Raw genomic sequence first — 102618 nt, forward strand, 5'->3', positions numbered from 1 at the left:
TCAAGCCGGTCAGAACGGCACAAGGCAGTCGCCTGCGTAGAAATCCCGGGACTTGGCCCGGCGGAAGGGCGCGCCCGACGGCCGGGCGCGCCAAGTCAGGCCTTCAGCGCTGCATCCGGGCCGACAGCCAGCCGTTCCACTGGGCGCGGTTGCCGGCAAAGGCGTTCAGGTCCACGTTGCCTGTGAAGCCCGGCGCGGTGCCGGTGCCGGTGTATTGCCAGAAGCTCCACCGCTGGCCGGGATAGGTGACGCGCGGATGGTCGGCGACCGAACGCAGCCAGAACTCGGCATTCACGCTACGCACCCCGGTGTCGCGGTAGAAATCGACCGTGGTGTAGATGATCGGCCGCTGACCATAATACTGGTGCAGCATGGACATCATGATGTTGACTTCGCGCCGCACCTCTTCGGGGGAAGGCTTGTAGCGGCAGTTGCGCGACTGGTGGTTCCATTCGAGATCGATCACTGGCGGCAGCGCGCCGCGCTCGCGGGGCACGTTGGCCATGAACCAGGCCGCCTGCTCGGCGCCCGAGCGGCAGAAGTAGTAGAAGTGATAGGCGCCGCGCGGGATGCCTGCGGCCCGCGTCTCGGCCCAGTAGCGTCGGAACATGGGGTCCGAGTGGTCGCCGCCCTCGGTCGCCTTGATGAAGGCGAAGCTGATGCCAGCGCCCCGCGCCTGGTGCCAGTTCACGTTGCCCTGATAGCGGGACACGTCCACCCCGTGGACCTGGTGGTTGTAGGGGTGCCCGCTGGTCCAGACATGCGGCGCCGTGTCGCCCAGCAGCGGCACCGCGCCGCCGACGAAGCCGCCCTGCACCGACTGCCCCGAGCCGATGCTGATGTCCGTCACCACCTGCCGCGTGGGCCCGCCGCCACAAGCCGCCAGCACCGTGACCGCGAGCAGCGCCGCCGCCTTGATCCAGGATTTCATGTCCGCCTCATTCCGTTTCTTTGGCTTCTTTTTGGCGGACTATTTCACCGGATCCCGGACAAAGTCACCTGCGCCCCGCAAGCCACCACGCACGCCCCGTTCACGAAACCGTCAGGACGTGCCGGGGGTGCCCGATCAGTTGAAATCGGGCAGCAGCTTGCCGGGGTTCATGATGTTGTTGGGATCAAGCGCCCGCTTGATCGCGGACATGACCGCGCAGGCCTCTCCATGCTGGTCCAGCATCAGGTCGCGCTTGCCCACACCGATCCCATGTTCGCCGCTGATCGTGCCGCCGACGGCGATCGCGCGCTCGGCCATGCGGCGGGCGAGGCGCTTGGCGGTGGCGATTTCCTCGGTGTTGCCGGGCTCGACCAGCATCAGCGTGTGGAAGTTGCCGTCACCCACGTGACCCACGATGTTGCCGGGGATACCCGCCTCCTCCATGTCGGCGGCGGCGGCGGCCACCGCGCCGGGAAGCTCGGACATGGGCACGCAGATGTCGGTGACGACGCCCGTCGCGCCGGGGCGCAGCTTCAGCGTGGCCCAGTAGCTGTTGTGCCGCGCGGCCCAGAGACGGTTGCGCTCCTCAAGCGTCGAGGCCCACTGAAAGTTCTGCCCGCCGTGCTCGGCCGCGATCTCGCCGAAGGCCTCCGCATTTGCGCGCACCGCGTCGGGCGAGCCATTGAACTCGATCATCAGATGCGGCTCCTCGCGGTAGTCCGAGCCCATCTGCAGGTTGATCGCGCGCATGGCCATCGGGTCCATGAATTCGATCCGCGCCATGGGGATGCCCATCTGCATGGTCTGGGCCACGCAGGTCACGGCCTCGGTCAGCGAGGGAAAGGCGCAGACCGCGGCGGCCACGTCCTCGGGCTGGCCGTGCAGGCGCAGGGTCAGTTCGGTGATGATGCCAAGGGTGCCTTCCGACCCCACCATCAGCGCAGTCAGGTCATAGCCCGCGCTGGACTTGGCGGCGCGGGTGCCGGTGCGGATCACGCGACCGTCGGCCAGCACGACCTCCAGCGCCAGGATGTTCTGCCGCATCGTGCCATAGCGCACTGCCGTCGTCCCGCTGGCCCGGGTCGAGGCCATGCCGCCGATCGAGGCGTTCGCCCCCGGATCGACGGGGAACATCAGCCCGGTCGCGCGCAGTTCCGTGTTCAGCGCCTCGCGCGTCACGCCGGGCTGAACCACGGCCAGCATGTCCTCGGCCCGCACCTCCAGCACGCGGTCCATCCGCATCAGGTCGATCACCAGCCCGCCGTGGATCGCCAGGGCGTGCCCTTCCAGCGAAGTGCCGGTGCCCCAGCCGATCACCGGCACGCCATTGTCATTGCAGACCTTCAGCACGCGCGAGACTTCCCCGGTGTTCAGCGGGAAGGCCACGGCATCGGGCGGCGGCGCGCGGTGGAAGGTTTCCGAGGCGCCATGCAGCTCGCGATCGGACTCACCGGTGGAAAGCCGGTCGCCCAGGATGGCGCGCAACTCGGACAGGACGGCTTCGGAAATGGGCATCTTCGGACTCCTTGAAGGCGCAGGGAAGATGCCAGCGCGCCCCCGCGCCCTCAAGCCCGATCTTCTGTCCGGAAATATCCCGGGGGAGTCGCCAGAGGCGACGGGGGCAGCGCCCCCAGCGACCCAAGCCTACAGGGGCGCGGTCGCCCGCTCCAGCCACGGCCGCACCTCGTCCGGCACCAGAGGCCCGATTTCATCCAGCACTCGGGCGTGATAGGCGTCAAGCCAGGCGATCTCGGCGCGGCTCAACATTCCGATCTCGATCAGGCGCTTGTCGATGGGAACCAGCGTCAGCGTCTCGAAACCCAGCATCTCGCGCCCGTCGGGGCTGTGGGCGGGCTCAACCGCCACCAGGTTCTCGATGCGGATGCCCCATTCGCCCTCACGGTAATAACCGGGTTCGTTGGAAAAGATCATGCCGGGCTCGAGCGGCAACTCGGACAGCCGCGAGATCCGCAACGGTCCCTCGTGAACGCAAAGCGCCGCGCCGACTCCGTGCCCGGTGCCATGGTCGAAGTCCATGCCCGCCGACCACAGCGGCGCGCGGGCCACCGCCTCGATGTCGCGGCCTGCGAGGCCCTTGGGAAAGCGCAACCGGCTGAGGCCGATCATCCCCTGCAACACGCGGGTATAGGCGTCCCGCGCCGCCTCGGGCGGCTCGCCGATGGCGATGGTCCGAGTGATGTCGGTCGTGCCGTCCAGGAACTGCGCGCCGGAATCAAGAAGCAGCAATTCGCCCTTGCCCACGGTCCGGTTGGTGGCCTCGGTCACGCGGTAATGCACGATGGCGCCGTTCGGGCCCGAGCCGCAGATGGTGTCGAAGCTGATGTCGATGGCTCCCGCCTCGCGCCGGAAACCTTCCAGGGTGCGCACCACGTCGATCTCGGTGAACTCGCCGGGCCGCTGCGCGTCGATCCAGGCGAGCGCCCGGACCATCGCCACAGCGTCGCGGCGATGGGCGGCGCGCATCCCCTCCAACTCGGCCGGGGTCTTGCGCGCCTTGGGCAGCGCCACCAGGTCGCGGTCGCGGGCGATCTCGATGCCCGCTTCCTCCAGGGCGCGGAACACGGCCTCGGGCGCCGTGTCGGCGTCCAGCCGCACCGGCCCCTTCAGCCCAGCAAGAGCCGCCGTGAAGCCATCCGGCGGCAAGATCGTGACTTCGTTGCCCAGATGGGCGCGGACCTGCGCGTCGAACTTGGCCGTGTTGGCGTAAAGCCCGACCCGCCCCGTTGCATCAACGGTGGCAAACGCCTGCACGACCGGGTTGCGGGGAATGTCGGCGCCCCTGATGTTCAGCAGCCAGGCAATCGAGTCCGGCAGGGTCAGCACCGTCGCACCCTGCCCCGCCTTGGCCAGCGCCCTGGCGATCTGCCCACGCCGCTCGGCCGGGGTCGCCCCTGCCACCGCCGCGTCATGGATGCGGGCGGCACCCATGGGGGGTGCAGGCCGGTCGGGCCAGATCGCATCGACAGGGTTCGGGATGGCGCGCAGGGTGATGCCGCTGCCCGCGAGGCCCTTCTCCAGCGCCTCGATCTCGGTGCGGGTATGCAGCCAGGGGTCATAGCCCAGCACGCCGCCCTGCGGAAGCGCCTGCTTCAGCCAGGCGCTGGCCGTGGTTTCGGGCCAGGGCACCGGGGTGAAAAGCGCCGGGTCCACCTCGGCGCGCACCTGCACGCGATAGCGGCCGTCGATGAAGACTCCCGCCTGGGACGCCGTGACGATGCCGAAGCCCGCACTGCCGGAGAATCCCGTGAGCCAGCGCAGCCTCGCATCCGCATCCGCCACGTATTCGCCCTGCCAGGCGTCGGCGCGGGGCACGATCACGGCGTCCAGCCCCTCGCGCGCCATCAGCGCCCTCAGCGCCGTCAGGCGCGGACCGCTTGCCGCCGGGTCCGAGGGGGCCGAAAACTCCTGCCAGGTCATGCCCGGTTCCTTTCCTTCAGTGCTGCCCCATCAGCGGCCCGGCATCGTCTGCCCAGCCATGGGCCGAGCGGCCCGTTGCCAGCCCCGCCTGGAACAGCGTGTTCATGTAGGCCGCATCGAAGGGCTTGTAGGGCGGAAGCGCAAGGTTCGGCGGCACCGCCGTCACGTTGAAGCCGAAGCCGTCGCGGCGCGCCTGTGCCTGCATGTCCGCGATGTTGCCGACGGACTGGTGCTTGATCAGCGTGGTCAGGCTGCGCTCGGCAATCGAGACCACCCCTTGGCGCGTGGGCTCGTATTCGGCCGCAAGCTTCGAGTTGCGGATCACCCACATCCGGCGCGGCCCCATGGGCGGCGGCAGCCGCAGGCCCGGCGGATAGGCGAAGACGCCACGCGTCACCCCGCCATCGACGTGCAGTTCCTGATAATGCCGACCGTCCGCCCCCACGTCGATAGTCACGGGCGGGAAGGCCCCCGGCACCGAGGCCGAGGCCAGCAGGACGTCGCGGATCAGCTGCACCCGGTCCGGCTGGCTCGAGGCCGCGATCCGCCCGATGTCCCAGATCACCTGCCGCTGCGCGTCAAGGTTCGTGGTCCCGATCAGCAGCATCCGGCCCTTGCGGCGCTCGGCCGCGATCTCGGCCACCATCCGGGGCGTCACGATCCGGTTGATCTGGTTCCGCAGCGGCGCGCTGTCCCCGATCGAGGGCGCGCCCGCCAGCGCCGCCAGAGGTCGCAGGATGAACACGTCGCTGGCGGTGGTGCGGGTGTAGAAATGTTCAAGCGCGTCGTCGTAGCGCGGTCCCAGGAAGGCCAGCGCCGCGATCAGCGCGCCGGTCGAGACGCCGGTGACATAGTCGAACTCGGGCCGGTCGCCGCGCTGGGTCCAGCCTTTCAGCACGCCCGCCCCGAACGCCCCGGCATCGGCACCGCCCGACAGCGCCAGCAGGTCGATCGGCTCGCTGGACTGCAGACGGGCCAGCGCCGCGCGCCCGAGGTCGTCGGACGAAGCGCCGCTGGGGCCAAGCCCGTCCCCGAAGGCGCGGATGCGGGCATAGCCAGGGGGTTCGGCCTGCAACTGCGCGGCGGCGGGCACCGCCGGGGCCAGCCGGATCGGCACCACCCCGCAGCCCGGCAGCGCCAGCACGAGCGCCAAGGTCACCGCAGCGACAACCCGGCGCGTCTGCGCCCCTGCGGGACCCCGGCCGTCGCTCAACGCCGGGCCGCGCCGCCCATCGCCCGCGCCCGCTTGCGCGGGTCGCTTTCGAACAGCCCGGCGAGTTGCTCGGTCATCGCGCCGGCCAACTGGTCCACGTCGGTGATCGTCACCGCGCGCTGGTAGTAACGGGTCACGTCGTGGCCGATGCCGATGGCGATCAGCTCGACCTGCGCGCGGCGCTCGATCATGGCGATCACGTCGCGCAGGTGCTTTTCCAGATAGCTCGCCGGGTTCACCGACAGGGTCGAATCGTCCACGGGCGCGCCGTCCGAGATCACCATCAGGATGCGCCGCGCTTCGGACCGCCGCACGAGCCGCCGATGCGCCCATTCCAGCGCCTCGCCGTCGATGTTCTCCTTCAGCAGCCCTTCCTTCATCATCAGCCCGAGATTCGGCCGCACCCGCCGCCAGGGCGCGTCGGCCCCCTTGTAGATGATGTGGCGCAGGTCGTTCAGGCGCCCCGGCGCGGCGGGGCGGCCGTCCTGCAGCCATTTCTCGCGGCTCTGCCCGCCCTTCCAGGCGCGGGTGGTGAAGCCGAGGATCTCGACCTTGACGGAACAGCGTTCCAGCGTCCGCGCCAGCACGTCGGCGCAGATCGCCGCGATGGAGATCGGCCGCCCGCGCATCGAGCCGGAGTTGTCGATCAGGATCGTGACAACAGTATCCCGGAACTCGGTGTCCTTCTCCCACTTGAAGGACAGCGGAGTCGTCGGGTTCGCCACCACCCGCGCCAAACGGCCCGCATCAAGCGTGCCTTCCTCCTTGTCGAACTCCCAGCTGCGGTTCTGCTGGGCCTGCAGGCGGCGCTGCAGCTTGTTCGCCAGCCGGCTGACGGCACCGCGCAGGGGTTCAAGCTGCTTGTCCAGATAGGCGCGCAGGCGTTCGAGTTCGGCCGGGTCGGCCAGTTCCTCGGCCCGGATCTCCTCGTCGAAGGCTTGCGTGTAGACCTTGTAGTCGGCGCTCGCCTCGCTGACGGGCGGAGGCAGCTCGGGCGGCATCTCGCTGTCCGCCATTTCGGCGTTCTCGACCAGTTCCTCGTCGGACTGGTCGTCCAGCGACACCTGCGCCTGCCGCTCGTCCTGGGTCCGCTCCTGGCTCTGCTCGGGGCTGGCCTCGGCGTCCTCGCCTTCTTCCTGCTCGCGCGACTGGTTGTCGCCGGCTTCCTCGTCCTGCTCGGCGTTCTCGTCGGAATCGTCCTGCTGCGGCTCGTCGGGATCGTCGCCCAACTGGTCGCCATAGCCGAGGTCGGCGATGACCTTGCGCGACAGCCGCGCAAAGGCCGCCTGGTCCGCCAGCGCGGCGTTCACGTCGGCCAGCGCGCCGGCCGCCTGCTGTTCGACGAAGGGCCGCCACAGGTCGGCCACGTGCTGCGCCGACGCAGGCAGGGCGCGGCCCGTGGCCGCCTGCCGCACCAGATAGCCCGCCGCGACCGACAGAGGCGCATCGGCCGGGGCCTTGATCTGGCCGTATCCCTTGCGGTCGGCCTCGGCCCCCAGCCTGGCGTCGATGTTCGACAGCGCGCCCGGCATGTCGCGCGCGCCCAGGGCCTCGCAACGGGCGGTTTCCATCGCCTCGTAAAGCTCGCGCGCCATCGGGCCGGTCGGTGCATAGCGGGCGTGGGTCGCGTCGTCGTGGTGGCGCAGCTTCATCGCCAGCGCGTCGGCGGTGCCCCGCGCCTGCACGATCTCGTCCCGCGTCATTCGCCGGCTGACCTGCGGCAGGCGCATCGTGTCGCCCGCAATGCCCGAGGGATCGGCGCTGTAGGTGACGTTCAACTCGCGGTCGTCGGCCAGGGCGCGGGTCGCCTCGGCCAGCGCCTTCTTGAATGGGTCGGCGGGGTTGTCGGATCTCTTCATGGGCCTGTTTTCGGACAGGTTGCGCCCCGTGTCCATGAGTCGAATGCGCCCTTGCGCGAACCCTTTGCGGCGTCGGGGCGTTCGCCGGGCAGGTTTCCGCAAGACAAGGCTTCCCATGCGCCCGACCGTTTTGGCCCTGACCCTGATGCTGCCCGCCCTGCCCGCCTGGGCGCAGGACTGCACCGCCGCCGCGAACGAGGCCTATCGCAAGGGCTTTGCCGAAGGGGTCGAGGCCGTGAACGCCCAGCTTGGTGCGGTCACCGCGAAGATGCAGCAGGACGTGCAGGCGCAGGTGAACGCCCAGCTTGCCCAGATCGAAGCCCGCCGCACCCGCGAGCTGGAGGAGGCGCTGGCCTCCGCGCAGGCCCGTTCCCCGGCCGAACAGGGGCCGATCCGCGCCGAAGGCATGCCGCAGATGCCGCCCCTTGCCGCCGCGCCGGGCGGCGGCGTCGCGCCCGTGCTGCCGCGCGACATGGCGGCGGCCACGCCCATCACTCCGCGCCCCGGCAGCAGCCCCACGGACCCGGCCAGCCTGCCGCCCGGGACGACCATCACCATCACCGATCCGCAGAACCTGCCGCCCGAACTGTTCCGGGCGCTGATGGACTATGCGGCGCGCTGAATCGACGCCTCGCGCCCGTCGTAGGCGGCACGCGCCGCGTCGATGCAGTCGGCATGGGTGATCGTCCAGTCGGCCAGCGCCGCGATGGGGCCGAACAGGTCCTCGCCCATTGTGGTCAGCGCGTATTCCACCTGCGGCGGCGTGGTGGGCGTCACCGTGCGGATGACCAGCCCGTCGCGTTCCAGGTTCCGCAGGGTGCGAGTCAGCATCTTCTGCGAGATGCTGCCCAGTTCCCGCCGCAGGGCGGAAAACCGGCGCGGCCCGCGCCCGAGGGCGCGGACCACCAGCAGCGTCCACTTGTCGCCGATGCGCGACAGCATCTCGCTGATGCGCTGGCAGGTTCCGGTGTCATGGGTGTCGCATGGTTTCATGAAGGTGCCTTCTTGCGGGGCCTTTCCCCGCTCTCTAACTGATCCGAAGTATCTTTCGGAAACCTAGTTAATCATGGAGACCATAATGGCCAAGCCCCGCATCGCCGTCATCATCAGCTCGACACGTCAGGCACGCTTCGCCGACAAGCCCGCCGCCTGGCTGATGGACAAGGTCAAGGACCATCCCGAGCTGGACTTCGAGCTGGTGGACCTGCGCGACTATGACCTGCCCTTCTTCGACGAAGCCGCCTCGAACGCCTATGTGCCCTCGCAGGACCCCCGGGCCGTGCGCTGGCAGCAGAAAGTGGCCGAGTTCGACGGCTACCTGTTCGTTCTGGCGGAATATAACCACGGAATGCCGGCCTCGCTGAAGAACGCCTTTGACCAGGACTATGTGGGCTGGAACCGCAAGCCGGCCGGGGCGCTGGCTTATGGCTCGATGGGCGGTGCCCGCTCGCTCGAACATCTGCGGCAGGTCGCGGTCGAGCTGCAGATGGTGCCCCTGCGCAACGCCGTCCACATCGGCGGCTCCGAGTTCTTCAAGGTCTGGAGCGGTGGCCAGAACGCCCCCATGAGCGAGATCGAGGGCGTGCTGCAAGGTTCGCTGAAATCGATGCTGGAGGAACTGGTCTGGTGGACCAGGGCGACCAAGGCGGCGCGCGAGGCCTGAGCCGCGCGCCGTACGGGGCGCGCTGACGGCGCGTCCCCTTACCCGGCCTTCGCCACGGCGCTTTCCGGCAGTTCCTCGTCGAACAGGCGCTGGTAGAACTCGGCAACCGTCTGGCGTTCCAGCTCGTCGCACTTGTTCAGGAAGGTCAGGCGGAAGGCATAGCCCACGTTATCGAAGATGCGGCTGTTCTGCGCCCAGGAGATCACCGTGCGCGGCGACATGACCGTGGACAGGTCGCCCTGCATGAAGGCTGTCCGCGTCAGGTCCGCCAGCGTTACCATCTGCGCCACGCATCTGCGGCCCTTTTCGGTGTTCATCTGCGGCACCTTGGCCAGCACGATGGCAACCTCGGCGTCATGCGACAGGTAGTTCAGCGTCGCCACCAGGTTCCAGCGGTCCATCTGGCCCTGGTTGATCTGCTGGGTGCCATGGTAGAGGCCCGTCGTGTCGCCCAGCCCCACGGTATTCGCGGTGGCGAACAGACGGAAATAGGGGTTCGGGGTGATGACCTCGTTCTGGTCCAGAAGGGTCAGCTTGCCCTCAGCCTCCAGCACGCGCTGGATCACGAACATGACATCCGCGCGGCCCGCGTCATACTCGTCGAAGACGATGGCGGTCGGGTTGCGCAGCGCCCAGGGCAGGATGCCTTCGTGGAAGACGGTGACCTGCTTGCCGTCCACCAGCTTGATCGCGTCCTTGCCGATCAGGTCGATGCGGGAAACGTGGCTGTCGAGGTTCACGCGCACGGTCGGCCAGTTCAGGCGAGCGGCCACCTGCTCGATATGGGTGGATTTCCCGGTGCCGTGATAGCCCTGGATCATCACCCTGCGGTTATAGGCAAAGCCCGCGAGAATCGCCAAGGTGGTGTCGGGGTCGAACTTGTAGGTGGGGTCCAGTTCCGGCACGCGCTCGGTACGCTCGGCGAAGCCCTTGACCTTCATGTCGCTGTCCACGCCGAAGACGTCGCGGACGTCGATTTCCTCGGTCGGTTTCGCGTTCTGATCCAGAGTAGCCATCGCCGCAGTCCCCCATCGGTCCATCCGGCCGGTGATGGAACATCCTTGGGCCGCGTGCAAGGCGTGTCACCTCATGAAAGGAGGGCCAGGTCCCGCTGTTCCAGGTTGATCGAACCGAAACCCCGCCGCTGGCGTTCGCCACCAAGCGGACTGGCAAGGGAACGGCAATGAGCGGGCTGATCGCACTACTGGACGACGTGGCGGGGATCGCCAAGGTCGCGGCGGCATCGGTGGACGACGTGGCGGGGATGTCCGCCAAGGCCGGAATGAAGGCCGCGGGCGCCGTGATCGACGACGCCGCGGTGACGCCAAAATACGTCCACGGCTTCGACGCCAAGCGCGAGATCCCGATCGTGTGGCGCATCGCCAAGGGCTCGATCTTCAACAAGGTCGTGATCCTGCTGCCGATCGCGCTGCTCCTCTCGCAGTTCGCGCCTTGGGCGATCACGCCCTTGCTGATGATCGGTGGCGCCTACCTGTGCTTCGAGGGCGCCGAGAAGGTGTGGCACGCGCTTCGCCCGCATGACGCGCATGACAGCTACGAGGGCGAGGAGGTCGGCGACCCCTGCCAGCTCGAGGAATCCAAGGTGAAGGGTGCGATCAAGACCGACTTCATCCTGTCGGCCGAGATCATGACCATCGCGCTTTCCACCATTCCCCCGGACCAGGGCATCGTCATGCGCGCCATCGTGCTGTTCGCCGTGGCCGTGGCGATCACCGTTGCCGTCTATGGCGCGGTGGGGCTGATCGTGAAGGCGGACGATTACGGCGTCGCGCTGGCTCGCACGCGCGAGGGATTTCTCGAATCCGCCGGTCGCGCCATCGTCAAGGCGATGCCCGGCTTCATGAAGACGCTGACCATCGTCGGGACCGCCGCGATGTTGTGGGTGGGCGGCAACATCGTGCTGCATGGCCTTGATGAGCTTGGCTTCGGCCTGATGTACGACACGATCCACCACTGGTCCGAGTTCGCCGCGCACGCCGTCCCGGCGGCGCAGGGCTTCGTCGGCTGGGCAGTGACGGCCTTCTTCGACGGACTGTTCGGTCTGGCGCTGGGGCTGCTGCTGATTCCGCTCTCCACGACTGTCCTGGCGCCCTTGTGGCGCGGCGGTCAGCGGCTGCTGGGCCGCACGGCCTGAGCCTCTGCCACGCAAAAGGGGCGCCTCGCGGCGCCCCTTCTTGGTTCCCGGCAGATATCGTCAGCCGTGGCGGCGCATGAAGTCGTTCATCTTCTCGTCCGCATCCGCCTTGGCCCAGCCATAGCGTTCCTGCAGCTTGCCCGACAGCTTGTCGCGGTCGCCGTTGATCTGGGTGACTTCGTCGTCGGTCAGGTCACCCCATTCCTGCTTCACCGAACCCTTCAGCTGGTCCCACTTGCCCTGGATGATGTCCCAGTTCATTGCTGGCCTCCGTTGTTTCAACCTGCAAGAACAACGCGGTGCCAAGTCCAGCGTTCCACTGGGTTTCCCTTTTGGGGTCAGGCCACACGATCAGGGGGCGCATCGCCCCGGAAGAAGGCCGTCAGGTTCGCCAGCGCGCGCAGGGCCATGTCGGTGCGCACCTCCTCGATCGCCGTGCCGAGATGCGGCAGCAGGACCACGTCCTCGCGCATGCGCAGCGCCTCGGGCACCTCGGGCTCACGCTCATAGACGTCGAGGCCCGCACCGGCGAGCTGTCCCGCCTCCAATGCTGCGATCAGGGCGGCCTCGTCCACCACGTCGCCGCGGGCGATGTTGACCAGGATCGCGCCCGGCTTCATCGCAGCCAGTTCGGCCGTGCCGATCAGGTGGCGGGTCGCGCCGCCGCCAGGCACCGCAGTCACCACGATGTCGGCCTGCGCCAGCAAGTCCGCCAGAGGCACCTGCCGCGCCGGCAGGTCGAGGCCCGTGACGGCCGAGCGGTTGTGGAAGATCACAGGCATCCCGAAGCCATGGTGGCAGCGGCGCGCGATGGCCTGCCCGATCCGGCCCATGCCGATGATGCCGACGGTGCGGCCCGTGACGTGCATCCCCAGCATCTGCGTCGGGTGCCAGCCGGTCCAGCGGCCCGCGCGCACCAGCCGCTCACCCTCGCCCGCCCGGCGCGCCGTCATCAGGATCAGCGTCAGCGCGATGTCGGCGGTGGCGTCGGTCACGACATCGGGCGTGTTCGTCACGACGATCCCCGCCGCACGGGCGGCCTGCAGGTCGATGTGGTTGAAGCCCGCACCGAAGTTCGCGAGCACCCGCGCGCGGCGCCGGGCCGTGCCGAGCACACCCGCGTTGAAGGGATCGCCGAGCGTCGGGAGGACCGCATCATTCTCGCGCAGGGCCGCGATCGCCTCGGGCTCGGTCAGGGGCGCGGTCGAGTCGCGGAAGGTTGCATCAAAGACCTCCGAGATCGCCTTTTCGGCGGCGGCGGTCATGCGGCGGGTGACAAGCAGGCGCATCAATACATTCGTCCTCCGTTCGGGACCGGGCTGTCGGGGCCGATCAGGACCACCTGGCCGTCAGCGTCGGGCAGGCCCAGGACCAGCACCTCGGACATGACCTTGCCGATCTGACGCGGCGGGAAGTTCACCACAGCCAGCACCTGCCGGCCTACCAGTTGGGCCGGGTCGTAGTGGCGGGTGATCTGGGCCGAGCTGCGCTTTTCCCCGATGGCGGGACCGAAGTCGATCCACAGCTTGATCGCGGGCACGCGCGCTTCCGGGAAGGGCTCGGCGCGGATGATGGTACCAGCGCGGATGTCCACGCGGGCAAAGTCGTCATAGGTGATCTGCGTGGCAGGCCCGGTCATTTGCCAAGCTTCCGCCCGCGCGCCGCAGCTGCCGCCACGGTGCGGCGCATCAGGGGTCCAAGGCCCGTTTCGGGGTCCATCAGTTGCGCCAGCCCGGCCGCGGTCGTGCCGGCAGGCGAGGTCACGGCCTCGCGCAGCTTCGCGGGGTCTTCGTCCTCGTGCATTGCCAGCGCCCCCGCCCCTGCAACCGTCGCGCGGGCAAGGTCCAGCGCGAGATCGGCAGGCAGCCCCTCGGCCTCGCCTGCCGCCGCGAGCGTCTCGATCAGGTGGAAGACATAGGCGGGGCCCGAGCCAGAGACGGCTGTCACGGCGTCCATCTGCGATTCGTCCGCCAGCCGGACGACCCGGCCCACGGCAGCCATCAGCGATTCGGCCATGTCGAGTGCCGCGGGGCCTGCCTGATCGTTGCCGACGATCGCGGTGATCCCCTGCCCGATGGCGGCGGGGGTGTTCGGCATCGCGCGCACCACCGGGGCGCCGGGGAAGGCGCGGCCATAGGCGGCCAGCGTCACGCCCGCAGCCACCGACAGCACCAGCCGGTCGGCGCCGCCTGAATGGGAAAGGCTCGGCAGCACGTCCGCCATCATCTGCGGCTTGACTGCCAGCACGATCACGGCCGGATCGGCGGGGCCCGGCCCTTCGACCGAAACACCGCGCTCGGCCACCCAGCCGGGCACCTTGGGATCGATGACATGGACCGCCTTGGGCGCAAGACCGCGCGCAAGCCAACCCTGCAGCAGCGCGCCGCCCATGCGCCCGCATCCCACCAGCACGAGTCCCCTGTCATTCAGATGCGCCAGATCCATGTGCCCCCTCGCCTGCCATTGTCGGCAGCAAGGGGTAACCATCGGCGCGGCACTGTCCAGAGGCGGCGCTCAGGCCGCACGGGCCAGCGCAACAGGAAGGGCCAGGGCCAGCGCGGCCTCGGGCTCTCCGCCCCGGCAGGCCGACTGGAAGGAGGGATGGAACCGCTCGCAGTTTTCGACGGCGCTGCGGATCATGCAGTCGATCTGCCCCTCTTCGGCCAGCGCCTGTCCGGACAGCACCAGCCCATAGCGCCAGACCATCACGCGCTGCTGCGGCCAGAAGGCGAAGCTGCCGTCCCAGACCTCGTCATTGACAAAGTTCAGAAGTTGGTAAAGCGCCGGCATCCGCGCCTCGGGCGGATCGAGGTCGAAGCAGCAGATCAGCCGCAGCATCTCGTCGCGTCCGGACCAGGCAAGCGTCAGCGCATGGTCGCGCCACTGTCTGCGGACCGTCACTGCGATCTGGTCGTCCGCCATCCGCTGGAACTCCCAGCCGCGGCACAGGGCCACGGTTTCGGCGATGTCGATGGGATGAGTCTCGTCGGTTTGGATTCGATGATCCAACTGCGCCATGTGTCCTGCCCCTGCCCTTGACGGCCGGGTTGATCCCGGCCTGTCGGACCTGTCCCCGGCTCATTCGGCGGCAGGCCTTCTGCGGATCAAGGTGTCGGGCTAAAACGCGTTTCTGTAAACAGTTTTTTAACGACAGCCGTTTCGGCCCGCCCGCGACTCATCCCCACGGACGGAACCGTGTCAGCCTGCCGGACGGGGGTCATCCCGGAACTCGGTCGCCTGCACCGAGGGACGGGCACGGAAGCTGGCGTGCCAGGCCGCCAGCGTGGGGCGTCCCTCGGGCCAGCTCTCGGCGCCGAAACGGAAATCGAGGTAGCTGAGCGCAACCCCGATGGCGACATGGCCGATGTCGAAGTCGCGGGCGGCAATGGCACCGATGTTCGCTTCCAGCCAGTCGAGCGTGCTGGCCGCCTTGCGCCGCCAGGCGTCGATCTGCTGCGGGCTGCGCTGCTCCTCGGGCCGCATCCGCGTCTCGACCAGCCACGGCAGGGCGATGTCCATCAGCCCCGACCCGGTCGCCTCGTCCCGCAGCGCGATAAGCCGCGCCTCGGGGTCCGCCGGAAACAGGCACGGCCCTTCGGTGCCTTGCTGGTCGGCCCATTCGCAGATCACGCGGCTGTCCCAGATCGGCGGCAGCCCCTCGCGTTCCAGCGTGGGGATCTTGCTTAGAGGGTTCACCTGCATCAGCCCGTCATGCGGGATCAGGGGATCGGCATGGGTCCGCACAACCGTCACCTGCGAGGCCAGCCCCTTTTCATGCAGCGCGACCATCACCTTGCGGACATAGGGCGAGCGCGGGGACCAGTGAAGCGTGGGCATCTTGTCTCTCCTGTAGGTGCAGACGCGACATCGGCTGTCGGCCCTTCGGGGCGAAAGGAAAATGCCGCGCAGGGTATCAGGCAAGACCGGGCGCGTTATCGACAGGACCGGTCCCGGACGTGACTGTGGCAGCACATGCCACGAGGTGCCGACATGCCCAGGATCGACCTGATCGAAACCACGCTGCTGGATATCCCCACGATCCGGGGCCACGTCCTGTCGATGACCACCATGACCGCGCAGTCGGTCGTCCTTGTCCGCGTCCGCTTCGACGACGGCTCGGAAGGGATCGGAGAGGGCACCTCGATCGGCGGCCTCAGCTATGGCGGCGAAAGCGCCGAAAGCATCAAGCTGGCGATCGACCATTACATCGCCCCCGCCCTGATGGGCCATGACGGCAACGACATCAACGGCGCCATCGGCATCATCGAGCGCACCGTGCGCGGCAACCCCATCGCCCGCTGCGCCATCGAGATCGCGCTGTGGGACGGCCTCGGCCGCCGCCTGGGCGTGCCGGTGGCGCAGCTGTTCGGCGGTGCGGTGCGCCCGGCCATGCCGGTCGCCTGGACACTGGCCAGCGGCAATTCGGCCACCGACATCGCCGAAGCGGAAGCCATGATCGAGGCGCGGCGCCACAACATCTTCAAGCTCAAGATCGGCAAGCGCGACCTCAAGTCCGACATCGCCCATGTTGGCGCGATCTGCGCGGCCGTGGGCGACCGGGCCAGCATCCGCGTGGACGTGAACCAGGCCTGGGACCTGGCCACCGCCAGGCGCGGCGTCGCCATGCTGGAGGAGATCGGCGTCGAGCTGGCCGAGCAGCCGGTCCGGGCCGAGTTCCTGCGCGACCTCAAGGCGCTGACCGACACCTCGCGCCTTTCGATCATGGCCGACGAGGTGCTGCAGGGTCCCATCGACGCGATGCGGGTCGCGGCCAACCGCTCGGCCGATGTCTTCGCCGTCAAGATCGGCCAGTCGGGCGGCCTTCGCCGCGGCTCCGAGGTGATCGCCATCGGGCAGGCCGCGGGCCTGGGCCTTTACGGCGGGACCATGCTGGAGGCCGGGGTGTCCACCGCCGCCGCGCTGCAGCTGTTCTCGACCGTCGAGACGCTGCAGTGGGGAACCGAGCTTTTCGGGCCCCTGCTGCTCAAGGACGAGATCCTGGCCGAACCGATCCGCTACGCCGATTTCTGCGTGCACCTGCCCCAAGGGCCGGGCATCGGCGTGGCCCTGGACCCCGACAAGGTCCGTTTCTACCGCCGCGACCGCGGCGCCACCCTGGCCCCCACGGGAAGCTGACCAGCGCCACAGGCAGCCTCACGCGACCCACGGCCATCATCGATCTGGGAGGAGAGAAAGATGTTCACCAGCACCGACCTGAACGAGTTGCAGGCCCGCCTGCAGAACGTGGTGGAGGACGATCCCGAGCGCGGCGTCTTCCGCGCCCGTCGGGACATGTTCACCGACGAGGACCTGTTCGAGCTCGAGATGAAGCATATCTTCGAGGGCAACTGGATCTACATGGCCCATGAAAGCCAGATCCCGAACCCCGGCGATTACTTTACCCTGTTCATGGGCCGCACGCCCGTGGTCATCACCCGCGACAAGCAGGGCCAGCTGCACGCGCTGGTCAACGCCTGTTCGCACCGGGGCGCGATGCTGTGCCGCTTCAAGCGACGCAACCAGATGACCTTCACCTGCCCCTTCCACGGCTGGACCTTCTCGAATACGGGCAAGCTGCTGAAGGTCAAGGACCCGAACGGCGCGGGCTACCCCGACCAGTTCAACTGCGACGGCAGCCACGACCTGACCCGCGTGGCGCGGTTCGAGAACTATCGCGGCTTCCTGTTCGGCAGCCTGAACCCGGATGTGTCCTCGCTCGAGGAATACCTGGGCGAGGCCCGGCACATGATCGACATGGTCGTCGACCAGTCCGAACAGGGGCTCGAGGTGCTGCGCGGCTCGTCCACCTACACCTATGACGGCAACTGGAAGCTGCAGGCCGAGAACGGCGCCGACGGCTATCACGTTTCGGCCGTCCACTGGAACTATGTCGCCACCACCGGCCACCGCCAGGCGGACGGCAAGGAAGACAAGATCAAGGCCAACGACGCCTCGAAATGGGCCAAGCAGAAGGGCGGCTTCTACAGCTTCGACAACGGCCACCTGCTGCTGTGGACGACCTGGGCCGATCCGACCAACCGCCCGGTCTATGCCCGCCATGCCGAGTTCGAGGCGAAATACGGCAAGGCCAAGGCCGACTGGATGGTCGGCTATCTGCGCAACCTGTGCCTTTATCCCAACCTGTTCCTGATGGACCAGTTCTCCAGCCAGTTGCGGGTCTTCCGGCCCATCAGCGTGGACAAGACCGAGGTCACGATCTACTGCATCGCCCCCAAGGGCGAGCCGCAGGAGGCCCGCACCCGCCGCATCCGCCAGTACGAGGACTTCTTCAACGCCTCGGGCATGGCGACCCCCGACGACACCGAGGAGTTCCGCGCGACCCAGCGCGGCTATGCCGGCGCGGCGCACGCCCAGTGGAACGACCTGTCGCGCGGCGCCAAGCAGTGGATCACCGGTCCCGACGACGAAGCCAAGGCCCTCGGCATGAACCCGATCCTCTCGGGCGCCCGCACCGAGGACGAGGGCCTGTTCGTCATCCAGCACAGCCAGTGGGCGGAACGGATGGCGCGCGCCATCCAGGATGAGCGCGCCGCGCTGGCCTCGCAACAGCCCCTCGCCGCGGAGTGACGCCGATGAACGAGATGACCCCCACCACCGCCGGTGCGATCACCTTCGACCAGGTGCAGGCGTTCCTGCACGCCGAGGCCCGCGCCCTGGATGACCGCCAGTGGGACGACTGGCTGACCTTCTACCACCCGGACTGCCAGTTCTGGATGCCGGCCTGGGATGACTTCGACACCCTGACCGAAGACCCCCGGAACGAGATGTCGCTGATCTACTATCCCGACCGCTCCGGGATCGAGGACCGCGTTTTCCGCATCAAGACCGACCGCAGTTCGGCCACCTCGCTTCCCGAGCCGCGCACCAACCACAACCTCAGCAACATCGAGATCATCGAGCGCACCTCGGACTCGCTGAAGCTGCGGTTCAACTGGCTGACGCTCTCGTTCCGCTATGGCGAAACGGACCAGCACTGGGGCACGTCCTATTACACCCTGGACCTGTCCGGACCGCGGCCGCTGATCCGCGACAAGAAGGTCGTGCTGAAGAACGACCGCATCCATCACGTGATCGACGTCTACCACATCTGACCGCCGCAGCCGGCCGCCCCTGAGCGGCGGCCGGAGCTGACCGCACAGGACGCGAACGGCCAGCCCGTCCGCGAACGGAGGAGGCTTGACCCATGACGACCTACCGCATCGCGCTGAACTTCGAGGACGGCGTCACCCGCATCATCGACTGCGACGAGGATGAGAAGGTGACCGAGGCCGCCTTCCGCCAGCGCATCAACATTCCCATGGACTGCCGCGACGGCGTCTGCGGCACCTGCAAGTGCCACGCCGAGAAGGGCGAGTACGAGCTGGAATTCTACCTCGACGAGGCCATGACCGAGGACGAGGCGGCAGAAGGCTATGTCCTGACCTGCCAGATGATGCCCCGCAGCGACTGCGTGGTGTCGGTCCCGGCCTCCTCCGCCGTCTGCAAGACGGGGGCCGAGAAGGTCGGCGCCGAGGTGATCGCGGTCGAGCGGCTGTCGGAAACCTCGTTCGGGCTGCAACTGAAGCTCGACAAGCCGATCCCCTTCCTGGCCGGCCAGTATGTCAACATCGACGTGCCCGGTTCGGGGCGCCACCGCAGTTATTCCTTCAGCTCGGCCCCCGGCGCGACCGAGGCGAGCTTTCTCATCCGCAACCTGCCCGGCGGGCTGATGAGCGGCTGGCTGTCCAACACCGCCCAGCCCGGCGCGCGGGTCGAGGTCACGGGGCCGATGGGCGCCTTCTACCTGCGCCCCGTGACGCGGCCGCAGTTGTGGCTGGCGGGCGGCACAGGCATGGCGCCCTTCCTGTCCATGCTGGAACAGGTGGCCGCCGAGGGCACCGACCAGCCGATCACGCTGTATTACGCCGTCACCCGCGCCGCCGACCTGGTCGAGATGGACCGGGTCATGGCACTGGCCGATCGCATCGGCACAGTGAACGTCATTACCATCCTCGCCGCCGAGGAGGACGCCCATGATCGCAAGGGCTTCGTCACCGACCACCTGTCGGACAGCGACCTGAATGGCGGCGACGTGGACGTCTATCTCTGTGGCCCGCCGCCGATGGTCGAGGCCGTGCGCCAGCACCTCAGCCACGCGGGCGTGACCCCCGCCAGCTTCCATTACGAGAAGTTCAACCCGACCGAGGCCCCGGCCGAGGCCGCCGCATGAGCGCCACCCATTTCCCGGGCCGCTTTGCCGGCAAGGTGATGGTGGTCACCGGCGCCGCGCAGGGCATCGGCGCGCGGGTGGCCGAACGCGCCGCGGCCGAGGGCGCCGAGGTGCTGATCGTGGACCGCTCGCCCCACCGCGACGAGGTGGTCGAGCGCATCCGCGCGGCGGGCGGGGTGGCGGAAGCCGTCTCGGTGGACCTTGAAACCTGGGAGGGCTGCCGCGAGGCCATCGCCCATGCCGTCGCCCGCTGGGGCCGCATCGACATCCTGGTCAACAATGTCGGCGGCACGATCTGGGCCAAGCCCTACGAGTTCTACGAGCCGCAGCAGATCGACGCCGAGGTGCGCCGGTCGCTGTTCCCGACGCTCTACTGCTGCCGGGCTGCGATCGAGCCGATGCTGGAGGCGGGCCGGGGCGTGATCGTCAACGTCTCGTCCATCGCCACGCGCGGGCTGAACCGCGTGCCCTATGCCGCGGCCAAGGGCGGCGTGAACGCGATCACGGCGAGCCTCGCCTGGGAAGTGGCCGAACGCGGCATCCGCGTGGTCGCCACCGCTCCCGGCGGGACCGAGGCGCCGCCGCGCCCCGTGCCGCGCAACCCCAATGCCGAAACCGAGCAGCGCGAGGACTGGTACCGGACCATCGTCGACCAGACGGTCCAGTCCAGCCTGATGAAGCGCTACGGCACGCTGGATGAACAGGCGGGAGCGATCCTGTTCCTGGCCTCGGACGACGCCAGCTACATCACCGGCGTCACCCTGCCCGTGGGGGGCGGCGACCTGGGCTGATCCGCAGGAAACCTGAAGAATATCGACATACTGGGAGGATAACATGTCGAACTTCGTCAAGGCCGCCGTGGCGGCCATCATCGCAAGCAGCGCCGTTGCCCAAGCCCAAGCCGAGGACATCAAGGTCGGCCTGCTGCTGCCCTTCTCGGGCGTCTATGCCGCGCTGGGCGAGGAAATCGAGACGGGCTTCCGCCTGGGCCTCGACACCTTCGGCGAAGGCAGCGGCGCCAGCTTCGAGATCGTCCGCGAGGACAGCGAGGCGAGCCCGCCGGTGGGCCTGGCCAAGACCCGCAAGCTGGTCATGCAGGACAAGGTGGACGTGATGGCCGGCGTCGTCAGCTCGGGCGTGCTCGGCGCGATCCGCGACGTGGTGGACGGCGCCAAGGTGCCGCTGATCGTCGCCAACGCCGGCAACGACGAGGCCACGGGCGAGGCCTGCAGCCCGTGGATCACGCGCATGTCCTTCTCGAACCAGCAGGTGAACCGGCCGATGGGCAAGTACCTGGTGGACCAGGGTATCACCAAGGTGTTCACCATCGGTGCCGACTATGCCGCGGGCCAGCAGATGATCGGCGCCTTCGCCGAGGCCTTCAAGGCCGCAGGCGGCGAGATCGTGGGGCAGGAATTCACGCCCTTCCAGAAGACGCAGGACTTCGGACCCTTCCTGGCCAAGGCGAAATCCAGCGGCGCGCAGGCGGTCTATGCCTTCTATGCGGGCGGCGAGGCGATTTCCTTCGTCAAGCAGTATGACAGCTTCGGGATGAAGGACGCTCTACCGCTGTATGGCGCTGGCTTCCTGACCTCGCAGCTTTACGTGGACGCGCAGGGGCCGGCGGCCCAGGGCGTGATCACGGCGCTGCATTACGTGCCCACCATCGACAACGAAGCCAACAAGCAGTTCGTCGAGGCCTTCAAGGCCAAGGCGGGCCACCTGCCGTCGGAATACGCGGTCCACGGCTATGACGCCGCCCGCGCGCTGGTCGAGGCCGTCAAGTCCGGCGCGACCGACGGCGAAACCCTTGGCGCGGCGCTGCAGAAGACCAGCTTCGACGGGCCGCGCGGCGCCACCGCCATCGACCCGGCCACCAACAACATCGTCCAGCCGATCTATGTCTATCAGATCGTCGCGGGCGAAGGCGGCGCGCAGACCCAGAAGGTCCTGGCGCAGCTTCCGGCCGAGGCCGACCCGGTCAACGGCTGCGAGATGGCTCTGATCAACTGATCCCGTGCCCCGCCCGAGCAAAGGCTTCGGCGGGGCCTTGTCACCTTAGGGGAGGAAAGCGCCATGCAGGCCGATCTCGGCTTCTGGGTGCTGCAGGGGCTGAACGCGCTTCAGCTGTCCATGCTGCTGTTTCTGCTGTCGGTCGGCCTGACGGTGATCTTCGGGCTGATGCATTTCGTGAACCTGGCGCATGGCTCGCTTTACGCGTTGGGCGCCTATGCGGCGGCCACCGCGGGCGCGGCCATTGGCTTCTGGGGCGGGCTTCTGGTCGCGCCCCTGGCCGTCGCCGCGTTGGGGGTGGTGCTGTATCTGGTCTTCATCCGCCGGATGCGGCGGGCCGGGCCCATGGCGCAGGTGCTGGTCACCTTCGGCCTGATCTTCGTCATGCTGGACCTGACCCGCATCATCTGGGGCGCGCAGGCGCTGTCCGCCCCCGTTCCGGCGCTGCTGGACGGGCGGCTGACGATCCTTGGCGTCGAATATCCGGCCTATCGGCTGTTCGTGATCGCCCTGGGCCTCGCGATCTGGGGCGTGCTGGCGCTGGTCCTGAGCCGTACCCAGATCGGCGCGATGATCCGTGCGGGCGTGGACAACGACTCGATGGCCGCCTGCATGGGCATCGACGTGGAAAGGATGTTCTTCCTCGTCTTCTGCGTGGGCTGCGCGCTGGCGGGGCTGGCGGGCGCTGTCGCCGCACCCCTGCTGTCGGTCACGCCCGACATGGGGCTGCAGATCCTGATCCCGACGCTGATCGTGATCGTGATCGGTGGCCTGGGCTCTCTGAAAGGCGCGATCGCGGGGTCGCTGATCTACGGCGTCGTGCAGACCTTCGGCGCGGTGCTGTTCCCGCAACTCGCGTCGATCCTCATCTACGGGCTTCTGGCCGCGGTGCTGATCCTGCGCCCGGCGGGCCTGTTCCCGGCAAAGGGCTGAACCGATGTTCCGACACACGAGCCTGCGCTTCTGGGCGCTGGGCCTGATCGCCGCCGCCGCCGTGCTGCGGGCGTTGACGGCTGAATATTTCGGGGTCGAGATGGTGGCCGAGATCGCCATCCTGGCCATCTTGGTGATCGCGCTGGACATGGTCGCGGGTTTCGGCGGCATGGTGTCGCTGTGCCACGGCGCGCTGATGGGCGCGGGCGCCTATGCCTATGCCATGCTGACGGTCAAGGTCGGGCTGGCGCCGTCCGCGGCCTTCGCGGGGGCCATCGCCATCACGGGCGCGGCCTCATGGCTGATCGGGGCGGTCTGCGGCCGCAGCCACGGCATCTACTTCATCATGGCGACGCTGGCCTTCGGGCAGATGGCCTATTCGCTGGTCTTCGAGCAGCCGGTCTTCGGCGGCGACGACGGCGTCTCGGGCGTGCCGCGGATCGACCTGTCCCTGATCGGGCTGGACCTGAACGATCCCCGCACCTTCGCCTTCGCCTGCCTGTTCGTGCTGGGCTTCGTCTACTGGTTCGCCACCCATGTCCTGCAGGCGGGACTGGGGCGCACGCTGACGGGCATCATGCACAACGAGCAGCGGATGCGGGCGCTGGGCGTCAACGTCTGGCGCATCAAGGCGGACATGTTCGGCCTGGCGGGCATGATCGCCGCCGCCGCGGGCGCGCTGGCCGCGCAGCACGTCATGTTCGTCTCGCCCGGGCTTCTGAACTGGACCGTTTCGGGCGAGGCGCTGGTGGTCGTGATCCTGGGCGGCCTCGGCACCATCATCGGCCCGGTGATCGGCGCCATCGCCTTTGTCGCGCTCAAGCACGAGGTCAGCGCCCATACCGATTACTGGCACCTTGTCGTCGGCCTGATCCTGATCGCCGTCGTCATGAGCCGCGCCAACGGGATCTTCGGCTGGCTGGAACAGCGCCTCTCGCGCGCCCGTCCTGTCCCTGCCCGCGACGTCATCGCCCATCAGGTCCGCAAGGACCTCGCCGCTCAGGGAGCGCTGGAAGATGCTTGAAACCCGCAACCTTTCGAAAAGCTTCGGGGCCATCCACGTCACCCGGAACGTCTCGCTGAAACTGGAACGCGGCGAGCGGCGGGTGATCCTGGGGCCGAACGGCGCTGGCAAGACCACGCTGTTCAACCAGCTGGTGGGCGAGATCACCCCCGACAAGGGCCAGGTCTTCCTGGCGGGCGAGGACGTGACCGCGCTGTCCGTCCAGGCCCGCGCCCGCCGGGGGCTGTCGCGCAGCTACCAGAAGAACACGCTGTTCGACGGCCTGACGGTCGAGGAGAACCTCGGGCTGGCCGCCTCGGTCACGCATGGGCACTGGCACAACATCCGCTACGACAGCCTGACGCGGCGCGACGTGCAGGACACGGTGCGCGAGGTGGCGGAACAGGTAAGGCTGATGCCCTATCTGCACGCCCGCGTCAGCGACGTGTCCTACGGGGTGCGCCGGCAGCTGGAAGTCGGGGTGGCGCTGGCGACGCGCCCGCTGGTCCTGCTGATGGACGAGCCGACCTCGGGCGTCGGCCCCGAGATGGCCAAGGGGTTCCACGAGTTGCTCAGCGACCTGCCGCGCGACCTGACGCTGCTGATCATCGAGCATGACATGGACCTGGCCTTCGCCGTCGCCGACAGCATCACCGTGCTGAACTATGGCGAGGTCGTCTTCGACGGCTCGCCCGAAGAGGCGCGCGGTAGCAGCCTGCTGAAGGACATCTATCTGGGAGCCTGGGAAGATGCTTGAACTGAACGCAGTCGACTCGGGCTATGGCGAGACCCAGGTCCTGCACGGCATGACCGTGACCGCGCAGGCGGGCCGGGTGCTGGCGATCCTGGGCCGCAACGGCGCGGGCAAGTCCACCACGCTGAAGACGGTGATGGGCCTGCTGCCCGCCAAGACCGGGCAGATCACCTTCGAGGGCCGCGCGATCAGAAGCGGCCGCCCCTATGACATCGCCCGGATGGGGCTGGGTTATGTGCCCGAGACCCGCGACATCTTCCGCTCGCTGACCGTGCGTGAGAACCTGGAGCTTGCCGCCAAGCGCTTCCCCGCACCGCCCGGCGGCTGGACGATGGCGCGGGTGCTGGAGCTGTTCCCGCGCCTGGGCGAGCGGATGGCCAACGGGGGGATGCAGCTGTCGGGGGGCGAGCAGCAGATGCTCGCCATCGCGCGGGCGCTGCTGATGAACCCCCGCCTCCTGATCCTCGACGAGCCGACCGAGGGTCTGGCGCCGATCATCGTCAAGCTGATCCACGACCGGCTGATGGACCTCAAGCAGACCGGCCTGTCGATGATCCTGGTGGAACAGAACTTCGGCTTCGCCACCAGCCTGGCCGACGACGTGGTGATCGTCAGCAAGGGGCAGATCGTCTGGACCGGCACCCCGGACGAGATCCGCGCCGATGCCGAGGCGCAGCACCGCTGGTTGGGGGTCTGAGCACCACATTGCGGCCCTTGAGCCGGGATCGCGGGGCGGGTTTCCGCCCCGCTTTCATTTGCGTCCCGCCTGCCTGCCTTATCCCAGCGTCCGCCGGGCCACGGACTGGGCAATGCGGACAAAGTTCTTCAGATGCACGCCCTGTTCGTCGATCCTGTGGTTCAGCGCCAGTTCGGTATTTGCCAGATGCGGTGAGAAGCGCAGAAAGCGGATGCCGTTGCGCGGGGCCGAGCCGACCGAGGCGGGAACGATGCACGCGCCCTCGCCGATCGCCACAAGGCTCAGTGCCGTCTGCAGGTCCATGGTGAAGCTGCGGCGGCGGATATCCACCCCCTGCGCAAGGCAAGCGTCGATCACCGAGTCGGCAAAGCTGGGGCGCGGGAACTCGGGGTAAAGGATCATCTCCAGCTCGATCTTGCGCAGTTCTTCCAGCGTGACCTGGCCGCGCATCGCCGTCTCGAAGGTGTCGGGCGCGGCCAGGACCAGCGGCTCCTCCAGCAGCTTGCGCGTGACGAAGTCGCTGTCCTTCAGCGCAGGCCGGGTGAAGGCCACGTCGATCTCGCGCGAGATCAGGGCGCGGTGCAGGCGCGCGTTGTTCATGGGCAGCAGCGTCAGGTTCACCACCGGATAGTTCGCGCGGAAGGACTTGATGATGTTGGGCATGATCCCGAAGGTCGATGAGCCGACAAAGCCGATCCGCAGCCGCCCTTCGGCCCCCTGCCCGATCCGGCGCAGTTCCAGCTTGATGTCCTCGATCTCGGACAGCACGGCGCGTCCGCGCTCCAGCAGCCGCGACCCCGCCTGGGTCAGCGTGATCGCGTTGCGGCCCCGGTTGAACAGGACTGCGCCAAGCTCGTCCTCAAGCTGCTTGATCTGGCGGCTCAGCGGTGGCTGGGCCATGTCCAGCCGCTCGGCCGCGCGGCCGAAATGCAGTTCCTCGGCCACGGCGATGAAATAGCTGAGCTGCCGCAGGTTCAATGCGTCCTCACTGTGATGCCAGATCGCGGCCCCAAACGCATAATGCCCCCGGTGCGGCCGGGGGCAAATCAATTTGGTTCTTTTGTCGCTTATTCGGCGGCCAGCTGGGCGGTGGCGGCCTGCGCCTTCATGACGAAGTCGAAGCGCACCTTCAGGTCAGCCTTGCCGTCGGTCGCAGGCTCGAACCTGGCGACCAGGCTGTCCTTGACGGCGAAGACGCTGTCGTCGTCCAGCCAGTCGCTGTCGGCATCGAACACCTGGCTGACCAGGGTGCGATAGCCGTCCTTGGCCAGGATGAAGTGGATGTGGCCGGGCCGGTAGGGATGGTGGCCCATGAAGCGCAGCAGCTCGCCCGCGGTCTCGTCATCGGGGATCGGATAGGGAACCGGGCGGACGGCGACAAAGGCAAAATGGCCGTCCGCGTCCGTGACCAGGCGCCCGCGCAGGTTGTAGTCGGGCTGGTCGGGGTCATGGTTTTCGTAAAGGCCGTTCGGCGCGTCTTCCCAGACGTCCAGCGTCACGCCCTCGATCCCCTTGCCCTGGGCGTCGCGCACGTAGCCCTCGAACCAGACGGTTTCCTCGTTGGGGAAGTGCTTCTGGATGATCGAGGCGCCCTTGGGCAGGACCGGCGGGTTTTCGCGGTAGAACGGGCCCAGCACCGTCGAGACGCTTTCGTTGCCCTCGACCGGATGGGTCAGCATGTCCACCAGCACCTCGACGCCCAGGATGTCGCCGAGCAGGATGAATTCCTGGCGCTTGTCGTCGCAGATCCGGCCCGCGCGGGCCAGGTAGTCGCAAGCGTACAGGAACTCGCCATGCGTCAGGTTCACGTCCTTGCAGAACCCGTGCAGGTGCTTGATCAGGCTGGTCATGATCTCGCGCTGGCGGTCGCCGATGGGCGCCTTGTCGCCCAGCGAGGCGATCACCACTTCGGTCACGTTGTCGATTGTCACGTCGCGCATAGCTGCGTTCTCCTCCTGTCCGGTTGGCCGGATTGAAACGGGTGGCACTCTCCCTCCCCCGCATGCCGCCATCTTCCCGATGAAGCCCGTCCGCACCAATGCCGCGCCGGGTATCGGGGGATACTTCCCGCGTCATTGCCGCGGCGGCGGGGTGCGGACCAGTCTTGGGCCCTGTTGCGCGCCTTGCGGGCAAGCGGGAGGAACGGGAATGCGGGCAGGATTGCAGGCACGGGCGCTTGTCGCCCCGGCGGGGCGCTGAGCCGATGGCCCTGACCGGCGAACGAACCGCCCTGCCCGTCTGGCGCGAGGCTGCGGCGGCCATGTCGGCCTCGACCGTCACGGCGGGGTTCCTGTCGGTGCTGGTCTCCTATGCCGGGCCGCTGCTGATCTATCTTCAGGCCGCCCGCGCGATGGGGGCAAGCGACGCCGAGTTCTCGTCCTGGGTCATGGCCATCTCGATTTCCGCCGGCGTCACCAGCATCGGGCTGAGCCTTCTGACCCGCGCGCCCATTGTCACCGCCTGGTCGGCGCCGGGCACGGTGCTGCTGATCTCGATCGGCTCGGACCTGCCCTTTTCCGACGTCGTGGGCGCCTTCCTTGTTTCGGCGCTGGTGATCCTTACGCTGGGGATCACGGGCCTGTTCGACCGGCTGGTCGCGGCAATCCCGAAGCCCGTAGCCAGCGGCATGATGGCGGGCATCCTGTTCGGCTTCGGGCTGACGGCCATGGGCGCCATCGGCACCGCGCCGGTGATCTTCGCGGTGCTGGTCACGGCGTACCTGGTCTTCACCGTGCTGCTGCCGCGCTATGCCGTGATCATCATGCTGGCCGTGGGCCTGCTGCTCGCCTGGCTGGTCGAGGGCGTGCCTTTGCGAGACATCCGCCTGACCCTCGCCCATCCCGTTCTGACCGGGCCCACCTTCTCGGTCCAGGCACTGGCGGGGCTGGCGCTGCCGCTGATCCTGACCACGCTGACGGGGCAGTTCCTGCCCGGCATGGCGATCCTGAGGGCCAACGGCTACCAGGTCGCGGCGCGGCCCATTGTGGCGATCTGCGCGCTGGCGTCCCTGCCCTCGGCGCTGTTCGGGGGGATCACGACGGCCTTGGCCTCGATCACGCTGGCGCTTTGCGCGGCGCCCGATGCCCATCCCCACGCCTCGCGGCGATACGCGGCGGGTGTGGCCTGCGGGCTGTTCTTCTGCCTCGGCGGGCTGCTGGCGGGCACCATCGTCCAATTGCTGACCCTGCTGCCGGTTGCGGTGATCGCGCTGCTGGCGGGCCTCGCCCTGTTGGGAGCGATCGCGAAAAGCCTCGGCGACACGCTCTCGCCCGAGGGCACCACCCCATCGGACCGGCAGGCGGGACTGCTGGCCTTCATGGTCACGACCTCGGGCGTGTCGCTGCTGGGAATTGGCGCGGCCTTCTGGGGCGTCGCCGTGGGAATGGCGGCGGTGGCGCTTTCGGCGCTGGCCGCGCGGCTGAAACGGTCCCCCGCATCATCACGCATCTTCTGACGGAAACGGAAAACATGACCCAGACAACCAATCCCGCCGACAATCCCTGCATCATCTGCGTGGCGATCACCGGCAGCCTGCCCACCAAGGACAACAACCCCGCCGTTCCGATCACGGTCGCGGAACAGATCGAGTCGACGCAGGAGGCTTTCGAGGCCGGCGCCACCATTGTCCACTGCCACGTGCGCGACGACCAGGGCCAGCCCACCTCCGACCCCGAGCGCTTCGCCGCGCTGAAGGAAGGTCTGGAGAAACACTGCCCCGGCCTGATCATCCAGCTTTCGACCGGAGGCCGCTCGGGCGCGGGACGCGCGCGCGGGGGCATGCTGCCGCTGCGGCCCGACATGGCCTCGCTGTCGGTGGGGTCCAACAACTTCCCGACCCGAGTTTACGAGAACCCGCCGGACCTCGTGGACTGGCTTGCCTCGGAAATGCAGGCCCATGACGTCAAGCCCGAGATCGAGGCCTTTGACCTCTCTCATATCGTGCAGGCCGCGCGGATGGCGCGGGACGGGCGGCTCAAGGGGCCGCTTTACGTGCAGTTCGTCATGGGGGTGAAGAACGCCATGCCCGCCGACGAGCCGATCTTCGACTTCTACATCGAAACGCTGAAGCGCCTGGCGCCCGATGCGCAATGGTGCGCGGCCGGGATCGGCGCCGAGCAGTTGCGCATCAACGACTGGGCCATCGCCAAGGGTGGCCACACCCGCACGGGAATGGAGGACAACGTCCGCCTGGACCGCGACACCCTGGCCCCGTCCAACGCGGCGCTGGTGGGGCGGGTGGTGGACCTGTGCGAACGCCACGGACGTCCCGTCGCCACCTGGCAGCAGGCGCGGCAGATCCTGGGGCTGCGCGCGGCCTGAGGGGACGGCCTTTCAGGCCGTATTGAACCGGCAGTGGCCTTCGGCGCTTTCTTTGCCGAGGGTCACGGTTGCGGCTTCCCGTCCGGCCCCTGATGTCTGATATTCTGGATCAGATGTGCGACAGCAAAGCGGCAGCGGTTTGGATGGATGACAAGTGCATGCGTGACGTGACCCGACCTGCCGACTGGCGCTGTGTCGTGGATGACCGCCTGGCCGAGGTCGCGGCGGGCTTCGGGATGGCCTCTCCTGCCTTGAGCCGGGCAATGGCCGAGGCGGTGCTGGCGCCCGGCAAGCGGTTCCGCGCCATGGTCCTGCTGATCGCGGGCGAGGCCACGGGCGGGGTTTCTCCCGCGCTGGTCGATGCCGCCTGCGCGATCGAGCTGGTGCATACCGCCTCGCTGGTCTTCGACGACCTGCCCTGCATGGATAACGCGCAGGCACGGCGGGGGCGGCCCACGACGCATCTTGTTCACGGTGAATGCCGCGCGATTCTCGCCGGGATCGCGCTTGTGACCGAGGCGATGCGGCTGCTGGCCACCGCGCGCGGGGCGGACCCGGATACACGCGCCCGGCTGGTTGCCCTGCTGTCCGCCGCCATCGGCCCGGCGGGGCTTTGCGCGGGGCAGGACCTCGATATCCACGCGCCCAAGGATGCGGCGGGGGTGCAGCGCGAGCAGGACCTCAAGACCGGCGCCCTGTTCGCCGCGGGGTTCGAGATGTTCGGCCTGCTGCAGCATCTCGGGGCGGCCGACATGGACCGTCTGGCCGCATTGGGGCAGACACTGGGCCGCGCCTTCCAGTCCTACGATGACCTGCTGGACGTGCAGGCCGAGGCGAACGCGATCGGCAAGGACACCCGTCGCGACACGCAGGCCCCGGGGCTGGCGCGAGGGGTCCTGGCGGTCCGCAGCCTGCCGCAGGCGCAGGCGCATTACGACGCCCTGCGGACCGAGGTGGACGTCCTTCTGGGCGGCTGCGGCTTCGACAGCCTGCCGCTGGCCGCCCATATCGCCCGCGTGCTGCCGGTCCGCGCCAGCGTCGCCGCCTAGGCGCGCGGGCGGGTCCACAACCCGTCGCGCGGCACGGCCCTAGGGATGACGCGCGAGACGCCCGCGTCCCCCAGCGCCCGCAGCGCCAGCCCCGCCTTGGCCGCACCCGAGGTGCCGATGCGCGCCCGATAAGCCTCGGGTCCGCCGCGCCGGATGCGGGTGCCGATGGCGCGATAGATGCGCGCCGCCGCCGCAATGGACCAGGCGCAGCGCGCCGGCAGCGCGGGAAGCCCTGCGAAGGCCGAGGCATAATAAGGCTCGGCCGCGTTCAGAAGGCGCAGGATGACGGCGTGAACTTCAGGCGAGGGAATGTCGCCCTCGACCTTCGCGCCTGCTTCGTGCAGCCAGTCGCCGGGCAGGTAGACCCGGCCGATCCGGGCGTCGTCGATCACGTCGCGGGCGATGTTGGTCAATTGAAACGCCAGGCCGAGGTCGCAGGCGCGGTCCAGCACCGCCGGATCGCGCACGCCCATGACGCGCGCCATCATCACCCCCACGACCCCCGCGACGTGGTAGCTGTAATCCAGCGTGTCGTTCAGCGTGCGATAGTCGCGCCCCGCCACGTCCATTGCGAAGCCGTCGATCAGGTCCAGAGGCCAGCGGTCAGGGAAGTCATGCCGCCGCGCCACCGTCCGCAGCGCCGCGAAGGGCGGGCTGAGCGGCCCCGAGCCGTGCAGAGCCTCCAGCGTCTCGGCCTTGAGCCGCGAGAGCCGCTCGGCCGGGTCGCCCTGCGCGACGGGCACGCTGCCCAGTTCCTGCCCGTCCACCACGTCGTCGGCGTGGCGGCACCAGGCATACAGCATCACGGTGTCCTCGCGGATGCCCGCCGGCATCAGCCTGGCCGCCGCGGCGAAGCTTTGCGAGCCTGCCGCGATGGCGGCCCGCGATTCGGCGACGGGCGCGGTCATGCCGCGCCTGCGTCGGCCAGCATGACGCCCGCCGTGGCCTTGGCCGAGCCGACGACCCCCGGGATGCCCGCGCCCGGGTGCGTCCCCGCGCCGACGATGTAGAAGTTGCGGATGCTGCGGTCGCGGTTGTGGGGCCGGAACCAGGCGGATTGCGCCAGGATCGGTTCCACCGAAAAGGCGCTGCCGTGATGGGCGTTCAGTTCCGACGCGAAATCGGCGGGCGAGAAGATGCGCCTGACCCGCAGGTTGGCGCGCAGGTCCGGGATCAGCCGTTCTTCCAGGCTGGCAAGGATGCGGTCGGCGTAAGCCTCGCCTTCGACCGCCCAGTCGATCGCCGCCCGGCCCAGGTGCGGCACGGGGGCGAGGACGTAATGCGTGGACATCCCCGGCGGGGCGAGGCTGTCGTCGGTGACGCTGGGCGAATGGAGGTAGAGCGAGAAGTCCTCGGCCAGCCTGGGGCCGCGGAAGATCTCGTTCACCAACTCGCGGTAGCGGGGGCCGAACAGGATCGTGTGATGGGCCAGCCCTTCGGGGCGCTGCGACAGGCCGAAATGGACCACGAACAGCGACATGGACCAGCGCTGGCGCTTGAGCAGCGCGGCCTTGGCCTGCCCGCGCCGGGTGCCGCCCAAGAGGTCGCGGTAGCTGTGCATCACGTCTGCGTTGCTGGCGACCATGTCGGCGTCCAGCCGCGTGCCGTCCGCCAGGGTGACGCCGGTGGCGCGCGCCCCTTGGGTTTCGACCCGCGCGACCTTGGCGTTCAGCCGCAGCCTGCCGCCCAGCCGTTCGAACAGCGCGACCATGCCCGATACCAGCGCATTGGTGCCGCCCTTGGCGAACCAGACGCCGCCGCGCCGTTCCAGCGCGTGGATCAGGGCATAGATGGAACTGGTCGAGAACGGGTTGCCCCCCACCAGCAGCGTGTGGAACGAGAACGCCTGCCGCAGGTGCGGGTCCTTGATGAATCGCGCAACGACGCTGTGGACGGACCGATAGGCTTCCAGCCGCACCAGGGCTGGCGCGGCCTGCAGCATCTGGCCCAGCTTCAGGAACGGCACGGTGCCCAGGCGCAGGTAACCTTGCTGATAGACCTGTTCCGAATAGTCGTGGAAGCGGCGGTAGCCGTCGAGGTCGGCGGGGTTGAAGGCGGCGATCTCGCGTTCCAGCGCTTCGCCGTCGTTGACGTAATCAAAGCGTTTTCCGTCGGGCCAGAGCAGCCGGTAGAAGGGGCTGACCGGCAGCAGGGTCACGTCGCGGGCCATCTCCTGCCCCGACAGCGCCCAAAGCTCGCGCAGCGAGTCGGGGTCGGTGACGACCGTGGGGCCAGCGTCGAAGACATGGCCTTCCTCGCGCCACACATAGGCGCGGCCGCCGGGCTTGTCGCGGGCCTCCAGCAGCGTGGTGGCGATGCCCGCCGATTGCAGGCGGATGGCGAGCGCCAGCCCGCCGAAGCCCGCGCCGATCACGATGGCCGAGCGGGTTGAGGTGCCTGACGTCACGGAGTTTCCTTCAGCAGCGGCGCTTCGCGCAGGCAGGGCAGCGCGTCGCGGATGGGAATGGGGGGCTTGCCGGTGACGATCCGCAGCCGGTCCATGCGGGTCAGCTTGCCGGCATAGAAGCGCTCGATCAGCGGCTCGGGCAGGCGGTAGAAGCGCGACAGGACGCGATGGCGATGCTCGGGCGGGCAGCCGTGGAAGAGCATCCGGTTCAGCAGGCGCAGGAAGCGGTCGTCGCCGGCGCGGGCCAGCGCATGGGCGCGCACGGCGGCGAAGACCTCGGCCGTGGTGGACCCTGCGGCGGCGACCACGTCCGCCATCTGCGCGGCGACAGGCAGGGAATACCCGGTGACGGGATGGAACAGGCCCGCGCGCATCCCGACGGGCACGGGTCCGCCCTGCGCCTCGGCCCACAGCCTTGCCGCGGCATGGGCCAGCGCGATGGGCAGGACGCCGTGCTCGCGCCGCACCTCGTGGCCGGTCCAGCCCTTGTCCGTGGCATAGTCCGCGATGGCGCGGGCAAGGGCCTCCTCGTCCAGCGCCGCGCCGTCGCTGTAGCGGGTGTCCTCGATCAGCAGGCGCGTGGTGGAAAAGGGCAGCAGGTAGACGAAGCGATAGCCGTCCTGCTGCGGCACGGTCGCGTCCATGATGACCGGGCGGGTGACACCGTGGGGGGCGTCCATCTCGAATTCGACACCTACGAACTTCTGGTAGCCGGTGACCAGATGGCGCGAGGGGGCGGCCCCGCGTCCGTCGATCACGCAGGGTGCCTCGATCCGTTCGCCATCGAGCGTCGCGCTGCCCGAGTCCAGCTTGGTGATCTCGGCATTCCAGCGCAGGGTTACGCCGGGCGTCTCCTCCAGAAGCCGCGCCAGACCAGCGCCGTCCAGCGAGGCATAGCCTGCGCGCAGAGTCCGGGCGTGGTCGGGAAAGCGGACCTCCTGCCCCTGCCAGCGGCAGCGGATCGCGGGGGCAAGGCGGCGGTGCCAGGAAAGCCGCAGGTCGGGATCGTGAAAGGACCAGGTGTGAGAGTCGGAGGGGCCGGGCGCGCGATCCAGCATCAGGATGCGCGCGCCCGGCCGCCGTTCTGCCACGGCGAGGGCGATCAGCGCATTGGCGAGGCCCGCGCCGGCGAGGATCAGGTCCGGGCTCATGCGGCCGCCCTGCGGACAAGCCGCGCCTCGATCAGGTCGGCGGCACGGGTGACGCCACCTGCCACGGCGATTTCGGCGGCGGGGCCCGCCAGCGCGGCGCGACAGGAGGGATCGGACAGGAGCGCCTCCAACGCCGTGCGGATCGTGGCGCGTGTGGCGCGGCGCGGCGGCAGGACGCGGGCCGCGCCGTGGAAGGCCAGCCGGGCGGCGGTGGCGGGCTGCTCGAAGGCCAGCGGGATCGCCACCATGGGCACCTGAGCCGCCGCGCAGTCCAGCACGGTGTTCAACCCGGCATGGGTGACACAGGCATCTGCCCGCGCCAGCACCGCACGCTGGGGAAAGAAGTCGCGGATGATGGCGCGGCCGGGCAGCGTCTGCGCCTCGGCCTCGGTCAGTCCGCCGCAATGGGCCAGCGCGAGGCAGACGTTCAGGTCCTCGGCGGCCTGGGCAATGGCGGCCAGCAGCGCCCTCCGCCCGCCCTGCAGCGTCCCAAGCGAGGCAAAGACCAGCGGCCTGCCGCCGGGGTCCAGATCAAGCTCGCCGGGCGCCCCGTCGCGCAGCGGCCCGACCGCCCTTGCACCCGCACCCACCGCATGGGGAAAGTCCAGCGAGGGCACCATCTGCCGCAGATCGAGGTCGGGCGAGATCCAGTCGTCGATCCGGCGCCGCATCGGAAGCCGGTGATCGCGGCAGCCCTGCGCCAAGGCGCGCGATTGCAGCACCATCAGCGCGTCCGCCACCCGCCAGCCGCCTCGGTTACGCTTGCGGCCTTCCTCTCCGTCCGCCCAGGGCCAGTCGACAAAGGGAGGCGGGATTGCCTCGTCCCGATCCAGCGGCAGAGCCGAGGCGAGCGTCACGCGGGGGATGCCCGCCGCCTCGGCGGCAAGGCTCGCACCCGGTTCCGCCTGATCGGCCACAACAAGGTCGGGGCTCAGGTGCCCAAGCGTCTCGGGTCCGTGGCGGACGAAGGTGCGGGTGGCGGCGGCGGTGGCGGTCAGCGTCCGCAGAAGCCCGGCATTATGCAGGTCCGGCTCGCGCGTCCCGAGGCTTGCGAAAGCAATCCCTTCACGCGCGGCAAGCAGGCCAAGCCCCTCGCCTCCGACCATCCGGCAGTCGTGGCCGCGCCTTGCCAGAACCCGCGCCAGCGCCCCGTGGACGGCAGCGTGGCTGGAAAGCGCGGGCAGGCAGAAGGCGATGCGGGCCATGCGGGAAGTCAGTCTTCGCCGCGGTCGGGGCGCCAGGCGTCCTGGTGGCGCGACTGGCGCTGCGCCAGGACGCCCGAGGCCTTCAGCCGCGCCTTGAGGTCGTCCACCGGCGGCGCATAGACGAAGCCGAAGGACACGCAGTCGTCGCGTCCCTCGACCGCGTGATGCAGCCGGTGCGCCTGGTAGAGCCTGCGGAAATAGCCGCGCCGAGGGACATAGCGGAAGGGCCAGCGCTGGTGCACCAGCCCGTCATGGACGATGAAGTAGATCACGCCATAGACGCTCATCCCCACGGCGACCCACCAGAGCCAGGGCCACCAGTGGCTGCCGACCATGAACAGGACGATCGACAGCCCGGCAAAGACCACGGCGTAAAGGTCGTTCTTTTCGAAAGGGCCGTGGCGGTCCTCGTGATGGGACTTGTGCCAGCCCCAGCCCAGTGGACCGTGCATGATCCAGCGGTGGACGGAATAGGCCACGGCCTCCATCACGACGACGGTCAGGACAATGATCAGGACGGGGCCGAGGATGTTCATGCGCGGGTCTTGCGAGTCGAGGGCAGCCGCCACCACGGCACCGAGGGGTGCAGGTGGTGTTCGTGGTGATAGCCGCCGAAGTGAAAGCAGGTCAGCAGAGACACCGGGTCGCTGACGCGGGTGGACCGCGCATTGTGGCGGTCGGGAAACTGATCATGGCCGGGCCGGTGCGGCAGCCAGGTGCCGAAGACGAAAAGCTGCATGGACGCAAGGATCGAGGGCACCGACCAGAAGGCGACATAGGGCCAGCGCGGGCCGAGGATCAGCGCGTAAAGGATGACAGAGCCGCCCAGCACCAGCACCTCTCGCAACCCGAAATAGGTGCGCACGAAATCCGCATACCAGCGCAGCGGGCCGCCATGGCCGAAGTCTGGGTCCTCGTCGGTGCCCGCGTGGCGGTGGTGGGCCATGTGCTTGACGATCAGCTTGCGCCAGGAAAACCCGGCATAGAGCATCAGCGCCAGCCCGCCCACCGCGGCATTCAGGCGCGGGCGCCCCGGCGCGACCGCCCCGTGCATGGCGTCATGGGCGACGATGAACAGCCCGACAGACAGCCAGGTCAGGCCGACAAGGCACAGGACTACCAGCACCGGATGCGTCAGGGCAACGAGGTGCCAGACGGCGAAGATGTGCAGGGCCAGCCATGCGCCGATCACCCCTGCCGAAAGCGTCAGGCTGACAAGGCTGGTGGCAAGGGGTCGTCGCAACGCCTGGGGCAAGCCGGCTCTCCCTTCTTCATCCTGTAACGTTTGTGCCAGAGTATAGCAGCAGTCCGACCGCTTCCAGTAGTCACCTGTCCCGGCTGTCACGCAAGAGGGGCGCGGCGCAGTGCCGCAAGATCGGCCGAGCCGGTGCAGAACATGGCGATGCGAAGCTGCTCGACGACCTCGGACAGATGCGCGGCCAGCGACTCGGCGCCCTCGCGCGCGGCAGGCAGCGCACCGGCCGCCTGCCCGGCAAGGTCCGCGCCCAATCGGATCGCGCGGGCCACGTCCAGCCCGTGCCGCAGCCCGCCCGAGGCGATGAGCGTCGCGTCCGAGGGCATCAGCGGAGCCAGCGCGGCCACGGCCTCGGCGGTAGGAATCCCCCAGTCGAAGAAGGGCGCAGCGATGCGGCGCAGGCGATCATCGCCGCGCTCGGCCTCGACCCGCGCCCAGCTCGTGCCCCCTACCCCGGCCACGTCCAGGATCACCACGCCCGCGTCCAGCAGGCGCCGCCCCACGGCGGCAGACAGGCCCGCGCCGACCTCCTTGACGCCAAGCGGCACCGGCAGCGCGCGGGCCAGCGCCTCGATCCGCGCCAGCAGGCCCGAAAAATCGCGGTCGCCGCCGGGCTGGATCGCCTCCTGCAGGGGGTTGAGGTGCAGCATCAGCGCGTCGGCTTCCAGCATCTCGACCGCGCGGCGCGCCTCGTCCACGCCCATGCCGCGCGCAAGCTGCACCGCGCCGAGATTGCCCAGGATCGGGACGTCGGGCGCCCGAGCCCGAAGCTCGGCCCCGAGACCGCCTGCGCCGCGCCCCTCGATGGCGATGCGCTGCGACCCCACGGCCAGTGCCAGCCCCAGCGCATTGCAGGCCTCGGCGATGGACAGGTTGATGCGCCCGGCCTCGGCCGTGCCGCCGGTCATCGCGGACACCATCAGTGGCGCGGACAGGGTGCGGCCCAGGAAGGTCGTCGTCATGTCTATGGCGTCGAAGGACAGCTCGGGCAGCGCGTCATGGACAAAGCGCACAGCGTCGAAGCCGGTGCCGCGTGTTTCCTGCACGCCGCGCCCTTCGGTCACGATCGCCAGATGCTCGGACTTGCGGTCAGCGATGTCGTCCATGCACACCCCGGATGCCCCTCACTCCGCACGATAGGCGCGCACAAAGCCCTGCACCACATGATCCACAAAAGCTTCTCCGTCGAGCGGGTAAGCCTTGGCCCCGCCAAGCTCGCCCTGGTGCAGCGCCCCCAGCAGAAGCGGAGACGCCAGCGCCAGCGCGGCCATGCGGGTGTCCACGTCGCGCATCTGGCCCAGCGCCACATGGGTATCCAGCCGCTCGGCCAGGGCGATCACGAAGGGCTCGAACATTGTGTCGATGAAGGCGGGTCCCAGCAGGTCGTCTCGCATTCCCTCGACCATGCCCATGGCCAGCATCGCGGCGACGCCGTGGCGCGTCATCACCGTCCAGGACAGGATCACCGCGTCTCGGATCGAGCTCTCGAACTCCGGCCCGGCCTTGCGGGTGATCTGGAACTGCCCCTGCCCCCGCTGGCCCGAATCCTCGAACACGGCCATGACGATGTCGTCGCGCCGCCCGAAATAGTGGTTCAGCGTCGAGACGCTGCACTCGGCCGCCACTGCCAGTTCGCGCAGCGTCGGCCGCATGGCGCCGCGCTGCGTCAGCCGCGCCCTTAGCCGTTCCAGAAGCTCGGCCCGGCGTTCGTCGAAGCGCGCGTTGCGGGCGCCCTTTGACCTCACCCCATCGTCCTTTCCCGGCCCCTTGGCCGCCTTTCCGGTTTCTCAACGCAGGACGATCCGGGCCGTGCCCAGGATGAACCCGTCATGGATCATCACCGCCACGCCGATTTCGGCCATGACGCCCGCCATGACAAGGACCCTGCGCGGCAACACATGCGCCGCAATGAAGCCCAGGGCCACAAACGCGGTGTCGCTGAGCGCATTGACGATGCTGTCGCCGCGATAAACGCTGAGGCTGCCCGGGTCGTTGAACATGGCGATGACCCAGGGGGTGTTCTCGACCACCTCCCACACGCCGCTGCAGGCAAGGACCATGACCAGCCGCTTGTGCAGCGGCCAGAGCGGACACACCCAGCACGCGGCAAAGTAAAGCCCCGCCCCCGAGATGGCATGCAGCGCCGAATAGTAATCCGTCAGGTGCTGCGAGTTGTGGTCGGCCAGCGTGCTCGCGCTCCACCATTCCAGCGGAACCGTGGCGGGCAGGAAACCGCGGCCCAGCAACAGCAGCCACAGTACGACGGCGCCGTTCACCAGCAGGATTCCCAGGCACAGCGTGACTGCCGGGCTGGCCGGGAACGATCCCAGCGCGGAGGGCGGCGCCAGCCGGGCGCGGCGGTTCATGTCGTCGTAATGCAAAGGGGAACGCCCTCCTTGCAGGTTGCGGGGCCAGGATTCGGGCCGCTCACTCGGACTTCAGCAGCGTGGCGGGCTTGACCCTCAACGCCCGCAGCGCGAAGCCAAGTTCCGCCGCCAGTGCCGCAATCACGCCCGCGACCACCAGAAGGATGGCGCTGGACCAGATCACGGCATGGTCAACCTCGAGCACGAATCGCGCCACGGCCCAGCCCGCCACCACTCCGGCGGCGATGGCGGCAAGGCCCGCCAGCGCGCCGAGGATAGCCGCCCGCAGGGCGAAGCTGGCCAGGATCACGGAGCGGCTTGCGCCAAGGGCCTTGAGGATCGCCGCCTCGTAGCGGCGCGAACGTGCGCCCGCCAGTGCGGTGCCGACCAGCACGGCGAAGCCCGTGACCAGCGTGGCCGCCGCCCCCCAGCGCACCGCGACCGCGATCCCCCCCAGCAGGTCCGACGCCCGCGCGATCGCCTCGCCCACGGGGATGCCCGTGACATTGGGCCAGCGGTCGGTGACATCGCGCAGGATGGCGTCCTCGGCCTGAGGCTCGGCATAGACGGTCGCGATCCAGGTATGCGGCGCGCCCCGCAGCGCGGCGGGGTTCATGGACATGACGAAGCCGATCCCCGCGTTACGGAAGTCCACCTTGCGGAACGAGGCGATGGTGCCCGTGATGTCGCGCCCCATGATGTTGACGGTCAGGGTATCGCCCAGGGACAGCCCGATCTCGGCGGCTTCCTCTTCCGCGAAGCTGATCAGAGGCGGGCCATCGTAATCGGCCGGCCACCATTTGCCCGCCGTGATCGTGGTGCGCGCGGGCGGGTTGTCGGAATAGGTCACGCCCCGGTCGCCCCGGACGACCCAGTGGTCGCCCGCAACCTCCTCGGCCGGGCGGCCGTTGATCCGGGTGACGACGCCCCGCATCATGGGGGCGGCCTCGACGCGGCTGACGGCGGGGTTCTCGGCCATCATCGCCTTGAAGCCGTCGATCTGGTCGGGCTGCAGGTCCACGAAGAAGAACGAGGGCGCGACCTCCGGCATCTCGCGCGCGATGGCGCCGCGCAGCGTGCCGTCGATCTGACCCACGGCGGCCAGCACCGCCAGTCCCAGCCCCAGCGACAGGACCACCGCCGAGGCCTCGGCCCTCCGCGTCCTGACGGCGCCCAGCGCCAGCCGCAGCGCCGGACGGGCCCGGGCCAGCCGCATCAGCGTACGCGCCAGCGGAGCCGCAAGCTGGGCCGACAGAGCCAGCAGGCCCAAGGCGCCCGCGATGCCGCCCAGCGTCCACAACGTCAGCCGCCAGTTGCCCGAGAACACGGCCGCCGCCGCCACCAGCGCCAGTGCCGCGGCGCCGGTCATCGCCAGATAGGGTGCGCGCGGCAGGCGGCGCCCGCCCGCGACGGCCGATCGGAACAGCACCGCCGCCCGCGTCTCGGCCGCCAGAGCCAGCGGCCACAAGGCAAAGACCAGCGCGGCCAGAATGCCGTAAAGCGCAGCCTCGGCCAGCGGCGCGGGATAGATCCCGAAAGAGGCGGGCATGGGCAGACGCGACTGGATCAGCGGCGCCAGCGCCAGCGGCAGGCCCGCGCCCAGCACAAGACCGATGGCAACGCCCGCAAGCGTCAGAAGGCCAACCTGCAGCAGGTAGACAAGGAAAACCGTGCCCCGGCTGGCCCCCAGCGTCTTGAGCGTGGCGATCACCGGCAGCTTTTCGTCCAGATAGGCGCGCACCGCAGCCGCCACCCCGACGCCGCCCACGGCCAGGCCCGATAGCCCGATCAGAACCAGAAAGGACCCCAGCCGTTCGACAAAGGTTGAAAGCCCCGGCGCCCCGTCCCGCGCATCCCGCCAGCGCGGGGCGGCATCTCCCAGCGCCCCCGTCACCTCGGCCCGCGCGGCGTCCAGGTCGGTGCCAGGGGGCAGCAGCAGCCGATATTGCGAGGAAAACAGCGTCCCCGGTCCCAGCAGTCCGCTGTCCGCCAGATCGGCCGTCCGCACGATGGTGACCGGTCCCAGCGCCAGGCCCTCACCCGTGTCGTCCGGGAAGCGGTCCAAGATCGCGGTCAGGGTGAAGTCCTGCACTCCCAGCCGGAACCGGTCGCCCACCGCCAGCCCCAGCCGGGTGGCGAGCGCCTGCTTCATCACCGCGCCGGGGATGCCGCCCTCGGGCGCAAGCGCCTGGTGCAGCGGCGTCGGCGGGGACAGCGCGACCGCACCGACCAGCGGATAGGCGTCGTCCACGGCCTTGATCTGCGTCAGCGCGCGCTCGCCCCCCTCGACGGTGGCCATGGACCGGAACTCGGCCGTTTCCGAGACGGCGGTGGCAAGGCGGTCCAGCACTGCCCGCTCGTCCCCGCTGGCGAAGCGATAGGTCAACTGCACTTCGGCGTCGCCGCCCAGCAGCGCCGCGCCGTCGCGCTCCAGCCCCGCCTGGATGGCCGCGCGCACCGTGCCGACCGCCGCCAGCGCCGCCACGGCCAGTGCAAGGCAGGTCAGGAAGACGCCGAAGCCCCGCAGACCGCCCCGCATCTCGCGCGCGGCGATGCGCCACGCCAGCGACAGGCCGCTCACGCCGCCTGCTCCAGCCGGCCGTCGCGCAGGCGGATGGTGCGGTCGCAGCGGGCGGCCAGTTCCGGCGCATGGGTGACCAGCACCAGCGTCGTGCCGCTGTCCCGCACCATGCCGAACAGCAGGTCCGAGATCTGTCGCCCCGTGGCCTCGTCGAGGTTGCCGGTCGGCTCGTCCGCCAGCAGGATCGCCGGACGTGGCGCCAGCGCACGGGCCAGCGCCACGCGCTGCTGCTCGCCCCCCGAAAGCTGCGACGGGTAATGATGGGTGCGGTCGTGCAGGCCCACGGCCTCAAGCCCCGCGGTCGCCTGCTCCATCGCATCCGTGCGCCGGGCCAGTTCCAGCGGGATCGCCACGTTTTCCAGCGCGGTCATGGTCGGGATCAGGTGAAAGCTCTGGAACACGACGCTGAGGTTGTCGCGGCGGAACCGCGCCAGCGCGTCCTCTCCCATCGCGGACAGGTCCTGGCCCAGCGCGCGGATCCGGCCCCCGGTCGCGCGTTCCAAGCCCCCCATCAGCATCAGCAGCGACGACTTGCCCGAACCCGACGGCCCGACCAGCCCGACCGTCTCGCCTTTGTCCACCGCAAGGGTAAGGCCGCGCAGGATCTCGACAGGACCTGCGTTCGACCGCAGTGTCAGGCGCACGTCGTCCAGCGACAGAACCGGTTCGGGCATCGGGCGTTTCCTTTCAGGGGCCGCGGCGGATGGACGACAACGCCCCCAAGCCCGTCGCGGCGCCAACAGATCACAAGGAAATGCAGAGGACCGCAATGTTTGCCAGAAGTCTCGCCGCGCTGCTGCTGACCGCCCTGCCCGCCTTTGCCCAGCCCGTCACCGTGGCCGCGCTGGGGGACAGCCTGACGCAGGGCTATGGGTTGTCCCAGGATGAAGGGCTGGTCCCGCAACTGCAGGCATGGCTGCGCGCAAGCGGGGCCGAGGTGACGCTGATCAACGCGGGGGTATCGGGCGACACCTCGGCGGGCGGACTCAGCCGGGTGGACTGGACACTGGCGCCCGAGGTGGACGGACTGATCGTGGCCCTGGGCGGCAATGACCTGCTGCGCGGCATCGACCCCGAGGTGACGCGCGCGAACCTTTCGGGCATCCTTGACGCCGCCAGCAAGGCTCGGGTTCCGGCGCTGCTGGTCGGGCTCGAGGCGCCGCCGAACTATGGGGGCGAGTATCGAACGGCCTTCAATGCCATCTACCCCGAGCTTGGCGCCGCCTATGACATTCCCGTGATCCCCTCGATGCTGGGTGCCATCGCGGCAGCGCGCGATCCCCTGTCGCTCATGCAGCCCGACGGCATTCATCCCAATGCCCGTGGGGTCCAACTGGTCGTGAAGGCCATCGGCCCGCAGGTGCTGGAGTTCGTGGAAGCGCTTGGCGCCTGCGAGGGGCCTTGCCGTCCGGCCTCGGGATCGTGATCCTGCCCGCATGATGCGGATTGACCTCACCTTGCGATGAGCGACTGGCCCAGGATCGCGCCTGCGGGCGTGGACGGCATGGTCGTCACCTTCGCCCCCCGGCTCAGCGAGCCTGCCAACCGCGCGGCCCTGGCCCTGCGCGCGGCCATCGAGGCGGCCCGCTGGCCCGAGGTGCATGAAACGGCGGTCTCGCTGGTCTCGACCTATCTGCGGCTGGACCCGCTGGCCGATCCTTCGGGGCTGGAGGAACGGCTGCGACGGCTGGTCGGCGCGCGCAACTGGATGGCCGAGCCCCTGCCGGGCGAGCGCCGCCTGATCCGCATCCCGACCTGCTATGACGGCGACCATGCGCCTCAACTGGACGAGGCCGCCGAAATGGCCGGGCTGACCCGCGCCCAAGCCGTCGAGGCGCTGGCAAGCGCCTCGCTTCGCGTGCTGACAATCGGCTTTGCCCCCGGCCAGCCCTATATCGGCGAGCTTCCGGCCGAATGGGACATTCCGCGCCTGCGCCAGTTGACCCCGCGCGTCAAGGCGGGGGCGCTGACGGTGGCGATCCGGCAACTGGTGCTGTTCGCGGTTGCCGCGCAGACGGGATGGCGGCAGGTCGGCCAGACGGCGGCGCGGCTGTTCGATCCCGCCGCCGCGCAACCCTTCTTGCTGCGGCCCGGGGACGCGGTGGCCTTTCCGCCGGTCGATGCCGACGGGCTGGCCGCGCTGATGCGCGACCCCGGCGGCGGGATCAGCATCGAGCCCGCAGCATGAGCCTGATCGTCCTCGCCTCCTCTTCCGGCGTCACGCTGCAGGACGAAGGCCGGCCAGGCTGGCTGGCGCAGGGCCTGTCGCGCGGAGGCGCCGCGGATTCCGTGGCGCTGGTCGAGGGCGCCGCGCTGCTGGGCCAGCCCCCGGGCTTGCCCGTGGTCGAGCTGGCCAACGGCCCCGCCCGCTTCCGGACGACCAAGCCGCTGAGGATCGCGCTGACAGGCGCTCCGTTCCGCGCAACCCTGCGTGAGGGCGGCGAGGACCGGCCTCTGTCCTGGAACACGAGCCACGCCCTGCCACACGGCGCGGAATTGTCCCTAAGTCCCGCCGAGGGCGGCTTTGCCTATCTTACTCCGGCGGGCGGGATCGAGGCGCCGCTGGTTCTCGGCGGGCGCTCGGCGCATCTCGCGGCAGGGATCGGCGAGGCGCTGAAGCCTGGGGATGAACTGGCCCTCGGCCCCGATCCGGGCGGTTCCGTGGACATGGTGCTGGAACCAGTGCCCCGCTCCGGCGGGGGGAAAGTCCGTGTCGTCGAAAGCCTCCAGACCTCGGCCTTCCCGCCCGAGCAGGTGGAACGGTTCCGCTGCACCACCTTCCGGCGCGACCCGAGGGGGAACCGCATGGGCGTCCGGCTGAACCCCGAGGACGGCACGGGATTCGAGGCACCCGGCGGATTGTCGATCCTGTCCGAGATCGTCCAGCCCGGCGACATCCAGATCACGGGCGACGGCACGCCCTTTGTCCTGCTGTGCGAATGCCAGACGACCGGCGGCTATCCCCGCATCGCCACCGTCCTGCCCTGCGACCTGCCGCGCATCGTGCAGGCGCCTCCCAGCGCGGCGCTGGATTTCCGCTTCGTCAGCCGCGCCGAGGGCCGGGCGGCCATGGCAGACCATGCGCGGGTCCTGAGCTCGCTGCGCGACCGCCTGCGGCCGAGGCTGCGCGATCCGGCAGCGATGGCAGACCTGCTCAGCTACAATCTCATCGGCGGCGTGGTCAGCGCCCATCATCACGAGGACGCCCCATGACCCTGTCGGTGGACCTGAACGCGGACTTGGGCGAAAGCTTCGGCCCTTGGCCCATGGGCAATGACGAGGCGCTGCTGGAGGTGATCTCCTCGGCCAACGTGGCCTGCGGGGTCCATGCGGGCGACTGGGACGTGATGGCGCGGACGATGGCGCAGGCGGTGCGGAACGGCGTCGGCATCGGCGCGCATCCGGGCTTTCCCGACCTGCAAGGCTTCGGCCGGCGCGAGATGCAGATGCCTCTTGCCAGCGCCGCCAACCTCGTCCGCTGGCAGCTTGGCGCGGCGCAGGCCATGGCACGAGCAGCGGAGGGCGGGGTGCGTCACCTCAAGCTGCACGGGGCGCTGGCCAACATGGCCGCCGGCGACGAGGCGCTGGCGGCTGCCTGCTTCGAGGGCGCGCTTTCGGTCGCGCCCGACCTCATCCTCGTGGTGCTGGCCGGGACCGCGCAGCAGGAAGCGGCACGGAAGCTTGGCGCCCGGGTCGCGTGTGAGATATTCGCCGACCGCGCCTACAACCCCGACGCGACGCTGGTCGACCGCCGCCTGCCCGGCGCTGTGATCCACGATCCAGCGCAGGCGGCCGAGCGGATGCTGCGCATGGTCGGCGCAGGCGCGATCCTGCCGGACGAGGGCGACCCCATCCCCACCCGCATCGACACGATCTGCCTGCATGGCGACACGCCGGGTGCGGTGGAGATCGCGCGGGCGGTGCGAAGGGCGCTGGCCGGGGCCGGGGTGGCCATCGCCCGCTTCGAGGGCGTGCCGCTCGGGTGATGTCGCGCTTGCGGATGCGCCAGAGCGGGGGTTTCACACCCCCGGGTGCCCGTGAGATATTTCTGCAAAGAAGAAGACTTAGGCCAGAACTCAGCTTTTCCGGACCCGGCGGGCGCGGATCAGCGTGTGCTGGCTGACGATCTCGTAGCCCAGACGCTCCAGCGCCTCGCGGCGCAAACGGGCGATCTCGTCATTGGCGATCTCGATGACCTCGCCGGTGTCGATGTCCACCACGTGGTCGTGTTCGGCCTGAGGCGTGATCTCGTAGCGCGAGGACTCGCTTTCCAGCGTCAGCTTGCGGATGAGCCCGGCGTCTTCCAGCGCCGAAAGCGTGCGGTAGACCGTTGCCAGCGAAACGGAATCGTCCACCGCCCGCGCCCGCGCCAGCAGCTCGTCGGCGTTCGGGTGGTCGGCCGAGTCCATCAGGATCGCCAGCAGCACCAGCCGCTGGGGCGTCACGCGCAGCCCTGCATCCCGCAAGGCCTGGGCAAAATCGGTCGTATGGGCGCTCATCCCGCCTTTCCTGCTGCCAATGGCCGGAATGTAGCCCGGACCCCCGGTCGGGGCAAGAAAATGAGAATGGTTCGCAAGGAACTTGACAGATGAGAATGCGTTGCATTTACGTTGAGGCGGATTTGCAGAGGAGTGAACATGTCTTTCCGCTCGGCTGGTCTTCTCGCCGCAACGCTGGTGCTGGGAGCAGGGTCGGTTCAGGCGCAGGATCGCCTGAAGGTCGCCACCACCTTCACCGTCATTGCCGACATGGCCCGCAACGTGGCGGGTGACGCGGCCGACGTCGTGTCCATCACCCGCCCCGGCGCCGAGGTGCATGGTTATGAGCCGACACCCCGCGATATCGTGGCGGCGCAGGATGCCGACCTGATCCTGTGGAACGGGCTGAACCTGGAACGCTGGTTCGAGCAGTTTCTGGGGAACCTGAAGGACGTGCCCTCGGCCACGGTCAGCGAGGGGATCGACCCGCTGCCGATCTCGGGCGGCGACTACAAGGGCAAGCCCAACCCCCATGCCTGGATGGGACTGGAGAACGCGCGCATCTACGTGGACAACATCACGGCGGCCATGGCCGGGGCCGACCCGGCGAACGCCGCGACCTACAAGGCCAATGCGGAAGCCTACAAGGCCGAGCTGGCCGCCGCACTGGAACCCCTGCGCGCCGAGATAACCCAGATCCCCGAGGCCCAGCGCTGGCTTGTCACCTGCGAGGGCGCCTTCAGCTATCTCGCCCGCGACCTTGGCTTGCGCGAGCTTTACCTGTGGCCGATCAACGCCGACCAGATGGGCACGCCCCGGCAGGTCCGCACCGTCATCGACACGGTGCGCGAGAACGACATCCCAGCCGTCTTCTGCGAAAGCACCGTCAGCCAGGCCCCGGCCCAGCAGGTCACGCGCGAGACGGGCGCACATTACGGCGGCGTCCTTTACGTGGACAGCCTGTCGGAACCAGACGGGCCGGTGCCGAGCTATCTGGACCTGATGCGCGTCACGACCCGCACCATCGCGGACGGGCTGGCCGCCGGCATCGCGGAACAGGACTGACCATGCTCGCGCCGCCTTCCAGCACCGGCCAGGGGATCGCCGCTCGCGACGTGACCGTGACCTATCGCAACGGCCATACGGCGCTGCGTCATGCGAGCTTCGAGATCCCGCAAGGCACGGTCACGGCGCTGGTCGGCGTCAACGGCGCGGGCAAGTCCACGCTGTTCAAGGCGATCATGGGCTTCGTGCCCGTGGCCTCTGGCGAGATCCGGCTGCTGGGCATGACGGTGGCGCAGGCGCTGAAACGCAACCTCGTCGCCTATGTGCCGCAGTCCGAGGAGGTGGACTGGTCCTTTCCCGTTCTGGTCGAGGACGTGGTCATGATGGGCCGCTACGGGCACATGGGCTTCCTGCGCCGCCCCTCGGGCGCCGATCGCGCCGCGGTGGACGCGGCGCTCGCCCGTGTCGGCATGGCCGACCTGCGCCACCGCCAGATCGGCGAACTGTCGGGCGGGCAGAGGAAGCGGGTCTTTCTCGCCCGCGCGCTGGCGCAGGACGGCCGCGTGATCCTGCTGGACGAACCCTTCACCGGCGTGGACGTGGGCACCGAGGACCAGATCATCGCTCTTCTGCGCGAGTTGCGGGCCGAGGGCCGGGTGATGCTGGTTTCGACCCACAACCTCGGCTCGGTTCCCGAGTTCTGCGACCGCGTGGTGCTGGTCAAGGGCACCGTGCTGGCCCACGGCCCGACCGAGACGACCTTTACGCGGGAAAACCTAGAACGCGCCTTCGGGGGCGTCCTGCGGCATTTCACCCTGGGCGGGGACGTGCTGCATGACGATGACGATCCGCGCCACGTCACCATCCTGACCGACGACGAGCGCCCGCTGGTGCGTTATGGCAATCGCACCCGCACGCGCGAGCCGGGGGACAGCCCGTGATCCTGCTGGAGCCCTTCGACTACAACTACATGACCACGGCCATGTGGGTTTCCGCGCTGGTCGGGGGCGTCTGCGCCTTCCTTTCGGCCTACCTGATGCTCAAGGGCTGGTCGCTGATCGGGGACGCGCTGTCCCATTCCGTCGTGCCGGGAGTTGCCGGAGCCTACATGCTGGGCCTGCCCTTCGCGCTGGGGGCCTTCCTTTCGGGCGGACTTGCGGCAGCGGCGATGCTGTTTTTGTCGGATCGCTCGGGGCTCAAGCCCGATGTGGTGATCGGGCTGATCTTCACCGGCTTCTTCGGGCTGGGACTGTTCATGGTCTCGCTGAACCCGGTGGCGATCTCGGTCCAGACGATCACCATGGGCAACATCCTGGCGATCACGCCGGGGGACACGCTGCAGCTTGCCATCATCGGCTTTGTCTCGCTGGCCGTGCTGCTGGCAAAGTGGAAGGACCTCATGGTCGTCTTCTTCGACGAAACCCACGCGCGGTCCATCGGGCTGCGGCCGGGGCTGCTGAAGGGCGTCTTCTTCGTCCTGCTGTCGGCCTGCGTGGTGGCGGCGATGCAGACGGTCGGGGCCTTCCTGGTTATCGCCATGGTCGTGACGCCCGGTGCGACGGCCTATCTGCTGTGCGACCGCTTTCCGCGCCTGATCGCGCTGTCGGTCGCCATCGGGACGGTGACCAGCTTCGTCGGCGCCTATCTCAGCTATTTTCTGGACGGCGCCACCGGAGGGATCATCGTCTGCCTGCAGACGCTGGTGTTCCTTGCGGCCTTCGTCTGGGCGCCCAAGCACGGGCTGCTGGCCTCGCGCGCCAAGGCCGCTGCGACCCTGAGGGACGGGGCCGCGCCGTGATCGAGACGCTGCTGCTGCCCTTCGACTTCGAGTTCATGCGCAATGCCTTCATGATCGCGCTGATCGTGTCGGTGCCGACTGCGCTGTTGTCCTGCTTCCTGGTGCTGAAGGGCTGGGCGCTGATGGGGGACGCAATCAGCCACGCGGTCCTGCCCGGGATCGTGCTGGCCTATGTCCTAGGCCTGCCCTTGATGGTCGGCGCATTCGGCGCGGGGATGCTGACGGCGGTGGCGACGGGCTTCCTGGCCGAGAACAGCCGGGTCAAGCAGGACACGGTGATGGGCGTCGTCTTCTCCGGCATGTTCGGGCTGGGGATCGTGCTTTACACGGCGATCACCTCGGACGTGCACCTCGATCACATCCTGTTCGGAAACATGCTGGGGGTGCAGCCCGCCGACCTGTGGACGGCGGGGGTGATCTCGGCCGCCGTTACAGGGGCGCTGGTCCTGAAATGGAAGGACCTGATGCTGCACGCTTTCGACCCGGCGCAGGCGAGGACCTCGGGGCTGCCCGTGGGGCTTCTGCATTACGGGCTGCTGACGATCCTGTCGCTGACCATCGTGGCGACGCTGACTGCGACCGGGCTGATCCTGGCCGTCGGGTTGCTGATCGCGCCGGGCGCCATCGCCTTCCTGCTGGCGCGCAGCTTCGGGCGGATGCTGGCCGTCGCGGTTGCTGTCTGCATGGCGGCGATGCTGGGCGGCGTTTACGCCAGCTTCTTTCTGGACAGCGCGCCCGCCCCTACGGTCATCCTGATCCTTTCGGCGATCTTCATCGCCGCCTTCCTGCGCAGGCAGCGCCGGATCCGGCGCAACAACTCCACGGGTTGAACCCCGCGCCACTTAGGGCCGGCCTTTCCCCCGAACATTGCCCCATCGCAACGTTTGGGGCGCCGGATTGCGCGAGAAGCAGGCAGCCAAGACCTGGCCGGAGTCCGTGATGTCCATTCGCCCTGCCCTTCTCTGCCTGATCCGCATGATGATTCTCGTGGTGGCAGGGCTGGGCGTCGTCTCCTCCGCGCAGGCGGCGACGCTGGCCGAGGCGCTGGACAAGACGCCGGCTTCGACGCTGTTCCAGGGGGCCGACGCCTATGGATCCCCGCAGGGCAGCCCGGCCATCGTGCCAGTGATGCGCGGGACCGAGACGCTGGGCTATGCCTATCTTGCCTCGGACTTCACGGCCTCGACCGGTTATTCGGGCAAGCCCATCCACATCCTCGTCGGCATCGACCCCACTGGCGTCGTGCAGGGCCTCAGCCTGGTCGAGCATCACGAGCCCATCGTCCTGATCGGCATCCCCGAAGAGCGGGTGCTGAAGGCCATCAACGGCCTGATCGGCGCCGATCTGGGCCGCGTCGCGGCCGGAGAGGCGCGGCCCCCGCAGGTGGACATCGTCGCGGGCGCAACCGTGACGGTGCTGGTGATGGGCGACAGCGTCGTGCGCTCGGCCGTGCAGCTGATCCGCTCGGGACGGCTGGGCGGCGTGGATGTCGCCACCGTTGCGCCCGAGGTGCAGCGCGAACTGGACCCCAGCGCGACCGCCCCCGCCGACTGGGAAACGCTGGTCGGCGACGGCTCGGTCCGGTCGCTGGTGATGACCGTGGGCGAGGTCAGCCAGGCCTTTCAGGCCGCGGGCCAGCCCCAGGCCGCTGCCCACCCCGAGACGAAGACCCCCGAGGACAGCTTCATCCAACTCTACATGGCGCCTGTTTCGGTGCCCGCCATCGGGACCAGCCTGCTTGGACAGCAGGCCTATGACCGGCTGGCCCAGCGGCTGAAACCCGGCCAGACGGCAATCCTTGTCGCGGGCGACGGGGCCTATTCCTTCAAGGGCTCGGGCTATGTGCGCGGCGGCATCTTCGACCGCATCGAGATCCTGCAGGATGGCCAGGGCATCCGTTTCCACGACCGCGACCACACCCGCTTGCCTGCGCTGGCCGCAAAGGGCGCGCCGCGCCTGCGCGAGATCGCCCTGTTCGTCGTCCCCGAGGGCGCGGGCCTGGACGTGACCAAGCCCTTCGAACTGCAACTGCTGGTGCAGCGTACAACGCAGGGCCGCGACAAGGCCACCCTGCCCTTCAACCTCGGCTATCAGTTGCCCGAGCAGTACCTGTTGCCCGCGCCCGAGCCGGAGCCGGTGGTGCAGCCTGCCCCCGAGCCCTCGGCCCAGACCACCGTCGGTGAGCCCTTGCCCGAGGATGACGGCCCGGCACTGTGGAAGACCATCTGGGACATGAACCGGGTGAACGTCGCCATCGCCGCCGTGGCGCTGGGCGCGTTGACGCTGATCTTCTTCTTCCAGGACCTGCTGGTGCGCCGGCCGGTGCTGTTCACTTGGGTCCGCCGGGCCTACCTGACCTTCACGCTGGTCTGGCTTGGCTGGCTGGTGAACGCGCAGCTTTCCGTCGTGAACGTGCTGACGTTCTTCAACTCGCTGCTGTCGGGCAATTTCTCGTGGGAGTATTTCCTCACGGCGCCGCTGGTCTTCATCCTTTGGGTCGCCGTGGCGGCGGGGTTGCTGTTCTGGGGCCGGGGGCCGTTCTGCGGCTGGCTCTGCCCCTTCGGCGCGCTGCAGGAACTGTCGAACACCATCGCCCGCAAGCTGCGCGTGCCGCAGTTCACGGTGCCCTGGGGCCTGCATGAACGGCTCTGGCCGCTGAAATACATGATCTTCCTCGGCCTTTTCGGGCTGTCGCTTTATTCGCTGGCCCGCGCCGAGGTTTATGCCGAGGTCGAGCCCTTCAAGACTGCAATCATCCTGAACTTCATGCGGGAATGGTGGTTCGTTCTGTTTGCGCTGGCCTGCCTGCTGCCGGGCCTGTTCATCGAGCGCTTCTACTGCCGCTACATGTGCCCGCTGGGCGCGGCGCTGGCGATCCCCGGACGGATGCGGATGTTCGAATGGCTCAAGCGCTGGCCGGAATGCGGATCTCCCTGCCACCGCTGCGCCAAGGAATGCCCGGTGCAGGCGATCCACCCGGAAGGCAACATCAACGTCAACGAATGCATCTACTGCATGCATTGCCAGGTGCTGTACCACGACGACGAGCGCTGCCCGCACATGATGACCGTCAAGGCGCGGCGCGAAAAGATCGCCCGCAGCGCCGGCCCGAAGATGCCCGACCTTGGCGGGAAGAAGGCCGCGAAGCCCGCGACCGGCGCGCTGGCCGGGACGCCCGTCGCCCGAACCTCCACCCCCGATCCCGCCGGCAAGGAGCCTCCGGCCTTCCGGGCGCAGAAACGCTTGGCCGAGCAGGCGGCGGGGACCACCACGTCAAACCCTCAAGGAGCTTGAGATGACCGAAGAAACCAGAACGGGGCTGAACCGCCGCCAGCTGCTGGGCAGCACCGTGGCGCTGGCCGCAGGGGCGGGCACCGTCGCCCCCCGTGCCCTGCTGGGCGCAGGTGCGGGGCTTGTCGCGGGCGGCATCGCCACCCAGGCCGCCGCGCAGGGCGAGGCCGGCGGGCAGAACCCCCATGTGGGCCCGGGCGAGCTTGACGAATACTACGTCTTCGTCTCGGGCGGCCATTCGGGCGAGGTCCGCGTCGTCGGTGCGCCCTCGATGCGCGAGCTGATGCGCATCCCCGTCTTCAACCGCGAAAGCGCCACCGGCTGGGGCCAGACCAACGAGTCGCGCAAGATCCTGCTCGACGGCATGACCCCCGAAAGCCGCGAGTTCATGGCCGACAAGGGCGGCATCTACCTGAACGGCGACGCCCACCACCCGCACCCGTCCTTCACCGACGGGACCTATGACGGGCGCTATGTCTTCATCAACGACAAGGCCAACACCCGCGTGGCGCGGATCCGGCTGGACGTGATGAAGACCGACAAGATCATCCAGCTGCCGAACCAGCACACGGTCCACGGGCTGCGCGTGCAGAAATACCCGCGCACCGGCTATGTCTTCGCCAATGGCGAGGACGGGGTGCCCCTGCCCAACGACGGCTCGGTGCTGGACGATCCGTCGCAGTATCACTCGATCTTCTCGGCCATCGACAGCGACACCATGGAGGTCGCCTGGCAGATCATCGTGGACGGCAACCTCGACAACGTGGACGCCGATTACCAGGGCAAGTACGCCTTTGCGACCTGCTACAACTCGGAAAAGGGCGTGAGCCTGCCCGAGATGACCGAAAAGGAGCAGGACTGGCTGACTGTCTTCGACCTCAAGGCCATCGAGGCCGCGGTGGCGGCGGGCGAGGGCCAGATGCTGAATGGCGTGCGCGTGCTGGACGGCAGGGGCGAGAACAACAAGCTGACCCGCTACATCCCCGTGGCGAACGGCCCCCACGGCATCAACACCGCCCCCGACGGCATCCACATCGTCGCCAACGGCAAGCTGTCGCCGACCGTCACCGTCTTCGACGTGCGCCGCTTCGACGACCTGTTCGCGGGCAAGATCGGTGGGCGCGACTGCGTCGTGGCGGAACCGGAACTGGGCCTCGGCCCGTTGCACACGGCCTATGACGGGCGCGGCAACGCCTATACCACGCTGTTCATCGACAGCCAGGTCTGCAAGTGGAACATCGAGGACGCTATCCGCGCCTATAACGGCGAGCAGGTGGACCCGATCCGGCAGAAGCTGGATGTCCACTACCAGCCCGGCCACAACCACACCTCGATGGGACAGACCAAGGAAGCCGACGGCAAGTGGCTCATCTCGCTCAACAAGTTCTCGAAGGACCGGTTCCTGAACGTGGGTCCGCTCAAGCCCGAATGCGACCAACTGGTCGACATCTCGGGCGACGAGATGCGGATCGTCCACGACAACCCGACCTTCGCCGAGCCCCATGACGCGACCATCGTCCATGCGTCGAAGATCAACCCCGTCCATGTCTGGGACCGCAACGACCCCTTCTTCGCGGATGCGGTGAAGCAGGCCGAGGCCGACGGCATCGACCTGACCATGGACAGCGAGGTGATCCGCGATGCGGCCGACCCCAGCAAGGTCCGCGTCTACATGACCTCGTCGGCGCCGGCCTTCGGGCTGGACAGCTTCACGGTCAAGCAGGGCGACGAGGTGACGGTCTACATCACCAACATCGACGAGATCGAGGACCTGACCCACGGCTTCTCGATCATCAACTACGGGATCAACTTCGAGGTCGGTCCGCAGGCCACGGCCTCGGTGACGTTCAAGGCCGACCGGCCCGGCGTCTACTGGTACTACTGCTCGTGGTTCTGCCATGCGATGCACATGGAGATGAAGGGCCGCATGCTGGTGGAGCCCGCCTCGGCATGACCCCCTTGTCCCGCCTTGCCCTGATGCTGACGGCCGCGACCCTCTGGGCCGCCCCGCTGGCAGCCGCCACCTGGCGGCCCGGCTCGGACGCCGAACTGGCGGACGCGCTGGCCGGGGCGGCGGCGGGCGACGAGATCATCCTGCGAGAGGGCCGGTGGACCGGCCCCCTCGTCATCGACAAGCCGCTTGTCCTGAGGGGCGAGCCCGGCGCGGTGGTGGACGGCGGCGGCGCAGGCCATGTCATCGAGGTCAACGCCCCCGACACCGTCGTCACGGGGTTGGAGATCACCCGTTCCGGCGCCGACCTGAACCGCATGGATTCCGGCGTGTTCCTGACCAAGAAGGCCACGCGCGCGCGGGTCGAGGGCAACCGCCTGACCGACAACCTGCATGGCATTCGTGTGCAGGGCGCGAAGGACTCGCTGGTCGCGCGCAACACCATCATCGGCCGCCTGGGCCGGCAGGCGGAACTGGGCAACGGCGTCACCGTCTGGAACGCCCCCGGCGCGGTGATCGAGGAAAACGACATCACCCAAGGGCGCGACGGCATCTTCGTCACGGTATCGAAGAAGAACGTCTTCCGCGCCAACCGGATGCGGAACACGCGCTTCGCCATCCACTACATGAACACCTCGGACAGCGAGGTGATCGACAACGACTCGCGCGACAACAGCATGGGCTATGCGATCATGTTCTCGGACCGGCTGCGCGTGACCGGCAACCGCAGCGAGAACGACCGCGACTACGGCTTCCTGTTCAACTCGGCCAACCGCTCGGTCCTGACCGGCAACACGGTGATCGGCCATCCCGCCTCGCCCGACCGCTGGCGGGACATGGGGCAGTCCAGCGAGGAGGGCGTTCCCGCCGCCGAGCCGGGCAGCGACCACGTCGCGCCGCAGAAATGCGTCTTCATCTACAACGCCAACAAGAACACCTTCACGGGCAACCGCTTTCAGGGCTGCGGCACCGGCATCCATTTCACCGCCGGGGCCGAGGGCAACAATGTGTCGCGCAACGACTTCGTGGGGAACCGCGTGCAGGTGAAATACGTGGGCACCCGGACCCTGGAATGGTCCGAGGATGGCGTGGGCAACTACTGGTCCGACAACGCGGGTTTCGACCTGGACGGAGACGGGCTGGCGGATTCGGTCTATCGGCCGAACGACATGGTGGACAAGGTGATGTGGACCGCCCCGCAGGCGCGGATGCTGCTGACCAGCCCCGCCGTGCAGATGATCCGCTTCGCGCAAAGCCGCTTTCCCGCCGTGCTGCCGGGCGGCGTCACCGACAGCGCGCCCCTGATGTTCCCCCATTCCGAAAGGCCGCTGCCATGAGCGATGCAACGGTGATCCTCGACGGCGTCCGCAAGTCCTATGGCGGGCGCGAGGTGGTCCACGACCTCAGCTACAGGCTGGCGCCGGGCGAGGTGGTGGCGCTGGTCGGCCATAATGGCGCGGGAAAGACCACGCAGATCAAATTGATGCTGGGGCTTGTCCGACCAGATGGAGGCATGCTGCAGGTGCTGAGCGCCGATCCTGCGCAGGGCCGCCATGCCCGGCAGGCCTTGGGCTACCTGCCCGAAAGCGTTCAGTTCCACCCCAGCTTCACCGCCCGCGAGACACTGGCTTTCTATGCTCGCCTCAAGGGCCTGCCCGCGCGCGGCCATGACGCGCTGTTCGCCCGCGTGGGGCTGGCCGAGGCTGCCGACCGCCCGGTGCGCGGCTATTCCAAGGGAATGCGGCAGCGGCTGGGCCTCGCACAGGCGATCCTGGGCCGCCCCCGCCTGCTGCTGCTGGACGAACCGACCTCGGGACTCGACCCCGCGCTCAGGCGCGAGCTTTACGGGATCGTCGCCGACCTCGCGCGGGAGGGGGCGACGGTGCTTCTGTCCTCGCATGCTCTGACGGAACTGGAAGGCCAGGCGGGCCGCGTCCTCGTCATGAACCGCGGCCGCCTGATCGCCGATGGCACGATGGAGGAACTGCGCCGGTTGGCCGGGCTGCCCTCGGTCCTGCGCTTCCGTGCCGACCATGCGCCGCAGGGCGCCGCCCGCCTCGGCGATCACTGGCAGGTCGAACTGTCCGAGGCGCAGAAACCCGCCGCCCTGCGGGCCGCGCTGGACGCAGGCGCCCGCGACATCACGCTGGAAGATCCCAGCCTCGACGACATCTACGCGCATTTCCTGCGCCGGGAGGCCGCATGACCACCGAAACCACATCCATTGCCATGCCCGCCATTCGCCGTGCCGCCATGCCGACCTCTCCCATCCTGACCATCGCCCGCCGCGAACTGGCCGAAGGGATGCGGAACCGCTGGGTCGTGTCCACCACCGTGCTGCTGGCGGCGCTGGCCTCGGCCATCGCGGCGCTGGGATCGGCGCCCACAGGGTCGACCTCGACCGGGGCGCTGGACGTGGTGGTCGTGGGGCTCGCAAGCCTGACGATCTTCCTTGTCCCGTTGATCGCGCTTCTGATCTCGCACAACGCCATTACGCGCGAGGCGGAAGGGGGCACGCTGCTGCTGCTGCTCAGCCACCCGCTGGCACGCTGGCAGGTGATCGCGGGCAAGTTCCTGGGGCAACTGGGCATCATGGCCTTTGCCACCGTGATCGGCTTCAGCTTCGCCGCCGCTTTCGTGGTCTGGCAGCACGGGGCCGAGGGCTGGCAGGCATTCGGCGCCATGACCGGGGCCTCGATCCTTCTGGGCGCGGTGTTCCTGTCGCTGGGGCTGCTGGCCTCGGCCTCGGTGCAGGAAAGCTCGACTGCCGCCGGAATTTCCATCGGGTTGTGGCTGCTGTTCGTGGCGATCTACGACATGGCGCTGCTGGCGGTCCTGGTCGCGCAGGGGGGTCATGCGATCCCTGGCTGGACCATGGACCTGGCGCTGGTGCTGAACCCGACCGACGCCTACCGGCTGCTGACTTTGGGCGAGGGCTCGTCCGCGATGCTGTCGGGCATGGGCGGGGTCTTCGACAACTCGGGCCTGACGCCCGGCGTTCTGGTCGGCGCGCTGGTCCTGTGGTGCGTCCTGCCGCTCGGCCTTGCGATGGCCGTCTTTTCGCGAAGGAACCTGTGATGAAACGCCTTGCCCTTGCCGCGCTTCTGGTCCTGTCGCTGGCTGGCTGCCGCGAGGAGACCGTGGCCTCGGCCCCACCGGTGACGCTGACGGCGGACGCGGTCGGCCGCTACTGTGGGATGAACCTGACCGAGCACGAGGGTCCCAAGGGACAGGTGATCCTGGCGGAAGGGCATGATCCCTTCTGGTTTTCCTCGGCGCGCGACACGCTGGCCTTCACCATGATGCCGGACGAACCCAAGGATTACGCTGCCGTCTATGTCTCGGACATGGGCCGCGCGGCAAGCTGGGCCGATCCGGGCGCCGACAACTGGGTCGAGGCGCGGCAGGCCTTCTATGTCGAGGGATCGGAGGCGCGGGGCGGCATGGGCGGGTCCGAGATCGTGCCCTTTTCCACCCGCGAGTCCGCGGAGGCCTTTGCCGCCGAGCAGGGTGGCACGGTCCTGGCCTATGCCGAGCTGACGCCCGAGCAGGTCCTGGGCGGCGGGGACGAGAACGGCGACGCGCCGATGGACGATCCCGAGGAGCAGGCCCATGCCGCGCATTGACCGTCGCCGGTTCATCACCATCACCGCTGCCATGGGCGTGGCGCTGGCCGGACGCCCTGCCCTTGCCGCGTCGCAGCCTGTCACATGGCGCGGCCAGGCGATGGGGGCCGAGGCCACGCTGATCCTGAACCATCCCGATCCCGCCCGCGCCGCCGCCATCCTGCGACGGGTGGAAGCCGAGCTGCGGCGGCTGGAAGGCATCTTCACGCTTTATCGCGCAGAGTCCGAGCTGTCGCAACTGAACCGGACAGGCGCGCTGGCTGCCCCCTCGCCTGAACTGGTCGAGGCGCTGCGGCTGGCGCAAACAGCACATGAAGCGACCGGCGGGCGCTTCGATCCGACCATCCAGCCGCTGTGGCGCGCTTATGCGACGGGCGCGGATGCAGGGGCCCTGGCCCGCGCACGCAGCCTCGTCGGCTTCCGCCGCATCGCCATGGGCGAGGACCGCGTCGTCCTGCCGCGCGGGATGGAACTGACGCTGAACGGCATCGCGCAGGGCTGCATTTCCGACCACATCGCCGCGATGCTGCGGGCGGAAGGCGCGGTGAACACGCTGGTGAACATGGGCGAGATCAGCGCCATAGGCGGCCGCAGCGCCGCAGCTCCCTGGCGGGTCGGCCTGTCGGGCGGCGGAGAGGTCGAGCTTGCCGACCGCGCGTTGGCCGTGACCGAGCCCTCGGGCCTCACCTTCGACGCCGAAGGCCGCCTGCCCCACCTGATCGATCCCGCTTCGGGTGCCCCTCGGGCCGACTGGCGGCGGGTCGCCGTGATCGCATCTCAGGCGGGGCTGGCCGATGCCCTGTCCACGGGCCTGGCCCTCGCCCCGGCACCCGTGATCCGCAAGGCCGTCGGCACCCTGCCCGGCATCCAGGTCCGCGCGCTGGACGCGCAGGGCCGCGAGAGCCTGTTCCACTGAGGCCGCCATGCCGGGCGAGATCCGCATGGCCCGCTGGACGCCCGCCTGGTTCGCGGCGGGTCTCGGGATGCTGTTCCTGGCGCTTGCCCTGATGGCCACCGGCCACGGCGCCCCCTTCGCCGCCTGGGAATCCGGCGAGAGCCGCGCCATCCTGCATCTGCTGGCCGTGGGGTGGATCGGGACGCTGATGATCGGCGCCTCGCTGCAGTTCGTGCCGGTGCTGACCGCAGTCCCCTTGGCGCTGGACTGGCTGTCCCCCTTGGCACTGGGCTCCTGGAACGGCGGCGCCCTGTCGCTGGCACTGGGCTTCTGGAAGGCCCAGCCCGGCGCCTTCACACTGGCTGCGGTGCTGCTGGCAATCGCGGCGGCCATGGCGCTGGCGATGCTGGCGCCTTGCGTGGCCCATGCGCTTGCCCGCGTGCCGCTGGCCCGGCTGCTGGCGCTGTCTCTGGCAGGCATGGCCGCGGCGGTGGCGCTAGGCGTGGCCTTCGCCTTGGCGCGCGCAGGAGTCGTTCCGTTGGCGCCCGGCCCTGCGCTGCGGCTGCTGCACGGCTTTCTCGGGCTGGGGCTGTGGTTCACGCTTGGCGCGATGGCGGTGTCGCTCCAGTTCCTTGCCATGTTCGGCCTTGCCCCCCAGCCCTCGCGCCGAAGCCTTGCGGCGCTGGCGGCGCTTGCAGCCATCACAACGTTGGCCGCCCTTGCCTTGCCTGCGGTCGGGCCGTGGCCCATGCTGGGCGCCGCCGTCGCGGCGGCTGCGCTATATCTTGGAACGGGCGCGCACATGAACAGGCAGCGCAAGCTGAAGAAGCCTGACGTGTCGCTGCGCGGCGGCTTGTGGGCTGCGGCCACGCTCGGACCTGCGGCGATGGTGCTGGTCGCCGCCGCGCTGGCCGGATCGCAAACGCTGGCGCTGGCGGGCGGCGTGATCCTGCTGCTGGGCTGGCTGTCGGGACTGACGCTGGCCTTCATCCCGAAGATCATCGGCTTCCTGACCTGGATGGAGGTTTTCGGCCCTCGCATGGGCCGCGATCCTGTCCCGCCCACGGCTGCCCTGACCGACGCCCGCCGCATCGCGCTTGGGCTTTCCCTCTGGGCCATGGGAACTGCTATCCTTGCCATCTCGCTTGCGCCCGGCGTCTCCCTGCTTGCCCAGGGCGCCACGATCCTGCTGCTGGCGGGCGCGGGCGTGATCGCTCGGGAGACGCTGGCCGTGCGGCGTCTGGCGCATCTGCCGCCCGACCCCTTGTCCATCCCGCCCTGCATCCTGCAGATCACCCCATGACCCGACCGGAGGACCAGATGAGCACGATCGTCACCCTGGACGTGCGCGCGATGCTCGCCTCGGGGCAAGAGCCCTTCTCGGCCATCATGCAGGCCGCCGACGCGCTCGGCCCCGACCAGACGCTGCGCCTGATCGCGCCCTTCCGGCCCGTGCCGCTGATCGGCGTCATGCGCCAGCGCGGCTTTTCCTTTGCCGAGCATCCGCTGGGCGGCGACGTCTGGCAGGTCGATTTCAGCCCTCCCCCCGGCGCGCTGTCGGCGGGCAGTTCGCTCGAAGCGGCGGACTGGCCTGCGCCCTCGCGGCTTCTGGACCTGACAGGGCTCGAGCCGCCCGAGCCGATGACCCGTATCCTCGCCGCGATCGAGGCGGCCCAGCCCGGCGAGGTGGTCTTCGCCCTTCTGGACCGGGAGCCGCTGTTCCTGCTGCCCCAACTCAAGGCGCGCGGCCATGCCTGGGTCGGCAACCACGCCGCCGACGCCAGCGGCTATCGGCTGCTGGTGCGGAGGGGCGCAGATGCCTGAAACGCTGCGGCGCGCCGTGTCTGCGGCGCTGGAATCCGTCATGGACCCCGAAACCGGCCTCAGCCTGCCTGCGATGGGCCTGATCTACGACATGCGGATCAGGGGAACCGAGGTCGAGGTCACGATGACCACCACGACGCGCGGCTGTCCTCTGACGGGGCTGCTGTCCACCGGCGTCGAGCACGCGCTGCTGTCGGTGCCCGGCGTTCGGACCGCGCGGGTCAACCTGACCTGGGACCCGCCCTGGGACGTGTCGCGGATGCGCGCCTGAGCCACGGTTACTTTTCCTTTTCGCGCGGGCTAGAAGAAGCGCGTCAGTTCCCAGCGGCGAGGCTGCGGCCCTTCCATGCCCAATGATCAGACCAGCGACCTCGGCGCGTTCGAGGGCCTCAGCCCCGAGGAGGTCCGCACGATCCTGTCGGGCACCAGCACCGTCCGGCTGGCTCCCGGCGATCCGCTGTTCCTGCAGGGCGACCCGGCCGACCGCTTCTTCCTGCTCAAGCAGGGCTGGCTGAAGGTCACGCAGGTCACGGCCGACGGCCAGAAGCTGATCGTCCGCATCGTCCACCCCGGCGAGTTCTTCGGCTTCGCCCCGGCGCTGCAGCGCGATGAATATCCCGGCAGCTGCGAGGCCATCGTGGACAGCGTGGCTCTGGTCTGGCCGCGCAACCGCTGGAAGGCCGTCTTGGGGGCCGCTCCCTCGGTCACGCTGTCGATCGTGCAGGCGATCGGGCGCAAGCTGGACGAGGCCCATGTCCGCCTGCGCGAGATGACCACCGAGGAAGCCGCCCGCCGAGTGGCGAACCTGCTGCTGCGGCTCTGGTCCGAGGCGGGCGAGAGCGCCATCGACACCGGCGGCGGGATCGAACTGCCCTATCCCCTGACCCGCCAGGACATCGCCGACATGAGCGGCAATACCCTGCATACCGTGTCCCGCATCATGGCCGCCTGGGAGACGCAGGGGGTGCTGGGGCGGGGGCGGCGCAAGGTCGTGATCGCCGATCTGGATGCGCTGAAGCAGCTTGCAGGTTTCGACGACTAGTTTGCGGCAGCGCAATCAACGGCCGGCCCCAAAGGCCTATGGTCCTTCGCAACGGGTGATTCCCCGTATGAAGGAGACAAGACGAATGAAACGTTCCATTCCCGTCGCGCTGGCGCTGGCCTTGTTTGCCGCTCCGGTCATGGCTGCCGACCACCGCGTCGAGATGCTGAACAAGGGCGAGGACGGTCCGATGGTCTTCCAGCCCGCCTTCGTGCAGGCCGAGGTCGGCGACACCATCACCTTCGTGCCCACGGACAAGAGCCATGACGTCGCCTCGATCAAGGGCATGCTGCCCGAGGGGGTCGAGGAGTTCAAATCCAAGGTGAACGAGGAATATGTCCTGACCGTCAGCGAGCCCGGCCTTTATGGCGTCCGCTGCACGCCCCACACCCCCATGGGGATGGTTGCGCTGATCCAGGCTGGCGGCGATGCTTCGAACTATGACGCGCTGGCCGAGGGCAAGCTGCCCAAGCGCGCCCGCGAGCGGCTGGACGCGCAACTGGCCAAGGTCACGCGCTGAGCCCTTTCGGTGGAATGCAGAAGCGGCCCTTCGGGGCCGCTTTCGCGTCTTTGCGGGGCAGGTGACGGCGATGGCAAGCGGACCCAGGCGTCCTTCGGGCGGCATCCCTCGCGGGCTGGCGCAGGGTGGGCCGGTGCTGTTGTCCTATGGCTTCCGGCCCTTTTTCCTGGGCGCGGGGCTATGGGCCGTCGCGGCGATGGCGCTGTGGATCTGGGCGCTGTCAGGCGGGCCGCAGCCGGGCGGAGCCTATGGCGCCGCGAACTGGCACATGCACGAGATGCTGTTCGGCTTCGCCTCGGCCGGGCTCGCGGGGTTCCTGATGACGGCGGTGCCGAACTGGACGGGGCGGATGCCGGTGTCGGGGGCGCCTCTGGCGGCACTGGCCGCGCTGTGGCTGGCCGGGCGGCTGATGCTGGCCGTTCCGCTGGGTGCATCATGGCTGGCGCTCGCTGTCGAGGCGCTGTTCCTGCCGGTCATGGCAGCGGTGTTCCTTACCGAGATCGTGGCAGGCCGGAAATGGCGCGACCTCAAGGTCGTGGGGCTTACGGCATTGATCGCCTTGGCCAACCTCGGCTTTCACGCGGCGGTCCTTGGCGGAGGGGACCCGAGGCTTGCCGCTCGCGCAGCCGTTGCCGGTTTCGTTGCGCTGATCCTGATCGTCGGCGGGCGGATCACACCCAGCTTCACCCGCAACTGGCTGGCGAAGAATCGGCGCAAGGCGCGGCCTGCCCCGACGGACCGACTGGATACAATGACGGTGGCGCTGTCCTCGGCGGTGCTGGGGCTTTGGGTGGTCCGGCCCGACAGCCTGGCGGTCGGCTTGGGTGGGCTTGCCGCGGCGGCGTTGAACCTGCTGCGGCTGGCGCGCTGGCAGGGCTGGCGCGTCACCGAGCCGATGGTGCTGGCGCTGCATGGGGGCTACCTGATGGTCGCCCTCGGCTTCGTGGCCATTGCCGCTGCCGCCTTGGGTGGGATGAGCCATGCCGCAGCCCTGCATGTTTTCGCCATCGGCGCCATCGGCGGCGAGATGCTGGCCGTGATGACCCGCGCCAGCCGCAGCCACACGGGCGCGGACACCGACGCAGACCCGCTCGCGATCCTCAGCTTTGTCGCCATCATGCACGCCGCTGTGGCGCGAGCGGCGGCGGATTTCGTAGCTTACGATACCCTTGTCATGGTGGCGGGGCTGTCATGGATCGCGGGTTTCGGGCTCTTCACCCTCGGCCATGCTCGTCTGCTGGCCGCCACTCGCCGGGTGCGCTAGCGCGGCATCCGGCGGTATTCGAAGGGTGGCGGCGCCACGCTGGTTTCCGCCGCGATCAGCGCATCCAGCGCCGCGCGGTGGGGCGAGCGGCGGCAGACCGGATCGGTCGCCCGTGCGTCCCCCGCGATCGCCATCGCCTGGCAGCGGCAGCCGCCATAGTCGGTGTCGCGCCGGTCGCAGGCCTGGCACAGCTCGGGCATCCAGTCGGTGCCACGGAAGGCGTTGAAGGCCGGGCCACCGTTCCAGATCTCGGCCAGCGGAGTCGTTACGACGTTCTGGAACTGGAGCCCCGGGATGATCTCGGCCGCGTGGCAGGGCAGCACCTTGCCGTCGGGGGCGATGTTCAGGCCGGTCGAGCCCCAGCCGTTCATGCAGGCCTTGGGAAAGTCCGCGAAGTAATCCGGCGGCACGAAGTCGATGGCGAGCCTGCCCGCATAATCCGCCCGCGCCTGCGCGACGGTGCGCTTGGCCTCCTCGACCTGCTCGCGCGTGGGCTGCAGCGCGGCGCGGTTCTTTAGCGCCCAGCCCTGGAACTGGACGCAGGCGATCTCGATCCGCCGGGCGCCAAGCTGGTGCGCCAGCGCAATGGTGGCGGCCAGATCGCCGAGGTTGTGGCGGTGCATCACCGCGTTGATCGTCAATGGAAAGCCGATCCGGGCGATTTCGGCGGCAACCAGCATCTTGCGGTCGAAGCCGCCCTTGTAGCCGCCGACATGATCCGCGATCCCGGCGTTCACCCCCTGGACCGACAGTTGCACGTGGTCGAGCCCCGCGGCGTCGAGTTCGTCTAGCCGCCGGCCCGTCAGCCCGATGCCCGAGGTGATGAGGTTCGTGTAAAGTCCTGCTTCGCGCGCCGCCGCAACGATCTGGACGAGATCGGGACGGGATGCGGGCTCTCCACCCGAGAGATGCAGTTGCAGCACGCCGAGGTCGGCGGCCTGTCTAAAGACCTCGGCCCATTGCCCGGTCGTCAGCTCGCCCTCGCGCCGCGTCAATTCCAGCGGGTTCGAGCAATAGGGGCAGGCCAGCGGGCAGCGGTGGGTCAGTTCGGCCAGCATCGCCAGAGGAGGCTCGGGCCGGGGCCTGACCGGCTGAACCGGGATGGGGGTGGGATGCACCACGGTCATGTCGCCTCCACCAGCCGGCGCGCGGCCATGTCGTCGAGGAACTCGATCACGTCGGCCTCGATCATCTCGACCGGCGCGGCATAGCGTTCCGCAAGGGCCGCGCTGATTGTGGCGATGTCGCGCGTCCCGTCAACCTCGGCCAGCACCGCCTGCCCCACTTGATCGAGGATCAGCGCGGTTTCCGGCCCCAGCAGCACCGGCACGCCCCGCACGCGGTCGTGGTGCAACCGCACCCCCCGGGGCAGGAAGGGGCGGTCAGCGGGTGTCATCCCCTGCCCTCCAGCAGGCCCTCGCCGGGTCGCCAGCCGCCCGGCGGGATGCGGCCCGGCGCCACATAGGCCGAATGCAGCGCATCGAGTTGAGCCCACAGAACGTCCGTCTTGAAGGTCAGCGCGGCGGCGGCCATGTCCTGCTGCTCGTCGGTGCGGGCGTTCTCCAGCACCCAGGCGAGCCCGAAGGCCACGTCCTTGGGCGCCTCGGACAGGCGGTGCTGGAAATAGCTTATCGTCTGCGGATTGGCGAAATCGTAATGCGCCAGCAGCCCGGCGATGCGCTGTTCGTGGATCGCGGGCGCGAAAAGCTCGGTCAGCGAGGAGGCCACGGCCGCCAGCAAGGGCTGTTCGCGCACATAGCGGACATAGGCATCCACGGCAAAGCGCGTGGCCGGCAGCACGCCGCGGGTCGAGGCCACGTAATCGGGATCAAGCCCCACTCCTTCCGCCAGCCGCAGCCACCGCCAGATGCCGCCCGGTTGGTCCGCGGTCCCGTCGTGATCCTCGATCCGGGACCGCCAGGCGCGGCGCAGGTCGGGGTCTTCCACGCGGCTCATGAAGGCCGCGTCCTTCATGGGGATTCGGGACTGGTAGTAATAGCGGTTGATGACCCAGGCGCGCACCTGATCGATGGTGCAGCCGCCGCCGTGCAGCAGCGCATGGAAGGGGTGCTTGTCATGATAGCGCTCGGCACCGATGCGGCGCAGGCGCGCCTCGAGGGCCGAGCGGTCGGGCGTGGCATCGTTCACAGGATGATCTCCATCCCGTCGCGGGCGAGTTCCCAGCCCGCCGCGTCCAGTTGGGCGCGTTCGGGCGATCCGGGCTGCAGCACGGGGTTGGTGTTGTTGATATGGACGAAGATGCGGCGAGTGCCGGTCAGGCCCGCCAGCCGCGCGATGCTGCCCTCGGGACCGGACATCGCCAGATGCCCCATGCGCGCCCCGGTCTTGGCGCCCGTCCCGCTGCGGGCCATGTCATCGTCGGCCCAGACCGTGCCGTCGAACATCAGCAGGTCGGCGCCCTTGAGCCGCGCCAGCAAGTCATCCGACACCCGGGCGCAGCCGGGGACATAAAAGACGCGGCGGCCCAGAGCTTCGAGCATCAGGCCCACCGTCTGCTCGCCCATCAGGGCGGTGTCGGGCTCGCCTTCCTCAAGGTACAGCGCCACCTTTCCGGGAACGGCGAAGGCGGTGACGCGCAGGCCCGGCAGAGGCTCGAAGGGCTCGTCCAGAGCGATCGGGGACCTGCGGACGTGATCGGGATTCAGCACGCGGAAGATGGGCTGGTCCAGGATCCCCAGCGTCGTGGGCGTCGCATGGATCGTGAAGGGCGTGCTTTCGCGCAGGCTCAGCAGCCCCGCGACATGATCGACGTCGCCGTTCGTCAGCACCACGGATTTCACCGGACTGCCGCGCAAGGCGGGCGGATGCAGGTCGCAGGCATCAAGCTGCGCGCGGATGTCGGGCGAGGCGTTCAGGATGACCGCCTGCCCGCCCGAACTGACGGCGACCGAGGACTGCGTCATCGGCGCGACGCGGCCCGCGCGCGCGTCATTGCAATTCGCACAGCCGCAATTCCATTGGGGCAGCCCCCCACCGGCGGCTGCCCCAAGTATCGTGAGCTTCATTCCGAAGGCGCGTCAGAGAACGTCGCGGGCGTCGCGATCATCCTCGGCCGGACCGTACATGTTGATTTCCATCCCGCACTTCACTTCGCGCGCCTTGGGTTTCGACCAGGTCATGCGTTGCTCCTCCTATGGCATGAGGCTGCAGGGTCGGGGCGGGTCCGCCCGTTGTCAATCGCCGTGAAAAAGCCTCAGCCTTTGGTCGCAGGGTCGTGCGGGGCAACCCGCCAATGAAAAAGGCCGGCCCTGAGGGACCGGCCTTTCTGTCATGTCGAGGGAAACTCAGGCGCCCTTGAGGGTCTTGGCAACCTCGGCGGCGAAGTCTTCCTCTTTCTTCTCGATGCCCTCGCCCACGGCGACGCGGGCGTAAGCGGTCACCTCGACGCCCGCGTCCTTCGCGGCCTGAGCCACGGTGACATCGGGGTTGATGACGAACTTCTGGCCCAGCAGGGTCACTTCCTCGAAGAACTTGGACATGCGGCCCACGATCATCTTCTCAATGACGGCTTCGGGCTTGCCCGACTCGCGCGCCTGCTCGGTCAGGACCGTCTTCTCGCGCTCGACCAGCGCCGGGTCCAGGTCAGCCTCGGACAGCGAGGCGGGCGAGGTCGCGGCGATGTGCATGGCGATCTGCTTGCCGATCTCCTGCGCCTTGGCGGCGTCACCCTTCAGGGCGACCAGGACGCCGATCTTGCCCATGTTCGGGGCGGCGGCGTTGTGGACGTAGGACACCACGTTCTCGCCCTCGACCGTGACCAGGCGGCGCAGGGTCATGTTCTCGCCGATCTTGGCGATGGCGTCGGTCAGGACCTCGCTGACGGGCTTGCCGTTCAGCTGGGCCGCGGCCAGCGCTTCGGTCGAGTCAGCCGTCAGGCCGACCTGCGCGATGTCGCGGACCATGCCCTGGAAGGCTTCGTTCTTGGCGACGAAGTCGGTTTCCGAGTTCACCTCGACGGCCACGCCCTTGCCACCCTCGACGGCGACGGCGACCAGGCCCTCGGCGGCGATGCGGCCGGATTTCTTGGCGGCCTTCGCCAGGCCCTTGGTGCGCAGCCAGTCAACGGCGGCTTCCATGTCGCCCGAGGTTTCCTCAAGCGCCTTCTTGGCGTCCATCATGCCCGCGCCGGTCGATTCGCGCAGCTCTTTCACCATCGCGGCCGAGATAGCCATGTGGTTGTCTCCCTTGTCTTGGAACAGGTCAGGCGGGGCATATCCCCGCCTGATGAAGGTCTGGTGATAGAAGGTCGATCAGGCGTCGGCGGCGGTCTGCTCGGCCGCGGGTTCGGCCGCGTCGATGCCGTCGAGTTCCTCGACCGGGGCGTCGGTCAGCGCGCCCAGGTCAACGCCGGCGGCGCCCATCTGCGCGGTCATGCCGTCCAGCGCGGCGCGGGCGACCAGGTCGCAATACAGCGCAATGGCGCGGGCCGCGTCGTCGTTGCCCGGGATCACGTGGTCGATGCCCTTGGGCGAGCAGTTGGTGTCCACGATGGCGACGACCGGGATGCCCAGCTTGTTGGCTTCCTGGACGGCCAGGTCTTCCTTGTTCACGTCGATGACGAACAGCAGGTCCGGCAGGCCGCCCATGTCGCGGATGCCGCCGAGGCTGGCCTGCAGCTTGGCCTGCTCGCGCTCCATCCCGAGACGCTCTTTCTTGGTCAGGCCCTCGGCGCCGGCCGCCATCGCCTCGTCGATCGCCTTGAGACGCTGGATCGACTGCGAAACGGTCTTCCAGTTGGTCAGCGTGCCGCCGAGCCAGCGGTGGTTCATGTAGAACTGCGCCGATTTCTCGGCCGCGTCGGCCACGGCGCGCTGCGCCTGGCGCTTGGTGCCGACGAACAGCACACGGCCGCCCTTGGCGACAGTGTCACGGATCACCTGCAGCGCGCGGTCCAGCAGCGGGACGGTCTGCGTCAGGTCCAGGATGTGGATGCCGTTGCGGTCGCCGTAGATGTATTCGGCCATCCGCGGGTTCCAGCGCTGGGTCTGGTGACCGTAGTGAACGCCAGCTTCCAAGAGCTGACGCATGGAGTATTCAGGAAGCGCCATGTCCATTCCTTTCCGGTTTGCGCCTGGGGCAAGGGATCTCAGGGGCAGCGCCCCCAACCGGTGGACCCGGACGGATTTCTCCCGTCCAAGGCCCGCCCTCGCCTGTGAAGTGCGCGCCAGATAGGGGCAAACGGCGGCAATTGCAAGCGCCCCCCGCCCTTCATCGGGGCTTGCGAGGGGAACAGCCTTGCACTAAACGGACCCCACTGCACCCGTAGCTCAGCTGGATAGAGTGCTGCCCTCCGAAGGCAGAGGTCACAGGTTCGAATCCTGTCGGGTGCGCCAGCTTCCCCCCGTGAATGACAGTTCGAAATCGCGACCGCTGGCGACATGCGCCGCGGTGCCGGTCCGCTTCCAAGGCCTTGAACCGCCTTTCCGATCCTTGCTGCCGGAACCCTGCGCCGCCTCGCGCGGTTGGCATGACGAAGCAAGCCTCTCTTGAGAAAAGGAAAGCCGTCATGAACTCGATCATCTATCTTGTCGGCCTGGTCGTCGTCGTCCTGTTCATCCTGTCGCTTCTGGGCCTGCGGTGATGGACCGGGACGAGCAGAGGATCCGCTCGGCGGCCGCGCCCGCCGCCGCCTCTGACAGATCCTATGTCGATTGGGGCGCGATCCTGGCGGGCACGGTGATCGCCGTGGCGCTGTCGGCCGTCTTCACGGCCTTCGGGGCGGCGGTCGGGCTTGGCTCGATCTCGGCGCAGCCCGGTGAAGGGCTGGGCTTCGGCTCTGTCATCCTGGCCGGGCTGTTCATCGTCGTGACGATGGTGCTGGCCTACATGGCGGGCGGCTACATCGCCGGGCGGATGCGGCGGCGCGTGGACGGCGCCTCGCCCGAGGAATCGGCCGCGCGCGACGGCATCCATGGCCTTGCCGTCTGGGGCGTTGGCACGATCATCGGCTCGATCATGCTGGCGAGCGTCGTGTCCGGCACGCTGAACGCCGCGGGCTCGGCCGCCTCCACCGCAGTCGAGGCCGCGGGCTCTGCCGTGGGCGGCGTTGCACAAGGTGCGGGCGCCGTCGCGGGCGGCGTGGTTCAGGGTGCGGGCCAGCTGGTCGGTGGCGCCGCGCAGGCGCTTGGCGGTGCGGCCGCCGGGGCGGGCGCGGCGGGCGCCGCCGGAAGCGAGGGCGGCGGGGACCTGCTGGCCGGCCTGCCGAATCCCGTCGACTATGTCACCCACAACCTGCTGCGCAGCCAGGCTGCCGCGCCCGACCAGTTCTCGAACGAGAACATCCGGAGCGAGATCGGCAACATCCTGGCCAATGTCATCCGCACGGGCGAGATCACCGACCAGGACCGCGCCTATCTGGAAACCGCCATCGCCGCGCGCACCAACCTGAGCCAGCCCGAGGTCACCGCACGAATCGACCAGGCCGTGACATCGGTCCAGCAGCTGCGCTCGGACGCCGAGCGTGCGGTGGAGGAGGCACGCGCCGAGGCGCAGCGCCTGCGCGACGAGGCGGCCGCCCAAGCCGAGCAACTGAAGCAGCAGGCCATCGAGGCGGCCGAAACCGCGCGCCGTGCTGGCGTCCTGTCGGCCTTTGCGCTGGCGGCCTCGGCCCTGATCGCGGCGGCCGCGGCCTTCATCGGCGCGCAGAAGGGCGGCCGCGCCCGCGACGAGGGCCGCATCTGGGGCGGGCTCACCCACAGGCCCCTGCGGCCCCGCTGAGGGACCGCCGCATGACCGGACGGGCCGCCCTTGTGCGGCCCGTTGCCATTTTTTCCCGGTTTTGCGGGTGGCGCTTGGGGGCTGGCTGGGTTAGTCCGCGCCGAAATCGAACACAGGCCTTCCGACATGGACATCCGCAACATCGCCATCATCGCCCACGTCGATCACGGCAAGACGACGCTGGTGGACCAGCTTCTCCGCCAGTCCGGCAGCTTCCGCGAGAACCAGGCCGTCGCCGAGCGGGTCATGGATTCGAACGACATCGAGCGGGAGCGCGGCATCACCATTCTCGCCAAGGCGACCTCGGTCGAATGGAAGGGCACGCGCATCAACATCGTGGACACGCCCGGCCACGCCGATTTCGGCGGCGAGGTCGAACGCATCCTGTCCATGGTGGACGGCGTCTGCCTGCTGGTGGACGCGGCCGAAGGGCCGATGCCGCAGACGAAATTCGTGACCTCGAAGGCTCTGGCGCTGGGGCTGCGTCCCATCGTCGTGCTGAACAAGGTGGACAAGCCCGCTGCCGAGCCCGACCAGACGCTGAACGAGGTCTTCGACCTTTTCGCCAACCTCGGCGCCTCGGACGAGCAGCTGGACTTCCCCCATGTCTATGCCTCGGGCGTGAACGGCTGGGCGGACGAGACGATGGAGGGCCCGAAGACGGACATGAGCGCCCTCTTCGACCTGATCCTGCGCCACGTCCCGGCCCCTGCGCAGATTGCCCGCAAGGACGAGCCCTTCCAGATGCTGGCCGTGACCCTTGGCGCCGACCCCTTCCTGGGCCGCCTGCTGACGGGCCGGGTCGAGGCGGGCACCGCGCGCGCGGGCGACACGCTGAAGGCCTTGTCGCGCGAGGGCGACCGGATCGAGCAGTTCCGTGTCTCGAAGATCCTGGCCTTCCGCGGCCTGACCCAGACCGCCATCGACGAGGCCGTCGCCGGCGACATCGTGACCCTTGCCGGCATGGCCAAGGCGACCGTCGCCGATACGCTGGCCGCACCCGAGGTTGATGCGCCCTTGCAGGCCAAGCCCATCGACCCGCCGACGATCAGCGTGACCTTTGGCATCAACGACTCGCCGCTGGCGGGCCGGGACGGCAACAAGGTCCAGTCCCGCGTCATCCGCGAGCGGCTGATGCGCGAAGCGGAAACCAACGTCGCCATCCGCGTCGAGGACACACCCGGCGGCGAGGCCTTCGTCGTCTCGGGCCGGGGCGAGTTGCAGATGGGCGTCCTGATCGAGAACATGCGCCGCGAGGGCTTCGAGCTGTCGATCAGCCGCCCCCGCGTGATCTTCCGCGAGGAGGACGGCCAGCGGCTGGAACCCATCGAGGAAGTCATCATCGACGTGGACGACGACTACACCGGCGTTGTGATCGAGAAGCTGACCGGCGACCGCAAGGGCGACCTGGTCGAGATGCGCCCTGCCGGCCACGGCAAGACCCGGATCGTCGCCCATGTGCCCTCTCGCGGCCTGATCGGCTATCAGGGCGAGTTCATGACCGACACGCGGGGCAACGGCGTGCTGAACCGCATCTTCCACGACTGGGCGCCCTACAAGGGCCCGATCCAAGGCCGCCGCCAGGGCGTGCTGATCTCGATGGAGGACGGCGTGTCCGTCGCCTACGCGCTGTGGAACCTGGAAGAGCGCGGCAAGCTGTTCATCGGCGCGCAGGAACAGGTCTACCAAGGCATGATCATCGGCGAGCACTCGCGCGACAACGACTTGGAAGTGAACCCGCTCAAGGGCAAGAAGCTGACCAACGTGCGCGCCTCGGGCACGGACGAGGCGGTGCGGCTGACGCCCCCCGTGCGGATGAGCCTGGAAGAGGCCATCGCCTATATCGACGACGACGAGCTGGTCGAGGTGACGCCCAAGATCGTGCGCCTGCGCAAGCGCTATCTGGACCCGCACGAACGCAAGCGGCAAGCTCGCGCAGACAGCTGAGTCGCCGGGTGCGTTTTCGGGAACGAAAACGCACCCCGATTCTTCTGATAGATATGAGCGGGTGACGAGATGCCGGCCAGAATGGCGATGGATCTTCTTATGCGCGCGGCTGTGCGCAGGGTGATCGCGGCCGAGCCGCCATGCTGCGAGCCTGAAAGCCTCGCGGCAGAAACGGGCGTGGACCCGGAACTCGCACGCACACTTCTGCCCTCGACCGAGGCGGTGCTGAAGGCAATCGCGGAAAGCGCATTGCGGCGGCAGCTCGATCACATCACCCGCAAGCTGGGCGCCGTTTCAAGCGAAACCCCGGCCGAGCAGCTGATCGCACTGGGGCGGGCCTTTGTCGGCTGGGCGGCCGAGAACAAGGACGACTTCCGCCTGCTGAATTCTCCGCTGCTGAACCGCGTGATCGCCGAGGACGAGATCCGGTGCTATCATCAGGCGCTGCAGCAACTGACCATCTCGATGCTTGGCCGTGCCCGCGATCAGGGGCAGTTGCGCAATGACATCGATCCGATGCTGTTGTCCCTGGTGGCGCGCGCCTTCACCTACGGGCTGGCGCGGCTCTGCGTGGACGACCAGTTGGGCTTCTGGCTGCCGAACCAGGACGATCTCGACGAGAACGCCCGGCTGAACACGGCCTTGGAGACGATGGCCGATATCCTCCTGGTCGGCTGGAACCCGGATCAGCCCATCCGTTCCGAGGCATAGCCGCCCGGACTTGCCGGGAACACGACCGTCCGGTTCCCGTTCAGGAACACGCGGTGATTGATATGCGCGTGGATGGCGCGGGACAGCACCTGCGCCTCGACATCGCGGCCTAGGCTCACGTAGTCCTCGGGGCTTTGGGCGTGGGTGACCCGGATCGTGTCCTGTTCGATGATCGGGCCTTCGTCGAGGTCGGGCGTGACGTAATGCGCCGTCGCCCCGATCAGCTTGACGCCCCGGTCATAGGCCTGCCGATAGGGGTTCGCGCCCTTGAACGAGGGCAGGAACGAATGGTGGATGTTGATGACCCGGCCTTCCATCCGCGCGCAGACGGCTTCGGACAGGACCTGCATGTAGCGGGCCAGCACCACAAGCTCGGTCCCGGTCTCGTCGATCAGCGACATCAGCCGCGCCTCGGCCTCGGGCTTGGACTGCGGCGTGACGCGAATGTGGTGGAAGGGGATGTCGTGGTTCACCACCAGCTTCTGGTAGGTGAGGTGGTTCGAGACGACACCCGCGATGTCGATCGGCAGCGCGCCGATGCGCCAGCGGTAGAGAATGTCGTTCAGGCAATGGCCGAAGCCCGACACCATCAGCAGCACGCGCATCCGGTGCGCGGCCTCGTGGATCGCCCAGTCCATGTCGAAGGGACCGGCGATGGCGGGAAAGGCCTCGCGCAGTTGCGCGGTGGTGGCGCCGGTCTCGCTGCGAAAGCTTACGCGCATGAAGAAGCGGCCGTTCGCCTGATCGTCGAACTGCGCCGAGTCGGTGATGTTGCAGCCGTTCTCGGCCAGGAAGCCCGCGACGGCGGCCACGATCCCGCGACGCGAGACGCAGGTGACGGTCAGGACGAAATCGGTCAACGCCTGCCCCGGATCAGATCTGCTTCTCGGGCATCTGGACGACCAGTCCGTCCAGTTCGGGCGTGACCTTGATCTGACAGGTCAGGCGCGAACGCTCGGCGTCGGGCTGCCAGGCGAAGTCGAGCATGTCGGCTTCCATCGGGTCCTTGGGCGGCAGCTTTTCGACCCATTCAGGCGCGACATAGACATGGCAGGTCGAGCAGGCGCAGGCGCCGCCGCAGTCGGCCTCGATGCCCGGAATGCCGTTGTCGCGGGCGCCTTCCATGACGGTCATGCCCGGACGGACATCCACCTCGTGCCGGGTGCCGTTCCATTCGATATAGGTGATCCTGGCCATCAGCGCTGTCCTTTGTCTGCCGCGATGGGGATAGGCGATGCGCCCGCGGATGAAAAGATCCGAGCTTGCCTGTCACCCGCGCATGGCGCCCGCTGAAGGCTCAGGCCTTCTCGGCCACGAGCTTTTCCACCGCGGCGATGATCGCGCCCACGGACGAGATGTCGAAATCCGATTGCTCGGGCTCGTTGGCGTTGAAGGGGATCGAGATGCCGAAGGCTTCCTCGATGGCGAGAACCGCCTCCACGAGGGCGAGGCTGTCGATGCCCAGATCGGCCCGCGTGGATCCAAGGGTGATCTGACCGGGGTCCAGCATCGCCTGTTCAGCCACGATGGCGATGACGCGGTCCCTGACGCTTTGGCTCATGGGATCGTCCCTTCAGTCCTTCTGCATCAGGCGGGCCACGGTTTTCTGCAGTTCCGCGAATTGCGCGGCCAGACGCGGCAGGCGGCGGATCGCCTTGTTGATCTCGACCTGCGTTTCCATCTTCACGGCAGGCGAGCCGAGGATCACGCGGCCCCCCGGCACGTTGGTGAAGATCTTGCTGGCACCGCCCGCGATCACATCATCGCCGATGAAGATATTGTCGCTGACCCCGCATTGCCCGGCCAGCACCACCCGGTCGCCGATGCGGACCGAGCCCGCGACTCCCACCAGCCCGCACAGCAGGCAGTCGCGCCCGACCTGCACGTTGTGGCCGATCTGGACCAGGTTGTCGATCTTGGTGCCCGAGCCGATTGACGTCGCCCGGATCGTGCCGCGGTCGATGGTGGCGTTGGCGCCCACCTCGACATCGTCGCCCAGGCGCACGCCGCCAAGCGAGTGGATGCGGACCCAGTGCTGCTCGCGGAGGTCGCCGCGATGGCCCAGGGTGTGGCGGATCTCCTCGATGCCCGAGACTTCGGGCGTGACGAAGGAAAAGCCGTCGCCGCCGATCACCGCGCCGGGCTGCAGGATCAGCCGCGCGCCGGCGGTCACGCCATGGGCGATGCGGGCGCCCGCGTGGATCAGCGCGTCCTCGCCCAGCACGCTGTCCGCGCCGATGCTGACATGGGCGGCGATGCGGGCCCGCGCCCCGATACGGACGCGGGGGCCGATCACCACGAAGGGGCCGATCGCCACGTCCTCGCCGATTTCGGCCGAGGGGTCGATCACGGCGGCCGGATGGATGCCGGGGACGATCTCGGGGCCTGGGTCCAGCGCGCGGGTCAGTCCCGCCATGGCCAGCCGCGGACGCGCGACGATCACGGCACCGGACAGGCGCAGCGCCTCGGGGTCCATTCCTTCGGCGATCAGGGCCGCCGCGCCGGGCGCAAGCGCCGCCGCATATTGGGGCGCCATCGCCATGGCGATCACCGCGCTGCCACCTGACGCGGCACCCGCCTGCGCGGGTTCGGCCGCGCCCGTGATCCTCAGCGCGCCATCTCCCCACAGTTGCGCGTCCAGCGCGCGGGCCAGTTCCGCCAGGGTTATCGCCATGGATGCCCTCCTTGCAGGAACGGTCCTACCGGTTCGAGGCGAGTGTTTCCACCCCGCCCGCCTTCTGCAGCGCGGCCCAGACCAGATCGTCCCGGTTGTAGACATCGGGGAAACGCCGGATCGTGCCGTCCTCGTCCGCGATGGTGGTGAAATAGACCAAGTGCACCGGCAGGGGTTCGGTCTTCAGGAACCGCTCGCGGCCGGACTTTCGCGCGCCGGCGTAGGTCGCAGCAGGGTCGGCGGCGGCACCTTCCAGCAGCACATGGGCCAGGTCCACCGGCTTCTGCACCCGGATGCAGCCGTTGGAAAAGGCACGGGTGCGTTCCCCGAACAGCCCCTTCGAGGGCGTGTCGTGCAGGTAGATGTTCATAGGGTTCGGAAAGATGAACTTCACTTCGCCCAGGGCATTGTCATCGCTTGGCTTCTGCCGCAGGCGATAAGGAAAGTTCTTTGCGGTATAACGGGAAAAGTCGATACCGTCGCGGGCCACCACCCTGCCCCGGCTGTCCACCACGTCGAGATGCGACACCGCATGGCGGTTCTTCTGCAGGCGGGGCAGGTAGTCGCGGATCGCCATGGACCGCGGGACGTTCCAGCTCGGGTTGACGACGACGTTCTGCAGCACGTCCGAGAACTCGGGCGTGCGCCAGTCCTCCTTGTCCTTGCCGATCACGGCGCGGCTTTCGAAGATCGTGCGGCCACCCTCCATCACGCGCACGTTGAATTCGGGCAGGTTCACCCAGAGCATGCGGGCGTTCATGTCGTGGCCGTTCAGCCAGCGCATCCGCTCCAGCGCGATCAGCAGGTCGCGGGGGGCCGCGCCGGGGCCGCCGTTCAGGCGCTGGACGGTGCGGGGACCCGCGATCCCGTCCGGACCGAGCCCCACGCGGGCCTGGTAGGCGGCGACCTGACGGGCAAGGGGCTCGTCGAACAGGTCAGGCTCGCCGCTCTCGGCGGCAAAGCCCATCGCGGCCAGACGGGCGCGCAGGAGGGCCACGGCCTCGTCGCGCATCCCTTCGCGCCAGACACCCTCGGGCACCAAGGGCACATCGGCGCCGACCACCGGGCCGATGCGCGCGGCAAGGGCCTGCTGCAAGGCGAGATACCCGCCGTTCCGGGGCGGCACCTCGGCCAGCATGGCGGCGGGATCAGAGGCAGCAACGAAGCGCGCCAGAAGCTCCTCGGTCGGGACGCGGATCACGTCCCGCCTGTTTTCCGGGTCAATGCGGCGGGGGTTCAGGATGCCGCCGCCCACGTCATGGGTCCATCTGGCAAAGGCCTTGGCAAAGGCGACCTCGGCCTGGGCGTCCGTCCGGCCCTCCAGCCCCTGCAACTGCTCGACGCCATAGATCGCGGGCAGGCCGTGGGCCGGGGCCTGCGCCGCCGCCTCGATCAGCGCGATGCGGCGAGGCGCGGCCTCCGGGGCGGTGAAGACGGGCGCAAGCGCCGTCGAGCCGTACCAGGCAGCCAACCCCGGCTGGCGGGCGACGCCGCGAGCCAGTTCCCATTGCTCGGGGGTGAAGTCGAGCCGCGGCGCAGGCGCGGCGGCCTGCGCCGCCCAAGGCAGCGTGGCGGACAGCAGAATTGCGCGGACGAGGCGCGACAGGATGGACTTGGACGACAGCAACTGACTCGACCCCGCAGGCTTGTGCTTCTTCCTTATGGGGTCTTGCCGCCGGCCTGAACCCCGTCGAGTGCAGCATTTCTGCCGAACCCGTTGCGCCCAAGCGACACCCTGCCCCTTGCTCTTCGGACCCATTCTAGGGCCTCGGCGAGTTTTCGCCTATACTGGCGCCAAATCGCCGCCCTCTGGAACTCACAGTTCCGCAACCGGCCGGAGAGTGACATATTCTTAAGCAATCCGGGGCAAACCCGGACAAGCCAGAAGCTGGCATAGACAAACGCGTAGGACAGGCGGATCTGAACATGACCTTCGAATTCTCGCGACGCGGCATTCTCGGCGTGTTCGCAGCGACGACCGTCGCGGCGGCTCCTGTGATGGCCAATGCCTTTGGTGTGGTTCGCGGAGCAGGCAACTATCGCCGCATCCGCATGTATTCGGGCCGGACCGGCGAAAGCATCGATACCGTCTACTGGGTCGATGGGAAATATGTCCGGGACGCCCTGAACGAAATCAACATCTTCATGCGCGACTGGCGCACGGGCCAGGTCATCGGCATCGACCCGCGCATGGTCGACATCGCCGCCGCCAGCCACCGGCTGCTGCAGACCAACGAGCCCTACATGATGCTGTCGGGCTATCGCTCGCCCAAGACCAACGCCATGCTGCGCTCGCGCAGCGGCGGCGTGGCCCGCAACTCGCTGCACATGACCGGCAAGGCCGCCGACCTGCGGCTGAAGTCGCGGTCCGTGAACCAGATGTACAAGGCGGCCAGCGCCTGCCGTGCGGGCGGCGTCGGCAAGTATTCCTCGTCGAACTTCGTGCACATGGATTGCGGTCCCCTGCGCACCTGGGGCGGCTGAACCTTCCAGTTCCAAGCCTGCGCCAAGCCCGCCGTCGTGCGGGCTTTCGCATGTCCGGCGTCCCGCCGATGCGGCCTTGGCCTTTCCCTATGGGACAGGCTTAGGTTGCGCGGACCGACACCCGGGCGAATCGCCCGCCCTGCCAAGGACCGAGCTGCCCATGACCCGCGTGATTCCCGTCCTTCTGTCCGGTGGCTCGGGAACGCGGCTCTGGCCCGTGTCGCGCAAGTCCTTTCCCAAGCAGTTCGCGCCCTTGGTGGGCGAGCAGTCGCTGTTCCAGGCCTCGGCTCGCCGCCTGTCGGGGCCGCGCTATGCCGAACCGCTGGTGCTGACCAACGCGGATTTCCGCTTCATCGTGACCGAGCAGCTGGCCGAGATCGGAATCAACCCCGCCGCCATCCTGATCGAGCCTGCGGGCCGCAACACCGCGCCCGCGATCCTGGCCGCCGCTCTGCATCTTGCGGAAAGCGACCCGGACGCGCTGCTGCTGGTCGCGCCCTCGGACCACGTCGTTCCCGATGCGGAAGCGTTCGGCCGCGCCGTGGGCCAGGGCCTGCCGCTTGCACGCGAGGGGCGGATCGTCACCTTCGGGATCGAGCCCGACCGCCCCGAAACCGGCTACGGCTATCTGGAACTGCATGGCGACCCGCGTGACGGCCCTGCCCCCTTGCGCCGCTTCGTGGAAAAGCCCGACGCGGACACCGCCCGCGCAATGCTGGCCGAGGGCCGCTTCCTGTGGAACGCGGGCATCTTCCTGTTCACCGCCCGCACCATGATCGAGGCCTTCCGCGCCCATGCGCCCGAGTTCCTCGAGCCCGTCCAAGCCGCCCTTGCGCAGGCAAGGCAGGACCTCGGCTTCCTTCGGCTTGCCCCCGAGCCATGGAACGGGCTGCCCGACCTGTCCATCGACTATGCGGTGATGGAAAAGGCCGAGAACCTGTCCGTTGTCCGTTTCGCCGAGCATTGGTCCGACTTGGGCGGCTGGGACGCCGTCTGGCGCGAGGCGCAGGTGGACGCGCCAGCCTGGCGCGGGGTGATCGCGGACGAACGCTCGACCGCCATCGACTGCGACAATGTCCTGCTGCGCTCGGATGACGAGGACATGCAGATCGTAGGGATCGGGCTCAAGGACATGATGGTCGTGGCCACCGGCGATGCCGTCCTGGTCGCCGGCATGGACCGCGCTCAGGACGTGCGGCAGGTGGTTTCCGCGCTGAAGGCCAAGGGCGCGCGTCAGGCCGAGCGGTTCCTGCGCGACCACCGCCCCTGGGGCTGGTTCGAGACGCTGGTCATGGGCGAGCGCTTCCAGGTCAAGCGCATCGTGGTCCACCCCGGCGCCTCGCTGTCATTGCAAAGCCACGTCCACCGGTCGGAACACTGGATCGTGGTCAGCGGCACCGCCAAGGTGACGGTGGACGACAAGGTCTCGCTGGTGACGGAAAACCAGTCGATCTACGTCCCCTTGGGCGCCGTGCACCGGATGGAGAACCCCGGCAAGGTGCCGATGGTCCTGATCGAGGTCCAGACCGGCGTCTATCTGGGCGAGGACGACATCATCCGCTACGAGGATGCCTACGCCCGCACCTGAGCGACAGGGGCCTCAAATATTGATCTGCTGGCCCAGTTCGACCACCCGGTTGGACGGCAAGCGATAGAAGTTCGTGGGCTCGGAGGAGGAGCGGTACATCCCCGCGTAAAGCCGCGAGGCCCAGAGCGGCATCATCCGTCCCTTGCCCACCCGCAGCGAGCGGCGGTTGAGGAAATAGGACGTCGCCATCACGTCGAAGCGATGGCCCTGGGTCCGGCCGAAGGCCAGCGCACGGGGAACGTTCGGCTGCTCCATGTAGCCAAAGCGCAGCCGCACGCGCCAGAACCGGGGCGCAACCTCCTCGGCGCGGAAGCGCTGGTCGTCGGGGACGGTGGGGGTGGTCGCCGTGTCCACCTTCACGACATAGTTGCGCTCATGCAGGACGCGATTGTGCTTGAGGTTGTGCATCAGGGCGGGGGGCGCGATGGTCGGGTCGGCGGTCAGGAAGACCGCCGTTCCCGGCACGATGGTCGGCGGGCTGGCGGCCAGCTTAGGGGCAAGGAAGTCCAGCTGCACGGATTCGTTCGACAGCTTGCGCTGGATCATCAGCGTGCCCCGGATCCAGACCACCATGAAGGTCACGACCACGACCGCAAAGAGCAGCGGGATATAGCCGCCATCGGGCACCTTCAGCAGGTTGCTGAACAGGAAGATCAGCTCGATCGACAGGATCGGCAGCATGATGGCCAGCACCAGCGGCCAGCTCCATTTCCAGGCATAGCGGAAGACGACGATGGCAAGGATCGAGGTGATCACCATGTCCCCCGTCACCGCAATGCCATAGGCGCTGGCCAGCCGCGCGGACGAGCCGAAGGCCAGCACCAGGGCGCAGACCCCGACCATCAGGATCGTGTTCACGCGCGGCAGATAGATCTGCCCCGCCTGCCGGTCCGAGGTGTGCTGGATCTCCAGCCGCGGCACCAGGCCCAGCTGCACCGCCTGCTGCGCGACCGAAAAGGCGCCCGAGATCACCGCCTGGCTGGCGATCACGGTGGCGGCGGTCGCCAGCAGGATCAGCGGCAGCGTGAACCAGCCCGGCGCCATCAGGAAGAACGGGTTCACCGCGCGTTCCGGGTGCGACAGCACCATTGCGCCCTGGCCCACGTAAGCCAGGGTCAGCGCGGGCAGCACGATCCACAGCCAGGACACCCGGATCGAGCGACGTCCGAAATGGCCCATGTCGGCGTAAAGCGCCTCGGCGCCCGTCACGGCCAGAAAGACCGAACCCATGACAGGAAGCGCGCCAAAGCCGTTTTCCGCGATGAAGCCGGCCGCGCGCAGGGGATTCAGCGCCTGCAGGATGCGCGTGTCGTCCATGACATGCGAGGCGCCCAGCACCCCCATCACGACGAACCAGACCAGCATGACCGGGCCGAACAGCCGGGCAACCGCCTCGGTGCCCGAGCGCTGCACCCAGAACAGGGCGATCACGATCACAAGCGTGATCGGCACCACCCAGTCCCCTGACCCGGGAACGACAAGTTCCATTCCCTCGATGGCCGACATCACCGACATGGCGGGCGTGATCATCGCGTCACCGAAGAACAGCGAAACGCCGACGATGCCGGTAAGATACAACCACCATGCAGGTCGGCCGCCCAGGGCGCCCTGTGCCTTGGCGACCAGCGACAGGGTGCCGCCCTCGCCGTTGTTGTCGGCGCGAAGGATCAGGAAGACGTATTTCACGGTGACGATCAGCAGGACCGTCCAGAACAGCATCGACACGATCCCGATCACTGCGGTCTCGGCCATGTGATGCTCGTGCGCATGGACAAGGGACTCCCTCAGCGCATAAAGCGGCGAGGTGCCGATGTCACCGAAGACGACGCCCAGGCAGGACAGCACCAGCCCCGCGCTGAGCGCGTCCTGCGGGGGATGGCCAAGCGGGTCGGAAAACTCGAGGTCACGCGGGTCGGTGACGGCAGGCTCGGACATGGAATCGCCCTCTTGAGCACGTGGCGCGGCTTGTGATCCTGCCGCAGAGCTTTGGCAAGCCCCCAGTCGGGTTCGCTTGACTGGGCAACGCTCCATGGTAGCGTCCGGCGATCCCGCCCGCACGGGCTTTTCCAACCCGAGGTTTCCGATGCCACTGGACCGCAAGCCCGCGCCGAACGACCTGAACGCCTTCTGGATGCCCTTCACGGCAAACCGGCAGTTCAAGCAGGCGCCGCGGATGCTCGTCTCGGCGCAGGAGATGCACTACACGGCGGCCGACGGGCGGACCGTGCTGGACGGGACCGCGGGCCTGTGGTGCTGCAACGCTGGCCATTGCCGCCCCAGGATCACCCAGGCAGTCGGCGAGATGGTCGGCACGCTGGACTATGCCCCGGCCTTCCAGATGGGGCATCCCGCCGCCTTCGAGCTTGCTAACCGCCTCGTGGACATCGCGCCCGAGGGGATGGAGCATGTCTTCTACACCAACTCGGGCTCCGAGGCAGTGGACACGGCTCTGAAGATCGCGCTGGCCTATCACCGAGCGCGCGGCGAGGGCAGCCGGACGCGCCTGATCGGGCGCGAGCGCGGCTATCACGGCGTGGGCTTCGGCGGCATCTCGGTCGGCGGGATCGTGAACAACCGCCGCGTCTTCGGGACGATGCTGGCGGGGGTGGACCACCTGCCCCACACGCATCTGCCGGAAAACCGCATGACGCGCGGACAGCCGGAACATGGTGCCCAGCTGGCGGACGAGCTGGAACGCATTGTCGCGCTGCATGGCGCCGACACCATCGCCGCCGTGATCGTCGAACCTATGGCGGGCTCGACCGGCGTCCTGCTGCCGCCGAAGGGCTACCTAGAACGCCTGCGCGAGATCACGCGCAAGCACGGCATCCTGCTGATCTTCGACGAGGTCATCACGGGCTTCGGCCGCCTGGGCTCTCCCTTCGCGGCGCAGCATTTCGGCGTGGTTCCGGACATGATCACCTGCGCCAAGGGGCTGACGAACGGGGTAATCCCGATGGGCGCGGTCCTGACCTCCGCGGCGATCCACGACGCCTTCATGCAGGGGCCGGAACACGTGATCGAGCTGTTCCACGGTTATACCTACTCCGGCAACCCCATCGCCTCGGCCGCCGGAATCGCCACGCTGGAAACCTATGCCGAGGAAGGCCTGCTGACCCGCGCGGCCTCGCTCGAGGCGCATTGGGAAAAGGCGCTGCACGGGCTGGCCGACCATCCGCATGTGGTGGATATCCGCAACATGGGCCTGATCGGCGCGGTCGAGCTGGCGCCCATCGAGGGTCAGCCCGGCAAGCGCGCCTTTGACGCATTCCTGCGCGCCTTCGAGGCGGGCATCCTGATCCGCGTGACCGGCGACATCATCGCCCTGTCCCCGCCCCTCATCATCACCGAGGCGCAGATCGACGAACTGATCGCCACGCTGGGCAAGGTGCTGAAGGCCGGGGGCTGATCTTGGCGCCAAGGCTTCGGGTCCGTCGCACCCGAAGCCTCTGAGAATTGGACGCTGTGGCAAGCAGGGCGCGATCCTGCGCCTCCTCTGCTGCAGCGCCATTCAGCGAGGCGAGCCCTCGTCTTTCTCTCCCCGTCCCGATTGGATGCTCCTGCCATGCTCTGCAGCAGACGCGAGAATGGCGAGCGGAGATCTTGCGCGGGCTTTGTGACAACGGCCTGACTGCAATTCCAGCTTCCTTCCCCATCCATTACTTGCCCTGCGATGGTGCAGACGCGCAGACGCTTAATATGCCTGCATCCATACGGCCCGAGACCGCCATCCGGGTCCTGCATAGCCTTTGCCGCAACGGCTTTCCGCCCCGGCTAACCCTCCTCAGCCTCATCCTCCCCTGCAATACGGATGCAGCCGCGCCCGGCGTGCTTGGCGGCATAAAGCGCGCCGTCGGCCTCGGCCGTCATGCAGTCCCAGTCGATCCGGCGGCAGCGCGAGGAGATGGCGGCCCCAAGGCTGGCCGAGACGCGGCACATCTTGCCGCCGATCTCGACCGGGCGCTCGACCTGCGCGATGATCCGCCGCCCCATCGCTTCCAGCACCGCGGGGTCGCAGAGCCCCGGCAACAACAGCACGAACTCGTCGCCGCCGATGCGCGACAGTGTGTCGATCCCCCGCGTGATCGCCCGCAGGCCATCGGCCACGTGGTGCAGCATGGCATCACCCGCCGCGTGGCCCTGGCTGTCATTCAGCGCCTTGAAGTGATCCAGATCCATCACGAGCAGCGCGAAATGCTGCGGATCGGCGTGCAGCGTGCCCTGCCGCAGCGCTTCGAAGGACAGGTGCAGCCCGCGGCGGTTGTAAAGCCCGGTGAGCGGGTCGGTGAAAGCCTCGGCCTCGGCGCGAGACCGCGCGTCTTCGAGCCTCCGGTTGGCGCGCGACAGTTCCTGCGTCATGGCGCTGTTGGCCTCGTGCAGGAACAGGAATTCCATCGCCAAGTCGGCCGGGGCGAAATCGCGGTCGGTCAGGCCGAAGCCGCGGATCGCCTCGACCAGCCCGATCCCGAGCCCGAGATTGAGAACGAGCCCCCCATCCGGCAGCGCAACGGCCCGCCCCCGCAGGATCTGCGCCGGCTGTGTGCGGGTGCGCAGGAAAACCCGCTCGGCGTGGGCCAGCCGCAGCAGCGGGCCGGTCGGGGTCTGGCCGACGACCTCGAAAGCCTCCTCGAACGTCGCCGCGTCGCCGACCAGCCGCCGCAGCGTCGGCCCGGCCGACAGGATCTGCCCTGCGGGATCCACCTGCAGGTGCATGGGCATCAGCGCCAGGGTAGCCTCGGCAAGCGTCATGCAGCCCCCACGGCCGGATCGCTGATCGAGAACGGGCGCGCCTCATTGAAATCCACGACCGGAACGTCCACCAGGGTGTCCCTGCCAGCGACCTCGATCACGGCCAGGACGCCATAATCGTCGGCCATGGCGTGCAGCATCCCTGCCACCGCATGCAGCCACAGCACGTGGCAATCCGAAGCGACCCGCCAGCCCTGCCCTGTCACCGTGACCGCCAGCGCAGGCAGTTCAAGGCCCGGGGCGACCATCTGGCCCCGCCCGCGCAGTTCCTCCAGCGTCATCATGAAAGCGGCAAAGTCGCTGCCCGCAAAGCGCAGAAGGCGCCGCACCGATGGGCGCTGCGCCACCCAGGTTCCCAGATCCTCGGCGAATTCCTCGGTCGAGCGGCCCAGACGCGCAGCGAGGCTGGACAGCAGGCAGGCCGTGACCCGGTCCTCGTAATCCCCCATCAGCTCGAAGCCGCGCGGATCGACGCCCGCGGCGGCGGCCGCCGTAGCCCAGACCGGCTCGCCATAGGTGACGCGGGCGAACTCCTCGATCGCGCGGTTGACCAGCCCGTGCATGCGACTCTCCTGCTTTGGGCCTTCCATAGCCCGGCGCGCGTTAAGGGCAGGTAAAGATCAGCGCAGCACACCGGCGGCGAGCGCCTCGCGCGTCTGGGCGACCGTTGTTGCGGACCAGCCCGAGGCCGCGGCAAAGCCTGTTAGGCGATCGTCGGTGGCGCAGATGAAATCCAGCAGTGCTGTTGCGAAATCGGTCGTCGGTTCAGCCGCCATCCGGCGCAGGTCGGCCGGCATCAGCCCGGTTTCCGCCACCAGCGCCTCGACCAGGTCGGGATTGTCCGCGAGATGGGCCAGGATCGCCCCGGCCAGTGTGTCGAGAGAGTTTCGAGAGATCATGCGCCGATCCTTGCCGCGCCCGGCCGCCGTCCGCAAGCACACTTCGGTGAACAGCTTAGGCGGAAACGCTTTGTTAATCAGTTTGCGGCAGAGTGGCCTTGTTGACGCAATCCGCGAGGCACAGCGATGGAGGGGCAGATTCTGGTGGTGGATGGCACGGCCACGAACCGCATCACCCTGAAGGTGCGTCTCGCGGCCGCCTGCTATGACCCCCTGACTGCCCGCACGGGGGCCGAGGCCCTGGGCATTCTGGGGCGCTGCCGCCCCAGCATGGTGCTGATCGGGGGTCCACCCGGCGACATGGATGCGATCGACCTTTGTGCGCGGATCGGCAGGCAGGTGCCGGGCCTTCCGGTGGTGATGGCGGTTCCCCAGCACCGGCGGATCGCGGCGCTTCAGGCGGGCGCCGAGGCGGTTCTGGACCTGCCGCTTGACGATGGCAGCCTGTTTGCGCGCATCCGCGGTCTGATGCGTGACCGGCAGCACCATGCCGCCCCCTCGCCCGGCCCCGGGCTTGCCGAGGAACAGCAGGCGTTCCTCCCGGGGAGGTCTGCCGCCGCACCGACGATCATGCTGATCGCCAGCGACCTCGGGGTCGCGCGAGGGTGGCGCCAGGCGCTCGCGCCACGGCTTTCAGGGCAGTTCCGCCTTGCCGATCCCGAGCGCGCACTGGCCGAGGCTGCGATCGGGCTGGTGCCGGACCTTTATCTGATCGCGGCCGACATGGTGCGGCCCGGAGACGGCCTGAGGCTGCTTTCAGAACTGCGCTCACGCCGGTCGTCGCGCAACGCGGCCTTTGCCGTGGCCTTCCAGCCCGACCGGCAGGACATGATGTCGGTGGCGCTGGATCTGGGCGCCGGCGATACGTTGCCTGCGGCGCTGGGATCCCCAGAGGTGGCGGACGAGGCCGCGCTGCGGCTGACAGCGCTGATCCGGCACAAGATGTCCGCCGACGGCCACCGTGCCGCCGAAGAACGCGAACGCTCCTTCGCTTGGACCGATCCGCTGACGGGCCTGCCAAACCGCCGCTTCGCCCTGCCCCGCCTTGTCGAGCTCTGCCGCGGGGGCCAGGACAGTTGCGCGGTCGTGGCCATCGACATCGACCGCTTCAAGGAAGTCAACGACTGCCACGGCCATGCGGCAGGCGACGCTGTCCTGGCCGAGGTCGCGGCCCGGCTCGATCGCGTGGTGCCGGCACATGGCTTCGTTGCACGGGTCGGGGGCGAGGAGTTCCTGGCCGTCCTTCCGGACACCTCCGAGACAACCGCCGCAGCCTTGACCCAGCATATGTGCGCCTTGGTTTCAGGGACGCCGATCCCTCTGCCGGGGCGCGAGGCGGGGGCCGGGCTCAGGATCACGATCTCGGCCGGGGTCGCGGGCCTCAAGCCGGGATGGCAGGACGCGCGAACGCGGGCCGAGGACCTGCTGCAGCAGGCCGATCACGCGCTGCTCAGGGCGAAGCGCAGCGGACGCGACCAGGTCATGATCTCGGGCGTCGGGGCCGCAGCATGACGCGGGATCGTGGCGCTTGCCGGATGGCGGACACGCTGCTATGCGAGGCGCCATGAACCGCCGCCGCACCATCTGCTGCATTACCGTCTGACACGCGACAGGCGGGCCGTTCACGCGCGACATGGACCCCGCCTCTGGGGAACCTCATGGTCGAGATCAAGCTGACGAACACCCGCACCCGATCGAAAGAGCGGTTCGCCCCGATCGATCCGCAGAACGTGCGGATGTATCTCTGCGGACCCACGGTCTATGACCGCGCGCACCTGGGGAACGCGCGGCCGGTGGTGGTCTTCGACGTGCTTTATCGCCTGCTGCGCCACGTTTACGGCAATGACCACGTCACCTATGTCCGCAATTTCACCGACGTGGACGACAAGATCAACGCCTCGGCCCTGGCACGCCAGCAGTCCGGCGACCCGCGCCCACTTGAAGAACTGATCCGCGAGCGGACCGAGGAAACCATCGGCTGGTATCACGCCGATATGGACGCGCTGGGTGCCCTGCGCCCCGACCACGAGCCGCGTGCGACCGACTATATCCCCCAGATGATCGCCATGATCGAGGCATTGATCGCCAAGGGCCATGCCTATGCCGCCGAGGGGCATGTGCTGTTCGATGTCCGGTCCTTCCCGGCCTACGGGCGACTTTCCGGCCGGTCGGTCGATGATATGATCGCCGGCGCCCGCGTCGAGGTCGCCCCCTTCAAGCGCGATCCGATGGATTTCGTGCTGTGGAAGCCCTCGTCGAACGAAGAGCCGGGCTGGGCCAGTCCTTGGGGTCGCGGCCGTCCGGGCTGGCATATCGAGTGCTCGGCCATGTCGGCGGCGCTGCTGGGCGAAAGCTTCGACATCCACGGCGGCGGCATCGACCTGCAGTTCCCCCACCACGAGAACGAGATCGCCCAAAGCTGCTGCGCCCACCCGCAGGAGGATTTCGCCCGCGTCTGGCTGCACAACGAGATGCTGCAGGTCGAGGGCAAGAAGATGTCCAAGAGCCTTGGAAACTTCTTCACCGTGCGCGACTTGCTGGACCAGGGCACTCCGGGCGAGGTGATCCGGTATGTCTTCCTGATGACGCATTACCGGAAGCCGATGGACTGGACGGCGGAGAAGGTGCGAGAGGCAGAAGGACACTTGGGTCGCTGGCGTGCCGTTATTGGCTCATCTTACCCCCCCAGCACTCCAGACCCAGAAGTCTTGGAGATGCTTTCAGATGATCTCAACACGCCAGCGGCACTTGGACGCCTTCATCAGTTATCCAACGACATTACCACTGGTGACCCAGATAACCGGCTGAGGCTGACAGCGCAGTTTATTGCGTCGGCACGAGTTCTAGGACTTCTTGAACCCGATATGGGTAGTTGGGCAGACTCTATCACGGACTCCCCTGACGTTACGGCAGCAGTCGAGCGCCTTCTCAGCCTTTGGATGGATTTGCGCCGCCAAAAGAACTTCGACCGCGCGGATACCCTTAAGAACGAGGCAGACCGGTTGGGCGTGCGCTTCCGTGTTACCCCTTCTGGCGCTGCTGTAGACTTCGTGCGCCCGTCCGACTCGTCGCGGTGGGGCAAAGACTTGCTGAGAGGACTGGCCGATCTAGAGGCGAAGCAAGAATCATGAGCCGCCTCACCCTCTACGACACCACCCTGCGCGACGGTCAGCAGACGCAGGGCGTCCAGTTCTCGGCCACCGAGAAGGCCGAGATCGCGGCAATGCTGGACGCGCTCGGGGTAGACTACATCGAGGGCGGCTGGCCCGGCGCGAACCCTACTGACAGCGAGTTCTTCGCCTCTGCCCCCCGCACCCGCGCCACCATGACCGCCTTCGGCATGACCAAGCGCGCGGGGCGATCCGCTGCGAACGATGACGTGCTGGCGGCGGTGCTGGATGCCGGGACCAGGGCTGTCTGCCTCGTCGGCAAGACCCACGACTATCACGTGACCGAGGCGCTGGGGATCACTCCCGACGAAAACCTGACAAACATCGCCGACTCGGTCGTCCATGTGGTGACGCAGGGGCGCGAGGCGATCTTCGACGCCGAGCATTTCTTCGACGGCTACGAGGCGAACCCTTCTTACGCGCTGGATTGCCTGCGCGCCGCCCATGACGCGGGCGCCCGCTGGATCGTGCTCTGCGACACCAACGGCGGCACCCTGCCCGACCGCGTGGGCGCAATCACCCGTCAGGTGATCGCGGCGGGCATCCCCGGCAAGCGCCTCGGCATCCATGCCCATGACGACACGGGCAACGCGGTCGCCTGTTCGCTGGCGGCCATCGCGGCGGGCGCGCGGCAGGTGCAGGGAACGCTGAACGGTCTGGGCGAGCGCTGCGGCAACGCCAGCCTCACCAGCCTGATCCCGACGCTGATGCTGAAGGAGCCTTTCCGGTCCACCCTGACCACCGGCGTCACGCCCGAGGCGCTGGCGACCCTTACCCGCGTCTCGCGCCGCCTGGACGAGATCCTGAACCGCGCACCGCTGCGGGTTGCGCCTTACGTCGGGGCCTCGGCCTTCGCCCACAAGGCGGGCCTGCACGCCAGCGCGATCCTGAAGGCGCCCCAGACCTACGAGCATGTCGATCCCTCCACCGTCGGGAACGCGCGCATCATCCCCATGTCGAACCAGGCGGGCCAGTCAAACCTGCGCGCACGGCTGACGGAGGCGGGGATCGAGGTCGCGCCCGACGACCCGGCGCTTGCCCGCATCCTGTCCACCGTGAAGGACCGCGAGGATCAGGGCTATGCCTACGACTCGGCGCAGGCCTCGTTCGAGCTGCTGGCGCGGGCAGAGCTGAACGCCCTTCCCGCCTTCTTCGAGGTCGAGCGTTACCGCCTCACGGTCGAGCGGCGGATGAACGCGATGGGTCGCCGCATCTCGGTCAGCGAGGCAGTGGTTGTCGTCCGCTTGGGCGATCAGCGTGTGATGTCCGTCAGCGACAGCATCGGCGCGAACGGAGAGGACGCGGGTCCGGTCAACGCCCTGTGGCGGGCCCTGGGCAAGGACCTCGGGCCTTGGCAGGCCCTGATCGACGAGATGACGCTGGCCGACTTCCGCGTGCGCATCATCGGCGCGGGCACCGACGCCGTGACGCGCGTCACGATCGACTTCACGGACAGCCGGGGCACGGCTTGGTCCACGGTGGGCGTTTCGCCCAACATCGTCGATTCCAGCTTCGAGGCGCTGGTGGACGCGATCCGCTGGAAGCTGATCCGGGACGGCGCGGCATGAGCGGCTTGTCCGACCCCGCGACCCGGCGGCTGGCCGAGCGGCTGCGGCAGGAGGACCCCGACCGCCTCGCCATGGCGATGCTGGCGCGCAGTGAGGCCCAGGCAAAGCTGGTGACGCTTTACGCGCTGAACGCGGAACTCGCGCGCACGGCGCTGTCTGCGCGCGATCCCCTGATCGCCGAGATGCGGGTCCAGTGGTGGATCGACCGGCTTGGCGCGATGGCCGTCGCGCCTCCGCCGCCGCACGAGCTGCTGTCGCCCCTCTGGTCCGCCTGGGGACCGGGGGCTGCCGCCCTGGTCCCCTTGGCCGAGGCGCGCCGCCACGACGCCGCGCGCGAGCCGTTCGAGACTGTCGAGGAGGTGGTCGCCTATGCCGACGCTACCGGGGGCGCCTTGATGACCCATGCGGCGCAAGCCCTGGGTGCGCCCGACGTGCCGGCGCTGCACGCGCAGGGCCGGGGCGCCGCGCTGACCGCCTGGCTGCGCGCCCATCCCGCGCTGCAGCCGCTGGGCCTGGGGCTTGCCGCGGCAGATCCCGCGCAGCTTGCCGCACTGGCCCGGATCGCCGTGCAGGCCTTGCGGGACGCGGCCGACGGACGCCGCACCCTTCCCCGCGCCGCTGCGCCTGCGCTGTTCCCCGGCCCCGCGCCGATGCAGGCCCTCCGCGCCATCATGGCGGGGGAACCATCGTCCAGGCCATCGGACTTCACCCGGCGGACAGCGCTGGCCCGGCTGGCGCTGACTGGGCGCTGGTGGGTCTGACCCCTGTCGTCCTCAGCGGCGGCCCTGGGCGATCTTCAGGCTTTCGGGAAGCTGTCTCAGCCGCAGGACGGCGGCCGCGCCGACCAGGGGGCCGGGGATCAGCATCAGGAAGCTCCAGCGCCAGCCGCCCAGCAGTTCGGCGAACAGGGGCAGGACCTGGATCGTCACAATGGTGATCAGGAAGCCGATGCCCATCTGGACCGTCAGTGCGGTGCCGACGAGATGGCTGTCCGCAACCTCGGTCACCATGGCCGAGAACTGGGCGGAATCGCCCACGATTGAGGCGCCCCAGATCACGGCAACGGTCAGGAACAGCCACAGAGGCCCGTCGAAGGTCACCCCCACCCCCAGCGCGCAGGCGGCCGAGGTCAGAAGCATCCCGGCAGTCGTCAGCGTCCGTCCGAAGCGGTCGGCCAGCACTCCGCCCGCGATCGCGCCTAGCGAGCCCGCCGCGATGGCGATGAACACGATCATCGAGGCCGTGCGGGCCGGCGACTGCACCCCCAGCCCCGACAGCATCTGCTGCGCATAAACCAGAAGCCAAGCCCACATGGCGTAAAGCTCCCACATGTGGCCGAAGTAGCCCATGTTCGCCAGCAGGACCGGGCGACTACGAAAGACGCGGCCGGCCTGGCGCAGGTCGAACGTCGCGCGGCTGTAGGGATGGGGCCCTTCGCGCAGGGTCAGCAGGAAGACCAGCGCCCCGGCCAGCGAGACCCCGGCGGCCGAGATCACCACCACGCGCCAATCGGCCGTCGAGATCAGCCCCCGCAGCAGGTGCGGCATGGCCGAGCCGAGCGTCAGCGCCCCGATCACGAGGCCGAAGGCCAGCCCCCGCCCCTTCACGAACCATGTTGTCGTCAGCTTCATCGCGGGCGGATAGACCAGCGCCAGCGCCGCCCCCGTGAGGAAGCGCAGCACGGCGGGGGCTTCGGCGCTGTCCACCGCCGCCAGCAGGCCGGTGAACAGCGCCGCCGCCGCTGCGCCGACCGACATCAGCCGGACCGGGGCCACGATGTCGGCAAGGTTGACCAGGCTCATGCCCAGCGCCCCCGCCACGAAGCCTGCCTGGACGGCAATCGTCATCAGCGCCGCCAGGGCCGGCGACATGCTCCATGTTTCGCGCAATTCGGGCAGGATGGCGGTCGCCGAGAACCAGGGCGTCATCGAAAGAACGACCCCAAGGCAGATCAGCGCCAGCATCGCGAAGCGGTCAGAGGATGCGGCGCCCCGAGCGGTTGATAGGTCGGACGACACCGCGCCTTCCTCCTGTTTGCTCGTCCGGCCCGGACGTCGGGCAGGCTTGATGCTTCGACCCCGCGTCATTCCGTTGGGCCGCGCCAGTATCGACTGCGAGGCTCTGCAAAGGAAAGGGCTTCGGCAAGCCCTGCCTCGGCATCAGGTGGAAGACCCGGCCTTTCAGGCAGCGACCAGATGTCCGCCGCCAACATCCCTCAGCACCGCGCGCGTCGGCCCCTGCCCGACCGGATGGACCGGCGAGGGCACCTCGGACGCCATCCTTGGCATCGGCGGGCGCTCGAAGCCGGGGTCGGGAACGGGCACGGCCGCCATCAGCCGCCGGGTATAGGCGTGCTGCGGGTTGCCGAAGACCTGGGCGCGGGTGCCCATCTCGACGATCTGGCCCAGATACATCACGGCCACGCGGTCCGAGATGTTCTCCACCACCGCCATGTCGTGGCTGATGAAGAGATAGGCGATCCCGAACTCGCGCTTGAGCGCCGCCAGCAGGTCCAGCACCCGCGCCTGCACCGAGACGTCCAGCGCCGAGACGCTTTCATCCGCGATGATCAGCCTGGGGTTCAGCGCCAGTGCGCGGGCGATGCAGATGCGCTGGCGCTGGCCGCCGGAAAACTCGTGCGGGTGGCGGGACAGGTGCTCGGGCGTCAGGCCCACGCGCTGCATCAGGTCCTCGGCGCGTGTGCGGCGTTCGGCGGCACTGCCGATGCCGTGGATGACCAGCGGCTCGGCGATCAGCTCGCCCACCGTCATGCGGGGGTCGAGCGCGGCCATCGGGTCCTGGAAGACCATCTGCACCTCGCGGTGCAGCCGCAGCCGGTCCTGTCGCCGCATGTCGCGGATGGGCTGGCCATTCAGGCGGATCGTCCCCTCGTGCGGGACGAGCCCCACAAGCGCGCGGGCAAGCGTTGACTTGCCGCAGCCGGACTCGCCCACCAGCGACAGGGTCTCGCCCGCGTGGATGTCGAAGCGGACATGTTCCACCGCATGGACCCGCTCGGTCACGCGCTGCAGCAGCCCGCTGCGGATGTCGAAGCGGACGCTCACGTCCTCGAAGCGCACCAGCGGCGCGCCGGGTGCCGCCGCCGGGCCGCTGCCGTCGCCCATGCGGGGCACGGCGGCCAGAAGCTCGCGCGTATAGGGCTCGCGCGGGTCGCGGAAGATCTCCTCGACGTTGCCCTGTTCGACGACTCGGCCGGATTGCATGACCAGCACGCGGTCGGCCATCTCGGCCACCACGCCCATGTCATGGGTGATGAGGATGACGGCGGTGCCCGTGTCGCGCTGAAGGTCGCGCAGCAGGTCCAGCACCTCGCGCTGCACGGTCACGTCCAGCGCCGTGGTGGGTTCGTCCGCGATCAGCACGTCGGGGCGCATGGCCAGCGCCATGGCGATCACGACGCGCTGCCGCATCCCGCCCGACAGCTCGTGCGGATACTGGCGCAGGCGCCGCTCGGGCTGGCTGATGCGGACGAGCTTCAGGGCCTCCAGCGCGCAGGCGCGGGCCTCGGCCCCGCCCATGTCGGTATGGGCGCGCAGGGCCTCGGCCAGTTGCGTGCCGATCTGCATGACCGGGTTCAGGGCGGTCATGGGCTCCTGGAAGATCATGGCGATCCGGTTGCCCCTGATGCGGCGCATGGCGCCCTCGCCCTTGGCGGCAAGATCCTCGTCCCCGAACAGGATCTGCCCGCCGGTGACGCGGACGGCGGGCCTGGGCAGCAGGCCCATGATCGCCATCGAGGTAACGGACTTGCCCGAGCCTGACTCGCCCGCGATGCACAGCGTCTCGCCCCGGCGCAGGTCGAAGCTCATCCCTTGGACCAGCGGCCGCAGGCCCGAAGGTGTCATCACCGACACGTCGAGGTCGCGCACGGACAACACCGGCGCGTCGCCTGGCAGGACCGGGGCGGCAGGCGCCCCGGCGGTTTGCGTCGCGAGGATCATTCAAGGACCACGCGCGGGAAGTAGAAGCTGACAACCCAGTTCGGCGCATCCACGATTTCCGAGATCCGCAGGTCGCCGCAGGTGGAGACAAGCATATAGGCGTCCTCGGGCGCCATGCCATGCCGCGCGCAGAGCAGATCGATCATCCCCGCCACGGCGTCACGCGCCCCGCTCATCAGGTCGGGGCCGATGCCGGTCGTGACCTCGTAGCCCTTGGCGTCGAGATGCCGCGTCACCGGCCCCGCCGTGGTGAAGCGCGGGAACCTGAGGTTCGCGTCCTTGACCAGCTCCAGCTTCACGACGGCATCCATCGGGCTTTCGATGGCCGTGCCGCAGACCTCGCCGTCGCCCTGCGCCGCATGGGTGTCGCCGATGCTGAACAGCGCGCCCTCGACCTCGACCGGCAGGTAGAGGACCGAGCCCGCTGCAAGGTCGCGGATGTCCAGGTTGCCGCCCACCCGGCGCGGGGGGACGATGGAATGCGCGCCAGGTTCCGCCATTGCGCAGCCGATGGTGCCGGCGAAGGGTTTCAGCGGCACGCGCCCCCACTTGCCGAAGAGGGCGCTGTCGGGATTGGCAGGATCGAAGCTCCACAGCGTCAGGGCGGGCTGCGTGAACTGGTCGGCCAGCAGCCCGAAGCCCGGGATGTTGGCCGTCCAGCCCCAGCCCCGGCCGTCTTGCGCCTGCGGGTGGAAGCTGTCGATCGTCACCTTCAGCGCGTCGCCGGGCATCGCGCCCTCGACATGGATCGGGCCGCTGACCGGGTTGATCCGCCCGAAGTCCAGCGCCGCCACGTCCCCGACGGTCGAGCGGGGCGAAAGCTGCCCCGCCGAGCTGTCGAGGCATTCGAAGCGGATCGTCGCCCCCGGTTCCACCCGCTGGGCGGGCGGACGCGAGTTGTCCCAGCCGAAGTGATGCTGGGCGCCGTGGATGGTGTAGTCGCAGTTATTGCACATCGGTCACATACACATAGTCGTAGTTGATCGGGATCGAGACGGGATCGGTGTAAAGCGCGTCCGCCCCACCCATCCGCGGCGACTTCATGGTGAATCGCTGCTCGTTGAAGACAGGGGCCCAGGGGGCGTCCTCCATCACGCCCTCGAAGACGGCGGACCAGGCCTTCAGCCGCGCCTCGGCCTGGTCGGGACGGGCCATGGCGTCGGCGGCCTGGGCGGCGGCGTCCAGGTCCTTGTTGCAGTACTTGGACCAGTTCCAGCCGCCTTCGCCCGCGCCCGCGCAGCCGAGGATGGGGCCGTAGAAGTTCGAGGGATCGGGGAAGTCAGCGATCCAGCCCATGCCGCCCGACCAGACCATCTGCGCGTTGCCCGCGCCGCCCGCCTCGATCACGTTGGCCTGCGCCAGCGCCCGGATCTCGGCGTTGATGCCGATGGCCTTCAGATCCTGCTGGATTGCCTGGGCGATGCGCGGGTTCGGGTCGGTGTTCATGGCGTAAAGCTCGGTCGTGAACCCGTCCGGGTAACCGGCCTCGGCCAGCAGCTTCTTCGCGCCCTCGACGTCATGGGGATAGCCCGCGTAGCCCTGCGAATAGCCGGGCATCGAGGGCGGCAGCGGCTGGTTCGCCGGAACCGCGCGGTTGTTGATCATCTGGACCACGCGGTCCTTGTTGATCGCCATGTTGACGGCGCGGCGCACCTCGACCTTGTCGAAGGGGGCTTGCGTCACGTTCATGGTGATGTAGCCGGTGTGCAGCTGCCCGCCCTCGACCACGCGCGCGGCCTGGTCGGGATCGGACATCACCTCCTGGAACTTGGCGGGCGGGATGCCGTCGCCGGGGACGTCCACCTCGCCGTTCTGAAGCCGCAGCAGGGCCACGACCGGCTCCTGCCCGATCTCGAAGGTGATCTGGTCGAGGTAGGGCAGCCCCGCGCGCCAGTAGTCGGGGTTCTTTTGGAAGACGACCCGCTGGCCGGGCAGCCATTCGCCCAGCTTGTAGGCGCCGGTCCCGACCGGCTGGTGGCCGAAGTCGCCGCCCGCGGCCTCGACCGCTTCCTTCGGCACGACCGAGGCGAAGTTCAGCGCCAGGACGTGCAGGAAGGTCGCGTCGGGGCGCGACAGCTCGAAGCGGACGGTCTGGGGACCCTCGACCGTCAGCCCCTCAAGCTCGGTGGCCGAGCCGTCGGCCATCTTGTCCGCACCCTTGATCGAGCCGAAAAAGCCCGCGCCCGGCGACTGGGTGGCGGGCAGCAGCATCCGGTTGAAGGAATATTTCACGTCCTCGGCCGTCATCTCGCGGCCGTTGTGGAACTTGACGCCGGGGCGCAGCTTGAAGGTGTAGGTCAGCAGGTCATCGCTGATCTCGTAGCTTTCGGCCAAGCCCGGGCGCAGGTCGGTCGTGCCGGGGGCATAGTCCATCAGTCCGTCGAAGACCGACTTGATCATGGACCAGTTCTGCCAGTCATAGCCGATGGCCGGGTCCAGCGTGGCCACGTCATCCTTGTAGGTGATGACGATGCTGCCGCCCGCCTTTGCGTTCGGGTCCAGTTGTTCTTCCTGCGCAAGGCCCGGCCCGGCCAGCGCGACGGCCATCGCCGTGCCGAGAAGAAGGTGACGAAGTTTCATGCGGTGGTCTCCCTGTTCTTATCGAAGCTTGATGCGAGGATCGACGAAGGGGGCGATCATGTCGGCCAGCAGGTTCCCCAGCACGATGGCGACGGCCGAGACGACCGTGACGCCCATGATGATCGGGATGTCCACGCGCTGGATCGCCTGCCAGGCCAGCTGGCCAATGCCGGGCCAGCCGAAGACGCTTTCGACCACGACCGCGCCGCCCATGAAGATGCCGATGTCGATGCCGATCATGGCGATGATGGGCAAGATGGCGTTCGGAACGGCATGGCGCAGGACGATGCGCCCGCGCGACAGGCCCTTGGCGCGGGCGGTGCGCAGGTAGTCGGTGTGCAGCACGTCGATCATGGACGAGCGCATCATCCGCGCGTACCAGCCCGACCCCGTGATCGCCAATGTCAGCGCCGGCAGGACGGCGTGCGAGAACGTCCCGTAGCCGCTGATCGGGAACCAGCCCAGCTGCACGGCGAACAGGTAAAGCAGCAGCAGCCCGACGACGAACTGCGGCGCCGAGACGGCGGCGAAGCTGGTCATCATCAGGACGCTGTCCACCGCCCGGCCCCGCCACAGGGCGGCGGCGATCCCCATGCCGAGGCCGATGATCAGTTCGAAGACGATCGCCAGCGCCATCAGCTGCAGCGTGGCGGGCAGGCGCGAGGCGATCAGCCCGGCCACGTCGGCCTTCTGCAGGTAGCTGCGGCCCAGGTCGCCCTGCACCAGCCCGGTCAGATAGTTCCAGTATTGGACAAGGAAGGGCTGATCGAGGCCCAGTTCCCGCCGGATGCTTTCCACGACCTGCGGCGTGGCCGAGCGGCCCGCGATCTGGCGCACCGGGTCGGCAGGCAGGACATACAGCAGCAGGAAGGTGATGAAGCTGACCCCCAGCAGGATCAGGACGGCCTGGACCAGGCGGCGCAGCAGATAGGCCCACATCTCAGCCACGTCCTTTCTGGGTCGGGTCCATTTCCTCGCGCAGGGCGTCGCCCACCAGGTTGAAGGCCAGGGCCAGCAGCAGGATCGCGGCGCCGGGGATGAAGACCAGCCAGGGCGCCGACTGGAAATAGGTCTGGTTCTCGAAGATGATGTTGCCCCAGCTTGGCGTGGGCGGCTGCACGCCCACGCCCAGGAAGGACAGCGTCGCCTCCAGCAGGACGGTGATCGAGATGCCCAGCGTTCCCCAGACCAGCAGCGTCGGCAGCAGGTGCGGCAGGATGTGGTGGCGCAGGATGCGCCAGTCGCTGGCGCCCAGTGTCCGCTCGGCCGCGATGAAATCGCGCTCGGCCAGCGAGATCGTCTGGGTATAGATGATCCGCGCCGTCTGCACCCAGTTCACCAGCGCGATCACCAGCGCCACGATCCACAGCGAAGGCTGGAAGATCGCAGCAAGGCAGATCGCCAGCAGCAGCGCCGGAAAGGCCATCATCAGGTCGGTAAAGCGCATCAGGACCGCGCCGACCCAGCCCCTGCGCCAGCCCGCTGTCACGCCCACGGCGGTGCCGATCAGGATCGACAGCCCGTTCGCCACGACCCCGATGATCAGCGAGGTCTGCGCGCCGTAAAGCAGCCTTGAGAAAAGGTCGCGGCCCAGAAGGTCGGTCCCGAACCAGTAGGTCGCGTTGGGCGGCATCGGCGCGCCTTCCAGCGTCAGCCCGTCGAAGTTCTGCTGGTCGGGCGGAAACTGCGCCAGTTGCGGCGCGAAGAGCGCACCCAGCACGACCAAGGCGATGACGCCCGCGCCGAACACGGCTGTCTTGCGGCGCATCAGGCGGCGGAACAGGCCGGGCCGGATGTCCGTGGGAATGGCCGCCGCGACGGTGTTGCTGGTTTCGGTCATGTCGTCTTCGTCCAGAACAGGGGGCGGCTCACCGGCGGCCCCGGGCGTTTCGGGGCGCCTGCGCCTGCGAGATCACTGCAAGCGCCGCCTCCTCGATGGTCATGCGCCCGGCGGTCGCAGCGCGGCGCAGTTGCGCAAACCCGTCTGCTGATCCGTCGCGCTCGGCCAGCAGCAGCGCCGCGCGCAGGACGTTCTCGCGCTGGGACAGCTGCCAGGCCTGCTTCTGCAGCCGCGTGGCAAGCTCGGCCTCGGCGGCGAAGCGGTAGCGGGCCATCAGCAGCGCGGCGTAAAGCCCCCGGTCGCCGACGGGCTGCATCAGCGTGGCATGGACGCCGCGCGACAGAAGCCAGTCGATCCGGCCGGGCGCCTCGGACCCGATCAGGGCCACGCTGGGCAGGGGCATCGGTGCCGCACCCCAGGGCAGTTGCCCGTCATGCCCGGTGTCTGCGTCGAGGATGAGGAAGTCGTAGCCTGCCGCATCTTCGGGCAGGACGGGCCAGCATTCCGTCATCTGAAGCCCGATGATCTCGGCCTGCCGGCGCAGCAAACGCAATGAATCGTGGGGCCGGTTCAGGACCAGCAGGCGGGCGCCGCGCAGGTCGCTGTCCATGCGGCGGGGGGAACGCGCGGCGCTCACTTTACGATCCTCAACCTTGGGCGCTCGGATTTTGCCCGCGGCGTGCGGGCCAGATAGGGATCGCCCGCCGTGACCGGCAGCGACAGCAGCGGGACGAAGGCGCCGCCCCTAAGCTCGGCGATCACGATGGGCTGGGCCACGTGGTGGCTGACCGGGTCGATGTCCCCGGAGTTCAGCGCCAGAAGCTCGGGCAGCGTCATCGCGGCATCCGCCCCCCGCAGCGACAGCAGCCGCACAAGGTTCATCACCGACAGGTAGCCCGCGCGTTCCAGCGAGTTGCCGAAGGTATCGCCCGCTTTCGCGAAGTAGGGACCCACCGAGATCAACCCCTCGGCGGCCTTTCCGACCTCGGGCAGCTCGGCTTCGGTGAAGTTGCAGGACAGGACCCGGCAGGACAGCCCTGCCGCCCGCAGTGCCCTGAGAAAGCAGTACTGCGTCTGCCCCACCAGCGAGTTCAGCACAATCTCGGGCCGTGTCCGCGCGATCTCGTCCACCAGCGCGGTGATGTCGGCATCGCCCAGGGGGATGTGACGTTCGGCCACGACCTCGCAGCCCGATGCGGCGATCAGGTCGCGGGCGATGCGGTTGATCTCCCACCCCCAGATGTAGTTCGAGCCGACCAGGAACACCCGCCGCCCAAGCCGGGGCAGCGCCCAGTCGAGCAGCGGGATCACGTTCTGGTTCACGGTGGAATGCATGTAGGCGACGCAATCGGCGGCCTCGAACCCCTCATAGGGCACACCATACCACAGGCTTGCCCCGCAGCGTTCCAGCGCCGGGATCATCTCCTTGCGGCTTGACGAGGTGATGGCCCCGAAGAAATGCCGGCTGCCGGTCTGCCGGTGCAGGCCCAGCATGGCGGGGGCGTAATGGTCCTGGTGCCCGCCCGGGTCCGCCTCGTGGACGCGGATCGCCCAGGCTGCCGCCGGGTCCGCATTGACCCGCGCCACCGCCTGCAGGACCCCTGCCCGGCCCGCATCCGACAGCCGCCGGTAGCTGCCGCTGCGCGAGTAGACCAGCCCGATGTCCAGTGTCTGCTTCACTCGTCTTTCCTTGAGGCGCAACAACAGAAAGCCCGTCCAACCAGATCGGTTGTGACAGGCGTGAATGCCGTGCGATGTCCGCTATCCACCCGACGTTACGAAAGGCGCGCGCGTCTGGCAACGATTTGCAAGAGCCTTTCGGCGGTCGTCGATGAAGTGGCCGATCCCGTGGCAACCTGCCTGAATATCGCGCTGCAGGGGACGGAAAAGGCCGGGCCTCCGGCGGTTCACGCCCGTTGGCGGAACGTCACCCGAAAGTCGGCCTCAGGGAACCCGGACCCATCGGGCTTTGTTGCCGCCCTGCACATTCTTTCCCTCATGGATCATGACGCCTCTTTCCTTCACCCCGGGTCGCAACTGCTGGCGCGTGGACCCGGCCGATCGTTTCTCGTTGATCGTGGACGGGCAGGCCTATTTCCGCACCCTGCGCCAGGCGCTTCTCGCGGCGCGGCACCTGGTCGTGATGATCGGCTGGGACTTCGATTTCGAGATCGAGATGCTGCCGGGCGAAAGCGATGCCGAGGGCAATGCCCCCGACGGGCTGCCCAACCAGGTCGGCCCCTTCCTGGACGCGCTGGTCGAGCGGCGCCCTGATCTCGACATCTACCTGCTGAAATGGAGCGGGGGCGTCCTGATCGCTCCCGGACGCGCGCTGCCAGCGCTGCAGATCAAGCTGATGTCACCCGACCAGATCCACCTGGCCTTCGACGGCCGTCACCCGATCGGGGCCTGCCACCACCAGAAGATCGTGGTGGTGGACGACGCGCTGGCCTTCTGCGGCGGCATCGACCTGACCGCCGGGCGCTGGGACACGCGCGACCACCACTCGGGCGACCCGCGCCGTCGGTTGCGCTCGGGTGAGATCGCGCAGCCCTGGCATGACGCCGCCGCGATGATGTCGGGGCCAGCCGCGCGCGCCCTGGGCGAACTGGCCCGCGCCCGCTGGCTGCGCGCCAATGACGCGCCCCTGCCCGAACCGGTGCCCGAGCCTGCCGACCTCTGGCCCGAGGACGTGGCCGTCGATTTCCACGACATGCCCGTTGCCATCGCGCGGACCGAGCCGCCCGACCGGGTCACGCCTGTGGTTGCCGAGATCGAGCACCTTTACCTCGACGCCATCGCCGCGGCGCGACGGTGCATCTACATCGAGTCGCAGTATTTCGCCTCGGGCAGCATCACGCGCGCCATTGCCGAGCGGCTGGTTGAACCGGATGGACCCGAGGTGGTGATCGTCAATCCCGAGGCCGCGCAGGGTGCCATCGAGGATGCGGCGATGCATGTCACCCGCAGCACCATGATGCTCGCCCTGCAGGCGCGCGACCGCTTCCGCCGCTTCCGCATGGTTTCGCCCGTCAATGCGGCGGGCGAGGCGATCTATGTCCATGCCAAGCTGCTGATCGTGGACGACGTCCACCTACGGGTGGGATCGAGCAACATCGACCGCCGCTCGATGGGCTTCGACACCGAAGCCGACGTGGCCCTGATCGCGCGCGAACCCTCGGACCGCGCCCGCATCCGGCACATCCGCTCGGCCCTGCTGGCCGAACACCTGGGCGTCTCGGTCGAGGAGGTCGAAGCGGCCGTCGAGGAATGCGGCGGGCTGATCGGCGCCATCGACCGGCTGAACGCCCAAGGCCCGCGGCAGCTCGAGGTTCTGATCCCCCGCGACCCGGGTCCCTTGGGCAGACTTCTGTCGCGCAGCCGCTTCTTCGACCCGCGCTATCGCCGCAGCGCCCGCAGCCGGCTGGGGCTGACCAACCGCCACCTGCTGTGGGCGCTTGGCGGAGGGGCAGTTGCGGGGGCGCTGCTGGCGCGTTCGCGTTATCGGCGCCGCGTCGGGCCATCCGACGATTGAGCCGCTCCCTTCCTGCCGCAAGCGGAACGGGCCCGCTGACGTCAGCGCCCGAAGCTTGCCGGCTTCGGGGGCCGGTTGCCGCCTTCAAGGTTGATAGGCCTCGGCCTCAGCAGCCCAGCGTCGAGCAGATATACTGCCGATAGGCGCGGTTCGCCTCGCTTTCCTCGGGCGCGGCGCTTGCGGCAGGACGCGTGCATTCAAGCTGATAGTCGGGCTGCAGACCCGCATTCACGCAGCCGCCGATGTCCCAGCCTGCCGGAATGTCCTGCAGATCGACGTTCTTCCACTTGGGATGGCCGTTTTCCTGCAACTGCGGCAGCCGCGTCAGGATCAGGTGGGACAGGTCGGACACGGCCTTGCAGCTCTGCCTTTGATAGCTGTTGCCCTGCGGGTTGTATTCGAAGGTCATCAGCAGCGCCTTGACAGCGATCCCGCTGACCTCCTCGGGCTGGAAGGGATAGGTGTTCGCGGGGATGGTCACCGCGTCATAGACCGTCTGCAGCGTCTGGTCGGTGATCGGCACCAGATGAAACTGTTCGCCGTCGATGTCGCCCTCGGCGAACAGCGCGGTCGGGGCGCCCGCGACATAGAAGAGTGCGTCGATCTCTCCCGACTTCAGTGCCGGCAGCGCATCGGCGGGCGCGATCTTGCGCCGCTCGGCGGGCTGGGTTCCAGTCAGGTCCAGCACCAGCGAGGCCGTCAGGAAGGTGCCGCTGTTCTCGACCCCGATCGCCACGCGCTTGCCCGCGAGATCGGCGACGCTGTCGATGTCCGAGCGGGCCACAAGGTGGACCTCCTCGTCGTAAAGCGGAAAGGCGATGCGCACGCCCTGGATCGCGCGGGCCACGGCCGGATCATCGGCGGAATAGGTCTTGAGATATTCCAGCACATCGTTCTGCACGATGCCGAACTGGGTGTTGCCGCGCGTGCGCACGGCCATGAAGTTCTCCAGCGAGCCCGCGGATTCGACCACGTCCAGCGTCTGGCCGCATTCGGCCATCACCCCTGCCAGGTCGCGGCCGATCTGGATATAGGTGCCGGTCGCCCCGCCCGTCATCACCGCCTTGCCGAATTCCTCCTGCGCAGCGGCGGGACCCGTCGCCAAAGCCAGCATCGCGCCAAGCGCCGGGCCGAGCCATCCGGTCTTCCCCATCTCTTCCTCCCCCCTTTTCGGCTTGATGCGCCGGTTTTGTCAGCCGCAGGCGCCGAGTTCGGCCACCAGCACCCGCAGGCTCTGCCGGTTGACCTGGCCATAG

100 protein-coding genes and 1 tRNA gene are annotated in these 102618 nt (G+C 68.6%); 49 read left to right on the top strand and 52 right to left on the bottom strand.

From position 1 onward, the window contains the following. Positions 1–103: 103 nt before the first annotated feature. The 5 genes from ACFFII_RS07415 to cobT all read right to left on the bottom strand — a co-directional run bounded on the left by ACFFII_RS07415 (position 104) and on the right by cobT (position 7441). On the bottom strand, positions 104–931 hold the full coding sequence (locus ACFFII_RS07415; RefSeq protein ID WP_377698251.1) for a glycoside hydrolase family 25 protein: 828 nt from the start codon (positions 929–931) through the stop codon (positions 104–106). A gap of 135 nt (positions 932–1066) precedes the next feature. Beyond that, on the bottom strand, positions 1067–2446 hold the full coding sequence (locus tag ACFFII_RS07420; protein WP_377698252.1) for an FAD-binding oxidoreductase: 1380 nt from the start codon (positions 2444–2446) through the stop codon (positions 1067–1069). 129 nt (positions 2447–2575) lie between these two features. Continuing rightward, entirely contained in the window at positions 2576–4369 is a 1794-nt protein-coding gene (locus tag ACFFII_RS07425) for an aminopeptidase P family protein (protein WP_377698254.1), read from the bottom strand. 16 nt (positions 4370–4385) lie between these two features. After that, the gene (locus tag ACFFII_RS07430; RefSeq protein WP_377698256.1) at positions 4386–5582 is read right to left on the bottom strand and encodes a patatin-like phospholipase family protein; all 1197 of its coding nucleotides are present in this window, start codon (positions 5580–5582) and stop codon (positions 4386–4388) included. After that, positions 5579–7441: a cobaltochelatase subunit CobT gene (gene cobT / locus ACFFII_RS07435; protein ID WP_377698257.1), complete on the bottom strand. Its 1863-nt coding sequence runs from the start codon at positions 7439–7441 to the stop codon at positions 5579–5581. Before cobT ends, ACFFII_RS07430 begins: the two co-directional genes overlap by 4 nt. A 115-nt stretch (positions 7442–7556) precedes the next feature. Between cobT and ACFFII_RS07440 the strand changes: the two genes are divergently transcribed. Further along, positions 7557–8063, top strand: coding sequence for a hypothetical protein (locus tag ACFFII_RS07440; protein WP_377698258.1), 507 nt, complete (start codon positions 7557–7559; stop codon positions 8061–8063). Here the strand turns inward: ACFFII_RS07440 and ACFFII_RS07445 are convergent. Then, positions 8048–8434 (bottom strand): winged helix-turn-helix transcriptional regulator, encoded by a 387-nt coding sequence (locus tag ACFFII_RS07445; RefSeq protein WP_377698259.1) that lies wholly within the window; start codon positions 8432–8434, stop codon positions 8048–8050. The two genes, ACFFII_RS07440 and ACFFII_RS07445, sit on opposite strands and share 16 nt — an antisense overlap. Before the next feature lie 73 nt (positions 8435–8507). Here ACFFII_RS07445 and ACFFII_RS07450 point away from each other — a divergent pair, with 73 nt between their 5' ends. Further along, positions 8508–9104: an NADPH-dependent FMN reductase gene (locus ACFFII_RS07450; protein WP_377698260.1), complete on the top strand. Its 597-nt coding sequence runs from the start codon at positions 8508–8510 to the stop codon at positions 9102–9104. 38 nt (positions 9105–9142) lie between these two features. Here the strand turns inward: ACFFII_RS07450 and cobS are convergent, their stop codons facing one another. Continuing rightward, entirely contained in the window at positions 9143–10120 is a 978-nt protein-coding gene (gene cobS, locus ACFFII_RS07455) for a cobaltochelatase subunit CobS (protein ID WP_377698261.1), read from the bottom strand. 167 nt (positions 10121–10287) lie between these two features. Here cobS and ACFFII_RS07460 point away from each other — a divergent pair, with 167 nt between their 5' ends. After that, positions 10288–11259 carry a DUF808 domain-containing protein gene (locus ACFFII_RS07460; protein ID WP_377698262.1) on the top strand — a complete coding sequence of 324 codons (972 nt, stop codon included), beginning with the start codon at positions 10288–10290 and terminating at the stop codon, positions 11257–11259. A 60-nt stretch (positions 11260–11319) separates the two neighbouring features. On the opposite strand, the gene ACFFII_RS07465 is transcribed toward ACFFII_RS07460, so the two are convergent. The 6 genes from ACFFII_RS07465 to ACFFII_RS07490 form a co-directional block, all read right to left on the bottom strand. Further along, positions 11320–11520, bottom strand: coding sequence for a CsbD family protein (locus ACFFII_RS07465; RefSeq protein ID WP_377698263.1), 201 nt, complete (start codon positions 11518–11520; stop codon positions 11320–11322). 77 nt (positions 11521–11597) lie between these two features. Next, complete coding sequence (locus ACFFII_RS07470) at positions 11598–12548, bottom strand: 2-hydroxyacid dehydrogenase (RefSeq protein WP_377698348.1); 951 nt, start codon at positions 12546–12548, stop codon at positions 11598–11600. After that, positions 12548–12898, bottom strand: a complete 351-nt coding sequence (locus tag ACFFII_RS07475) for a tRNA-binding protein (protein ID WP_377698264.1) — start codon at positions 12896–12898, stop codon at positions 12548–12550. The genes ACFFII_RS07470 and ACFFII_RS07475 overlap by 1 nt, the downstream gene beginning before the upstream one ends. Next, positions 12895–13704, bottom strand: coding sequence for a pyrroline-5-carboxylate reductase (gene proC / locus ACFFII_RS07480; protein WP_377698265.1), 810 nt, complete (start codon positions 13702–13704; stop codon positions 12895–12897). Before proC ends, ACFFII_RS07475 begins: the two co-directional genes overlap by 4 nt. A gap of 69 nt (positions 13705–13773) precedes the next feature. Continuing rightward, positions 13774–14277: a type III secretion system chaperone family protein gene (locus ACFFII_RS07485; protein ID WP_377698266.1), complete on the bottom strand. Its 504-nt coding sequence runs from the start codon at positions 14275–14277 to the stop codon at positions 13774–13776. Positions 14278–14457: 180 nt separating this feature from the next. Continuing rightward, the gene (locus ACFFII_RS07490; RefSeq protein ID WP_377698267.1) at positions 14458–15096 is read right to left on the bottom strand and encodes a glutathione S-transferase family protein; all 639 of its coding nucleotides are present in this window, start codon (positions 15094–15096) and stop codon (positions 14458–14460) included. 153 nt (positions 15097–15249) lie between these two features. Here ACFFII_RS07490 and ACFFII_RS07495 point away from each other — a divergent pair, with 153 nt between their 5' ends. The 10 genes from ACFFII_RS07495 to ACFFII_RS07540 all read left to right on the top strand — a co-directional run bounded on the left by ACFFII_RS07495 (position 15250) and on the right by ACFFII_RS07540 (position 24889). Beyond that, complete coding sequence (locus ACFFII_RS07495; protein ID WP_377698268.1) at positions 15250–16395, top strand: muconate/chloromuconate family cycloisomerase; 1146 nt, start codon at positions 15250–15252, stop codon at positions 16393–16395. Positions 16396–16455: 60 nt separating this feature from the next. Continuing rightward, positions 16456–17847, top strand: coding sequence for a benzoate 1,2-dioxygenase large subunit (gene benA / locus ACFFII_RS07500; protein WP_377698269.1), 1392 nt, complete (start codon positions 16456–16458; stop codon positions 17845–17847). A 5-nt stretch (positions 17848–17852) separates the two neighbouring features. Next, positions 17853–18371: a benzoate 1,2-dioxygenase small subunit gene (gene benB / locus ACFFII_RS07505; RefSeq protein WP_090753318.1), complete on the top strand. Its 519-nt coding sequence runs from the start codon at positions 17853–17855 to the stop codon at positions 18369–18371. A 92-nt stretch (positions 18372–18463) separates the two neighbouring features. After that, positions 18464–19489 (top strand): benzoate 1,2-dioxygenase electron transfer component BenC, encoded by a 1026-nt coding sequence (gene benC / locus ACFFII_RS07510; RefSeq protein ID WP_377698270.1) that lies wholly within the window; start codon positions 18464–18466, stop codon positions 19487–19489. Then, positions 19486–20280: a benzoate diol dehydrogenase BenD gene (gene benD / locus ACFFII_RS07515; RefSeq protein WP_377698271.1), complete on the top strand. Its 795-nt coding sequence runs from the start codon at positions 19486–19488 to the stop codon at positions 20278–20280. The genes benC and benD overlap by 4 nt, the downstream gene beginning before the upstream one ends. Before the next feature lie 43 nt (positions 20281–20323). Continuing rightward, a complete protein-coding gene (locus tag ACFFII_RS07520; RefSeq protein ID WP_377698272.1) occupies positions 20324–21502 on the top strand; it encodes an ABC transporter substrate-binding protein in 1179 nt (392 codons plus the stop codon). A gap of 63 nt (positions 21503–21565) precedes the next feature. Then, the gene (locus tag ACFFII_RS07525) at positions 21566–22435 is read left to right on the top strand and encodes a branched-chain amino acid ABC transporter permease (protein WP_377698273.1); all 870 of its coding nucleotides are present in this window, start codon (positions 21566–21568) and stop codon (positions 22433–22435) included. A 4-nt stretch (positions 22436–22439) separates the two neighbouring features. Further along, positions 22440–23459, top strand: a complete 1020-nt coding sequence (locus ACFFII_RS07530; RefSeq protein WP_377698274.1) for a branched-chain amino acid ABC transporter permease — start codon at positions 22440–22442, stop codon at positions 23457–23459. Beyond that, on the top strand, positions 23452–24195 hold the full coding sequence (locus tag ACFFII_RS07535) for an ABC transporter ATP-binding protein (RefSeq protein WP_377698275.1): 744 nt from the start codon (positions 23452–23454) through the stop codon (positions 24193–24195). Before ACFFII_RS07530 ends, ACFFII_RS07535 begins: the two co-directional genes overlap by 8 nt. Continuing rightward, a complete protein-coding gene (locus tag ACFFII_RS07540; protein WP_377698276.1) occupies positions 24188–24889 on the top strand; it encodes an ABC transporter ATP-binding protein in 702 nt (233 codons plus the stop codon). Before ACFFII_RS07535 ends, ACFFII_RS07540 begins: the two co-directional genes overlap by 8 nt. 78 nt (positions 24890–24967) lie before the next feature. Here the strand turns inward: ACFFII_RS07540 and ACFFII_RS07545 are convergent, their stop codons facing one another. Further along, positions 24968–25867, bottom strand: coding sequence for a LysR family transcriptional regulator (locus ACFFII_RS07545; protein ID WP_377698277.1), 900 nt, complete (start codon positions 25865–25867; stop codon positions 24968–24970). Between the two features lie 89 nt (positions 25868–25956). Continuing rightward, complete coding sequence (locus tag ACFFII_RS07550) at positions 25957–26829, bottom strand: dioxygenase family protein (RefSeq protein WP_377698278.1); 873 nt, start codon at positions 26827–26829, stop codon at positions 25957–25959. A gap of 263 nt (positions 26830–27092) precedes the next feature. Between ACFFII_RS07550 and ACFFII_RS07555 the strand changes: the two genes are divergently transcribed. The 3 genes from ACFFII_RS07555 (at position 27093) to ACFFII_RS07565 (ending at position 30258) form a co-directional block, all read left to right on the top strand. After that, positions 27093–28343 carry a benzoate/H(+) symporter BenE family transporter gene (locus tag ACFFII_RS07555; RefSeq protein ID WP_377698279.1) on the top strand — a complete coding sequence of 417 codons (1251 nt, stop codon included), beginning with the start codon at positions 27093–27095 and terminating at the stop codon, positions 28341–28343. Between the two features lie 14 nt (positions 28344–28357). Beyond that, positions 28358–29209 carry a 3-oxoadipate:acetyl-CoA acetyltransferase gene (locus ACFFII_RS07560; protein WP_377698280.1) on the top strand — a complete coding sequence of 284 codons (852 nt, stop codon included), beginning with the start codon at positions 28358–28360 and terminating at the stop codon, positions 29207–29209. A 158-nt stretch (positions 29210–29367) separates the two neighbouring features. Next, positions 29368–30258, top strand: coding sequence for a polyprenyl synthetase family protein (locus ACFFII_RS07565; protein ID WP_377698281.1), 891 nt, complete (start codon positions 29368–29370; stop codon positions 30256–30258). Here ACFFII_RS07565 and ACFFII_RS07570 read toward each other — a convergent pair. The 11 genes from ACFFII_RS07570 to ACFFII_RS07620 form a co-directional block, all read right to left on the bottom strand. Beyond that, positions 30255–31166, bottom strand: a complete 912-nt coding sequence (locus tag ACFFII_RS07570) for a phytoene/squalene synthase family protein (RefSeq protein WP_377698282.1) — start codon at positions 31164–31166, stop codon at positions 30255–30257. The genes ACFFII_RS07565 and ACFFII_RS07570 overlap by 4 nt on opposite strands. Next, positions 31163–32665, bottom strand: a complete 1503-nt coding sequence (locus ACFFII_RS07575; RefSeq protein ID WP_377698283.1) for a phytoene desaturase — start codon at positions 32663–32665, stop codon at positions 31163–31165. The genes ACFFII_RS07570 and ACFFII_RS07575 overlap by 4 nt, the downstream gene beginning before the upstream one ends. Beyond that, entirely contained in the window at positions 32662–33816 is a 1155-nt protein-coding gene (gene crtY / locus ACFFII_RS07580) for a lycopene beta-cyclase CrtY (RefSeq protein ID WP_377698284.1), read from the bottom strand. The genes ACFFII_RS07575 and crtY overlap by 4 nt, the downstream gene beginning before the upstream one ends. Next, positions 33813–35021 carry a glycosyltransferase gene (locus tag ACFFII_RS07585; RefSeq protein WP_377698285.1) on the bottom strand — a complete coding sequence of 403 codons (1209 nt, stop codon included), beginning with the start codon at positions 35019–35021 and terminating at the stop codon, positions 33813–33815. The genes crtY and ACFFII_RS07585 overlap by 4 nt, the downstream gene beginning before the upstream one ends. A gap of 8 nt (positions 35022–35029) precedes the next feature. Then, a complete protein-coding gene (locus ACFFII_RS07590; RefSeq protein WP_377698286.1) occupies positions 35030–35557 on the bottom strand; it encodes a sterol desaturase family protein in 528 nt (175 codons plus the stop codon). After that, positions 35554–36264 carry a fatty acid desaturase gene (locus tag ACFFII_RS07595; RefSeq protein WP_377698287.1) on the bottom strand — a complete coding sequence of 237 codons (711 nt, stop codon included), beginning with the start codon at positions 36262–36264 and terminating at the stop codon, positions 35554–35556. Before ACFFII_RS07595 ends, ACFFII_RS07590 begins: the two co-directional genes overlap by 4 nt. A 98-nt stretch (positions 36265–36362) precedes the next feature. Then, positions 36363–37382: a type 2 isopentenyl-diphosphate Delta-isomerase gene (gene fni / locus ACFFII_RS07600; RefSeq protein ID WP_377698288.1), complete on the bottom strand. Its 1020-nt coding sequence runs from the start codon at positions 37380–37382 to the stop codon at positions 36363–36365. A gap of 18 nt (positions 37383–37400) precedes the next feature. Then, positions 37401–38021 carry a TetR/AcrR family transcriptional regulator gene (locus ACFFII_RS07605; protein ID WP_377698289.1) on the bottom strand — a complete coding sequence of 207 codons (621 nt, stop codon included), beginning with the start codon at positions 38019–38021 and terminating at the stop codon, positions 37401–37403. A gap of 42 nt (positions 38022–38063) precedes the next feature. Then, positions 38064–38642, bottom strand: a complete 579-nt coding sequence (locus ACFFII_RS07610; protein WP_377698290.1) for a DUF2585 family protein — start codon at positions 38640–38642, stop codon at positions 38064–38066. A 61-nt stretch (positions 38643–38703) separates the two neighbouring features. Then, on the bottom strand, positions 38704–41181 hold the full coding sequence (locus ACFFII_RS07615) for an ABC transporter permease (protein WP_377698349.1): 2478 nt from the start codon (positions 41179–41181) through the stop codon (positions 38704–38706). Positions 41182–41219: 38 nt separating this feature from the next. After that, positions 41220–41897 carry an ABC transporter ATP-binding protein gene (locus ACFFII_RS07620; RefSeq protein WP_377698291.1) on the bottom strand — a complete coding sequence of 226 codons (678 nt, stop codon included), beginning with the start codon at positions 41895–41897 and terminating at the stop codon, positions 41220–41222. Positions 41898–41992: 95 nt separating this feature from the next. Between ACFFII_RS07620 and ACFFII_RS07625 the strand changes: the two genes are divergently transcribed. From ACFFII_RS07625 to ACFFII_RS07640, 4 genes are read left to right on the top strand one after another with little or no spacing between them, the layout of a single operon-like run. Then, positions 41993–42649 carry an arylesterase gene (locus ACFFII_RS07625; RefSeq protein ID WP_377698292.1) on the top strand — a complete coding sequence of 219 codons (657 nt, stop codon included), beginning with the start codon at positions 41993–41995 and terminating at the stop codon, positions 42647–42649. A 36-nt stretch (positions 42650–42685) separates the two neighbouring features. Further along, positions 42686–43411, top strand: coding sequence for a 5-oxoprolinase subunit B family protein (locus ACFFII_RS07630; protein WP_377698293.1), 726 nt, complete (start codon positions 42686–42688; stop codon positions 43409–43411). Beyond that, positions 43408–44436 carry a 5-oxoprolinase subunit C family protein gene (locus ACFFII_RS07635; protein WP_377698294.1) on the top strand — a complete coding sequence of 343 codons (1029 nt, stop codon included), beginning with the start codon at positions 43408–43410 and terminating at the stop codon, positions 44434–44436. Before ACFFII_RS07630 ends, ACFFII_RS07635 begins: the two co-directional genes overlap by 4 nt. Continuing rightward, a complete protein-coding gene (locus ACFFII_RS07640) occupies positions 44433–45209 on the top strand; it encodes a LamB/YcsF family protein (protein WP_377698295.1) in 777 nt (258 codons plus the stop codon). Before ACFFII_RS07635 ends, ACFFII_RS07640 begins: the two co-directional genes overlap by 4 nt. 90 nt (positions 45210–45299) lie before the next feature. On the opposite strand, the gene ACFFII_RS07645 is transcribed toward ACFFII_RS07640, so the two are convergent. After that, entirely contained in the window at positions 45300–45722 is a 423-nt protein-coding gene (locus ACFFII_RS07645; RefSeq protein WP_377698296.1) for a Fur family transcriptional regulator, read from the bottom strand. A 138-nt stretch (positions 45723–45860) separates the two neighbouring features. Here ACFFII_RS07645 and ACFFII_RS07650 point away from each other — a divergent pair, with 138 nt between their 5' ends. The 17 genes from ACFFII_RS07650 (at position 45861) to ACFFII_RS07730 (ending at position 62917) form a co-directional block, all read left to right on the top strand. Beyond that, on the top strand, positions 45861–46766 hold the full coding sequence (locus ACFFII_RS07650; protein WP_377698297.1) for a metal ABC transporter substrate-binding protein: 906 nt from the start codon (positions 45861–45863) through the stop codon (positions 46764–46766). A gap of 2 nt (positions 46767–46768) precedes the next feature. After that, positions 46769–47647, top strand: a complete 879-nt coding sequence (locus tag ACFFII_RS07655) for a manganese/iron ABC transporter ATP-binding protein (RefSeq protein WP_377698298.1) — start codon at positions 46769–46771, stop codon at positions 47645–47647. 29 nt (positions 47648–47676) lie between these two features. Then, on the top strand, positions 47677–48504 hold the full coding sequence (locus ACFFII_RS07660; RefSeq protein WP_377698350.1) for a metal ABC transporter permease: 828 nt from the start codon (positions 47677–47679) through the stop codon (positions 48502–48504). After that, positions 48501–49334 (top strand): metal ABC transporter permease, encoded by an 834-nt coding sequence (locus tag ACFFII_RS07665; RefSeq protein WP_377698299.1) that lies wholly within the window; start codon positions 48501–48503, stop codon positions 49332–49334. Before ACFFII_RS07660 ends, ACFFII_RS07665 begins: the two co-directional genes overlap by 4 nt. Positions 49335–49443: 109 nt before the next feature. Further along, on the top strand, positions 49444–51798 hold the full coding sequence (locus ACFFII_RS07670; RefSeq protein ID WP_377698300.1) for a 4Fe-4S binding protein: 2355 nt from the start codon (positions 49444–49446) through the stop codon (positions 51796–51798). 1 nt (position 51799) lies between these two features. Next, positions 51800–53749, top strand: coding sequence for a TAT-dependent nitrous-oxide reductase (gene nosZ, locus ACFFII_RS07675; RefSeq protein WP_377698301.1), 1950 nt, complete (start codon positions 51800–51802; stop codon positions 53747–53749). Further along, positions 53746–55083: a nitrous oxide reductase family maturation protein NosD gene (locus ACFFII_RS07680; protein WP_377698302.1), complete on the top strand. Its 1338-nt coding sequence runs from the start codon at positions 53746–53748 to the stop codon at positions 55081–55083. Before nosZ ends, ACFFII_RS07680 begins: the two co-directional genes overlap by 4 nt. Then, the gene (locus ACFFII_RS07685) at positions 55080–55952 is read left to right on the top strand and encodes an ABC transporter ATP-binding protein (RefSeq protein WP_377698303.1); all 873 of its coding nucleotides are present in this window, start codon (positions 55080–55082) and stop codon (positions 55950–55952) included. The genes ACFFII_RS07680 and ACFFII_RS07685 overlap by 4 nt, the downstream gene beginning before the upstream one ends. Next, positions 55949–56824: an ABC transporter permease subunit gene (locus ACFFII_RS07690; RefSeq protein WP_377698304.1), complete on the top strand. Its 876-nt coding sequence runs from the start codon at positions 55949–55951 to the stop codon at positions 56822–56824. Before ACFFII_RS07685 ends, ACFFII_RS07690 begins: the two co-directional genes overlap by 4 nt. Beyond that, positions 56824–57372 carry a nitrous oxide reductase accessory protein NosL gene (locus tag ACFFII_RS07695; protein ID WP_377698305.1) on the top strand — a complete coding sequence of 183 codons (549 nt, stop codon included), beginning with the start codon at positions 56824–56826 and terminating at the stop codon, positions 57370–57372. The genes ACFFII_RS07690 and ACFFII_RS07695 overlap by 1 nt, the downstream gene beginning before the upstream one ends. Continuing rightward, positions 57359–58288, top strand: coding sequence for an FAD:protein FMN transferase (locus ACFFII_RS07700; RefSeq protein WP_377698306.1), 930 nt, complete (start codon positions 57359–57361; stop codon positions 58286–58288). The genes ACFFII_RS07695 and ACFFII_RS07700 overlap by 14 nt, the downstream gene beginning before the upstream one ends. Positions 58289–58295: 7 nt before the next feature. Then, positions 58296–59570: a hypothetical protein gene (locus tag ACFFII_RS07705; RefSeq protein WP_377698307.1), complete on the top strand. Its 1275-nt coding sequence runs from the start codon at positions 58296–58298 to the stop codon at positions 59568–59570. Beyond that, positions 59567–60091 (top strand): DUF2249 domain-containing protein, encoded by a 525-nt coding sequence (locus ACFFII_RS07710; RefSeq protein WP_377698308.1) that lies wholly within the window; start codon positions 59567–59569, stop codon positions 60089–60091. Before ACFFII_RS07705 ends, ACFFII_RS07710 begins: the two co-directional genes overlap by 4 nt. Continuing rightward, a complete protein-coding gene (locus ACFFII_RS07715) occupies positions 60084–60362 on the top strand; it encodes a metal-sulfur cluster assembly factor (RefSeq protein ID WP_377698309.1) in 279 nt (92 codons plus the stop codon). Before ACFFII_RS07710 ends, ACFFII_RS07715 begins: the two co-directional genes overlap by 8 nt. A gap of 75 nt (positions 60363–60437) precedes the next feature. Continuing rightward, the gene (locus tag ACFFII_RS07720; protein ID WP_377698310.1) at positions 60438–61133 is read left to right on the top strand and encodes a Crp/Fnr family transcriptional regulator; all 696 of its coding nucleotides are present in this window, start codon (positions 60438–60440) and stop codon (positions 61131–61133) included. Between the two features lie 85 nt (positions 61134–61218). Continuing rightward, complete coding sequence (locus tag ACFFII_RS07725; protein WP_377698311.1) at positions 61219–61653, top strand: pseudoazurin; 435 nt, start codon at positions 61219–61221, stop codon at positions 61651–61653. 70 nt (positions 61654–61723) lie between these two features. Next, entirely contained in the window at positions 61724–62917 is a 1194-nt protein-coding gene (locus ACFFII_RS07730) for an NnrS family protein (protein WP_377698312.1), read from the top strand. On the opposite strand, the gene pqqE is transcribed toward ACFFII_RS07730, so the two are convergent. From pqqE to rpsB, 7 genes are all read right to left on the bottom strand, one after another. After that, a complete protein-coding gene (gene pqqE, locus ACFFII_RS07735) occupies positions 62914–64044 on the bottom strand; it encodes a pyrroloquinoline quinone biosynthesis protein PqqE (RefSeq protein WP_377698313.1) in 1131 nt (376 codons plus the stop codon). The genes ACFFII_RS07730 and pqqE overlap by 4 nt on opposite strands. Then, the gene (pqqD, locus tag ACFFII_RS07740; protein WP_377698314.1) at positions 64041–64313 is read right to left on the bottom strand and encodes a pyrroloquinoline quinone biosynthesis peptide chaperone PqqD; all 273 of its coding nucleotides are present in this window, start codon (positions 64311–64313) and stop codon (positions 64041–64043) included. Before pqqD ends, pqqE begins: the two co-directional genes overlap by 4 nt. Continuing rightward, positions 64310–65065 carry a pyrroloquinoline-quinone synthase PqqC gene (gene pqqC, locus ACFFII_RS07745; RefSeq protein ID WP_377698315.1) on the bottom strand — a complete coding sequence of 252 codons (756 nt, stop codon included), beginning with the start codon at positions 65063–65065 and terminating at the stop codon, positions 64310–64312. Before pqqC ends, pqqD begins: the two co-directional genes overlap by 4 nt. After that, positions 65062–65943 carry a pyrroloquinoline quinone biosynthesis protein PqqB gene (gene pqqB / locus ACFFII_RS07750; protein WP_377698316.1) on the bottom strand — a complete coding sequence of 294 codons (882 nt, stop codon included), beginning with the start codon at positions 65941–65943 and terminating at the stop codon, positions 65062–65064. The genes pqqC and pqqB overlap by 4 nt, the downstream gene beginning before the upstream one ends. Before the next feature lie 12 nt (positions 65944–65955). Continuing rightward, the gene (gene pqqA, locus ACFFII_RS07755; protein WP_090753227.1) at positions 65956–66057 is read right to left on the bottom strand and encodes a pyrroloquinoline quinone precursor peptide PqqA; all 102 of its coding nucleotides are present in this window, start codon (positions 66055–66057) and stop codon (positions 65956–65958) included. 165 nt (positions 66058–66222) lie between these two features. Then, positions 66223–67110 carry a translation elongation factor Ts gene (gene tsf, locus ACFFII_RS07760; RefSeq protein ID WP_377698317.1) on the bottom strand — a complete coding sequence of 296 codons (888 nt, stop codon included), beginning with the start codon at positions 67108–67110 and terminating at the stop codon, positions 66223–66225. A 78-nt stretch (positions 67111–67188) separates the two neighbouring features. Continuing rightward, positions 67189–67986, bottom strand: coding sequence for a 30S ribosomal protein S2 (gene rpsB / locus ACFFII_RS07765; RefSeq protein WP_377698318.1), 798 nt, complete (start codon positions 67984–67986; stop codon positions 67189–67191). Between the two features lie 208 nt (positions 67987–68194). Between rpsB and ACFFII_RS07770 the strand changes: the two genes are divergently transcribed. The 4 genes from ACFFII_RS07770 (at position 68195) to ACFFII_RS07785 (ending at position 72313) form a co-directional block, all read left to right on the top strand. Further along, positions 68195–68271 (top strand) — tRNA-Arg (locus tag ACFFII_RS07770). Between the two features lie 247 nt (positions 68272–68518). Continuing rightward, entirely contained in the window at positions 68519–69655 is a 1137-nt protein-coding gene (locus tag ACFFII_RS07775; RefSeq protein WP_377698319.1) for a hypothetical protein, read from the top strand. A gap of 126 nt (positions 69656–69781) precedes the next feature. Further along, entirely contained in the window at positions 69782–71602 is a 1821-nt protein-coding gene (typA, locus tag ACFFII_RS07780) for a translational GTPase TypA (RefSeq protein WP_377698320.1), read from the top strand. An 87-nt stretch (positions 71603–71689) separates the two neighbouring features. Then, positions 71690–72313, top strand: coding sequence for a WHG domain-containing protein (locus tag ACFFII_RS07785; protein ID WP_377698321.1), 624 nt, complete (start codon positions 71690–71692; stop codon positions 72311–72313). Here the strand turns inward: ACFFII_RS07785 and purU are convergent. The 5 genes from purU to ACFFII_RS07810 form a co-directional block, all read right to left on the bottom strand. After that, positions 72289–73173: a formyltetrahydrofolate deformylase gene (gene purU / locus ACFFII_RS07790; RefSeq protein ID WP_377698322.1), complete on the bottom strand. Its 885-nt coding sequence runs from the start codon at positions 73171–73173 to the stop codon at positions 72289–72291. The two genes, ACFFII_RS07785 and purU, sit on opposite strands and share 25 nt — an antisense overlap. A gap of 13 nt (positions 73174–73186) precedes the next feature. Next, positions 73187–73510 (bottom strand): 2Fe-2S iron-sulfur cluster-binding protein, encoded by a 324-nt coding sequence (locus tag ACFFII_RS07795; RefSeq protein ID WP_090753208.1) that lies wholly within the window; start codon positions 73508–73510, stop codon positions 73187–73189. Positions 73511–73610: 100 nt separating this feature from the next. Further along, positions 73611–73874, bottom strand: a complete 264-nt coding sequence (locus ACFFII_RS07800) for an acyl carrier protein (protein ID WP_377698323.1) — start codon at positions 73872–73874, stop codon at positions 73611–73613. Between the two features lie 12 nt (positions 73875–73886). Further along, positions 73887–74987, bottom strand: a complete 1101-nt coding sequence (gene lpxD / locus ACFFII_RS07805; RefSeq protein ID WP_377698324.1) for a UDP-3-O-(3-hydroxymyristoyl)glucosamine N-acyltransferase — start codon at positions 74985–74987, stop codon at positions 73887–73889. 25 nt (positions 74988–75012) lie between these two features. After that, complete coding sequence (locus ACFFII_RS07810; protein WP_377698325.1) at positions 75013–76614, bottom strand: L,D-transpeptidase family protein; 1602 nt, start codon at positions 76612–76614, stop codon at positions 75013–75015. A gap of 299 nt (positions 76615–76913) precedes the next feature. On the opposite strand from ACFFII_RS07810, the gene mepK reads away from it, so the two are divergent. Next, positions 76914–77471 (top strand): peptidoglycan L,D-endopeptidase MepK, encoded by a 558-nt coding sequence (gene mepK, locus ACFFII_RS07815; RefSeq protein ID WP_377698326.1) that lies wholly within the window; start codon positions 76914–76916, stop codon positions 77469–77471. 160 nt (positions 77472–77631) lie between these two features. Then, entirely contained in the window at positions 77632–79059 is a 1428-nt protein-coding gene (locus ACFFII_RS07820) for a mannose-1-phosphate guanylyltransferase/mannose-6-phosphate isomerase (RefSeq protein WP_377698327.1), read from the top strand. 12 nt (positions 79060–79071) lie between these two features. Here ACFFII_RS07820 and ACFFII_RS07825 read toward each other — a convergent pair whose 3' ends face one another. Next, positions 79072–80994, bottom strand: coding sequence for a potassium transporter Kup (locus ACFFII_RS07825; protein WP_377698328.1), 1923 nt, complete (start codon positions 80992–80994; stop codon positions 79072–79074). A gap of 148 nt (positions 80995–81142) precedes the next feature. Here ACFFII_RS07825 and aptA point away from each other — a divergent pair, with 148 nt between their 5' ends. Further along, entirely contained in the window at positions 81143–82468 is a 1326-nt protein-coding gene (gene aptA / locus ACFFII_RS07830; protein WP_377698329.1) for an omega-aminotransferase AptA, read from the top strand. Between the two features lie 365 nt (positions 82469–82833). Here the strand turns inward: aptA and ACFFII_RS07835 are convergent, their stop codons facing one another. The 3 genes from ACFFII_RS07835 to ACFFII_RS07845 are packed head-to-tail and all read right to left on the bottom strand — an operon-like array spanning position 82834 to position 84707. Continuing rightward, positions 82834–83808, bottom strand: a complete 975-nt coding sequence (locus ACFFII_RS07835) for a GGDEF domain-containing protein (RefSeq protein WP_377698330.1) — start codon at positions 83806–83808, stop codon at positions 82834–82836. Further along, positions 83805–84371 (bottom strand): heme NO-binding domain-containing protein, encoded by a 567-nt coding sequence (locus tag ACFFII_RS07840; protein ID WP_377698331.1) that lies wholly within the window; start codon positions 84369–84371, stop codon positions 83805–83807. The genes ACFFII_RS07835 and ACFFII_RS07840 overlap by 4 nt, the downstream gene beginning before the upstream one ends. Positions 84372–84428: 57 nt before the next feature. Further along, positions 84429–84707: a DUF3572 family protein gene (locus tag ACFFII_RS07845; RefSeq protein WP_377698332.1), complete on the bottom strand. Its 279-nt coding sequence runs from the start codon at positions 84705–84707 to the stop codon at positions 84429–84431. A 126-nt stretch (positions 84708–84833) separates the two neighbouring features. Here ACFFII_RS07845 and ACFFII_RS07850 point away from each other — a divergent pair, with 126 nt between their 5' ends. From ACFFII_RS07850 to ACFFII_RS07865, 4 genes are all read left to right on the top strand, one after another. After that, positions 84834–86219: a diguanylate cyclase gene (locus ACFFII_RS07850; RefSeq protein WP_377698333.1), complete on the top strand. Its 1386-nt coding sequence runs from the start codon at positions 84834–84836 to the stop codon at positions 86217–86219. A 146-nt stretch (positions 86220–86365) separates the two neighbouring features. After that, positions 86366–87838, top strand: coding sequence for a cysteine--tRNA ligase (gene cysS / locus ACFFII_RS07855; RefSeq protein WP_377698334.1), 1473 nt, complete (start codon positions 86366–86368; stop codon positions 87836–87838). Continuing rightward, on the top strand, positions 87835–89445 hold the full coding sequence (gene cimA / locus ACFFII_RS07860; RefSeq protein WP_377698335.1) for a citramalate synthase: 1611 nt from the start codon (positions 87835–87837) through the stop codon (positions 89443–89445). The genes cysS and cimA overlap by 4 nt, the downstream gene beginning before the upstream one ends. Beyond that, a complete protein-coding gene (locus ACFFII_RS07865; protein ID WP_377698336.1) occupies positions 89442–90206 on the top strand; it encodes a squalene/phytoene synthase family protein in 765 nt (254 codons plus the stop codon). Before cimA ends, ACFFII_RS07865 begins: the two co-directional genes overlap by 4 nt. A gap of 12 nt (positions 90207–90218) precedes the next feature. Here ACFFII_RS07865 and ACFFII_RS07870 read toward each other — a convergent pair whose 3' ends face one another. The 8 genes from ACFFII_RS07870 to ACFFII_RS07905 form a co-directional block, all read right to left on the bottom strand. Next, entirely contained in the window at positions 90219–91463 is a 1245-nt protein-coding gene (locus ACFFII_RS07870; protein WP_377698337.1) for an MFS transporter, read from the bottom strand. Positions 91464–91625: 162 nt separating this feature from the next. Then, complete coding sequence (locus tag ACFFII_RS07875) at positions 91626–93407, bottom strand: ABC transporter ATP-binding protein (RefSeq protein WP_377698339.1); 1782 nt, start codon at positions 93405–93407, stop codon at positions 91626–91628. Next, positions 93404–94363 (bottom strand): acetamidase/formamidase family protein, encoded by a 960-nt coding sequence (locus tag ACFFII_RS07880; protein WP_377698340.1) that lies wholly within the window; start codon positions 94361–94363, stop codon positions 93404–93406. The genes ACFFII_RS07875 and ACFFII_RS07880 overlap by 4 nt, the downstream gene beginning before the upstream one ends. Continuing rightward, entirely contained in the window at positions 94353–95987 is a 1635-nt protein-coding gene (locus ACFFII_RS07885; protein ID WP_377698341.1) for an ABC transporter substrate-binding protein, read from the bottom strand. Before ACFFII_RS07885 ends, ACFFII_RS07880 begins: the two co-directional genes overlap by 11 nt. A gap of 18 nt (positions 95988–96005) precedes the next feature. Further along, positions 96006–96926, bottom strand: coding sequence for an ABC transporter permease (locus ACFFII_RS07890; protein WP_377698351.1), 921 nt, complete (start codon positions 96924–96926; stop codon positions 96006–96008). Between the two features lies 1 nt (position 96927). Beyond that, complete coding sequence (locus ACFFII_RS07895) at positions 96928–97827, bottom strand: ABC transporter permease (protein WP_377698342.1); 900 nt, start codon at positions 97825–97827, stop codon at positions 96928–96930. 28 nt (positions 97828–97855) lie between these two features. Beyond that, positions 97856–98464 (bottom strand): ANTAR domain-containing response regulator, encoded by a 609-nt coding sequence (locus tag ACFFII_RS07900; protein WP_377698343.1) that lies wholly within the window; start codon positions 98462–98464, stop codon positions 97856–97858. Further along, on the bottom strand, positions 98461–99507 hold the full coding sequence (locus ACFFII_RS07905) for a transporter substrate-binding protein (protein ID WP_377698344.1): 1047 nt from the start codon (positions 99505–99507) through the stop codon (positions 98461–98463). Before ACFFII_RS07905 ends, ACFFII_RS07900 begins: the two co-directional genes overlap by 4 nt. Positions 99508–99832: 325 nt before the next feature. On the opposite strand from ACFFII_RS07905, the gene ACFFII_RS07910 reads away from it, so the two are divergent. Then, on the top strand, positions 99833–101362 hold the full coding sequence (locus tag ACFFII_RS07910) for a phospholipase D-like domain-containing protein (protein WP_377698345.1): 1530 nt from the start codon (positions 99833–99835) through the stop codon (positions 101360–101362). A gap of 106 nt (positions 101363–101468) precedes the next feature. Here the strand turns inward: ACFFII_RS07910 and ACFFII_RS07915 are convergent, their stop codons facing one another. After that, a complete protein-coding gene (locus ACFFII_RS07915; RefSeq protein WP_377698346.1) occupies positions 101469–102515 on the bottom strand; it encodes a TAXI family TRAP transporter solute-binding subunit in 1047 nt (348 codons plus the stop codon). Positions 102516–102618: the final 103 nt, after the last annotated feature.

This window comes from Paracoccus niistensis (assembly GCF_042432925.1).
GTDB classification, from domain to species: domain Bacteria; phylum Pseudomonadota; class Alphaproteobacteria; order Rhodobacterales; family Rhodobacteraceae; genus Paracoccus; species Paracoccus niistensis.

Bases quoted from the DNA above. Each gene is read 5' to 3' on its own strand.
- ACFFII_RS07415 (WP_377698251.1), bottom strand. From the start codon at position 931: ATGAAATCCTGGATCAAGGCGGCGGCGCTGCTCGCGGTCACGGTGCTG.
- ACFFII_RS07420 (WP_377698252.1), bottom strand. From the start codon at position 2,446: ATGCCCATTTCCGAAGCCGTCCTGTCCGAGTTGCGCGCCATCCTGGGC.
- ACFFII_RS07425 (WP_377698254.1), bottom strand. From the start codon at position 4,369: ATGACCTGGCAGGAGTTTTCGGCCCCCTCGGACCCGGCGGCAAGCGGT.
- cobT (WP_377698257.1), bottom strand. From the start codon at position 7,441: ATGAAGAGATCCGACAACCCCGCCGACCCATTCAAGAAGGCGCTGGCC.
- ACFFII_RS07440 (WP_377698258.1), top strand. From the start codon at position 7,557: ATGCGCCCGACCGTTTTGGCCCTGACCCTGATGCTGCCCGCCCTGCCC.
- ACFFII_RS07445 (WP_377698259.1), bottom strand. From the start codon at position 8,434: ATGAAACCATGCGACACCCATGACACCGGAACCTGCCAGCGCATCAGC.
- ACFFII_RS07450 (WP_377698260.1), top strand. From the start codon at position 8,508: ATGGAGACCATAATGGCCAAGCCCCGCATCGCCGTCATCATCAGCTCG.
- cobS (WP_377698261.1), bottom strand. From the start codon at position 10,120: ATGGCTACTCTGGATCAGAACGCGAAACCGACCGAGGAAATCGACGTC.
- ACFFII_RS07460 (WP_377698262.1), top strand. From the start codon at position 10,288: ATGAGCGGGCTGATCGCACTACTGGACGACGTGGCGGGGATCGCCAAG.
- ACFFII_RS07465 (WP_377698263.1), bottom strand. From the start codon at position 11,520: ATGAACTGGGACATCATCCAGGGCAAGTGGGACCAGCTGAAGGGTTCG.
- ACFFII_RS07470 (WP_377698348.1), bottom strand. From the start codon at position 12,548: ATGCGCCTGCTTGTCACCCGCCGCATGACCGCCGCCGCCGAAAAGGCG.
- ACFFII_RS07475 (WP_377698264.1), bottom strand. From the start codon at position 12,898: ATGACCGGGCCTGCCACGCAGATCACCTATGACGACTTTGCCCGCGTG.
- proC (WP_377698265.1), bottom strand. From the start codon at position 13,704: ATGGATCTGGCGCATCTGAATGACAGGGGACTCGTGCTGGTGGGATGC.
- ACFFII_RS07485 (WP_377698266.1), bottom strand. From the start codon at position 14,277: ATGGCGCAGTTGGATCATCGAATCCAAACCGACGAGACTCATCCCATC.
- ACFFII_RS07490 (WP_377698267.1), bottom strand. From the start codon at position 15,096: ATGCCCACGCTTCACTGGTCCCCGCGCTCGCCCTATGTCCGCAAGGTG.
- ACFFII_RS07495 (WP_377698268.1), top strand. From the start codon at position 15,250: ATGCCCAGGATCGACCTGATCGAAACCACGCTGCTGGATATCCCCACG.
- benA (WP_377698269.1), top strand. From the start codon at position 16,456: ATGTTCACCAGCACCGACCTGAACGAGTTGCAGGCCCGCCTGCAGAAC.
- benB (WP_090753318.1), top strand. From the start codon at position 17,853: ATGAACGAGATGACCCCCACCACCGCCGGTGCGATCACCTTCGACCAG.
- benC (WP_377698270.1), top strand. From the start codon at position 18,464: ATGACGACCTACCGCATCGCGCTGAACTTCGAGGACGGCGTCACCCGC.
- benD (WP_377698271.1), top strand. From the start codon at position 19,486: ATGAGCGCCACCCATTTCCCGGGCCGCTTTGCCGGCAAGGTGATGGTG.
- ACFFII_RS07520 (WP_377698272.1), top strand. From the start codon at position 20,324: ATGTCGAACTTCGTCAAGGCCGCCGTGGCGGCCATCATCGCAAGCAGC.
- ACFFII_RS07525 (WP_377698273.1), top strand. From the start codon at position 21,566: ATGCAGGCCGATCTCGGCTTCTGGGTGCTGCAGGGGCTGAACGCGCTT.
- ACFFII_RS07530 (WP_377698274.1), top strand. From the start codon at position 22,440: ATGTTCCGACACACGAGCCTGCGCTTCTGGGCGCTGGGCCTGATCGCC.
- ACFFII_RS07535 (WP_377698275.1), top strand. From the start codon at position 23,452: ATGCTTGAAACCCGCAACCTTTCGAAAAGCTTCGGGGCCATCCACGTC.
- ACFFII_RS07540 (WP_377698276.1), top strand. From the start codon at position 24,188: ATGCTTGAACTGAACGCAGTCGACTCGGGCTATGGCGAGACCCAGGTC.
- ACFFII_RS07550 (WP_377698278.1), bottom strand. From the start codon at position 26,829: ATGCGCGACGTGACAATCGACAACGTGACCGAAGTGGTGATCGCCTCG.
- ACFFII_RS07555 (WP_377698279.1), top strand. From the start codon at position 27,093: ATGGCCCTGACCGGCGAACGAACCGCCCTGCCCGTCTGGCGCGAGGCT.
- ACFFII_RS07560 (WP_377698280.1), top strand. From the start codon at position 28,358: ATGACCCAGACAACCAATCCCGCCGACAATCCCTGCATCATCTGCGTG.
- ACFFII_RS07565 (WP_377698281.1), top strand. From the start codon at position 29,368: ATGCGTGACGTGACCCGACCTGCCGACTGGCGCTGTGTCGTGGATGAC.
- ACFFII_RS07570 (WP_377698282.1), bottom strand. From the start codon at position 31,166: ATGACCGCGCCCGTCGCCGAATCGCGGGCCGCCATCGCGGCAGGCTCG.
- crtY (WP_377698284.1), bottom strand. From the start codon at position 33,816: ATGAGCCCGGACCTGATCCTCGCCGGCGCGGGCCTCGCCAATGCGCTG.
- ACFFII_RS07585 (WP_377698285.1), bottom strand. From the start codon at position 35,021: ATGGCCCGCATCGCCTTCTGCCTGCCCGCGCTTTCCAGCCACGCTGCC.
- ACFFII_RS07590 (WP_377698286.1), bottom strand. From the start codon at position 35,557: ATGAACATCCTCGGCCCCGTCCTGATCATTGTCCTGACCGTCGTCGTG.
- fni (WP_377698288.1), bottom strand. From the start codon at position 37,382: ATGGACGACATCGCTGACCGCAAGTCCGAGCATCTGGCGATCGTGACC.
- ACFFII_RS07610 (WP_377698290.1), bottom strand. From the start codon at position 38,642: ATGAACCGCCGCGCCCGGCTGGCGCCGCCCTCCGCGCTGGGATCGTTC.
- ACFFII_RS07615 (WP_377698349.1), bottom strand. From the start codon at position 41,181: ATGCGGGGCGGTCTGCGGGGCTTCGGCGTCTTCCTGACCTGCCTTGCA.
- ACFFII_RS07620 (WP_377698291.1), bottom strand. From the start codon at position 41,897: ATGCCCGAACCGGTTCTGTCGCTGGACGACGTGCGCCTGACACTGCGG.
- ACFFII_RS07625 (WP_377698292.1), top strand. From the start codon at position 41,993: ATGTTTGCCAGAAGTCTCGCCGCGCTGCTGCTGACCGCCCTGCCCGCC.
- ACFFII_RS07630 (WP_377698293.1), top strand. From the start codon at position 42,686: ATGAGCGACTGGCCCAGGATCGCGCCTGCGGGCGTGGACGGCATGGTC.
- ACFFII_RS07635 (WP_377698294.1), top strand. From the start codon at position 43,408: ATGAGCCTGATCGTCCTCGCCTCCTCTTCCGGCGTCACGCTGCAGGAC.
- ACFFII_RS07640 (WP_377698295.1), top strand. From the start codon at position 44,433: ATGACCCTGTCGGTGGACCTGAACGCGGACTTGGGCGAAAGCTTCGGC.
- ACFFII_RS07645 (WP_377698296.1), bottom strand. From the start codon at position 45,722: ATGAGCGCCCATACGACCGATTTTGCCCAGGCCTTGCGGGATGCAGGG.
- ACFFII_RS07650 (WP_377698297.1), top strand. From the start codon at position 45,861: ATGTCTTTCCGCTCGGCTGGTCTTCTCGCCGCAACGCTGGTGCTGGGA.
- ACFFII_RS07655 (WP_377698298.1), top strand. From the start codon at position 46,769: ATGCTCGCGCCGCCTTCCAGCACCGGCCAGGGGATCGCCGCTCGCGAC.
- ACFFII_RS07660 (WP_377698350.1), top strand. From the start codon at position 47,677: ATGACCACGGCCATGTGGGTTTCCGCGCTGGTCGGGGGCGTCTGCGCC.
- ACFFII_RS07670 (WP_377698300.1), top strand. From the start codon at position 49,444: ATGTCCATTCGCCCTGCCCTTCTCTGCCTGATCCGCATGATGATTCTC.
- nosZ (WP_377698301.1), top strand. From the start codon at position 51,800: ATGACCGAAGAAACCAGAACGGGGCTGAACCGCCGCCAGCTGCTGGGC.
- ACFFII_RS07680 (WP_377698302.1), top strand. From the start codon at position 53,746: ATGACCCCCTTGTCCCGCCTTGCCCTGATGCTGACGGCCGCGACCCTC.
- ACFFII_RS07685 (WP_377698303.1), top strand. From the start codon at position 55,080: ATGAGCGATGCAACGGTGATCCTCGACGGCGTCCGCAAGTCCTATGGC.
- ACFFII_RS07690 (WP_377698304.1), top strand. From the start codon at position 55,949: ATGACCACCGAAACCACATCCATTGCCATGCCCGCCATTCGCCGTGCC.
- ACFFII_RS07695 (WP_377698305.1), top strand. From the start codon at position 56,824: ATGAAACGCCTTGCCCTTGCCGCGCTTCTGGTCCTGTCGCTGGCTGGC.
- ACFFII_RS07700 (WP_377698306.1), top strand. From the start codon at position 57,359: ATGCCGCGCATTGACCGTCGCCGGTTCATCACCATCACCGCTGCCATG.
- ACFFII_RS07705 (WP_377698307.1), top strand. From the start codon at position 58,296: ATGCCGGGCGAGATCCGCATGGCCCGCTGGACGCCCGCCTGGTTCGCG.
- ACFFII_RS07710 (WP_377698308.1), top strand. From the start codon at position 59,567: ATGACCCGACCGGAGGACCAGATGAGCACGATCGTCACCCTGGACGTG.
- ACFFII_RS07715 (WP_377698309.1), top strand. From the start codon at position 60,084: ATGCCTGAAACGCTGCGGCGCGCCGTGTCTGCGGCGCTGGAATCCGTC.
- ACFFII_RS07720 (WP_377698310.1), top strand. From the start codon at position 60,438: ATGCCCAATGATCAGACCAGCGACCTCGGCGCGTTCGAGGGCCTCAGC.
- ACFFII_RS07725 (WP_377698311.1), top strand. From the start codon at position 61,219: ATGAAACGTTCCATTCCCGTCGCGCTGGCGCTGGCCTTGTTTGCCGCT.
- ACFFII_RS07730 (WP_377698312.1), top strand. From the start codon at position 61,724: ATGGCAAGCGGACCCAGGCGTCCTTCGGGCGGCATCCCTCGCGGGCTG.
- pqqE (WP_377698313.1), bottom strand. From the start codon at position 64,044: ATGACCGTGGTGCATCCCACCCCCATCCCGGTTCAGCCGGTCAGGCCC.
- pqqD (WP_377698314.1), bottom strand. From the start codon at position 64,313: ATGACACCCGCTGACCGCCCCTTCCTGCCCCGGGGGGTGCGGTTGCAC.
- pqqB (WP_377698316.1), bottom strand. From the start codon at position 65,943: ATGAAGCTCACGATACTTGGGGCAGCCGCCGGTGGGGGGCTGCCCCAA.
- pqqA (WP_090753227.1), bottom strand. From the start codon at position 66,057: ATGACCTGGTCGAAACCCAAGGCGCGCGAAGTGAAGTGCGGGATGGAA.
- tsf (WP_377698317.1), bottom strand. From the start codon at position 67,110: ATGGCTATCTCGGCCGCGATGGTGAAAGAGCTGCGCGAATCGACCGGC.
- rpsB (WP_377698318.1), bottom strand. From the start codon at position 67,986: ATGGCGCTTCCTGAATACTCCATGCGTCAGCTCTTGGAAGCTGGCGTT.
- ACFFII_RS07775 (WP_377698319.1), top strand. From the start codon at position 68,519: ATGGACCGGGACGAGCAGAGGATCCGCTCGGCGGCCGCGCCCGCCGCC.
- typA (WP_377698320.1), top strand. From the start codon at position 69,782: ATGGACATCCGCAACATCGCCATCATCGCCCACGTCGATCACGGCAAG.
- ACFFII_RS07785 (WP_377698321.1), top strand. From the start codon at position 71,690: ATGGATCTTCTTATGCGCGCGGCTGTGCGCAGGGTGATCGCGGCCGAG.
- ACFFII_RS07795 (WP_090753208.1), bottom strand. From the start codon at position 73,510: ATGGCCAGGATCACCTATATCGAATGGAACGGCACCCGGCACGAGGTG.
- ACFFII_RS07800 (WP_377698323.1), bottom strand. From the start codon at position 73,874: ATGAGCCAAAGCGTCAGGGACCGCGTCATCGCCATCGTGGCTGAACAG.
- lpxD (WP_377698324.1), bottom strand. From the start codon at position 74,987: ATGGCGATAACCCTGGCGGAACTGGCCCGCGCGCTGGACGCGCAACTG.
- mepK (WP_377698326.1), top strand. From the start codon at position 76,914: ATGACCTTCGAATTCTCGCGACGCGGCATTCTCGGCGTGTTCGCAGCG.
- ACFFII_RS07820 (WP_377698327.1), top strand. From the start codon at position 77,632: ATGACCCGCGTGATTCCCGTCCTTCTGTCCGGTGGCTCGGGAACGCGG.
- ACFFII_RS07825 (WP_377698328.1), bottom strand. From the start codon at position 80,994: ATGTCCGAGCCTGCCGTCACCGACCCGCGTGACCTCGAGTTTTCCGAC.
- aptA (WP_377698329.1), top strand. From the start codon at position 81,143: ATGCCACTGGACCGCAAGCCCGCGCCGAACGACCTGAACGCCTTCTGG.
- ACFFII_RS07835 (WP_377698330.1), bottom strand. From the start codon at position 83,808: ATGACGCTTGCCGAGGCTACCCTGGCGCTGATGCCCATGCACCTGCAG.
- ACFFII_RS07840 (WP_377698331.1), bottom strand. From the start codon at position 84,371: ATGCACGGGCTGGTCAACCGCGCGATCGAGGAGTTCGCCCGCGTCACC.
- ACFFII_RS07845 (WP_377698332.1), bottom strand. From the start codon at position 84,707: ATGATCTCTCGAAACTCTCTCGACACACTGGCCGGGGCGATCCTGGCC.
- ACFFII_RS07850 (WP_377698333.1), top strand. From the start codon at position 84,834: ATGGAGGGGCAGATTCTGGTGGTGGATGGCACGGCCACGAACCGCATC.
- cysS (WP_377698334.1), top strand. From the start codon at position 86,366: ATGGTCGAGATCAAGCTGACGAACACCCGCACCCGATCGAAAGAGCGG.
- cimA (WP_377698335.1), top strand. From the start codon at position 87,835: ATGAGCCGCCTCACCCTCTACGACACCACCCTGCGCGACGGTCAGCAG.
- ACFFII_RS07865 (WP_377698336.1), top strand. From the start codon at position 89,442: ATGAGCGGCTTGTCCGACCCCGCGACCCGGCGGCTGGCCGAGCGGCTG.
- ACFFII_RS07875 (WP_377698339.1), bottom strand. From the start codon at position 93,407: ATGATCCTCGCGACGCAAACCGCCGGGGCGCCTGCCGCCCCGGTCCTG.
- ACFFII_RS07880 (WP_377698340.1), bottom strand. From the start codon at position 94,363: ATGTGCAATAACTGCGACTACACCATCCACGGCGCCCAGCATCACTTC.
- ACFFII_RS07885 (WP_377698341.1), bottom strand. From the start codon at position 95,987: ATGAAACTTCGTCACCTTCTTCTCGGCACGGCGATGGCCGTCGCGCTG.
- ACFFII_RS07890 (WP_377698351.1), bottom strand. From the start codon at position 96,926: ATGTGGGCCTATCTGCTGCGCCGCCTGGTCCAGGCCGTCCTGATCCTG.
- ACFFII_RS07895 (WP_377698342.1), bottom strand. From the start codon at position 97,827: ATGACCGAAACCAGCAACACCGTCGCGGCGGCCATTCCCACGGACATC.
- ACFFII_RS07910 (WP_377698345.1), top strand. From the start codon at position 99,833: ATGACGCCTCTTTCCTTCACCCCGGGTCGCAACTGCTGGCGCGTGGAC.
- ACFFII_RS07915 (WP_377698346.1), bottom strand. From the start codon at position 102,515: ATGGGGAAGACCGGATGGCTCGGCCCGGCGCTTGGCGCGATGCTGGCT.